Source organism: Bacillota bacterium, assembly GCA_024653485.1.
Taxonomy (GTDB): domain Bacteria; phylum Bacillota; class SHA-98; order UBA4971; family UBA4971; genus UBA6256.
Genome location: JANLFY010000011.1, coordinates 1 through 86,940 on the forward strand (window position 1 = coordinate 1; position 86,940 = coordinate 86,940).

Consider the following 86,940-nt stretch of genomic DNA (forward strand, 5'->3'; position numbering starts at 1 on the left):
TAGATCCCCGATCCCGAAAACCCCCTCTGTGTGCCCTGTCACTGTCGAACCCGGGGATGGGTGTGTGCATCAACGAACCCAGGCACCAGCGCAAGGTTTGATGCCTCGATAACAGCGTGTTCGGATCCCTCAGCAGGAGACGCGAGACGTTCAGGACGATATGCGATCTTGCGGATCCGGTTCCCCTCAACCAGCAAGTCGCCACGGGCGAACGGGTCGCCAGACTCCTTGTATATAAGTGCGTCTTTGAACAGGACTCCGGTTCGCTCCGATGCCACAGCCGCGTGACCTCCTACCCAAGTCTTACCGCGGCACGCAACGCAACTCGGATCATGGCATCTATGCCATTCTCAATTTCGCTTGGGCTCTTTATCTCGTGGCCGGTTATCAGGTTGCCCGCGGGCACCAGCAGCGCTGCTCCAGCAGATCCACGAAGGCTGGACACGACGAATACGGCTGACGCTTCATTTTCGACCGCGAGTACCCTTGAGTCGCTCCAAACCTTGATGCGGTGTCTGTAGTCTCCATGCGCAAACGGTGATTCGATGTAGAAGGCATCGTGTGTTCGGACAATACCCAGTCTGTAGTCGATGCCAAGTTCCTCTGCAGCGTCTACCAGTGCCCGCAGGAGTGTGAAATCTGCGACAGCAGGATATGAAAGCGGGACGTACTCAGGAGTCGTACCTTCTCCGCGGACCGCGCCTGTAGCGATGATGAGTTGGCCAGGAGCGATATCTGCCTGAAGGGCACCGCATGTACCCACCCGAATGAGATTCCTCGCGCCTACGTTTATGGCCTCTTCCACGGCGATGGAGGCCGAGGGTGCTCCAACTCCTGTTGATATGGTGGAGACTGTCACCCCATCAACTCTCCCGGTATAGGTGTAGAACTCGCGATTTGCTGCTACATGGCGCGCGTCCTCAAGGTAGCCTGCTATCACTTTCGCACGTGCAGGATCCCCTGGCAGAAGGACTGTTCTCCCAATATCTCCTGGCTTGCACCTTATGTGATGCTGAACCTCCATGTCTGCTCCCTCACTTTGGTAGAATAATGGATGCACCATCTCTAGCGGCTACCCTGCCAGGTCGCTACAAACCTGAGCTTCGGGGCATGCGGAAGAAGGTAATGCCTGGAATACACGACGGCCTTGTCGGACGTGTCGTACGCCACGCGTTCAATCAGTAAGGCCGGAGTATCAGCTGGAACGCGGGCATTTCTCGCGTCGGTCTCTCCGAGGTGGACCGCGCTTGCCTCGACCTCGGAGCGAGCCACCGTTACTCCAGCCGACGCTAGCAACCGGACCGCGGAATCCGGTGCGTTTCGGCGTACTCGTTCGAGGACGAACGGCACGACTCTGATAGGCACGAAGTCAACCATGTACGCCACCGGAACCCCCGTCACCTCGGCCCTTATCTGCAAGACCAGTACCCTCTCACCTTCGGACAGATGCAACCGATCCTTCGCGACCGAGCCCGCCTCTTGGTCATAAGCAGCGATCACGCTGCAGTCTACGCGGTCCCCACGTGCACCAAGGAAGTCCACTGTATCTACGAACCGCGACACATCGGTGCCCGGAGGGGCCTTCGCCGGGCCGAGCACGGTACGCCCGATTCCGCGCTGGTTCACGACGATTCCGTCCTGTTCCATAAGGAGGAGGGTCTCACGAAGAACATTCCTGCTGACCTTCAGTAGGCTCGCAAGCTCAGGCTCGGAAGGCAGCTTACTCCCAAACGGAAGGCGTCCGCACCTGATCATCTCAAGGAGCCTTTCGTAAAGCTGCACTCTGAGGGGCTTGAAGCCCTTCTTTACCCGCACAAGACCTTCCTCCCTGAAGTGTCGTGACTCAATGACCCAAGTTGCTCACGAACCCTTTCTGACCTACGCATCGGCAACATGGCAAAAGATCCGACTCTTGGTGTTGTAGTATAACAGATGTTGGACATCTTGATAGTATGATATCACGGGATGGAGACGAAGGCAATAGCTCATGTCCGGTTGGCGTTGGACGATCCTCCCACCACCGACTGTGGTTGGTACAGCGCGTCACGCATCGCAGCTCGGGGCTTACGTCACTATCGCGAACCCGTCGAGCAGTTCGATGAAGGACGGCTCATGACTTGCAGTGGCATTTGAGGTTCTTCGAAAGCTGGGCGGTATTCCGTCGTGGCGGAGAATCTGCGTGTAGAGCACACACCCTGCGGCGGCCAGCGCCGGCCGTCGCTGCCACCTCCTCCGCAAGCGCCCAGGCAACGGCAGCCTCCAAGCTTCAGCCGAAGGCGCGCGAGGACTTCGAAGAACGTGTCCAGATCACGTGCGCGGCTCATTCCCGCATCCGAAGGCCTCCTCCCGACCCTATCTTCTCGATCTCGGCCCGGTCACGCGGCCAGGCGGCCGCACGCGCCCTCCGACGGACTCGCTTCCGGTGAACTCCTCCTCGATTTGCGTCACGCGGTTGGACGAGCTCCGGGTGGGCCCGCCGCGCGTCGGCTCGCTCGCAATGGACATACTCCCCACAGACTCGTTCCCGATCTGGACGGCGCACATGAACGTGGCAGGTAAGTCGTCCGCGATGAGGCGGTCCCACAACGCCTCCGCGTCCACCACGTCCGCCGCCTCCCTCTCCCCTGCCTGCGCCTCCTGCGCGAACCCCAGCGCGAAGAGCTCGAATATGCGCCCTTTCGAGGCGATCACAGGGCTCCCGTAGGCAGTGGCCTCCTCTGGGCCAGCACGAACCACTGTCACGCCGGGGCCTCTGACGGCGTCCTCGTTGCCGGAGCCCGTAAGGAAGATGAAGCGCTGGCCCGACCGCGGGATCACCGGAGGTTCGAGCGCATCGAGGTAGCGGGCGCCCAACAGGAAGACGACGAGCGGGAAGCCCTTCGCGACCGCCCTGACGTCGCGGGCGATGCCTAGATGCCGCGACCACGCCAGGGCTTCACGCCTGCCCATCATCGGGAATGTAGCTGCCGGGCATGATGAGGCCGCGTAGAGCCGTTCGTACTAGAGGCGATTCTGCAGTGAGGCGATCTTGTCAGGACTACGAACCAGGACTATGAAGCACGAGAGGGGCACTCATGCCCGAACATGCTGAGCAGCGCAGCCACGACCTCCCCCTGTTTCTCGCGTGAGAGCATTCCTGCACAATGGTCCAGTCGATAGCCGCTCACGTTGCCACGCGTTCCCTCATTCGTTCACTCCCCCCACTCTCGCCTGACGACGGTCCCGTCGATGCGCAGCATCCGCGCGGCCCCGAGCGCGGCCGAAAGCTCGTCCATGCGGTAGTTGTAGGCGAGGCGCTCACGGGAAAGCCACACTCCTGTCTCCTGCCGTCCCTGGTTGAACAGCCGATGAGAGAGACGGAACTGGGGTAGGTTACCCCGCCCCTCAGCGCCCTGGGTTAGACATGCACCGGCAAGGGCGGGCGCACAGCGTGATGTTCGCCAGTGGCCCGCATAACGATCATCCGCCCTTGCCCATAGGGCCGTGGTGGACTGCGATGCGGCGGACGATGTCAGCTCGGTACACACATGCCGCAACTACCACTTCCGAGATCTGGGACAGCCAATCGTTGAATGCCTTTAGCTCTCGGTCCAGCCATCGACAGATCTTTCTGAACCAAATCCTTCCCAACCCGCCTTGCACGTAATACTCTCATCTGGTATCATATACGGTGCCATGTGGGATACTCATGGAGGGGAAGGGCTTGAGCAAGCGCGATAAGCGCATAGAGAGATGGCGTAATAACCCACGAGATGTGGACTTCGAAGAGCTAAGATGCGTAATGGAGTACTTCGGGTGCTACGTGGATCAGCCGCGCGGTGGTTCGAGCCACTACGTCATCGGCCACGAGGCCGTCTCTCGGTCTATCACGGTGTGAAGTCCCATCCTTTGAAACCCATCTATGTCAAGCGTGCTCTCGCCCTGATCGATGAGATAAAGGAGGCCATTGCTGATGGAGACGTCTAGAGAAGACCTGTTCGGGTATAGCGTAAGGCTCTCCCATTTGGGCGAGGAGGACGGCGGGGGATGGCTGGCAGAGGTACCCCAACTGGACGGGTGCATCTCAACCGGAGAGTCACCTCAGCAGGCTTTGACCAACGTCCAGGACGCAATCAAGTGCTGGCTCGAGTCGGCCAAGAAACATGGAAAGGAGATTCCGCCACCGGTGGACCACACAGAACCCGAGTTTAGCGGGAAGTTCACCCTCAGGGTCCCCAGGACACTCCATCGGATGCTGGCGAAACGTGCCGAGTCAGAGGGCGTGAGTCTGAACCAGTACCTTGTGTCACTTATCTCTTTCGGGCTGGGTAAGGAGTTCGGGGAACGTTCTGCCCAGGCGCGGGAGACGCATGCCAGCGAGGTGGGGCCCCAGGCCAGCTATTCCATAGCGAGCGAAGACCGCCCGTCCCCTGCCTACTGCACCTCCCCCAGCGCCCGCTCGAGGACGCCTGCGACGTAGTCGATCTCCTCGGCGGTGAGGTGGTTGTGGAACGGGATGGCGATGCTCGTCCGTCCCGCGAGCTCGGTGACGGGGAAGTCCCCCTCCTTGAAGCCGAACTCGGCGCGGTAGAAGGGCTGCAGGTGGATGGGGGTGAAGTACGGGCGGCACCCGATCCCCGCATCCTGGAAGCGCCGCATCACGTGGTCGCGCACGGCGGACTGGCGCTCGGGGGTAGGCTCGTCCACGCCGACCCGGATCACATACACGAACCAGCTCATCCGCGTCACCTCCGGAGCCACATGCGGCAGGCGCACCCCCGGCACCCTCGCCAGGCGCTCCGCATACATCGCCGCCACCCGCTCGCGCTTGGCGATGATCTCCTCGATGCGCGACATCTGCGCGACCCCGAGCGCGGCCGAAAGCTCGTCCATGCGGTAGTTGTAGCCGAGCCGCTCGTGGGAAAGCCACACCCCGGCCTCCCCCCGTCCCTGGTTGGACATGCTCCGGCAGAGGCGCGCTGTCCGGTCGTCGTCGGTGACGATCATCCCGCCCTCGCCCGTGGTGATCTGCTTGTTAGGATAGAACGCGAACACCGCCCCGTGCGAGAAGGCGCCGTGCCCGGCCTTAATGCCCTTGTACTCGGACCCCAGGGACTCGCAGGAGTCCTCGATCACCACAAGCCCGTGGCGGTCCGCGATCTCGCGGATGACGTCGAGCCTCGCCGGCTGACCGAAGGCGTCCACCGGGAGGATGGCCTTCGTGCGAGGAGTGATGGCGTCCTCGATGAAATTCGGGTCGATCTTCGCGGTGTCTGGCTCGATGTCAACGAACACCGCCTTCGCCCTGTTGTAAAGGATGCGGTTGCTGGATCCGATGAAGCTGAACAGCGTCAGACAAGTTCTGTCGCTTCTTTTCCTGTCGCTGCATCTGTTCCGTGGGTGATAGACCAAATGGCGGCCGTTGAAGCTTGTCGGGGTCAGTAGGCAGGGGTATCACCAAGTTGCACACCTCATGTGGTATAGCATGTTTGGGCTTACGACCCCCGTTCTTATGGGCCAGGAACGGCGGGCCGTGCATAGTCGCTCCTTTCTTGAGGCGTTTCACCTAGCCGGGAGCTGAACTGCAACGCTTGGGCTGCTTGTGACGCTGTAAGGCTACCTCAGACAACTCGTTCAATGACGTAGAGCCGACGGACTTCTTTCTGGCTCAAGAGAATCTCCATTGCTATGGTAACATCCTCCCAGAGCCATACCGAGAGCGCAAGTAGCTGGCCTGAGGATGTCACCCAGTTTCCGCCACCTGCCCCAGCCCTAGGGCTGGGGCAGGCGCTCGGGCCCCTCGCAGGCCAAGAGCGTACTGCCGGAGAGTGACATTATCACAGGCTTACGACATCGGGGCAAATTGAACGCTTGACATAAGGAGAGTCAGCTTCCTATAATATTACCAGAGATTTGGCAATCCTGCTTCAATAGCCCATTGTTGTCGAACGTTCACATTTATGGCGTCAGTGCTGAAAGTTATTAGTGAAGGGTTGCGCTATGTCAGGCCTGATAAGGGAGGGTGACGGATGAATTCCGACGGGACTGTCAACGTTCGTGTTATCTACCCCTCCGCGCGGAAACCCGCGGAGCGCGAGTTCTCTCTTCGAACGCCGGTTTGCCAGGTCAAGGCGTTCGCTCTTGGTGAATTCGGTATCACAGAGGGCGCGGATTCTCAAAACCCTGCAAACCAAGTGGTGTTCTTTCTTTTCCATGGTCGCACGAAGGTTGAGGATCTCAACCAGCCTCTTAGTGCCTTTCACAAGGGTAATCAGCAAGAGATGGTCTTCCGGTTGATAAGAGAGGTCATTGTAGGGTAGGTAGCGACCATGGTTGTTGATCCAGCTCAGTCTCTGCTCTGCCTCCGCGCTGACTTAGAGGCGATTCAGGACGAAATAAAGTACTTTGGGTGGAGGATCCAACCCTGGCCAGTGGACGATCTCACCGTTTTCGTCACGATGACCTCGGCTGTTGATTTGCGCGCATGGACTCTTCGGCTCGTATGTCAGAACTACCCCGATGAGCCGCCGTCGATCAAGTGCGTGAATCCGCAGACGAAGGACCCTAGTGATTCCTGCGCATGGCCTCAATGTGAGGGGTTCCGCCCCACATCGGACTTGTGCATGAACATTAGCCGTGAAGGACTCATGCAGTTGCACCCAGGCTGGCAACAGAGTGGCTATCGGTGGATCACGGATGGTAACCCGATCCACTGTGTTCTTCTATCCATCCAGTTCCGGCTCGACGATCCGTCCAAGTATAAGCCGAAAGGGTAGTGTAAATGGACATTCATGGCTACTTTCCTCTCATCAACAGTTACGACCTGCCTTTCAACCTACTTCCTGAGACGGTCCGAGTCTTGCGGGATGAGGGAGCAGGAAAAACTGAAAGCCTCGTTTTCTGGGCAGGACGCGTTTTGCGTGACCGAGCAGAGCTATCCACAATCATTGTGCCGAAGGGATCAGGGGTCCAAAAACACCCTCAGTACGTACGGATCAGCGATGCAGCGATGCTTCGGGTTGCGGAGCTTCTCAACCCGCCTGACCGAGTGCTGTTGGCTCAGGTCCACACCCACAGAAGAGCAGCGTTCCACTCGCCGACGGACGACTCTTATGGTTTCAGATCCCCTGGTTTCATTTCCATCGTAATCGGAAACTATGCAGCGGATGCGGTCCCCGCTATAGATACATGGGCGGCATGGGAGTGCACGGACGGCGTTCGGTTCCGTGAACTGCTGCCCGCGGAACTTAGTGCGAGGTTTCGCGTGCGGCAGGATCTTCCGCTGCGTATCCTGGAGGCCACGTGATGCTTGAAAAGGGCCTGGGTCGGCACGACCGACACCTTCGTCTTGCGCAGGGCGTTACGGGAGAAGATCTAGAGGAGCTTGGCAGGAAGTTTCTATCGCAGCGTGTGCTGGTAACCGGAGATGAAGCATTTCTTGACACCAGAGAGGGCCGACTCACCGTAGTTACAGCCCTCAACCTTATCGTACGCTTTTGCCCTAAGATCGATATAGATCTTGGTAATCATCGCCGCCTAGTTACTGACTCCCTCGGGGTTCTTAATCGTGTCGACCAGAGTCCCAATGCATGCTTCAACGAAGTGAGAGGAGCACCCTGGGAGGAGTATGACGCTGTTCTGTACGCCGGGCGGCTGCCAGAATGCGGTCCGAACGTAACTAGCGTAGTCGGTAGTGGCTGGCTTGCAGGTGTCTCGTGCTATGGACCAACACCTGATCTGCCTGGAGGCCCTTATAATCCGTTTGGCCCGCTTATCGCGGCGACCTTCGGTGCTGCCGAGGTCTTCAAGCGGCTTATACGGGCACGGCCGGGTGCGGTGTCTTTCTTTTCACCGACCGTCTTTTCCGCCTATTCATATAGAGTGTATGGTTGCTGCGAACCTACAGAGCTAGAACCGACCTTACCAGCGGAAACGTGCCTTCCCGAGGTGTTCCTAGCAGGGGCCGGAGCCGTGGGCAATGCGTTCGCATATGCACTCAGGAACGTTCCCGGAGTAACGGGCCCATGCGCCGTAGTAGATCGCGAGGATTTGGACGACGAGACTAACCTGAACCGGTATCTTTTGGCTTTCCATGAGGACGCCTACGGCGAGGAGCCGGTCCGCAAGGTCGATCTCGTAGCTCGAGCCTTCGAGAACACTGGTATTAAGTGTCGCCTGTACAAGATCGAGATCGACGAGTACCTCAAGCGCATCTTTGATAAGGCTGAGCCACATCCTGACGTAGTAATCAGCGCTGTAGATAACAACGATGTTCGTCCGTCGCTCCAGAAGCTTTGGCCTGATCTATTGGTCGAAGGAGCGACAAGTGACAGTGTGTTCCAGGTGTCCAGGCATGCCTATGTGGATGAACTGGCGTGCCTCATGTGCATTCATAGTATTCACCACGCGGCACAGAGCCACGAGCCTTACGAAACCCAAGCTGCAAAGAGATCGGGTCTTTCTGATAAAGAGGTTCGGGATGCACTCCACGACGAGAAGTTGGTGGTTACCCCAGCGGACGTAGATGCCGCGCCTGAAGATAAGCGGGCGTTCCTCAAGGAGCGAGTAGGCAGGCCCATATGCTCCGTCCTCACGGAAATCGAAACGCTTTCTAAAACCCCTATGGAAATGCCGCCTGCGGCTACCGTTTCTTTTGTGTCGATGGCTGCGGGAGCACTCGCAGCGGCAGAGGTTGTCAAATGGGCATCTGGAATTGGCTCGCGGCTAGAAACCCTTTTCCAAATGGACATGTTCTGTCCCATAGAAAACGCCGTACTTCAGGGAGTGGAGAAGTCTCAACGTTGCCAATGCTACACCCGGCGCCGTCAGATCGACCAGTACAGGGCCTCTGCGTTCTCTAGAAGATGAGGCAGTGAGAAGTTCCTCAAGAGAAGCTAGAATACGGAGGAACGCACCGCCCGCATAGAATGGTCACCACAAACCTGAGATGGAGAGGACAGACACAAATTCGTGTGGGTGTCGTGGCTGGCTTGATGTCACTCTGTGTTTCATTACTGTGAACCACCCCTATAGGTTCACCAAGGGCATCTCGGTGTCTGTATGGGAGCGATGACGCAGCTCATATGCCTTGATTATCTTCGCTCTAAGCACAACCAGAGCGGTCCCGCAAATCCCGATAACCGCAACCAAGCTGCGAGGCCACACGCAGGCTGCAGCGGCAGCGGCGGCCAGTGCGATGTTGATACCGAGCACCGCCACTGTAACCTGCTTGTGAGTATGACCAGCCTGCACCGCTAGTTGGTATGCATGTGTCCGGTGAGCTTCGGTCCACCGTTCCCTGCGCCAAATCCGCCGCAACAGGGTAGCTGTGGCGTCCACCACAAAGACCCCCAGCAGCAACACCCACACCAGAAGGGGTAAGGCGCCAGAGTTCTCGGATGCGACGGCAAGTACGCCGAATGTGAAGCCCAGAAAGCCGCTTCCCACGTCGCCCATGAATATCCTGGCCGGGGGCCAATTCCAGACCAGAAATCCTGCCGACGCGGGAACGAGAAGCGTGCTAACCAGAGCTATGCTGGCCGCACCAGGAGCCGTCCTAGTCATCCCGGGGTTTGGCAAGAGTCCGACTCTCATTCCTCCGATGAGCAGTGCAGCCGTACCGGCAACGGTGATCGCTTCGGTTCCAGCGAGGCCGTCGATCCCGTCCATGAAGTTATACAGATTGACGAACCAGACGATCCCGACAACCCCCAAGACAAAGCCGACTGAACCCAAAGAGAGGCGAGTCACCCCGAGATTGAGCGATGGAAGGCCGCCAAGCCAGTACAAAGCCCACGAGGCGGCAATGACATGCGCCCCGGCGCGCAGCGTGGCGGGTAGACCGCGCCGATCATCAAGCCAGCCGACACCAGCCACAAGGAGACCACCGCCGCAAATCGCTGCCGCGACTTCGCCGTTGATGATGCTGCGCAGAGCCAGAAGTATGACAGTGCCCAGGAAGACAACAACAATGGCTAATCCTCCGCCCCGCGGCGTAGCCACCACGTGGGAGCTTCTGGCGTTAGGCACGTCGAGGATTCCCCGACGCAAGGCGTATCGCCGCACAACCCCGGTGAGACCATATGCCGCAAGGAACACAAGAGCAGTAATTTGCATGATCTCCGCAGTCAATCCGGAGTACCTCCACCTCAACCGGCCCGCTTCGAACAGAACTCGCGGTGGGTCCCAACACGCCGCAAGCCCTGCTAACAAGCACGTCACGACGCTGCACGGAGGCGCCTACCTACGTTCATACCTTGGAGAAGCGCTTCCATCCGCGCTTGCACCAGGTGCATGCTGCAGGCATCCGGTATTGGGCATTTGTTAGGCTGCACCGTTGCAGGCCTAGTAGCCGACTCTAGTGCTCTGGAAAGCTACGAACGTGCTCTTAGGTACGCGGAGGAACCCGCGTACCTGCGGAATTCGCAACCTGGCATGTCCTACCTGCCGAATGGCTGATGATGATAGAACACCACTCTGATCGATTCACGGCGAGTATGCTCGATAACTCAGCGCTGCGCTTCAGGAGTCCTTGGAGGGCTAGGCTTCCCGCAGCTCTGCTGATAGGCTCCCTCCATTGGGCGGCACGCGCCAACTACTACCCCAAACCCTCCAGAGTGGTCCACAAGGAACCACCCGGACGGGACCGGCCATCCGCCCTTTTGACCTTGCTGACTCCTCCGGCGTCACGCTCCTGCCGCTATGGCGCCAAAACGCACTCGTAGGTATACGTTGCCTCTTGCAGCTTTGAGTGAGTTCCCTCGAGAAGGACCCGGGTTTCCACCCGGCGCCGGTCGGAGTAGAGCGGTACCTTCAACTGGTTGATCTCGCTCCGCTTCTCAAGTCTCGCCTTTGGACCTGTACCAGTCGACGGTCTTCCTAATACCTTCCTCCAAAAGTATCGGCGCTACAAAGCCTACCTCCTGCCGGAGTCTGGTCACGTCGCACACCGCATCCTCAGTGATCTTCACCACTTGCTCAGGCGTCAGAGGACTCTTGCGCCCAAGCAGCCTTGCTGCCACGGTAAGGCACCAACTGCCCACCAGCGCAAGCCGCCGATCTACCCTGACTAGGTGACGAGGTTTGTTGAGTGCCGAGGCAATGGCCGCTACGATCTCGTCAAGCCTGTACGGTTCGGGGTCTGCAACATTTAGGATGGACACGCCGCTAGGCCCCGGCCATCTGGCAAGTCTACTGCACAGGGCTGCCACGTTGTCGACATATGTCATGCTCTTTCTGTTGGCGCCCTTCCCCAGCACCAGTGGACCGTGTTTCGCCACAGCCTTTATCAGTCGAGAGACATTTCCCGGCTCGCCCTCGCCGTACACGGTGCTTAACCGGAGAATGGTCAGCCTCATGCCGGTCTCAGCGGCAACATCCGCCGCGGCCTTCTCAGCCATGAGTTTTGATTGACCGTAAGCGTTGTCTGGCCTGCAGGGGGACTCCTCCTTGAAACTCACACCGCCTTTACCGTACACAGACGTGCTGCTGGCAAACACGAAGTGCCGCACGTTGTTGGCACCGGCAGCCCTTGCGATGTTCCTGGTTCCCTCGACGTTAATAGACCGGTACTCGTCTTCTGTCGCTCTTCGGTGGACCGCCGCAGCAAAGTGGAACACTGTATCGACGCGTTTAGTCGCCTCGGCAGCTACAGAAGGATCCCTGACGTCGCCGACAACCACATCACGTGAAGAACGTGGTGTCCGGAACGGGGTACGGCGCACAAGGCACCGGACGTCCATCCGGTCTGAGAGAAGCTGGTCCACCACACGAGAGCCTATGAAACCGCCGGCTCCCGTAACCAGAACCTTCTCGCCCACGTATCCCACGACTCCCTTCGCTCACCGTTCGCTTACAGTCGGTGTCACACGCGGTCAACTGCACCCGACGACAGTTCACCGCAGGCGTATCACCGGATTCCTCTCCCATCGGTCAGCGCGTCAGATATCCTCATAAACGTGAGCTTTCGACTCCACTCCTCCAGGAAGCGCCGCAGTCTCAGCTCTGCGGTACGCGTTCCGCCCGAGTGCCTGAGCCTCGTTGCCAAAGACATCCCGGGAACATCAGGTTGCCCGCGGTCCAGCTCCCACGGGTGGAGATAGAAGACTAAGGAAGCTTCCCTGAGGATGTTCGGAAGACCCAGGCGAAAGATACAATATGGGAGCATCCGAAAGTACCCGCCGCCTGCCCATGGGATCGTAAGATTTCCCGCTCTCACTACAGATATCGGGATTTCCCAGAACCCTGATCGTACCTCGAAGGGTCTCCGAGGCGCGGGACCCTGGCCGCTGGGCAGTGTCAGTGAGCCGTATCTCTGATGCATTGCAAATGGGTGGAGGCTGGAATCGTAAGTGAACCCGTGCTTCCGGAGGATGTCGATCGCGTCATCGTTAATAGAGAAGCACGGCGCGCGATAGCCTTTGACTGCTTGACCCGTCATGTCTTCGAGCAGCCTTTTAGAGCGGACGATATCCTGCTCGAACTCTTGCAAGGACTGACGCGGTATTAGTTGATGGTTGTACCCGTGCGAGGCAACCTCGTGGCCTGCAGATTGAATGTGTTTGACCAAGGACGGGATGCGTTCAGCAACCCATCCGAGGATAAAGAAGGTCGCTTTGAGGTCGAGATCCTCAAGAATGCTCAGGATTCTTTCGGTCGACTCGGCCACCCGGAGCTGTTGGCCGTCCCACAGGCTTCTCGGGACAAGTGAGCGGAGATTCTCGCTCTGAAACCAATCCTCTATGTCAAAGGACAGGAAACACGCGTGGGGTGCACGGATCATACGAGTCGCCTACCCATTCTCCTGAACTGCCGAACATGCTCGGGTTTCGGGAACGAGTAATACCTCGCACCTTCTTTGGGCATCGGTTTCAAACGGACGGTTCCAGTCCGGAACTGCTCTATCACTTCAGTGAGCATGTGCGCTGCCTCGATCTTCGTACGCTTCATGAGTGTGTCTAGAGTGTCGTGAGACCCGATCGGTACCTGCCTCTCCATGATGATGGGACCGTCATCAACTTTCGGGGCCATTACGTGGACCGTCACGGTCGCCGAGGGCTCACCATTCAGCATCTGCCAGAAGGTCGGAAGCATGCCGCGGTATTCGGGTAACTTACCGCTGTGCACATTAATGCACCCGTACCGAGGAATGCTGAGAACCTCACGGGAGAATATCTGCGAAGCGGCTACTGAAATGATCAAGCTCGGTGTCAGGGTACGAAGAAGGTGCAATGACTCTGCAGAGTTGATGTCTACCACATGAAGTAGCGCTGTTCGGGCGAGTGCGCCACGCAATCCCCACCGACGACGGGGCCTGACGATTTCCACAGCAGAAGCGCAACAGAATTGGAGGCCACGGCGGATGAAGTCGCCCATGCCATAGAAGCGATACATTTCCCTGGCTAGGTCTAGTGTCGACTGCCGGTTGAGCGGTCTAAGTACAATTATCGCTGGAACCGATACATCCGCTGATAGGTGAAATACCCGTGAGAACTCTTCAAAGAACGCTGACGTATAAAACGGGTCGTCTTGTGTTACGAGAACAATCCTAAAGCCGTCCATCACTGCTACACGCCTCACAAAGACGCCATTCCTTGTCTGCCGTCGCTTGGGCACCCATCTGGCAAGGTACGACTGTGCCCTTGCCCCTCCATCTTTCTCTGCTTTGCAGCGCCCCGCGTTTCGGACGCGATAGCTGACACTGCTATCGGCACCTCCCGCGACTATTCGCTTGGCGAACAGCAAGAAGAAGGACGTCTTCCAATTCCTTGGCAATCGTTCGTCTCAAGTACCTTGAAGCAACATGTGCCCTGCCGTTGCGCCGGCAGGCTTCTCTGAAATCCTCTCTCTGCTTCATTTCCAAGATCGCAGAAGCAAGCGCCTGTGAATCTCCGGGAGGGACTATAAGTCCTGCTTTCGCTTCAAGCAGGACATCGCAGGACTCCCCGGAAGCGCAAAGGATCACAGGACACCCTACTCCCATGTATTCATATAGTTTCGAAGGAACGCTGTCAGTAAGTTGACCGTTCTTTAGCGGAATAACTGCTGCGTCTGCCATTGCGAGATAGGATCGAACCTCCTCTTTTGGAAGTCCAGGCAGGAAGCGAACGTTACTAAGGTTGAGCGTCGCAGCCATGCGCATTAGTTCGCTCTTCGCAACCCCTTCCCCGATGATCAGGAATTGTACGTCAGGCGTCTGCTTCTCGAGTGTTGATGCCGCCCACAACAGAACGTCAACACCCTGAAACCTCCCGATGAGTCCTGCATAAAGCACTACAAAAGCCCCGTCCAGCCCCATCATTGTTCTCAAACGGGTGTCTACGGGAGCATTTATAAACTCCTCGTCCACACCGTTACGTATGACGTGGATCTTTTCTCGTGGAACGCCTTTCTCGACCAGCTTGTTCACTTTTTGCTCCGTTACAACCGTAATGACGCTAGCTTTCCTGTACAAGAACCTCTCTAGTCGTTGTGCAACGCGATTGGCGAGCGAATCGGATTTCAATTCCCCTATTAGTGTAGCTATCTCGGGCCATATGTCCCGAACGTCAAACACAAATGGGCACCTCTTGAACAAGGCTATCGCACAACCTGAAAGCCCAAGGAATAGAGGTGGGGAACTTACAAACGCCATGTCGTACCTCTGCGAATTGAGGATAGACACCAGGCTTGACGACACCACAAATGAAAGCTGATTCGCAAGCCTAGGCGCTGTCCTCGCGCTCGCCGACACGTACATATAGGTGCGGACGACTTTCAAGTCATCCATGCGCTCAAGTGACCACGGTCGTACCCTGTATGGCTTGAACACTCGTCCGTTAGGGTAGTTCGGGTAACCTGTCACTACGGTGACATCATGCCCTAGTCTGCTGAGATTCATTGCCAAACCATACATCCGTGCAGCAGGCGCCCCAGTCTCTGGAGGGAAATAGTGGGTAACAAAGAGAATTCGCATGATGTACAGCCTCGACTTCCCATAATCAGGCATTGTGCAGCCTCACATCTCTGCAAACGAGCAACCACTGAAGCAACGAACGCGCTGCTCAGCACGGCGTATGCGCTGAACCCTCACAACCTTGCTCGCCAACACCTTTGCTCACCTGTCCCGACTCCCAAACGAACTACTCTGAACCCAGCTCTGTCCCATTCTTCACCACAGAAGCCCCTCGTGTCAAGGATTAGGCGCTGCCTCATCAACGCAACAACCTTCTCAGGCACAAACTGGGACCTATATACAGTATGATCAGTCAGCAACACCACAGCGTCTGCACCTCGTATCGCATCTTCCAGGGTATACCCGCTGAATCTCGGTACATAGGGGTCGTGAACCACGACGTCGTAGCCTGCGGCTCTGATCCTCTCGATCACCTGAAGGGAGGGACTCTCGCGTTCGTCCCCCACATCGGCCTTATACGAAACCCCAAGAGCAGTCACTTTCTCTGTTTTCCGGCCTAGGGCCTTTGACTCATCCACCATCCCGCAGAAAAGGCTAAGAACATGTAAGGGCATGGCTGAGTTTACCTGTCTCGCCACACTTATGAGTCGCGCTTTCTCAGGAACCGCCTCTATGAGGAAATATGGATCGACTGCAATGCAATGGCCTCCCACGCCAGGCCCGGGTTTCAACACATTCACCCTCGGATGGCGATTCGCCAGCGCAATTGTCTGGAATACATTGACCCCGAGTTCTTCACAAATGAGGGCAAACTCGTTAGCCAGCGCTATGTTGACGTCCCGGTAAGTGTTCTCCATGAGCTTAACGACTTCGGCGGTGGTAGAGTCAGTGCCAATTACGTTCCCGCGTACGAAGGTACGGTAGAACGCAACAGCTTGCTCGGTGGACTTGTCGTCAACCCCACCAATAATGCGGTCGTTCTCGATTAGTTCCCGGAGAATATGCCCAGGCAATACGCGTTCCGGCGCATGGGCAAGATAGAAGTCCTTCCCGCAAGTGAGGCCGCTCCCTGCCTCCAAGACCTTCCGAACCAGCGTGTTTGTGGTTCCGGGTGAAACTGTGGATTCAAGAATTACAAGGTTGCCCGGACGAATATACGGTGCGACACCGCATGCCGCTTGTTCAACATACGAGAGATCCGCGCTAAACGTCGGGATGTCATGGTGTTCGTCTTGTAATGTAAGGTATTGCCCTGGAATACCAGTCTCGCCCCTGGAATCATGACTTGCAGCAGCTACCTGCTCTTTCACCTCGTTGGCCCGGTCGCAGCCTAGCACAGGTCGACACGGCGTGGGCACCGCAAGAATGAAGACGTCTCCTGGTTCGGCATGCTCAGAGACCCGCAGATGACCGGAGGCGAACGCTTCGCGGGCGATTTCCGCGAGTCCGTCCTCGTTGAGAATGTGAATTCCACCATGGTTGAGCTTGTCTACGATCTCGCGATTGAGGTCTATCCCCAAGACGTCATGACCTGCCTGTGCTACCACGCAAGCTGTGGGAAAGCCAATGTAACCAAGTCCAACTATACACACTTTCACGATGGCATGCACCGCCCTTTGCTCGTGTCAAGCGGATGCTGGGCCAGGCCCGCACGAAGGATATTCGCCTATGGGCCACAGACGGCCCAATCCCCAGGTTCTCATGATATCGTCTACTTCGGCAGCGAGCAACGTAGTCGTCTCTCGGTCCTTTGATAAGGGCTGGATTAGCGTGAAGAACCGCACAGGCCCCTTTACTCTCGCCGTGACACGGTATGACCAGGCTGGAAGTCTCTCACCGTAGTACAGAGACCACCATCCCCGCATGGGATTTGCCTGCCCCTTTGCCCATGTGCCCGCCACTTCCTGCGTGCAGCCAACCCGAAGAAGAAGCTTTGTATCCTCAATTGTTGCTACGGCCCCCGTAGGGTTTAGCTCGAGTTCCACATCGCCTACAAGCCAGTGGAGGGTGAATTCATGCTCCGAGTCGTCTCCGAAGAGATCATCGACAACGAGGAATGCGTCATCTTTCTGCGCACTGAACCTTCTGTGGATAACTGGGCTATAACCAGCATGCTCTCCGATGAAAAGTTGTGTCAAGCCGATGGTGGAGAATTGGAGAGCCCGTCCTCGCGCCCAATTTGACCACAAGAAACGGCCCCCTTTCCTCATTTGGTCGCGGTCATCTACCGTCACCGTGTTATGCGAAGACGTACCTGCGAAGTATTCTAGCCAGCCCCCGCGAGGGTTGTACGAGTAGGTTCCAGCATCAACCAGGAGGTTCTGACCGTTATACCACAGATCCAGGTGAAGCATGTCTGCTTGATAGGGGCGGTGGCGGTACTCTCCACAGCGTATCATAGCAAAGGCATTCTGCCCCCTCAGGACATAATAACCACCAACGGGAAACGAGGCACCACGTCTTGCTATCTGAACGGTCGATGAGTTCTCTGATGTTGATGAAACACAGACAACTCCTTCGCCGTTACGTTTTCTTTGCTCTGCCGGACCACGAAACCAGGTTGTCTCTTCTAGCCATGGCCCCGGACCGTAAAGACTCTCGCCATCTAGTATCACACTCAGTGCATTCAACGAAGGCCGGTAGTCCAGGTAGTCACAGGAGGACAGGGGGAAAATGAGAGCCCCATCGTTTGAACCATAGTTAGGGAGCTGCCCGGTTTTCTCGTCTTGCATACTCCTTAAGAAATGCAGCAACTTTCGGAGACGAGCGATCAACACATTGGGAAACTCCGTCTCATTGACCTGGGCAATCCTTAGACTCCAGCTGAAAAGCTGCACCACAAACCTCGAGTAATTCGTGGAGTGCATCGAGTAAGAACCATCAGTGCATATCTGCCACAAGGCCTCTCTAACCAAGTGGCTGAACCCCTTCTTCCGCCACCTCGTCGATTCTTTGAAGAACGGGAAAAGGGTCCCGATAGTGAACATACCGGCAGCCTCGCTCAGGGAATGGTTATTCCTTACGCAACGCAAGGCATACCAGTGGTTTCTCTCGATGTGCCATGCATTATACCAGAGGTACTTGAGAAGCAACGCGACCCGCTCTGGCGTCGTTACCCTCAAGCCTCCAAATGCATAAAGGCCAAAGATCCACGCAAAGCTTCTTATGGCTATCTCCTGGCCACACCGCCAGTTAGGCCCATACTCCGGCGGATTAGCTTGTACCCATGACTCAAGATGGTTCCAGAATCCGTCGGCATAGCGTTCGTCTCCGGTCAGAGCATAGGCCCTTGCCAAGTAGTAGACATGAGAGAAACGCGAAGCCTCCCAGACGTATTTGATGTCGCCCAACTCCGCGGACAAATCGGGGACAAGCGACCAGTGAGTGTCTCCTGGGTAGCGGATGCCATCGACAGGATTCATGAGCCAGTCTGGAGGGTCACCCAGATCCGCCCACCACCGGCTAAAGAAGAGAAACCTACCCTCCAGCGCAGCATTTGCAACCTCTACGACCCTGTGTGGGTCAGCTATTGCTTCTCTGTAGCCCGACAAGTCAGGGTCAAGGAAGAAGTGCGAATCGGCATTCTGCCATTTCTCAAGAAGGTAAGCGTCTAGGTCAGCCGGTGCCACCCCAAACGACCTCGAAAGCAACCCGTCAACGGACGTAGGCTTAAACCGCCTGCATATTAGGCCGCTTCGAACCTCGCCCTCATATAGAGCCCGCCAGGCAAACCAGGTGGGACCCATTTCCCTAATTAGGCGCAACATGTCGCGGTCATACATTCGGCATCATCAACCCAAACCGAAAAGCCGTCTTCTTAGTCCGGGATCACCGCTCAACAGTCTCTGATTCTCGCGTTTGTCACGCAAGGCCTCGCACCCTTTGCCCTACGGCATCCTCAATTCTGCTGGCTCACAGCCAGTGGAGACCCTTCGCGTGTCCCACGCCTCGTGCCGTCGCCACCATAAGGTACTTCATCGCCAGTTCCGAGTGAAATCCCGTGATACCACGGTACGTTCACGAATAAAGATACAATTACCCACATCACCCCTACGGGAAGTACCTTTCCAATCAGGCATTCCTTTACAAAGCCGCTCAGGCTCCCTCTAATAAGAGAGACCAATGAAGGCAGAAACAAACAATAAATGACCGCACCCAATTCGGACCGCAGCAAGTATCTCCTTGCGAAGCCTAACAGCAGCCCGAGTACAAACATGTGAAGCACAACGCCTATAAGTCCGAAGTTCAAATAACCTTCTGCAACGGTGAAAAAAGCATAGCCACCTCCGCGAGCATACACATCAGGGTAAAGAGTGGATACGTACCATTCTGTCGGTGATAGCGGTCGCACGTTACCAAGAACCTTCAAAGGAATCTGTTGGAAGAGAATCTCTATATAAGATCTCCCCAGCCAAAAAGGGTAGTCCTGCGGTACATGTTCAATCACGTCGTCGAGAATTCTGAACGCGTATCCAAACTCCATCCTCCCCGGGTCAAGCCAACTCCACGAAAAAGATCTCACTACCATATCGAGCTCTACAGAGCCAAGGAAACGTCCACCGAGAAGTCCTCGAATGTAGCCAAATGAAGCAATCCCCACCCACAGAACAGGGAGCACAAACGTCAATCTGCGCCAATTGAAGCGGTAAACGAAGATGTAGTAAGCAGCCACCGAGGATAGCAAGAGCGATAGGAATAACCTCCGCCTAGCGGAGAGCAGTTCCAGAAAGAAGACGCACGCGATGACTAGTATGGAAAGCAACACTCGTGAGCGTGGAGACCTTGAGTTAGCGGAACTGCAGAATATCAGAGCAACACCAGGAAGTGTAAGACCTCGCCAAAGCGTGACGAAGCCTAGACCTCTTTCCACAAGGTAACGTTCCGAATAAGGCATCTGGAAATACGCAAAACCCCCGCCTGCCTCACTGAAGACGACAAAGTACGACGCAATTCCTAGCAGTGACATGAGAACACCTGCGTAGAGAAGAAGCTGATACTTCTGTCTAGAACCAGAACGCTTCGGTATCTCCGCTCTGGCACTTCTCACACAAGCGCAACCCGCAAGACAAGCAAGTAGGCCTATCGCTGCAACGAATGCCGTATAATATGATAACTCAGACCATCTGCCCTGCCTCGCAAGCGAGAGAGGATATGAGAACGAATACAAACAAAGACCCACCGGGAAGAAGGCCTTAACATCGAGAGGGCCTAACCGGGAAATCAACGCCTGGCGCACGGAAAAGACCGCCGTGACCGCTATACAGGTCACAATTACCGTGCTGACGACAACACTTTCGCTAGCAGCAGCAACCACAGAGCCGACGCCTACTGCCAGACCTAATGCAACACCTAATAGAGCCCAATGTCTCATACCCAGGTCGTACCTACCATCAATCAGAATGACAGGTTCAGTGTACCTATCGGAGGCAAGACCTCGCTACCCGTGCTTATGGACTAAGATTCTGCAAGTTCATAGCATTAGCCAGGCACTCGCGCATTCGAAGTCTCTCATGATCTATGCGCTTTGCAACATCCATAAGTGCCTTTCTTGAAAACGCTATGAGCTCGTCAATATCAAGCAGTTGATTGTGCCGTAGGTCTCGAAAATCGAAGCATAGCCTACGTAGCCCTAGATCGTCAAAGGTGCCCGGCATCTTGGACCCCCACGCTGTTCTGTAGATACCTATCGCTGGTGTCCCAGCTGAAAGAGAGAGAATCGCCGCGTGCAGTCTGAACGCTATCGTGCAATACGCGCGTTGATAAATCCCCCTCAGAACCAGTGGATTGAGCTCTTCGATTATCGGGACTTCAACACCCAGGTATCTACCCTGCCTTGCACTGGCCTCACTAATCCTCTTGTCTTGAAGCGTCTGCACAACCAACACAGGTTGCAGGCCCATAGCCCTCAGCTTCAGGAACAAATCGCCCACAAGCTCCGTGGTTTCCCTTCTATCTCTGTCAGGCAGTTCATTCTGATCGCCAAGAGAACTAGCACGCAATACCACAGGAACAAACTCACCTATGCGGAGCTTAGAACTCGCCAATATGCTCATGGCAGCCTCGTGGTCTGTTCTCTGGATAAAGAAGGCTAGATCTGGGAAGACACACTGGCTTGAACCACCCAGTTCAACCGTCCTACTTGACACTGACTCTCTAAAAAAGCAAAACCGTGCTTCTCTCAAGAAAGACTCTATCGTTTCTCTACCTGCTCGATTAGCTAGATCCGGGATAGACTGGGGAAGGAAACCATATGGCTTGTCAAATGCCTTGGCGCAGGCAATTGGATAGAGAATGCCCCGCAATCGTAGGTTATCTTTGAGACTTCTGGAGAAAAGAAGATTGCCCCCGTTGAACACAACGTAGTCGGCCGAACGTATTGCCTTAAGAACGGCGTTATCTCCTGTGAGGGGACAATCTATGCTGGGAAAGAATAGCAGCGATCCCTTTAAGAAGCCGATTGCCTGGCGAATCAATGATTGGGAATGCCTATCATAATCGACAGGAAAAGGCAGCATGCCGACAGACGAGTAGGCCGATCTCATGTACCGTACCGTAGCACTGTAGCCTGGGTGATGCTCCGAGAATCGGCTGATGCCCACTATTCTAACATCCCCCAATGACTGCAGGACATCAACTGCACCGCAATTCAGCGCCATATCCCCCGCGTTGTTCGGCCCATAAATGTAGACGATGACTATCTGAGTCATGGGAATACCTTACCTTTCAGGGTCTCAATAAGGACATATAAATCTGCGCATACTTCTCAGCAACAACGAAAGGATCATAAGATCGAGCATAGGTAACCCTAGCTGATTCAGCGATACGTTCATACAGGGCTTTGTCTGTCAGCAGTTCTCGAACGGCTCTTGCATAGAGTATCGGATCATGCTCTCTGACGACCAGAGAGTCTTCTTTGTCCTTGACGAGATCAGCCATTGGTGCAATTGCTGACATGACGACTGGCCTACCGAGCATGTAGCTTTCCACCAAGAGATTCGGTAACGCTTCATGGAGCGTCGGGAATAGTACCAGGTCTGCCGCAGCTAGGTAGTCTTCCGGTCTCTCTTGCAAGCCCGCAAACACAATGAGCTTGTCAACAGACAGTTGAACAGCCAACTTCTGTAAGGAACTGACATAAGCCTCTGGCCCAGTCCCCACGATGACCCCGCCCACTCGATAGGACATGTCCCGTAGAACAGATAACGTCCTAACAAATACGTCCAGCTGCTTCGACCGGATCAAACGCCCAGCATATACGACAAGATGATCACACCGCGTCTCCCCTAGTAGATCTCTTCGGAGTCGCGCTACCGAAGGCTGATCTATCGTTTTCTTCGGTATAACATTGGGCACGATGGACCACGTGCGCGGCGTGAACCCAACCTTCGTAATATAGTAGTCGGCCTGATATCGTGTGAGAAACGTCGCGTGGTCCACCCGATTACTCAGCCAGGATAGTGCGAATCTAGATAGTATGCGAAACCTTGGTGGCGACGTTCTGTGCACAGTGACAACCACTTTGAACGGCTTGTCACTCCTTTGCAGAAATGTGGCGAGCATGCCTGTGTACAAACCCATTGCGTGAACTATATCTGGTTTGTATTCGGTAATAGCGTTTCTGAGTCCTCCATAGAACGCATAGCTGAAAGGCTGCATGCCGTCATTGGGAAAGGAGCGGACCCCTGCCCCCGCACCATTCTCCCGGCTGTGACTAGGTCCATACACAGCAACGTCTGAAAAACGTGATTCCCCTACCAATGCTTCCGCAAGGTTCCTTGTCGCTCTCAACCCGCCACCCGGAACACTTCTGGCTTCCACCAAGTAAAGCACTCTTGCACGAAGCATCCTTCGGCATCACCGCTTTCTCATTGCACCAACTTTGCCAGCTATTGACTAGTCCTACCGCCATTCTGCGAGTGTGCTAGATTACGACGGACTCGCAGTTCATCTTGAGAAGCAGTATAGAGAGTATCAACAGCTTGGTACCCTAAGATTGGGGGAATCCCAACGGCACGCCTACGCTACACCCTAGTCGGCGAATTCAGTGCCACCCCTGCCACTCTAGCGAGCCCATCAATCAGATGCGTTTGCCACATCGGCCAGCGCCGTCTGTTCAAGCCTGTCACTCAAGTCCGTCGCGGCAACTCAACCGGCGCGTTACAACTACGCTAAAGGCCTGACTGATCGCCCACGCAACCATCCTAGTGGATTCCAGCAAGAGGCACATCAGTTCTGGACCAAGAAACACATTCCGCCGTGTGCGACACTACCGCAGCCCGCCCGACTCAATCTCATGCATACGTGAATGCGCACGCATCCCGGACCACGTGGTCACTCGACAGTATGACCATGAGAACGTCCCTGATGCGCCGCCCCACATAGATCGCGGCATAAGGTCGTAGCATACAGTGCAGGGACCGGGCCGCCGCTTACCAGCTTTGTGATACGGCTCTCACGCTGAATGGCCGGGAGCCGCCAGAGGACAAGCTGATTATAGTTGGATCCGGTTATTAAATGCACGCCATTTACATCGTTCGTGACCTTCAGCACCAGTTCAAAGGCTTGGTGGCCAGGCGCCCCGTCTCGCCCAGCCGCACAGATTGCCTGGTCATTGGACCAGCATTGCTACGTCAAAACCTCGCCTTTCCCTCCCGCCATGATTACTGCGACGGTGCGCGGAAGGGAGCCATTCATAATCGAAAAGCTCGGATCATGAGGCTAGGTCCGGTGCTGCCCCGGTCACGCGAGGTATCGTCTCCTCATTCCTGCCTCCTCAGCCCCCCAAGCCAGCGTGGCATCGCAGAAGCGGCTGAATGGATGCGCAATACGTGCGCGTCCTTCCCAGCGCGCACCTCAGGCCGTTGTGAGCAGTCTCGATCTTAATCTCTCCCGTCGTGCCGAAACTTCTTCCCTCGAGCTGCCAAACAATGGACAGCCGAGTGGGTCAACCTGTCCCGGTGTTTTCGGTGTCCTCCCCGGTACGGGGTGACAAAAGGCGCGCCACTAGGTCGGCTCAGCACACGCGCACGTAGTCGCACCCGCCGCACGCTTGCCCGCTACGGGCCACGAACGAAGCGCTCCGGATCCCGTGGATCCACCGGCGCATGTCCTCCTGGAACCGCGCAAGTTCGCGCCGGTCGTCCTCCACCGGTATAGCCGCGCCGTCCTCGGAGTCGAGGTCGTGGATGGCGAGGCGCACGGGGTTGAGGCCGAGCGTCCTCGCCGCCTCGGCGAAAAGGCGCAGCTGGTTCCGGTGTTGCGCGAGCGGCGGGCGGCTCTCGGAAGTCTTTATGTCGACTATTTCGACCCCTGATGGATCTTGTCCTGCTTCTCCCTCGTCCCCCCACAACAAAAGAACGATCCTGCCGCGCAGGCGCGCCTTCCAGGGGGATCTCGAAGCGGCGCTCGACCTCCGGCGTCCGCGCGATGTCCGCTGCGTGCCTCCTTACGTAGCTCACAAGGCGCCCCTTCAGGGCGTGAAGCATGGCCTTGTACTGAGCGCGTCCCCCGAACGGGAGGTAGAAGCATTCCTCCAGGAGTGCGGCCGCCTCGCTTGCCGAAGGCACGGCGCCCAGCCTTGCACTCCGCGCCATCTCGCACAGCACGTGGTGGGCGACCTTGCCGAAGCCCAGCGCGGGGGTGATGGGGGGCGCAAAGCCGCACACGTAGCGCAGGTAGTACTTGCGCGGGTACTCGCTATGGACGAGGAGCTGTCCGCCTTGACACCTCCGCATAAACTCAATAACGGTGACCCCTGCAAAGGAGCCATCAATGAGGTTATGCCTGATTAAGAAGCCTTCTTCGGGTTCCTCACAGTACGATTCTCTGGACGCCCCGAAAGACACGTACAGAACCTCAAACCTCCTGTCGTAGTCATACGATATCTCATTTCCGACGCGGTTTCTCATATCGAAGACCCCAGACGCGTCGCTCTCAGATAGTCCGCGAATCAGCCAGCCCGATACAACCAACCCTGATGACGGGTCCGGGAACTCTACAATCACCTTCGTCGCCAATTCCGAGAACCCCCTGGCACTGAATTGAGTGTATTCCGAGCATATCACTCCCCGGTCGGGAATGGCTTTATGGTAGTGCAGAGTCTACGGGGGTCTCCTTGCTCCGCGCCCTGCATAGGCAGTCCAGGTAACCACCTTCCTACTTCTCCCGCAGGACGCCTGGACTGGGCAGGCCCTGCATGCGGCCCGCTTTCCGGCGTCTCAACCGGGGCCTGCGTCTCCGGCAGCCATCCATTCTTCGATCCTGTCCAAGAAGGCCTGTGCATCGGAACGGCCTTGGGCTAGGAAAGCCTTGATGTGTTCCCACTTGATGTCGAGGTACTGATGCGCGAGGACATTCCGAAGCCTGGTCGTATCTGCCAGACGCGTTGAAAGGCCCGGGTCTATCAGGCCCAACGATGCGAGTTTCGTAAAGATGTCCCTATAGCTTTCCGGCATCTCGATGTCAGCCTGGGAGAGGATGATCTTGCCTATATCGGACAGGGAGTTTACAACGTTCTCGATCATGCGTTCAACGTTCCGCCGGACAAGGCGATCAGAAGTGTAGCGAGAGAAGTCCAGATCGCCAAAGTCTCCGAGGTCCGCGAGTTCTGTTCTCGCAAACTCGAGCCTCCTGATTATGCTATCCCTGGAAGCCCGCTCCACGTCTAACCCTCCGCATGATTGTGCTTAGTGGTGTGATGGTGTGCCCGCCGGAGTCCCCACAAATCATAGAGCAGCTCGCTGAAGTCTTCAGCCTCCCGCGAGACATCCAGCATGTACTGCAGGTAGAACGCCCGGTCGCGGATGACCAGCGGAATCCCTCTTAAAGCTGCCCACGCCACCGATGCGTTCGCTTCGTTCAGGACGATGAGATCAACGTCCTTGTGAAGGAGTGCCTCGAGTTCTCCTGCGACACCGTTGATTCTGGCTAAATCGTGTGCGCCGGCGAAGTATACTGCTACGTCCACGTCTGAGCGTCTGGTCGCCCTACCCCTGGCGTGCGACCCGAAAAGAAACGCCACGACGACGTCATCTCTCGAGGCGAAGTACCGCTTGAGTGTGCCGAGAATGCGCCTGGATTCGTCGCCCTCGTGCATCTCGTCACTTGTGCAAGCTTCTGTGCAAGCTTCGTACGCTCTTGCCGCGATGGTCTCACCGGACATCTCGCTCGTGTTCACCAGCCTGCTCACCACCTGCGGGTGCCGAACCATTCGCGCCCCGGGACCCGAACACTCCCGGGCCTCCACGCTGACTCTGTCTGCGCCTGGTCACGTCCCAGCGTTTCTGCTTGCACGCGGTCGAGCTCTGGAGAATTCTGCGTAGCAGCGGCCGGACGCTGGGTGCCGCACCGCCGCTGGCATAGGGCGTGTCACCGTGCCGCCGGGGTGGGTGACCATCGCCGCGGGCTGGGCCGGCCGACCCCGGAGAAGCGGCTCGGGGATTCCTGCCTAGCCCTCGGCTTGATTGTACTGGAAAGTCCCCCGGCAAGCAAGGAGATTCCTTGTGTTGGCGTGGAGGCTCCTCTTGCTGCTTCCCGCGGAACGCGGTGTCATTCGGTTAGAGTTCTTGAGAGCAACGGCGCGACAGGCGGGAGCGACGTAACGCAGCGCAACGCAAGAGCAACGTAACAAAAGAGCGCGCCCGTTCGCAGCCGCTTCGTGAAACGAGCGCGCCCGTTTCCGATCATAGCGACCTCTGGGACGCGGCTATGGAGTGAATGGCATTGCTTATTAAAGTGAATGGCGATATACTTTAATTACATTGTCGGGAAAATCGGCGGATTAAGGTCCTCCTTAATAGCACCGGACGGCACGCAGTCCAGTACTGGCGATGCGTCAAGGTGGGGGTGGTTACGCGTGAACTCCACAAGAGCAGGCACATTTGCCAGGCAGCCGGGCGGGTACGCGGCGTTCATTCCGAAGCCCCTGCCCCCCCATCCTCCGATCCAAATGGATAGCCAGCTTCTCGAGCTCCTGTCCAAGGCGGATAGGACTCTCGGCCGCCTGGACGGTGCCACGGAGATCCTCCCGAACCCCAATCTATTTGTTGCAATGTATGTCCGCCAAGAAGCAGTGTTATCTTCACAGATCGAGGGCACGCAGGCCTCCCTCTTAGATCTGTTGGAACTTGAGCTGGACAACACCAGGCGACAGATGCCTCCGGATGTTGAGGAAGTAGTCAATTACGTCAAAGCAATGAACTATGGCTTGCAGCGGCTTGAAACGCTACCACTCTCCCTAAGGCTCATCCGCGAAATCCATGAAGTGCTCCTGAAGGACTCAAGGGGAGGCGAGCGGAGCCCGGGGGAGTTCCGCAGAACGCAAAACTGGATAGGTCCGCCGGGCGCGACGCTCACAAACGCGGTGTTCGTTCCGCCGCCGGTCCCGGAGATGGTGGAGGCGCTTAACGACCTCGAGAGGTTTCTTCGTTCAGAGGAACCCATGCCCGCGCTGGTCAAGTGCGCCCTGGCGCACGTCCAGTTCGAGACAATCCACCCGTTCCTTGACGGAAACGGCCGCCTCGGTAGGCTTCTCGTGACCTTCATGCTGTGCGAAAAGGGCATTCTCAGGAGGCCACTCCTGTACCTGTCACTCTTTTTCAAGCAGAACCGTCAGGAGTACTATGACAGGTTGATGGCGGTCCGAACTCAGGGAGACTTCGAAGGCTGGATCAAGTTTTTCCTAAAGGGTGTAGCAGAAATCTCCGCGCAGGCGACGGATACTGCTCGGGCGATACTTGCCCTGAGAGAGCAACACAGGGGAATCCTCAGTCACAATGGGTTGGCGAATCCGAGCTCGTTGACGCTTCTGGAGCGCCTTTACGAGCACCCTATGCTCACAGTGAGCAAGGCCGCGGAACTCCTGGATGTAACGTTCCCCACTGCCAACAATATCGTGGGGCAGTTTCAGAGGCTTGGGCTCTTGGAAGAGGTGACAGGCAGGCAACGGCGGCGCCTATTCGCCTACCGGCCCTATCTTCGGATTTTCCACCACGCTGGCATCGACTTCGAAACGGCCGCTTCGCTTGCAGAGTTTAGTTAATCGGTACCTTTACGGAAAGCCCTTGCGGAGTTGCGGGTATGGCGCACCGGGTGCACCTCTGCGGAAATGGGGACATCGACCCAACGCTTCCCAGTTGCGTCGGCCAGACGTTGCGTCGCCATGACAAGGAGAAGGGCGACATGGTCCCAAGGGGTCATCCGGCGGGCAAGAGAGCACGCGACTTGTGTCGCTTATTAAAGACAGTGCCGTTGCACTTTAATTGCGTTCGTGCCGAGAGCGGCGGGTTAAAGTCCTCTTTACTTACTACTATGACTGCCTCCCCTACCAGTCACTCGTCCCGAGCGACGAGGAGCGGGAAATGGTATCGCGAAAACAGCGGTTCCTCTCGGCACTGAAACGGCTGGACAGGTTTACAGTGCGAGAGGGACGTCTCGAGTATCGAGGGACCGCTGACGACGGATCCCCCATATTTCAACAGAAGCGAGTGGACCTTCAGATCGGACTGGATATCGCGACAGTGGTCACGAGAGGTCGGGCCGACATCGTCGCGATGGTTTCCGGCGATAGCGATCTCTTGCCGGCGGTGCAAATGGCGAAGGACAGTGGCGTAATCGTGCGGCTGATACATGGGCCAAAGGTTACCTACCACGGCGACCTTTGGGAAGCGGCTGACGAGCGAAAACAAATCTCCTCGGAGACCATAGCTCTCTGCAGCAGGGGCTCCTAACAGCACAAACGGAGAAGACCGCCTAGCGGCGGCCTCTCCCGCATTCTCGCCTGGCATCCCTGCTGCGTCCATACCAAGGAGCAGTGGAACACCAGGAGGCATATTCGCATTATGATAATAGCCAGAGCGCTGCCATCTTGTCAAGCGGGTTTGAGTCTTCGTGCGGAGAGCCAAGGCTCTTTGATAGCATGAGCGTTGTGTTTGCTTGCGTGCGTCGGCAATGCTTGGCGCGACCCGGCTCCGCTCAACTGCATCGCCGATTGGGGGTTTGTGCGGATGATCGTGCGCCGACGGGTCGGCCATTGTCGACCCTTACGAAGCGCCTCGTCGTGCACTACCGTCGCACACTACTAACGCGAGCTATTGGCACAATGGAGCGCCGCGATCACACGAGGCTGGCGAGGTTTATCGATTTCCGCCCTTCTTCCTGCCTGTAGATGGGAAGCCCGAAGAACTCCTGCAGCACGAGTATGGCCGCCCCTACGAGCCACCCGTCGGGCAGCTTCGCCGGAAGGATCTCCGTCTTCTCGGACAGGACGGCAAACGCCCGTTCTTTCACCGTCCGCCTTATCGGCTCGAGGAGGAGATCCCCCGCCTGGGCCGCAGCCTCGCCGCCTACGATGATGGCCTCGGGATTCAGGATATTAACGAGGTTGGCAAGGCCTGTGCCGATGTGCGTGCCTGCCTGCCGAACCAGCACCTGTGCCATCTCGTCGCCTGCCTTCGCCGCCTCGACGATGATCTCGCGGGTGATCTTGGACTCATCGCCCCCGGCCAGTTGCAAAACCATGGATCCAGGCGCGGACCCGCCGCTCTCCGCAAGTCTCTCGACCGCCTGCCGGACCAAGGCCTTGTCCGATACCATCGCTTCGAGGCAGCCCCGGTTTCCGCATATGCACTGCGGTCCCTCTTCGTCGATGGTCATGTGGCCGATCTCGCCCGCTCCGCTCGCGCCGCCCCGGTACAGCCTCCCGCCGACTATGAGGCCCGCGCCGACACCGGCCCCCACGGTTACGCAGACGAGATCAGCGTAGTCTCGCCCCGCGCCGTACCACTTCTCGGCCAAAGCCGCTGCATTTGCGTCGTTATCAATGAACACCTGGACGCCCAGGCTGTCCTCGAGTATCTGTTTCATCGGCACGTTTATCCAGTTGAAGAAGGACGGCCACACCGACACACCCGTCTCCGGGTCCACGATGCCCGGAAGCACTATGCCTATGCCGAGGACGTCGTCGATGTCCACCGCTGCCTGAGCGAGGAGTGCGTGTGTCATCTGAATCAGGGCCTCTACGATCTCATCCGCGGTCTCATGGTCTGCCAGCATCCTCTCTTGCTGGCACAGAACATGCGCGTTCATGTCCGTGACCGCGCCGACGATCCTGCCTGGTGCGAGCTTGATGGCGATGACCGGCCGGGCCTTCTCATTGAATTTGAGCAGGATAGGTCGTCGCCCGACCTTGGACTCGCCGCTCCCGAGTTCCACGAGAAAGCCCTCTTCGAGGAGCATGGAGGCGATTCCGGTGATCGTGGAGCGTCCGAGGTTGGTCACTCTGGCGAGGTCCGCCCGGCAGATCGGGCCATGTTGGCGCACGGCATCGATCACTATCGAGATATTGAGGTCCTTCATCAGCTTGCGGCTGCCCTTGCGAATCTTCAACTTCAACGCACCGCCTCTTTCATCTCTTCTGTCATGTTGCCGGTTCACGGGTCTCCGGCGCTAGCCCTCAAAGCGCTTTCGAGCACTATGTACATGGCATGCGACCACAGGAGGGGCTTTGCGACCTCACCCCACTTCTCTACCCAGCGGGGATAGAACGATTGGTCGTTTACGTGCGCGCACACCTGCTCCGGCAGGTGCCCGGCCGCATCCGCAGCCTGCTCGACCCACTTCTCGAGCCGCCGAGCCCCTGCGACATCGCCGCTCTCGGCATAATACCACCCGAGCCAGCACGTCAGGAGAATCCATTCCCCGCCGCCGTAGAAGGTGTCCTTCGCGTACCGGTGGAGCCCCCCGTCGTGCAGAAGCTCCCTTTCGATTCGCTTCACCGTGGCGCGCATCGTCTCGTCTCGCGCGTCCACCACTCGGAAAGGCACGGCAAGCCAGAGAAGGCTGCTGTCCACATCCCGGCTTCCGACATGCTTGACAAAAGTGCCATCAGCGACGCAATTGGTCAGGATGTACGCCCGTATCCTTTTCGCTAGCGCCCTTGCGAGCGCCTCCGGCAGCTCACTTGCCGGCGCGATCCCGGGCGCGCTCTCTGGCGCGCTCGCCTGCCCTGGCGGGAACTCCCGGCACGGCGCGATCCCCGGCGCGCTCGCCGCCACCCTCGCCGGCGCCCCTGCCGGCCCCCCTGCCGGCCCCCCTGCTTGCACCCCCGCCAGCGCCCCCGCGAGTGCCCCTGGCGGCGCCGCAACCGTCGAGCCCGAGCAGTCGTCTCTCAGGTGCTCGGCGATGGAGCTGAGCCCGCCGTAAAGGCAGGCAAGGGTGGACGTGTGGACCTTGTCGCCGTTTTCCTCCCAAACGTCGTAGTTCGGATAATACCAGAGGTTCTCGATGTACCGAACAGTCTCGCGGATGCTCTCGCTGAGTTCCGCGAGGATTTCAGCCCGGCCCGTCATCTCGACGTGCGCGGCGAGCGCCCAGAGCCACGTTCCGTAGCCGTCGAGTTGGAAATTCTCCCAATCGCTCTCGTTTTCCTCGTTACCATCGAGCGTGTACCGGGTGAACAGGAAATCCTTCTGCTCGAGCCTCTGGCCGTCCTGTATCTTGCGGATCACCGTCTCGATCTTGTGGCTGTGCAGCCTTATCACCCTGTCCACCCATCGAAAGAACCGCTCCGCGGACTCGTGCTCACCCGCGAGGTCCATTGCGTACGCCGTAAAGCTCCCGTCCCTCAGCCAGCAATAGTGGTACGTTGGGAACGAAGGCGACGCGACGTACGCCCCTCCCGGAGATTGGTTCTCGAGAATCAGCTCTATGCTTGTCCTGAAAAGATCGCCCATGTAGACTCTCCTCTGTAAGCGTTTCGTTCCAGGTATCAGCGCTGCGTTCTGGCGCTGCGCATTCAACTGCGCACCGCATACAGGTACATCTCGCGGCCGTTGACGCCGTGGATTCTGATGGGTAGCGCCGGGCCGTCCACGAGGTCGGCGCGCGGGACGATCACGTAGACCTCCCGGACCGGGCCGGATACGGAGACGTTGATCTTGCACGCGTGGGCTTCCTTCGGCCCACCCTCGTCTGCGCGGCCTTGGACGCTGACCAGGACCCTGTTACCCAGGTCGTCCTCGAACTCGTAGCCCTCGCTCCCGCTCGCTCCATCGCCCACGTCGTCTACGACGTCGCAAGATCCGTGCCCACCTGACCCGCCGGGTTCACGACGGCCAACATGGCACCCAACATAGCGCCCAACCTGAGGCTCGACATGATGCTCAACATGACGCTCAAGGGGAAGGCCCGTCACGAGGAAGCACAGGTTCTCGTACGCGTCGACCCTGTTGCCGTGTGAATGACCAAGCTCGAACCTGTCGCTAAGATCCAGCGGGATCACCGAGCCGCCGCGAATGAACACAGGAATCCTGTCGAGGTCGGCCGCGTACGAGACGACCGCCCTACCCTGGTAGGCCGCGCCGGTCCAGAAGTCGATCCATTCGCCTTCGGGAAGGTACACGTCCCTCGCAAAGCAGTTCTCCTCGGTTATGGGAGCGACGAGCAAGTCCCTCCCAAAAAGGTACTCGTCCTCGACCTCGTAGGCATGGGGGTCGTCCGGGTAGTCGATGAAGAGCGGGCGCATCATCGGCTCTCCGGTTCGGCTGGCATGCATAGCCTCCTGATAGATGTAGGGAAGGAGGTTCATGCGAAGGTGAGCGTAATAGCGGTAGATGTCGAGGACGCGCGTGTCCCCGGTCCTTTCGGCCAGGTTCCACGGACTGCGGTCCCGGTTGAACTCGCCGCGGGACTCGGAGTGAAACTGCATGACCGGAGCGAACGCCGCCATCTCCGCCGACCGGATGAATAGCTCCGGCGTCGGTATCTCGCCCGAAAAGCCGCCGATGTCGTAGCCCCAGAAGGGTATCCCGGAGATGTTGGCGGACAGCCCCGCCACGAGGACGCTCCTGAAGTGAGCGAACGAGGAAGGCTGATCGCCTGCCCAATGGAGCGGGTACCTCTGAGCCCCTGCGAACCCTGCCCTGCTGAAAGTGATCCTGCCCTTGCCGGTGGGGTCCTTGCCGATGAAGTCGCTATATGCCGCGACATACACGTTGGGATATCGGTTTCGCATGTCCCGGCCCGTTGAACCGTCGAAGAAGACGATGTCATCATCGAAGATGAACTCCCCGCCGTCGGTCTTGAAGCCGTCGACACCCAGGTCTGACAGGAGGTATCTGCGCTTGTTGAACCACCATTCCCTCGCCCTGGGGTTTGTGAAATCCAGGAGCAGGCTGCCTCCGAACCAGCCGTCCGTGATCCGGTAGGGCGTGCCGTCGGGGTTCATGGCGCAGAGCCGCTCGCGTATCACGTAAGCCTCGTCGAGAACGTGCTGCGCGTTTTCGGGGACGTCGAAGTGCTTGATGACAGGTATCTGCCACAGGATGAGCTTCAGGCCGGCGTCATGGACGTATTTCGCCATGGCCTTGGGATCCGGCCATTTCCCATGCTGGGGGAATGTGAAGTCGCCGTAGGTAAAGTGTTGCTCCCCGTCCTTGAGCTCGTACTCGGCGTCGTTGAAGATGTAGAAAGTCGCCTCGTCGCTCCACGCCTCGATCACGAACACAGTGGCGGGGATGTCGTGCTTTCTCATGTTGTGGACCTGTTCCACGACCTCGCGCTGAGTGTTCCAGCTGTTGCTGGACATCCAGGGGCCGAAGACCCATTTCGGCGGGAGCGCCGGTCGGCCGGTGAGCGAGAGATACTCTCGTATCACCTGCAAGGGCGTGCCGAAGAATACGTAGATCTCAAGGACCTGGCCCATTACGCCGCCTTGGTTTCTCGCGTCGCCGTTGTTTGCCCCGTCGCCTTGGTTTGCCGCGTCAGCTCGGCCTCCTGCGTCGGCCAGGTCTCTTGCGGCGGCCCGGTGTCCCGCGTCCGCTCGGTCTCGCGCGTCGGGCAGGTTTCTCGCGTCGGCTTGGTTTCTACCGCCGGCGTCGTCCTTCGCGCTGGACTGGTTTTGCGCCCTGGCTTGGTCTATCGCGTCCAGCTTGGCGCTTATCCCGATGCGTCTTTCGATGCATCGCCCGAGGCCGCCTAGGCCGGTTTGGGTGCCCCCGCAGTCGAACCTCACGTAGTTCGGCGTGTTGACGAACATGCCGAAGCCCGCCTCTGTGAAGAAGAAGGGGACGGGCATGTAGGTCTTATTGTCCTGATAGAGATAAGGATTGTATACGCAGATGTCCGGCTGCAATCCCGCCTGGTCCAGCTTGTTGAATCTCTCCCCAAACCCAAAGTACTTGCTGCCTTCCGACACGAATCTCAGAGTGACCGAATCTACCGACTTCCGAGGGGAGGAGGCATCGAGGCCGGGGGTGGCTGCCCCTGGGACGGAAATGACCTCCAGGTGCCTGAAGAGTCCGTCTGCTGCGCCTCCCGGGTCTATCGAGCTTTCCGACCTGAGCAAGACGCGGCCGGTTTCGTCCCGGACGGCAAAGGAGAAGGGGCTCTTCGTTATCTCCACGGAGCGGCCGGACTTCACGTCGCGGTAGATGTACGAGTTCTCGCCGGCCCGTTCGAACGAGCACAGGCCTTCGCATTCATCGCCGGCACGAGCGTCAGCATCTATGTCGGCATCAGCATCAGCACCAGCGCCAGCATCAGCGTCAGCGTCAGCGTCGGCGTCGGCGTCGGCACCGGCGTCAGCATAGGCATCAGCATAGGCATCAGCACCGACGCTGGCCACAGCACCAGCATTACCATCGGTGACGGCGTCAGCACGAGCATCAGCGTCACCACAGACACCGGTACCACCACCAGCATTGGAGTGAGCCCCGACATTGGCGTCAGTACCAGCGTTACTAGCGTCGGTGCCGGCGTCGGCACGAGCCGCTCCTCCGAAGGCGTAGACCATGCGAAGACGGCCTCTTTCTAGCGCAAGGTGAAGGACAGGCGCCTCAGATCCGGCTGGCGCCGCAGCTGCGACGTGCGCCCCGGGTGAAACAGGAGCTGCACCTGAGACGCGAACCGTAGCTCGACCGGGGGCCGCGCCTGAGACCGGGGGCGCACCTGATACGTGAGCCACAGCTCCGCCGGGAGTCGCAGCTCCGCCGGGAGCCGCGAACGTTACGGCCACTCTGTTGTTCGCGAATGTGATGTCCCGGGCTTCCTCCACGCATGTCCGGGCCATCACCGTAAACGAATAGACTTGGGACTCTGTGCAGCTGCGGCGGCCTTCAGCGCCATCTCGTGTGCCGTCTTGGACGTCTTCCAGGCCGCCTCCCACGCCGCCTCCCGCGGCGTCCTCGGCGCCCTCGGCGCCCATCTCGAGGCTACCCTCCATGCGCTCTTTCGCGTCGTCCTTTGCGCCGCGTTCCACGCCGTCTTCCGCGCAGCCCTCCGCGCCATGCAATTCTCGCGCGTCTTTCACGGTGATGACATACTCCACCCGGTCTCCCGCCCTGAACCTACCCAGGGAGAACTCAAACCACTCTCTATCCTTGAAGTAATCGCGGACCTTCCTCGCTTGCACCGGCGCGCGTTCGACTCCGTTCACGGCCATCCTCAATGACACGGCGTCTGCGGGAGGACATGGATCAACGACAGCCTTTACCACCACCATGTCGCCGTCGAGCGGCTGTCTCGGACGCCTTTCGTACTCGTGGTTCTCATACGGGTCGTTCAGGCCGAACGGTATGTGCTTTATGCGGAGACGGGTTCTCTCACCGGTCCTGTCTGTCATGTGGTCACTCCTCCAGAGCTCAACGATCCCAGCGTCCCGACGTCGCCCGCGCCACTGTTTCACGTCACTGTCTCACGTGACGGTTTCGACCCGCAGTCACTGTCTCACGTCGCTGTCTCAGTCCGCCGTCACTGTTTCAGTCCGCCCACCTGAAGCCCCGCCTCGAAGTACTTCTGAGCGAATAGGTAAACCAGGATGATAGGCAGGATGGAAATGAGGCTCCCTGCCATCAGGGTATTGTAGTCGCTGTTGTACTGCCCGCTCAGATGGCTGAGCGCCACGGGCAAGGTCATCTTGTTCCTGTCGCTGAGGACGACAAGGGGCCAGAAATAGTCGTTCCAAGCGCCCATGAAGGTGAGGACGCCGTACGTGGCGATGATGGGCTTGCTCAAGGGCAGGACTATGCGGGCGAACACCGCGAAGTGCGACGCCCCGTCTATGAGGGCCGCCTCCGTGAAGTCGTTCGGGATGGTGCTCATGTACTGTCTTAGCAAGAAGATACCGAAAGCGTTGAAGAGCGATGTCGGGACCACCACTCCGGCGTACGTATCGAGAAGGCCCAAATACTTCAGCACGATGAACACCGGAATGATCGTGACCTGTCCGGGGACCATCATGGTCGCAAGGTAAGCATAGAAGAGGCGGTCGCGTCCCCTGAACTCGAGCTTCGAGAACGCGTACGCGGCCATGGTGGCCGATGTCATGGTCACGAGCGTCACCATGGACGAAACCACGATGCTGTTCATGACCGCCCTCCCGAACGGGATCACGGAGAACAGCTTTCTGTAACCCTCGAAGCTGATCTCAGGCGGGATCCACTGAATCGGAATGGCCATGAGCGCCCCCTTCTGCTTGAGTGAGGTGCTCACCATCCAGAAGAACGGCAGCAGCATGAAGAACGCTACTATTGTGGCTGTCACGTAGAACAACCCCTGCCGAACGGCGCCCCGGCCTCGACTTCGACTGCGACCGCTTCGGCTACGACTCATAGTGGACCCACCTCTTCTGCATCCTCATCTGCACGAGAGTGACCGCGAAGATGATGACAAAGAGGAGCCAGGAGTATCCGCAGGCGTAGCCCATCTTGTAATACCTGAAGGCGTACTGATAGATCCGCTCCACCACGACAGCGGTCGCGCCAAGGGGGCCGCCCTTGGTCATTATCATGACCTGGGGAAATAACTGGAAGGAGTTGATGAGCGAGATGACGATGACGAACAAAAGGCTCGGTGACAAGAGCGGCAGGGTAATGCGGATCGTCTTCTGCCATCCCGATGCTCCGTCGATCTCCGCGGCTTCGTAGTAGGAAGGGTTTATGCCCTGCAGTCCTCCGAGGAGAATGAGTCCAAAGAATCCCATGTCCTTCCAGATGCTCGCAATGACGATGCCGGGCATAGCCCAGTTCCGATCGTGGAGCCAGCCCGGTCCGGTGATGCCGAAGTACCCCAGGAGGGCGTTTATGGGACCGTACTCGGGGCTGAGAAGCCATCTCCATACGAGCGATCCGGCGACCCACGAGGTCAAGACGGGGATGTAGTAGATCACCCTGTACGCGCCGATTCCCCGCGCCTTGCCGTTGAGCAGATGAGCCACGGCGAGCGATGTTACCAGGATGAGGGGCAAGTACAGAACGATGAAGTACAGCGTGTTGCGGAGCACGCGCCAGAACTCCTCTCCCCTCAGGATCTGCTCGTAGTTCTCAAGCCCGATCCACTTCGGTGGCCCGCTCACGGCATCCCACACCGTAAAGCTGATGCCCAGGGAGGATATCATCGGGATGAGGCTGAAGACGATGAACCCCACGAAACTCGGTAAGAGGAAGAGCGCGGGGATCAGGAACGCGCCCTTGCCGCGGATACGCAATGCTGTCACCTCCCTGCCTGCCGTCCCTGCGGGCACGAGTGAGCCCGCCGGCGTCGTCGGCGGCCTCTCGTTGGCGGTCGGCCCGTCGTCGTTGCGATCGGCCTGTCGTCGCCGCCGTCCGTGGTCGTCGACGATCCGAGTGGGCGCGGGCGGCCGCGGGTCACGATGCCCTCGTCCGTGAGACAGGCCTCCGAGACCCGTGGCCGCCCCGCACCGTATCGCGCTTCCTCGTGCGTCGTGGCGCTACATCGCACCGCACCGTGGCCCGAGATGGGGCCTGGTCCGCTGGCCGGCTGCTGTCGGCCATACGTCCCGCTGGTTGCTGCCGGTCAGACCGCTGCCATTACAGCTTTATCTTTTGCTCCAGCTCCTTCTGGGCGTCGTCGAGAGCCTGCTTCGGCGTCTTCACGCCGGCCACCGCCGCCGCAAGGTGCCCTCCGACTATGTCCGCCATCTCCGAGAATTGCTCGATCACCGGAGGAGTGACGAGATAGTCGAGGGAGTCGAAGACCGCTTTTCTGTTAGCGGGCGGCGTGTCCTTCATGTAGGCCTGTAGGACGTCCGGATAAGTGACCGCCGGAAGCTCCCATCCGGCCTTCACCCTGAGCATGGCGGCCTCCTTGCTCGCCGACATGAATTTGATCCATTCGAACGCCTCTTTGGAACACTTGGTGTTCTTATTGATGACAAGGCCGTTGGAGAAGAAGTGAGTGGCCTTCTTCACGTTGCCAGGCTCTACTTCGACGTCCCAGTTGAAGGTCACGTTCTGCTTGAAGTCCGGGAATGCCCAGAGGCCTGTGACAAGCATTCCCAGCCTGCCGGCCTTGAAGAGGTCCCAGTCGCCCATGCCGGCGAGCTGCGCCTCGGTTGGAACCACGTTGGACTTCCTCACTCTGTCAACCATGACCTGAAGAGTCTGGACGTTCTGGGGGGAGTTGATCGTGAACTTGGTCTTGTCGGCGCTCAGGATGCTCCCACCGTTCTGGGCGACCATCTTGTAGAACTCCCAGAACTGAATCGGCTGAGAGAGACCGAAAATGTCCTTGCCGAGCGCCCTGATCTTTTGGGCGGCGCGGTCCACGTCCGCCCAGGTCCAGCTGGCAGTCGGATAGGAGACCTTGGCCTTGTCGAAGAGGTCCTTGTTGTAGATGAGAAGGACGTTAGAGAAGCTAGCAGGAAGGCCGTACTGCTGGCCGCTCACGGCGAACGCCCCAAGGGCGTTGGGGTTGAGGACGGAGGTGTCGAACCCCGTCTCCCTGATCAGCGATCCGAGGTCCATGACAACGCCCTTCTTGGCGTAGGTCACGAAGTTCTCGTAGTTGAGTTCGTAGGCGTCAGGCGCCTTCCCCCCGGCTATCCTAGTCTGAAGCTGAGTGAAATAGTCGCCGTAGCCGATCGTCTCGATCTGGACCTTGATGTCGGGGTGCTGCTTCTCGAACTCCTGTCTCATCTGGTCAAGGACTTGCTCGTTGGCGCCGCTCGATGAGAAATTGAGGAACTTGATGGTCACCGGCTGAGCCGCCGCAGCGACTGCCGCGGTCCCGGCCATCGTGATCAACAACAGAACCACCACCGCAAGAGAAACGGCTGACAGAAACCCCCTCTTTCGCATGCGCTGACCCTCCTCATGAGTCTGAGCATAAGTCTATGGGCAGCCAATCTCAGGACTGAAGGATTATCATGCAGTCTGTCCGCACTTCCGCATACCGCCGCATATCGCGGCTCCTTTCGCCGTACACAGCCCTTGTTCGACCTTTGCTGTCCACCCTAGCCATCTCTAGACCGACTTCACAGTAACTCCACACAGTAACTCCACTGCGACACGCAGGCCCAGAACCGGCCACAAGACGCAGATGTGGGACCGGCCGCGAGGCGCAGATGCAGAACCGACCGCGAACCGTCGCCTCGAGACGTCGCCCCGCGAGAATTGGAAACCCGCCACAAACCAAGAGGGCACCAGGCATCACCTATAGTCCTCGAGCATCTCCCGCCCCCTCTCATGAATTGCCCCTCCGCAGAACTCGACTCGCCTGGGATCTTGACTGGGATTTTGATTCGTTCTGTGAATGAATTATTCTCTGTTGGTTGGCGGATTCCTTCTGTAAGGCGAGAGGTCTTCTGCATTTTCTATGGATCGGGGTAACAGCCTGTCTTGCTGGTTGTCTTGCTGAAGGTTCATCGCCCTGTCGATGAGGCAGACGAGGTACAGCAGAGCACGAGACGGGGCACGGACACGTATGGACAGGCACGGACACTCCGAGGCAGCCACGACGACGCGTGGGGAGGCACGAGGGTGCACCGGGATGCGACGGGAGGCGCGGACATCTGATCACACGAGGGAGGTGCCATACAGGTGGCAATACGCTTGGCAGCGGTCCTCAGGTGCAGTAGCTCACTGAAGACCGCTGGCTATGACCGCAGACTATGCGTCAATGGGTCGACCCCTGCGAAGGATTTCGTCGTACAGGAACTCGCCGCGGCTCGCCTTGCGGTATTCGTCCAGCGAATAGGGTCGGGGCGAGATGTCGAGGTCAATGTCCTCGCTGACCCGCTTCAGCATGACAGCCTCTTCAACGCAGTCGTTGCCGAAGTACGGCGAGATTATGGCAATGTCGATATCGCTATCCTGTGTCGCCTGCCCCGTAGCGTAGGACCCAAACAGGGTGGCTTTCTCCACACGGGTGTTCCTTGACCTCAGCGCCTTCACGAACCCTCGAGTAATCAACTCAACTTGCTTTTCAGCCATTCTACAACCTCCTTCGTCCTAGCCATCGTCGCACGAGGTCTCGTCGGTCTTCACCGCACTCCGCCAAAACACCGGCGGAATCCGCAAGCGAGACGAGGTCGTGCTTCTCGGTCCCGCCCTGGCGCGTCCATCATCTGTTAGCATCTGGAACGCGGCTTCCAAAATGAGGATACCACGACTTCCCGTGTGTAATCAACTTCTATTGCTGTGCTCTTGGGTCGCAGAGCTGTTGCCCGTTGGCAGAAGAAAAACGAGCGCGCTCGTTCATAGCCTCTTGGCGAAACGAGCGCGCTCGTTTCTTGCTCATATTTGTCGCGTTTCTCCGGTCTCCATCGGCTCCTTTCCTCAACTGTTCGCCACTCGTCCCACGCATTCGGGGTACCACGGCTAGCACTGTTGCTCTGCGTCGCGCCCCCGCTCGGCGCATCACCGGTGGATCCGTCACCGCTTGACGCGTTAGCGACTGGCTGGTGTGTAGAAGGACGCCCTGCCCTTACCATGCAACCTAAGCTGGCCGTCCTTCGCGAGCTCCCTTAGGAGGCGGGTCGCCTGGAAGTCGCTAATCTGGCATATTTCGGCCGCCTCCCGGCGAGTGATCTTACCATGCTTCTTCGCGTACTGGAAAACCTTCTGCCTCTGTTGCTCGGGCTTGATACCCTTCACGCGCGCGTATGATGCCTTCTGCCCAATTCCCGCATACACAGCGGCCGAGAAATGGTACAAGCGTCCTTTCTTCTCGCCGCGCGGCTCAAGGAGCCCTCTCTCGACAAGTCTCTCGAGCACACCGCGCGCCTCTACCTCAGGCTTTTGAATCAGCTGTGCAGCCACGCGCGTCTCGATCCGCCGTTCAATGAATACTCGGTTCAGAACGAGAAGCTCGTCCAGTCCGAGCAGGCGACCGTCTCTATTTTGCTGCTCCATGAGGAAACCCACAAACTCAAGGTTGGCCTCGCCTCCTGGCAAGACCAGCACTACGTCTGTGGGAGTGCTCCGCCCATAGTCGTAGTGGGGCAATCGATCGGCCCGTTCGCCACTCCCTTACAGCGGGCGCTCGCCCGATGGGCGCTCGCGGGAGCCTTGTGGACCGGAGTCAGGGAGTCCGTATCAGAGACGGCGGTGCTCCAGCTCCTCGGCGGGAAAGCGCGCGGTGCCAAGGTCCACGTCATGCCCGACGTGGCGCTGGCGCTGGAGCCGGCCCCGCCGGACGACCCCCGGGTGATTCGCGTATGTGAGCTCCTGGACCGCTATCCCCGTCCGTGGATAGGCATGACGGTGCGCCGCTGGAGCAGCCAGCCCGAGGCACGACGGCAATGGCGGCGACGGGATACCGGAGCGGGTGCACCCCGGCGCCGGGCCCGGAACCACTTGGGCGAGTCCTTCCCTAACCACCGTAACCACCGCAGCGGATCTCACTCGAGCTATCCCGGCTACCTCGAGGCCCTCGCCGAGGTATGCCGACGCGTGACGCGTGATCTGGGAGGCATGGTCTTCCTCTGGTTGCGGTGCAGGGTGGACGATCCTCTCGAGAATGACCGAAGCGCCAGCCTTGACCTGCTCAACCTCGTATCGGTGGAGCCCGGGGGAGGGGCGGGCACTTCGCGCGTAGTTCTCATGGATGATGCCCATTCCGCCGATGTCCTCAAAGCATGCTATTCGCGCATGGACGCCTTCGTGGCCACGCGGTTCCATTCCGCACTTTTCGCGATGGCCGGGGGCGTGCCCACGGTCGCCGTTGACTACTGAGGGGCCGAAGGCGTCGGGCATACTGTAACCTTGCTGCACCGGGGTGGCTGGACGTTACACTCAGTCCCGACCTGCCTGTAGATGATCCACTAGAGCTCCTTACCTGAACCGTCAGACCGGTGCCATGGTCTTCACAAGACGCCATGATGTTCCAGAGCTTGTCCGGGAACCATCGGCATGAAGCAACGTATTAAGCAACGTATTAGAGGTCGTCGGAACAACGACCTCCGTCCGGCCGTGTTCAACCAACCGGGCTCCGGGAGCCAATCTGGCTCCGCGTCCAGTCAACCTAACAGGGAGAGGGGATTTGCTTGAGCAATCATAGTCATCGCCTGATTGCGGCCGCGGCTGCCGCTCTCATCGTTGTAGCGGCTGTTGTCGCGGTCGGCGCGCGTCCTGAAGCTGCGCAAGAGGGGGCGCGGGAGGACCAGAAAGACGGGCTTCTGAGGGTCTCAGGCACCGGGATCGTCGATGCCAAGCCGGACCTGGCCCGAGTGTCTTTGGGCGTTGAGACTCTCGCCGCCACGGCACGTGAAGCGCAAGAACGGAGCAACGAGACAGCTGCCAGCGTAGTGAAGGCTCTGCATGACCTCGGCATCGCAGACGACGACATCGTAACGGTTGGGCTCTCGCTGAACCCGGAGTACCGCTACGACCAGAACAAGAAGGAGAGCGTACTCACCGGTTACAGGTCCGTCCACACCATGACGGTGACAGTGCGCGATGTGGCGAGGGTCGGCAAAGTGATCGACGCTCTGACCGAGGCCGGCGGCAATGTTGTGCGCAGCATCTCTTTCGAGGTCTCCGACGAGTCGCGATTCCGCGACGAGGCGCTCGAGAAAGCCGTGAAGGACGCCACCCGCAAGGCCGAGGCCGCCGCCCGCGCCGCGGGCGTGAAGTTGAAAGGCATCGCCACCATCACCGATACGGGTGGGTCTAGCGGTATGCCGCTCCCGACGATGATGCGCGCCGCAAAGGTGGACGAGGGGTTTTCCGGAGCTGATGCCGGCGCCATGGTCGCCACCGGAAACATCCAGATCGTCGCGACCGTCGAGATGACATTCAGATTCTAGAGTATACGACGCCTGGACATGGAACGCCGGCTAGGAACGGGGCCAGGAACGGCGCCGGTCGAGGACGGCATGTTCTCCGGCGTTCCGCCGTCCTCGGCGTAGCACCGTGATCCTCCGATCCGCCCCCTCAACCCGCGCCGTCTCCCTGTCCCCTCACGCCTTCCGATGCGGCCGTCCCGTTCGGTCTCGGCCTATCCAGTCTCCTCCCATCCGTGCTCGGCCCGTCGGGTCTCGGACTATCCGGTCCCGGCCTATCCGGTCTCGGCCCGTCGGCTCTGTCTCCCGTCGCGCCGTTCCCTCCCGCCGCCCCGTCAGCCTGCTCGGCTCGTCCGTCAGCTCCTCTCGTCTTTCAGCTCGGCTCGTCGGTGAGCACGGTTCGTCCGTTGGCCTAGCTCAGCTCGTCCGTCAGCCCGACCCGTCCGTGAGCCCGGTTCGTCCGTCGGACCAGCACGTCCGTCAACCCAGCTCATCCCTCAGCCCTCAGCCAACTCGTCCGCAAGCTCGGCTCGTCCCGGCGTCTCGCTGTCCCCTTCCGCTTGCCGCTCCGGCCGCTACGACCGGCGGCGTTGCCGCGTTCACAAGGTCCGAATACCTCGCGACAAGAGTCGTCTAACCTGTCGGATGGGAACATCTGGATGGCGATGAGGGTGCTGAGGGTGTCGAGGATGAGGAGGATGAGGGGGAGATGAGGTTGAGCCTTCAGCGTGTACGGCGTGCACGGCGTGAGGGAAACGTCCCGGGCGTTCACCCAGGAAAGACGGGGGCGAGCACACACGAGGCAACCGGCGAGGTCGCATTACGCACGGTCGGCCTGACCCGCGTGTTCGGGCGTCACAGAGCCGTGGACTCGGTCAGTCTCGAAATCAAGGCGGGCGAGGTGTTCGGCTTCCTCGGCCCGAACGGAGCGGGCAAAACCACCACTATCAACATGATCCTCGGCCTCGTCCGTCCAACCGCGGGGCACGTCGAGATCCTGGGGCAGAGGGCCGGCTGGGCGAGCCCAGCTCCGCGCCGCATGGTGGGATCCCTACTCGGCGGCGTGAGGTTCTACCCACACATGGGCGGGCGAGAGAACCTGCGCGTCTTCGCCGCGGCCCTCGGAGGGGTTCCGGAGCGAAGGATCGACGAAGTGCTCGACCTCGTGGGACTGGCGGACCGGGCGCGCGACAAGGTAGGAGGCTACTCGCAGGGGATGCGCAGGCGCCTGGGGCTTGCGGTGGCGCTTCTGCGCGACCCCGCAGTGCTCGTGCTAGACGAGCCCGCGAACGGCCTGGATCCCGGCGGCATCAAAGACATGCGCGACCTGGTCCGGACCCTTGCCGCCCAGGGCAAGGCAGTGTTTCTATCCAGCCACTTGCTGCACGAAGTCGAGATGACGTGCGACAGGGTGGCGATTCTCAGGCGTGGCGTGGTGCTCGCCCAGGGGCGCGTGAGCGACCTCCTTTCCGCGGCGCCCGCCGTGGAGATCCGGGTGGACTGTACCGAGCGAGCCGAGGGAATCCTGCGCGCCCATGCGGTCGCCGTCGACGGTGCGTCGCACGGCGGAAACGGGGACTTCATACGCGCCGTGCAGCGTGACGGTGATTGTCTCGTGGTGGAGTACGCCGTGGAGCACTCGGCGTTCCCGGTGGGCTCAGTGGACGCAGTCCCGGACCCCGGCGGCGTCTCCTCTCCGATCACGGTCCCGGACGCAGTCACAATTCCGGACGCAGTCACCGTCCGGGACACGGTCTCCGTCACAAACGCTGTCACCGTCACGAACGCGGTTGGCGTCCTCCCTCGCGCGCCGGCTGCCCTCCCAGACGTACGCGCCGTCTCGCGCGCAGTCGCAGTCCCAGACTCAGTCGGCGTCCCTCGCGCGCCGGCCTCGCCAGATGCGGCGTACCGAGCCGCCGCAAGCCGCCTAAACGCCCTTCTTGCCTCGCAGGACATATTCGCCCACCAGATCCAACCACGGAGGGCCTTGTTGGAGGAAGTGTTCTTCGATGTGTTGGGCGAAGGGGAGGGTGACAGCCACAGGCGCGGGAACGACGGGCAGCTTGTCAAAGAGCGGTGGGCGTCGCCGGGTGAGGCTGGAACCGAAGCAGGCCCGGTGAGCGGAGTTCTTTGCCCAAGGGCGGGCAAGTACGAGGACGCGCGGACTGCCCGCGTGCGCCGACCGCGCACGGCGGGCACGCGTGGCGTGGATCGCACGCAATCGCGGGCGACCAAGCAGGGCAAGTGGGAGAGCGAGCGCCTCACCAGGAGAGAAGGCGAGAGGAGAGAAGGCGAGGTGAACCCCGGTGTCTTGGCTGGCCGCTGAAATCCTCAAGCTCAGGAGGATGAGAGTTACTTGGGTCGTCATGATAGCGCTCGTGGCGTTCGAAGCGCTCATGATAGGTGGGATGGCCCTTTGGGCGCAGAGTCGGCCGGGTGCGGGCGACATGACCGGCGAGGAGCGCGAACTCGCTGCGAGAGCCACGTCATTCCCGGCGTCCGTGCCGTTCACCATCAGCTTTGCGGCGTCTTTCGGCCCGCTCTTCGCCGTGATCATCGCCGCGAGGCTGGCCGGCGACGAGTACGCTTTGGGAACCGTGAAGCAGCAAGTCTCCATGGGTGTGGACAGGCGCCGGTGCGCGGCGGTCAAGCTCGCCGCAGCAGCCCTCTCGTCTTTGTTGCTGCTGGTGACGGCGGTTGTGGCGGGAACGGCTATCTCGCTGGTGGTAACGATGGCCCTCGGCCGGCCGGTGGAGGCTCGTGCCCTTACGGTACCCTTCATGGTCCAGGTCGCGCGGGGATTCGGGATAGCCTGGTTCACGCTCACGTTATACTCCGTGCTCACGGTGTGCACGGCGACCCTCACTCGGTCCGCGGCGGCCGCGACCACCGTCGGGATAGTGGTCCTCCTCCTTGAGGCCAGCTTGATGGGATCGCTTGCCGCACGATTCGCCGCAATCGCCAGGATAGTCCCCTACACCATCGGCCACAACGTCAACGTTCTCCTCGCCCTAATAGAACAAGGCGAGGCGGCGGCCGCGCAGGCAGCCCAAGCCGCAGCCGGAGCCGTCCAGGCTGGGCATGCTGCAAGTGCGGCGGCCCAGGCCCACGCTGAGGCACAGGCGGGCGTGGCAGAGGTGGGCGCCGTTGCTTCCGCCCTCTATAGAGCTTTCGCGGTCTTGGGCGCGTGGCTCGCTGCCTTCGCAGGGTGCTCCGTGTGGGCTCTCGGCAGGCAGGAGCTTGGCGAGGAATAGAAGGATGCCCGCCCTGGGTGTCGAAAGGCTTAACCAACAGAGCGGTGAAGCTGCCCGGTTTACGCTCCAACGGGTGAAATGGGGGCGTCAGCGCCGTAGGCAGATGGGGTGGTGACGGCGTGGTGGAGGCAATGATCGTGGGGACCGACCTCGTGACTGTGGTGACGGCTGACGTCATTAGATCGAGGGACGCTCGGGACATCGTGGCGGCTCTTCCCGCCAAGCTGGCCTCGGTCGCACACCCTCTGCTCGTCACGCCCTTCTCCGTCTCACGCGGCGACGAGCTCCAGGCTGTCTGCAGAGGCCCGCTCCAAGCTCCCGAGATCGTCCGACAGCTTAGGTACGCTTGCCTGCCTCTTCGTCTACGAATCGGCATAGGAGTGGGTGAAATAGAGCCCAACCCCGGTGGCCCCGGGCCCGACATCAACGAGCACGCGTCAGGCTCCGTTCACACGAACGCTCCCGGCCACCGTCAAGGCGTGTCGCCCTCAGGGTTGACGGATGCCTCGGGGGTCCCCGATCCTGGCGCGCGCGTCCACGCCCCAGCGCTGAGCTCGTGGGAAATGAACGGCTCCGCGTTCAGACGCGCCCGCGAAGCTCTGGAGTCCCTCGGGAAAGGCACGGCGCCGCGCACCGCTGTGCGTTCCGGCGACCCATGCTTCGACGAGGCCGTGGGTGCTCTCCTAGCCCTCATGGACGCGATCCAGGGGCGATGGACGCCCGCTCAATGGGACGCCATTCATCACTACGAGCGGCTCGGCACGTATGGCGCGGCAGGCAAGGCGCTCGGCATCGCCCTGCAGAACGTCCAGAAAAGGTGCAAGGCCGCGAGCTGGTCCGCCGTAAGCCAGGCCGAGCAGGCGCTCAGGCGTCTTGCCGAGCTCTGGTGGGGGGATGCTTCACCGTTACGCGGGTGATGTGAGGATTTTCACCGCTCAGTGGGTGAGACATGGGGAGGTCCGTGGCGATGACGTTCTTTCTTCTCGGCCTTCTGGCGCACGTCGTAGCGGATTTCGCGCTTCAGGCTGACAGCGTGGTCGAGAGCAAGGGGAAGCGGATCCCCCGCGGCTATCTCAAGCACGGCGCGATCGTGCTGGTTTCGAACGCGATAGCGTTCCACGTGTACGGGCTTAAGGTGGCAGCAGCGATCGCGGCCGCCGTCGCCGCGACGCACATCGGCATCGACTGGCTGAAGTCCATGGCCGAAGGACGCGGTGCGGTCGGGAGTACGCGGTCGGGCGCCGGTGCAAGCGGGAGGTCGGGCACAAGCTCGGGCGCCATCGGCGACGCGCGCTCGGGCTTCGACGGGCTCGACGGCCGCGGCGCAACGAGGGGCTTACTGGTGTTCCTGCTTGACCAGTGCGCTCACGTGGCCGTTCTCGTGGGGGTGTGGGAACTTGCCGTTGACCTATACGTCGCACGCTTGTCCGAAAGCGTCTTGCGGATTTACCAGGGCACATTCTTACGGAAGACCGTCCAGGCGCTTCTCCCCGCCTGCACCGCGCTGGACCTATCATTCGACAAGGTGCTCATCATCGCCCTCGCGTACGTAACCGTGGTTTTCGTCGGCGCGGTCTTCGTGCGACAGGTGCTCGACGCGTTCTCCATCTACGCTGAGCCCAGGCTCTCGACGCGCGCCGGCCGCTGCATCGGAATGGCGGAGAGGGCGCTCATGCTCACGCTCGTACTCGTGGACGCCCTGCCGTCTATAGCGTTCGTCCTGACCGCGAAGTCTCTCGCCCGCTTTCAGGAACTCAACGACATGGGGTTCGCGGAATACTACCTCGTGGGCACGCTCACGAGCGCTGTGGTCGCCGTGAGCGTGGGCATAGCCGCGAGGGCTGTCATCCAGGTGTTGTAGGTCATAGGCCGTGCCGCAGCGCCCAGCGTTGATCACAGCGTTGATCGGTGCCGGCCACCGCGCGCCGGACGGGCTGCGGGGCCCGCCGGCTCAACCTGCGGGACGGCTCTCGCAGGTTTCGCTGGTGTGGCGGGCTTGGCGGGTGAGCCTGGTTTCGCGGGAACGGCGGGCTTGGCGGGCTCGGACGGTTTGGCCGGCTCGGACGGTTTGGCCGGTTTGCCCGGTTTGGCAGGCTTGGCCCGTTGGGCCGGCTTGGCCGAATCCGACGGCTTCGCCGGCTCCGGGGGCTTCGCCGACGTGGCGGACTTGGCTGGCGTGGCGGACTTCGCCGGTTCGGCGGACTCGGCGGGTTCAGGTGGCTTAGATGGTGTCGCGGGCTTGGCCGGTTCAGCAGGCTTGGCTGACTTGGCCCGCGCCGCGGGTTTGGCTGATGCGGGCCGTCCCCCTGATCTCTCGGCCTTCGCGCTTTCGCCCGCGCAATCTTGCGCCGCGCGCTCGCCGCTCTCGACAGTTTCCAGGGATTCCGACAGCGTTGCGGCATTCCCCGTCGCCAGCGGCATCGCCTGCGCGACCACTCTGTGCACGTACGTCACTTTCCTCGCGCTCTCCACCGCGACCGCGTCGATCTTTCCGTCCCGAACGAGCTGCGAGAGAACGCTGTCGTTGATTGAAACCTTGGCTACCATGTCGAACACCGGCGGAGGAAGGACGTGCCGGAGCAGCGGGATGTCGTACTCGACCTTCTGGGCCTCGAGGTAGCTCACTTTGCCTCGGTCCGTCTCCAGTTGTTTTACGCCGGTCGCCTGGAAGTGCTGCACCAGCAACCCCTTGAGGTACTCCTCGCGCCTCTCCAGCTCCTTCCTCCGCTCGTTGATGTCGATGAACTCCCTGGCGATAGCGCTGATGTCCACGCCCGCCCGCCTCCGTTCGGCTCATGTTCTCGGCATTCGCTCGCTCGTCTCGCTCGTCTCGCTCGCTGCTCTGCCGACGCGTCGGAGCGCGATGCTAATGCTAGACCAGCGGCAGGCGCGGCTGAGCGCAGCTGAGCACGGCTGAGCACGGTTGAGCACGGTTGAGCACGGATAAGGGCTGAGACGGTTGCCGCTTTCGCCCCCGACGCCGGTGCCTGCGCACTACTGGTCCGCTACTACATATGAGCCGTCGAAGATGGATATGCCTGTGTGCCAATGCCCTGTGTCCCAATGCACGGGAGGCTCGCGCGTCCAGCGCGCTCGCGAGCGCCACCGAGCCACCCCTCTCGGGCCGCGGCACACCGTCAAGGCACACCGTCGAGAAGGCGGGGGCCTCTCGCACGCTCGTGGAGAGGCCCCGGGTCACGAAAGGAACGCGCCTTCCTTCCACTGTCATCCCGTCATCCCTTGAAGGCCCCCACGGTAAGACCCTTCAGGAAGTAGCGCTGGAACAGAAGGAAGACCAGGGTAATGGGGATGGCGGCGTAGGTCGCGCCGGCCATCAAGAGCCCGAACGCCATGGGCACCTCTTCCTGCAGCATCGCCAGACCCACCTGAAGGGTGCGCATTTCCGACGAGTTGGTGATGACGAGAGGCCACAAGAAGTCGTTCCACTCCCCCACGAACGTGAAGATGCCCAACACCGCCAGGGCGGGTTTGGCGAGCGGAGCCACGATCAGCGTGAAGATGCCGAATTCGGAAGCCCCATCTATCCTACCGGCGTCGATGATCTCACCGGGGAGCGTCTGCATGAACTGCTTCATGAGAAACACCCCGAAAGGCGCGGCAATGGCGGGGAGAATGAGGCCGTAGTACGTGTTCACGAACCCGATCTTCGACATGAGGATGTAGCGGGGTATGAGCGTGACCTGGCCCGGAACCATCATGGATCCTACATACAGCCAAAACAGCAGGTTCCTTCCGGCGAAACTCTTCTTCGCAAACGCGTACCCTGCGAGAGCCGCAACGAAGAGCTGCGCCGCTGTGACCGTCACAGCCACGATGACGCTGTTCAGAGTCCACCGCCCCAGAAGCGGCCGTGCAAGAAGGTCTCTGAAGTTCGCCGCGGACGGGTTTTTCGGGAACCACTCCGGAGGAAGCTTCACCACAAGCGTGGGCTCTTGAATGGCCGTGACCACCATCCAGTACAGAGGCATCAATGACGCGACCGCAAGCAGAGTCACTATCAACAAGGCGATCGCATCGCCCGGCCGGAGCCTCCTCCAACGAAGCACGCGCCTTGAGGCTGTCGGGGGACGTCTTGTCGCGGTCGTCGCTGTGCTGTTCGCCGCTGCGCCCTTCAGAGTGTCCGCCGTTGCGCCAGCCATCGCCGCCACCGTTGTACCCTCCGTTGCGAACGTTGCCATGCCCGTCGTTGCGACCATCGAAGCGCTCGTAGCCGCGCTCATTGTCGCGGGAGCCGGCTTTCCCGAGAAAGACGAGGAAGTGGGCATCAGTACTCCACCTCCTGTCCGAGCCACTTGAACTGGGCGAGCGCCAACACGAAAATGATGGCGAACAGCACGACGGCCTGCGCTGAAGCGAGCCCGAAGTTGAACTGCTTGAATGCGGTGTCATAGATGAGGTACACCAAGGTCGTCGTGGCGAACTGCGGACCTCCCTGCGTCATCAGGTATATGTTCGTGAACACCTGAAAACTGGATATGGTGCCCATGACGGTCAGGTAGAGCAGCGTGGGACGCAGAAGAGGGAGCGTGACCCTGAAGAATGCCTGGGTCTTGGTGGCCCCATCGAGATAGGCCGCCTCGTACAGGTGATGTGGGATGCTCCCCATCGCCGCCGTGATCAGGACGATGGATGACCCCCCGCCCATGACGACCTGCATGAAGACGATGGACGGAAGCGCGGTTCGAACGTCTCCCAGCCACGCGTGCGGACCAAGTCCCAGAAGATCCATTAGATAGTTCAAGAGTCCGAACGGCGGGTTGAATATCCACAGCCAGACCATGGAGATTATGACAGACGAAGTCACGTGCGGCAGGTAGAAGGCAGCCTTGAAGAAGGTCTGGAGCGGCTTGGCAAAGGGGTATATCAGTGCTGAGATGATGAGGGCCTTCCCCAGCCAAAGAGGTACGACCGCAAGAGTGTAGAGCGCCGTATTCCTCAACGCGACCCAGAAGAGGTTGTTTCGGAATAGCTGTACGTAGTTCCGGACCCCCACCCATTCCTGACTGAAGACTTTGTAGTCCAGAAGACTCAAGTAGCCGCCCCACACTACGGGCAATAGAAAGAAGAACGCGAAAAGGACAAAGCTGGGTATGACGAAAGCATATGCCCAGCGGTCCTTGTATACCCTCCGAATGAGCGTCTCCAAACCCACACCTCCAACGCCTCATGTCTCGTCTGGTCACGCTGGGCGGCGGAGACGAGTCCCCGCCGCCCCTTCTCGGCGACCAAGCTCGGCGCCATGTCTCCTCTACTTGTTGAACAGCGCGCGATTCGCCTCGCGAACGAAATCATCCAAGGCCTGCTTGGGCGTCTTGGTTCTCGCGAGCGCCGCCTCAAACATAGCCTGGAGGTGTTTGTCGATGGGCTCTGTGCTGATGTTCGCGGACCCGAAGTAGGGGATACCGTTCTCAATGGCCCTGACGTAAGTATCTACCTCTTTTTCGAAAGGCGAGCCCTTATACAGGTCCTTGTTGACGGACTTACGCGCCGTGACGTAAAGGAGCGACTTGAGCAAGGCAGTGTTTTCCTTGTTCGTCAGGAAGCGGGCGAACTCCATGACGACCTTCTTCTTCTCGGGGTCACGCTGCCGGAAGACGACGAATCCGCCGCTCGTATGATACGCTATCGGGCCTACCTCGGGGAGGTGCGGGTAACGCGCGATGTGGACGGGGAAAGCCTCCTTGAGCTGACCCTCTTTCACATACCTGTCTATGCGGCCGATCTCGTACGGCCCACCGTAACCGATGGCCGTGAGCCCCTGGTGGAACATGTTGATGGAGTCGTAGATCCCCATGCCGGCTGCGCCCTCGGGCGCGATCTTGTACTTGTAGATGCAGTCCACGATGAACTCCAGCGCGCGGACTCCTTCGGGGCTGTTGAGCACGACCTCCGTCTCGGAGGCGTTGAAGAGCCTGGCCCCGAAGACATGCATCCAACCCATCATGACGTAGAGGTCCTTCGCGGGGAAGCTCAGGGCGTACACGTCGGTCTTGCCGTCCCCGTTCCGATCAAACGTGAGTTTGCGGGCGGCGTTCAGGAACTCGTCCACGGTCCATCCGCGGTCCGGGAGCGGCGGGAGACTGACGTTCCGCTCCTTGAAGATCGCGGGATTCAGCAGCAGTGTGCTTCCCATGCCGTTATTGCTGTTATTCCACGGGAAGAGATAGTAATGGTTTCCGACTTTCCCGACATCCAGGGCGTACCTATAGAAGTCCTCCTTGTCCTCCGCAGTGAGGTACTCATCGATGGGCTCCAGCAACCCCTGCTTCACCCACTCCTGCTTGAAGCCTATGGGCCTGAGCACGTCGGGAGGATTGCCGGCCAGAATCGCGGCTGCGACTTTCTGGTCGAATCCGGCGTTGGTCACGACCTCGTACTTCACGGTGACGTTGGGATGGAGCTTCATGAACTCCTCGCTTGCCCACTTCGGAAAGTCCTCCGCCGTAACCGCCTTGTCCGCCGGGAAGCCCGGAGGCGTGATCCGCCAAGGATTGATCCACCACGTGATGGTTATGGGTTTCTGTGCCGCAGCGGCAGCCTGGGCAGCGAGCGGCAGGCTCCCCAGAACCGCGGCGACGGTGAGAGCGACCAGAGCCAGTAAAGACCACTTCATCTTCAGGCTGTGAGACAACACTTACCAGTCCTCCCCTAACAGGTTTTTCGGAGTAGGGCGCGCCGAAGCAGGACTCAACGCCTCCGACGCGAATGATAGGGGGTATGATCGCTCACAGTGCGTCGGGCCGTCAGGCCTGATGCGCCGCTCCAGACATGTAGAATTCGACAAGAGAGAGCTTGTTCCTTCCACCCGAGGTGATCCACCTGATAGACCTGGTAACATTTGACCTGGATGGAGTGCTGATCCAGAATCCTTTCCGCCGCGGAGTATTCCCCCATGTCTGTCGGACGCTTGCCCCTTATGTGATCGCCGCTCGAGGCTGTTCGCAGGGGAGTCATCCGCGCGTCCACTGCATGGGCGGCACGGGCGGCATTGGTGACACGAGTGGCACCGGCGCACGGACGGACGCAGGTACAAGAGCAGACCTAGGGGCTGGCACAGATGTGGGCAGCGGAAACCCCACCTCCTCCCCGCCGCGCGACCCCGACCCCGAGAAGATCGTGCTGCGTCTAATAATCGAGGAGGCGAAGGAGCGGCTCGCCAAGGGGCGTCTCGTGGAGGCGTACGACTGGGACGACATCGTGACGTGTGTCGCCGAAAACCTCGCCCGCAAGGCACAGGCGGGCAGCCCACCTCCTCTCGACGTGGCGGCCCTCGTGCGTTACTACTGCGGACTGCCTGACATGATCGCCCTCCTGCCTGGAGCGCGCGAAGCACTGAGTTCTCTCAAGCAGGAAGGGTATACCCTAGGGGTAGTGACGAACGGCTACCGAAGATACCAGCTCCCTGTCTTACAGGCTCTGGGAATAGATGGCTTCTTCGACGCGATAGTCACGCCGGAGGAGATTCGAGCGGCAAAACCCGAAGCTCGCATATTCCAGGCGGCGTGGGGCAGCAGCCTCACCCCGCTCCACGTGGGAGACGATCCGGTACACGACGTGTGGGGCGCCCGGTCAGCGGGCGGGTATTCGGTCTGGTTGCACCGCGACTTGCCCGAGGATTTGCGCTGCGAGCTCCCGGAGGGAAGGCCACGCTGCGGGGGCTTCGCCAGCGTACGAGACAAGGCGTATACCGGCGTGCTCAGCGTCGAAGCGTTCGGAGTCCCGGCCGAGGCCTGTGTGCCTCATGCGGTGATAGAGACGCTGGAGGAACTGCCGGAACTGCTCCGGAGACTGAAGGCCCGCGACGCGTTGGCCAACAGCTAGCCGTCGACTCCGCGTGTCCGGATGGATTGGCGGCCGGGCGCGCTTGCCCGTCAAGCTGGAGTCCAAGCCATGCTCAATGCTTCAGGGAGAACAAAACTCCGGCGTTGTGGGTGGTCGCCGCGGCAACGTCGCCGACGGAGAGCTGCTTCAGCCTGGCAAGCTCCCGAGCCACGAAGAGCACGTGGGCGGGCTCGTTGCGTTTGCCGCGATGAGGGACGGGCGTGAGGTACGGGCAATCGGTTTCGAGAAGGAGCCGGTCTAGGGGTAAGCGGGCGACCAGGTCGCGCAGAGCGGCGGCGTTCGGAAAGGTGAGAGTGCCGCCTATCGAAATGTAGAATCCCATGTCTAGGACTGCGCGGGCGATCTTCCAGTCGCCGGAGAAGCAGTGCATTACGCCACCAGCTGCCGTGGTGCCCTCCGAGGCGCCTTCCGACTTGAGTATAGCGAGGGTGTCGGCGTGGGCCTCGCGGTCGTGGACCACGATAGGGAGCCCGAGCTCCTTCGCGATGGCAATCTGCGCCGCGAAGGCCCGCCTTTGGTCGTCGCGAGGGGAGAAATCGTAGTGGTAGTCGAGGCCGATCTCGCCGATGGCAACAACCCCGGGCTGGCGAGCCAAGGTCCGAAGCTCGTCGAGCGCCGCTTCGGAAGCGGTCTTCGCCTCGTGGGGGTGGATGCCGACGGCAGCGAGAAGGCCGTCGTAACGCCGTACAAGCTCCAAGCCCAAGCGCGAGGAGGTGAGATCCGAGCCTACCTGGATCACCGGCCACACGCCAGCGGCCTTCGACCGCGCTATGACTTCGTCGAGGTCTCCGCGAAACCTCTCATGATCGAGATGAGCGTGAGTATCGATCAATCGTGTGGCGCACATCACGGGTCCTCCCCTTATCCGTTCCCCACCTCGCATGTCATGTCGCGCGCCACCTCGCCTGCTGCGTGCGCCACCGCGTTCGGGCGCACCTTCGTTTCGTCACGGCTCGGACGCGCTGTCGCTTCGGCACAGATCAAGCGCGCCTTCGCAAGCTCCATAGCGCACCTTCGAGCCCAGCGGCGCCAGCAAGCCGCAACAGACTCGCGAGCACTTCGAGTCGCAACCGCCCTAGCGCACCTTCGAGCCCAGCGGCAGCTCGCGATCGGTGGTGACCACTGCCAACCGCGACGCGTCTGGCGTGGACCCCGCTAGAAGCATCCCCTGGGAGACGATTCCACGCAGCTTGGCGGGCTTCAGGTTGGCCACGACTATTATCTGCTTGCCGACGAGCTCCGCGGGTGCGTAGTGCTTCGCGATGCCGGCCACGATCTGGCGCTTCTCAGCCCCGAGGTCGATTTCGAGTTTGAGGAGCTTGTCCGTGCCCTCGACTCGTTCTGCGGCAAGAACCCTTGCCACCCTGAGGTCCAGCCTAGCGAATTCTTCTATGGATACGAGATCGTCTGCCGGCGTCCCGGACTCATTTGGCTTCGGCTGCGGCGTCTCAGTCCTCTGGACTTGCTGGATCACTTCTGAGCCCTCCTTTGAGCCCTCCCTCTGCTTGCCGCCCCATCCTAGTTTCGCGCATCTCGCATCGTCTTTAACATTGTCATCATGGCCGCGCGCCTCTATCTGGCCACGCGGTTCTGCCTTCGCGGTCTCGGTTTCGGTCGTATTCATCCCTTTCGCTCCGACCGCTTTCGCCGTCTCCTTCGTAGCCTCTCCCGCCGCCTCTCTCGCCACCTCTCTCGCCGCCCCTTCGGCCGCCCCTTCAGCGGACGCTTCGGCCGCACTCGCCCTCTTCTTGTCTTGCGCCAGCTCCGCCAGACGGAACTCGCCTCGAGCCAAATCCGAGGCTTCCACGTCGAGCCTCGGGAATAGGGGCCCCAGGCGCCTCACCTTCGCCCCTTGCACAAGGCGCGCCACGTCAAGCGTCCCCGCGGTCCACCTTACGTTGCTCAGAGGTGCCCCGCTCTCCTCCAACCCGAGCGACGTCCAGATACGCTCCGCCGCCTCCGGGATGAAGGGGCTCGCCATGACTGCCACCCTAGCGAGGGCGTCCGCGAGGCCGAACATCACGGTGGCCAGCCGCTCCCGTCGCCCCTCGCGCGCGAGCGCCCATGGCGCGGCCTCGTCGATGTACTTGTTGGCTCCGTCCACCAGGCTCCATATCTCGCCCAGCGCTCCCGTAAGGTCGAATGCCTGCATGAGCTCGTGGGCGCGTCGGGTCACTCGCTCCGCCAAGTCCGCGAGCTCCCGGTCGCGGGCCTCGTATTCTCGCGGGGCCGGCACGCGGCCTTCGAAGTACTTCTCCATCATCGCGCACGTCCGGTTGAGTAGGTTGCCCAGGTCGTTGGCCAGATCCGCGTTGTAGGTCTCGGCAAGACCTTCGTAAGAGAAATCGCCGTCCTGACCGAACGGGACGGCCTTCATGAGGTAATAGCGAAGGGGATCGGCGCCCAGGCTTTCCGCCAGCTTGACCGGGTCCACTACGATCCCTTCGGACTTGGACATGCGCGCGCCCTTGACGGTCACAAACCCGTGGCCGAACACGGTCTTCGGGAGCGGGACGCCAGCCGCCATCAGTGTCGCAGGCCATATCACGCAGTGGAACCATGTGATGTCCTTTCCGATGAGATGCAGATCGGCCGGCCACCACTTCCCGAAGTTCTCCGTCCCGGGCACGTAGCCCGCCCCAGTGAGGTAGTTGATGAGCGCGTCGAACCACACGTAAACGACCTGGTTCGGGTCGATCTCCTCCGGGAATGGAACCCCCCAGGCGAGTGTGGACCGGGACACGCTCACGTCCTGCAGTCCCTCGCGGATCCTGTTCACGACCTCGTTGCGCCTCGTCTCGGGCAGGATGAACTCTGGATGGGCCTCGATATGACGGAGGAGCGGCTCTTGGAACCTTGAGAGCGCGAAGAAGTAGTTCTTCTCCTCCACCCATTCAGGCTCGCGACTGGGATGGAGAGGGCACCGCCCGTCGACGAGGTCTTTCTCCTCGACGAACCTCTCGCAGGACACGCAGTAATGCCCGGAGTAGGTCCCTTGGTAGATGTAGCCGCGCTCGTTGGCCCGTCGCACGATGTCGCGAACCGTGGCTATGTGGTCCTCATCGGTGGTCCTTATGAATCGGTCGGGACGGATATCCAGCTTGTCCCAAGCTCTGCGGAAGAGCCCTGCCATCCTATCGCAGAACGCCTTGGGCGACATGCCTTGCTTTTCGGCTTGGCGAGCGACGTTGAGGCTGTGCTCGTCGGTGCCTGTCAGGAAGAACGTGTCGTACCCTGCCAGTCTCCTGAAACGCGAGATCACGTCAGCCGCGATCTTTTCGTAGGCGTGGCCGAGGTGCGGCTCGCCGTTTACGTAGTCTATGGCTGTGGTCAGATAGAACTTTTCCACGTGGAACACAACCTCCTACACTAAAATGCCTCTCACCCCGTCCGGAAGGCGCCTGCCTTCACGTGGGGCGAGAGGACGTTTTCTCGCGGTACCACCCAGCTTCGCCGGTGCCTTGCGGCTCCGGCCTCACGAGGCACTACGGCGGGAAGCTCGCCACTCAGTCGGCCCTCGCAGCTCAGTCGACCTTCGTCGCCCAGTCTGCCATCGTCGCTCAGTCGACCTTCGTTGCTCAGTCGACCCTCGCCGATCAGTCAGCCCTCCGAGCGACCCTTTGCCTTTGAGCGACCCTTTGAGGCGAGCCGCCGAGGTGAGACGAACAGGTGAGACGTCGACGCGGCCCACCTCTGCAAGCCGCATGCCCCGGCGCTGTAACGGGCGCCTCTCACGCTTGCCCGGCTGACGGACTACTCGCGAAGACGCGTCTGGGCCCGGAGACCCGACAGGACCTCCCTTTCATCCCGCGGCTCAGGGGCCATGTTCGGCAGACTTCCCGCGCCGGCTTTCACCTTCGAGCCCGGCTCTCTCTGGCGGGTCGCCTGTGTACTCGTCCCCTTCATCGCTTTCGACATGTTCTCTCATGAGGTTGCGCGAAGCCCGCTACGTCATGGGACGTCTGCCCTCAATATATCCTCAGGTTTCGCCACGTGTCAAGCCCAGGCGGGGCGATCCGGGCTCGTGCTCAAGAGTGACGGGGTCCTTCGCGATAGCTTCGTCCCTGCCCAGCAGTAGTTTCAACTGCGTCAACATAGCATGTAATATCGCTAATTCTGCTAGATAAGGTAAAAACTAATAGCGGAGCCTTGACTTGCCTTGGAAAATAAAGTATAGTGGGTGCAGGAAGCCGTCGAAGTCTGGATGCAAGAAGGAGGGAGCTTGAAAACATGAAGTCTACGGGAATTGTTCGGAAAGTAGATGAGCTAGGCCGCGTGGTGATCCCGATCGAGCTTCGCAGGACCCTGCAGATCGCCGAGAAAGACGCCCTTGAGATCTACGTTGACGGCGAGAAGATCATACTGAAGAAATACGAGCCCGCCTGCATCTTCTGCGGGAATGCCGACAACATCAGGATCTACAAGGAGAAGAACATCTGCCGCGACTGCCTCGAGGAGATGAAGGGTCTGATCTAGGAGGGTCTGATCTGAAATAGGCGGTTCGGTTCGAAGAATTCGCTGATGCGCATCTCACGTTTCTCCCGAGCATCAGGTTCCGTGGGGGTGGCCTTCTTCACGTGCGGCCGCCCCCACATCCGTTCCGTGTCCGTTCCATATGCGTTCCATGTCCGTACCATCCGTCCGTTCCATCCCATCCGCGAGTGCGGCCCATCTCGCCTGCTTCGCCTGTCCCGCGTGCTTTGCCAGGCCCGCCCGGCTCGCGTCGCGCAGTGTCGCGTCGTGGCGCGTCGTGGCTCGCGGTGGCGCGTCGTGGCGCGCGGTGTCGCCCCGTGTCGTCCGCCTCCGCCTTGGTTAAAGGACGTGCCTGGGTTGGGTCTACGGCGCGTCAAGCACGACGGTGACCTCGCCTTTCACGGTCTTCCCGTCGAAGCGCGCTGCGACTTCACTCAGCGGGCCGCGCACGACCTCCTCGTGGACCTTGGTGAGTTCCCGGGCAACCGCGACTCTCCGCTCCTCTCCTACGGTCTCCGCAAGGTCGGAGAGTGTCCGCGCTATCCTGTATGGAGATTCGTAGAGCACGACCACCCTCTTTTCCTGTGCGATCCTCTCTAAGGCCTCGCGCCGCTCTCTTCCCTTGCGCGGCAGAAACCCCATGAACACGAACTCGTCGGAGCAGAAGCCAGATACCACGAGGGCCGCGACCACCGCCGAGGGCCCAGGGACGGGCACGACCGGGATCCCGCCTGATATGGCCTCCCGGATGAGATGGGCGCCAGGGTCCGAGACCCCCGGCGTCCCGGCGTCGGACACGAGGGCAACGCTTTGTCCGCTCAGCAAGACCCCGAGGATTCGCGGCGCCTGTGAACGCTCGTTGTGCTCGTGGTAGCTCATGAGCTTGGCCGGTATACCGTAGTGCGCCAAGAGCTTGCGCGTGCGCCGAGTGTCCTCGGCCGCCACCAGGTCGACCTCGCGCAACACTCTGAGCGCTCTGATGGTTATGTCCTCGAGATTGCCTATGGGGGTGGCGCAAACGTAAAGAACGCCAACCTGGGGCCGTCCTGCCTCGCGCGGTCCTGATCCTGCGGGCGCCACGCGCTCCCCCGCTGGCTGCGCACGCCCCTCGGAACACCTCTCGGACCCGTCAGACCCCGTATGCGCCATTGCTCCCGCGCGCCTCTGGAGCTCTTCCGACGGGGGCTCATCCAGCCACCGGTCTGCGGTCGGCCGCACGGGTCCCGCTGACCCGGTGCGCTGACCCGGCACCTTCGATCCCACTGGCCTCACCTGCCGGTTCCCGCACGCCTGCCGCGCCCGTCTCGATCTGGGCTACGGTCCGGGGCAGCAACGCCCTCCGCCGTGGCTCCCGAGCCCCAGCCCCCGCCGGCCGCCGAAGCGCCCGCACCACGCCCGGGACGTGCTGGCCTCCGCCGTCGCCGCACACGGCGACGCTGCCCGGACCCTCGGTTGGAGTCAGACTTGGCTCCCGAGTCAGCCGCAACCGTCTGCCCACCCTCGTCGACTTGAGTGGGTGAAGGCGCCTTCAGGAGGCCTGCTTCGAAGCTCCCCGCCTTGCTCGGTCTGGCGTACCGACGGGGTCTTTCCGGCTGTTCCTTGTCCGCCTGATCCTGCCTTGCCCTGTCGCGAACATCCGACCTCTCGGACCGCCAGGCACGCCGCGCCTTTCCCTGGGTTGCCTGGTCCTCTAGCTTTCCCTGGCCGGGCCCGCCACCGGAAGGCGCGCCTTTCGTCTGTGCCCGGAGCGCGCCTGGCTTCCCGATGTTGGCCGCGGTTCCCGTCTCGGCGGGTTTTTGGGGAGCCGTACCGGCAGCGGCACCGGGCGCACCCGCTTTCCTATCGCGTTTGCCGCGACGCCTGCGCCTTCCCGCTCGCGGCGCGCGGCGGGCGCTCTCCAGTTCCACTTTGGCCCCAGTTCCGCCACGTCGCTCGGCGGCGCCGCCCTCGGCCTCCGCCCGCGCCACCCTCACGGCCGGTTCTCTGCTTCCAGCCACCTCGGAAGGGCCGCCATCCTCAGCCGGATCCAGGCCGACGCCCAAAGCGATGCCATCGATCTTTCGCCCAGCGCCATGGGTTGCCTCCTCGTGCAGCCCAAGCTCGGCCTTCGTCCCTGCGTCGGTCTTCACGTCAAGCGTCTCCGCCGCCTCGGCCATGTCCGCTTCAGCAATGTCGCACTGCTCACAGGGCCCGCACAGCTCGGCGCTCCATGCGCTCGCTACGACGCCGCATCGCTGTGGGCCGCCATCGCGGTGGACGTCCACACGCACGGTCTTCCCGTCCCCCAATTTCACTGAAGCGATCCCCTTCAGGACGTCCAGCTCGACTATCTTGCCCTTACCCATCTCCGTGTCGACCTCGCTGCCGACAGACGGCAGCGCCTGGCGCAGGTCCTTGTAGACCTCGTGCTCGTACTTCAGACAACACATCAGCCTGCCGCATATGCCCGATATCTTGGCGGGATTGAGCGAGAGGCTTTGGTCCTTCGCCATACGGATCGACACCGGCTCGAAGTCGTGCAAGAACGTCGCACAGCAGAGAGGCCTTCCGCAAGGACCGAGGCCTCCGATCATTTTCGCCTCGTCCCGCACACCTATCTGCCGGAGCTCGATGCGCGTGTGGAATACACCGGCGAGGTCCTTCACGAGCTCGCGGAAGTCCACGCGGCCATCGGCGGTGAAGAAGAAGATGATCTTGCTTCCGTCGAACGTGTACTCAACGTCCACCAACTTCATCGGGAGTCCGTGGGCAGCGATCTTCTCGAGCCCGATCTTGAACGCCCTGTGCTCTTTCTCACGGTTCTGCTCCACAACGCACTCGTCCTCGGGCGTAGCCCTCCGGACCACTTTCTTGAGCGGCTGGGTCACTTCCTCGTCTTGCACGAGTCTGGGCTCACCCACGACTTCCCCGCACTCCAAACCCCGGATCGTCTCCACGATGACCTTGTCTCCATCGGATAGCTCCATGTCTCCGGGGTCAAAGTAGTACACCTTCCCAGCGCTCCTGAACCTCACGCCGACCACTTTTGTCATCGGCCCTTTGTCTCCTTCCAAGAATCGAGCGCCCCACGCCATCGCGCTCTCCGGGGATGGCTCACGCCCGCTCGTCCATGCTCTCTCGTCCCCGCTCGTCCACACCCATTGCCCACTTACCCACTCATCGCTGCGCCGGCACACCTTCCGCGTGCACACTGGCCGCGTGCACACTGGACGCGCAGCGGCGCGCAGCGCGCATGAGACGCTCGCGTGGATGCGCCGACGCCTGTGGGCATGGCCACACGTGTACAGCCACGGACGTGCCCAGGACCGCGCACACGCGCCCGCCGACGACGAGCCTACATCCGGCGGCGTCTTCTCAGGGAGAAAAGCATGGCCTCCAAGGCCAGGCGCATGTTGGCGTTCATCCTCACTCGGCGCCGCGCTCCCTCTATCACGTCGATTATCCGTATGAGTTCGTCCACACTGTAAGCGGAGGCGTCTCTCGCAAGCTCGGACGCTCTGGCGGCGGGCATCCCTTCTCCCCCGGCCAGCGCGAGGTCGCCCGTGCTCTTGTAAACCAGCACGTCTCTGAACCAGGCCTCTGCAGCAACGAGCGCAGCCTCCATTCTTTGCCGCGGTTCCCCACGCGCGCCCGTTGTTCCCTCATCCGCACCCGCGCCTGCCCGGAATACCCTCGCCTCTGCCGCGCCATAGGCAGCGTCCGAACGCGCCCAGCCATCCAGGTTCTCTGCCGCATCGAGCACCTGGATGGGCGACATGTCCCATGCCTTTCTAACCGTTTCCACGAGAGTCTCAAACTCGCGCGCCGCGGCCTCCGGGCCGTCGAAGTCCGACTCTCGCACGCTGACCAGCTGACACCTTGACCTCACCGTCGGGAGCAGCCCAGCCGGGTTCAGGCACACCAGGATGAACACCGCTCCCTCCGGGGGCTCTTCGAGCAGTCTGAGGAAGCTGTTCTGAGCCTCAACAGTCATCTTCTCGGCGCTCTCGACGATGGCGACCCGCACGCCTCCCACGCGGCGCGGCGCGAGACTCATTTCCCTCTTCAACTCCCGGATCTGGTCGATCTTTACGGATAGGCCGTCCGGCGAGATTATCCTCAAGTCCGGATGGTTCCCGTCGGCCACGAGCCGACACGAGAGACACTCGCCGCACGCGCTGTCGCCGACGGGCGCCTCACAGTTGAGTCGGCGCGCGAAGGTGAGCGCATCGGCCATCGCCCGGTCAGTCCCGCGGTCTCCGGCCGCAGGAAGGCCGGCATGCGTCGCCGCGAAAAGGTACGCGTGGGATACCCGGCCAAGCGCCAGCGCCCCCGCGAGCGCTCGGCTCACCCGTCCCACGGATAGACCCGCAAGCCCCGCAAGCGTGCCGAGTCTTTCCGAGCGCAACTCTGTCACCCTATTCGTGGTCGCTCGTCCACGTCTTTGCGCGGCCACCTGCCACTCACACCTTCTCGAACCTGTCTACATCCAGAACGAAGATGGTCGCCCCGCCAACCGGCACCTCGAGGGGCTGTCCAACATACGATTCGGCCGAGCGCGCGACTGCCGAGACGGGCGGGATGAGCTGGGTCCTCGAGTGGCACACGGACTTGACAACGTCCACCACCGCGTCCACCTGACCGTCCTCCACCCCTATCAGGAGGGTCGTGTTTCCCTGCCGCAGGAACCCACCTGTCGTGGCCAGCTTGGTCGCTCGAAAGCCCTGATCCACCAGTGCGTCCATGAGCGGTGACGCATCCTGGTCCTGAACCACCGCTATCACGAGCCTCATCCCTGCCCCTCCTTCCTCGCAGGCACGCCACGCCGGTTTCCCGCGTCGGCGCCTCTCTTGTTCGCGAACATGCTCTCGCTGCGCGGACCCGCTTCACGTACTCTCCTTACGCGACTGATCCAGGTAGTAGACCACTCTTCTGAAGGGCTCCTCTCCTATGCTCGTCGACTTCACCTGGTTGCGCTCGGCAAGCTGATGCTGGAGCATCCTCACGTACGCATTCTGCGGATTGAGCTCAACGGGGCATTCCATGGATACGACTTTCGAGAGGGCCTCCTCAGCCTCTCTGAGCGCGCTCGCTTCGATGGCGTCTCGGTCCGCGCTGAACGCGTTTCGCAGGAAGTTCGATATCTGCGTTATCGTGTTGCTCCGTATTATGTGGACCGGAAGTCCGCGTCGTTCAGCCTCTCGCAATGTCTTCGGCATCTTGCGGTACTGTCCTTTCAGGGTCAGCACCATGTCCGCCTGACCGAGGTCCTTGGAGACGAAGACCGGAAGGCCCGTCGCACGGATGGCTTGTTCCAGTCGGTTCCGGCTCACGGCATATGGATAGAGCCGAATCACCTTTTGGGAGCGCTCTTCCGCGATCCCTGCCAGGCCCGCCACGACCGAGGCGTCCGCGGCCCCCGCCCCGACCCCTGTCCCCGTTGCCCGGGGTCGCGCGAGAGTTGTGCCGCGCCGAGTCTCCTCGACCTCGCGTGCCTCCCGACGCCATTCGGACACCTTCGCGTTGCCGCGCGGGCTCGAGCCCGCGCGACCGCGGCGATGATCGGTGATTTCGCGGCGGGTCTCCCATGGCACGAGGCCGTCCTCGCGAGCTATGAGCTCCGTGAGGCCGTCCTCCTGCACGACCTCTATGCCGCCCTCCCCAGACCTGCGCCTGACCTCGGGACGTGGCTCCACGCCCCTCAGGAGCAGGTCCACAGTCCGAGCGACGTCATGGTGGATCGCCAGGCTGTCCCGATCCTTGATCTCGACCACGATGTCGAACGTGGGCGGAGCCTTGCGCTCGAGGACGGTCTTCTGAGTGCCTCGCTTCCTCGCTTCCTCGTCGCTCAAGGTCACGACCTGTATGCCTCCGACGAGATCAGACAAAGTCGGGTTGAGCACGAGGTTCTCTAGGGTGTTGCCGTGAGCGGTCCCGACGAGCTGGACGCCACGCTCGGCGATGGTCCGCGCGGCCTGCGCCTCGGCCTCCGTGCCGATCTCGTCTATGACGATCACCTCGGGCATGTGGTTCTCCACAGCTTCGATCATCACGTCGGCTTGCCGTGCCGACGCCGGCACCTGCATCCGCCTCGCCCGCCCGATGGCTGGGTGAGGGATGTCGCCGTCCCCAGCGATCTCGTTGGAGGTGTCCACAACGACAACGCGCTTGTTGAATTCGTCGCTCAACACCCTGGCCACTTCGCGGAGGAGCGTGGTCTTGCCCACTCCGGGCCGGCCCAGGAGCAGTATGCTCTTTCCGAGCTCCACGACATCGCGCACGATGTCAATGGTTCCGTAGACTGCTCGACCGATGCGGCAGGTGAGCCCGACGATCTCACCGTAGCGGTTGCGGATGCCGGATATGCGATGGAGAGTGCGCTCGATGCCGGCGCGATTGTCGTGGCCGAACGCGCCTACACGCTTCGTGACGAACTCGATGTCCTCTCGCTTCACCAGCTCCTCACCAAGGTACACGAACCTGCCACCCGGAAAGCGAGCCTCGGGCTGCCTGCCGAGGTCCAGGACTATCTCGAGGAGGCTCTCGGTATCTCCCGCCTGCTCCAGCTTCTCACGAATCCTGGGAGGCAGCACCTCCAAGAGCTCGTCCAAGTTATCAGTTATCTCACGTCTCGTCACAGGGTCGCCGCACGAAAAGCCATCACGACTTCCCCGTGCGACGCTTCCCTCCTTTCATCGAGGACGTCGCCGCAGATGTCTCCACGTGGCCGGGGGAGCCCCTCTCGGCACACGTGGCTCGGCCGGCGCCGCCGGAACCCGGCGTCCCGGCTTTCCGAGCTCATCATCGGTCGGCGACGACCAGGACTGACCCGTCGTTCCGCACCCCCCGAAGTCGGAGCTTGCCGCCCTGGGACAGCGCTGCGCGCACGAACTCCGTGATCCTCTCGGTGATCTCCTCACCCGGGCACAGCACCGGGATGCCCGGCGGGTACGGCACGATGACATCCGCTGCGATCCTTCCGCGGGCCGCGTGCACGGGCACCCACTCCGTCCGCGCGATAGCGGCCTGGCGCGGTGTCATCCTGAGCGGGGGTATGTGCCTCAGGGCGTCGCATGCTGCCGTTTCCGGCGCAAGCCGCCCCGCAGCACGATCTCTGTCATCATTCCGGAGACCGGGCAGACATGCTGCGTCGCCCGCCCGCACGCGACCCACTTCGTACTCAATAGCCGAGACGAGCCTATCCACGTCATCTTGGGAATCGGCCATCGTCAGTATAGCCAGAACATTTCGGGCATCGGCGAGCTCCACCCAAATCCCATGGGCCTCGCGGAGCAGCCGCGCGATCTCAACCCCCGTCACCCCGCAATGAAGCAGGCCCGCGAACGATATCACGAGCTTGGTCGGGTCGTGCACAAAGCCACGAGATGCAAGCCTCGCTCCATCCAGGCACTGCACGCCGGGAAGGCGGGATAGCCGCTCCCTCGCGGCCGCGGCTGACGTGAGAACCCCGCTCAGGAGATCGCGCCCCCGCATGGCCGCAACGCGCCTCGCCGCGTCCAGCGACGCCATCAGGACGTAAGACGGACTCGTGGTCTCTACCAGGCGCAGCATCCGCCGGACCGTCTCCGGATCCACCGCCCCGCCCTTGAGGTGCAAGAACGATGCTTGGGTCATTGCCGGCAGAGTCTTGTGCGCCCCGGAGACCACTACATCCGCCCTCGCTTCCAGCGCGGATGGCGGAAGCGCCTCGTGAAACGGGAGGTGGGCGCCGTGCGCCTCGTCTACCACTGCTATTCTACCATAATCGTGCGCCGCGGCCACCAGGGTCTTGATGTCTGGCGAAACCCCGTAGTAGTTGGGGCTGGTGAGGACGACGGCCCGCGCGCGAGGGTGGCGGCGGATCTCCTCCACGAGCGCCTCAACCGTGGGGCCGAGCGGAATGGCGAATAGCTCGTCCACCTCGGGCACGACGTAAACAGGGCGCGCGCCAGACAGGACGAGGCCGCCCGCGACGGCTACGTGCGTGTCCCGCGACACGATGACCTCGTCGTCAGGCCCGCACGTCGCCATTATGGCCGCGTGAAGGCCGCAGGTTGAACCGTTTACCAGGAAAAAGGTTCGGTCGGCGCCGTAAGCTTGCGCGGCAAGGCTCTCGGCCTCCTTAATCGCGCCCTCGGGCTCGTGGAGGTCGTCAAGCCCTTCCACCTCGGTGACATCCACGTTGGTGACGTGCCGCGAGAGCGCTCCGTCAGGCCCCAGGAATCCGTCAGGCCACAGAAAGAGCGCCGCGCCTCCCTTCCCCTTGTGGCCGGGCATGTGGAACCGGCGGGGGTTCCGCGCGGCGTATTCCGTGACCGCCCGCACGAGCGGGGCGGCGCTCTGGTCGTCGTGATCGTCGGCATGTGCCGGCGCGGGCGCCCGGGCGCACCCCTCCCTTTGGGTGATTCTGTCTGTCAGTGCGTTCGTTAGCGCGCTGCTCGGCGCACTGCCCGGTGTGTTGCCCGGTGCACTGCCCCCCACGCCGCCTCGTGCGGCGTCGCACGCGGCGTCGCACGATGGACGCGCGTTGACCTCGTTCGTCTCATGCTTCTCAGCGTTCCGCATATTCCTTTGCACTCAGCACGCCCCGAACGGGGCGAGGATCATTCCCACCCGCGGACGTATGCCAACCACGCTTCCTTAATCCTCTCGACGAAGAAATCGTAGCGTGGCGAAGCGGCGTCTAGGCTCACAATGGCGCGTTCGCACCCGGCGCAGAGCCTCTTTCCCAGGATCGCCGTTCCATCGCTCCCATGGCTTCCGCAAACGAGGCATTCCCGCCCTCTAGACAGGTCGAAAGCCTCATGCTCATGCCGATTCCGCTTGTGGTAGACCGAAGACTGCACTCAGATCACCGCCTGAACCTGGCTTTGTAATCTTTCGCATTCGTGGACATGGTTCCTGCTTTTGCGGGGTCCGGTGATTTCGCCAGCAGCTGGATCTCAACAGCCTCGTGATGTAGAGTATGCACGCACGAAGGCCGCGGGAATCTTGTTCGCGCCAGGATACGGAAGGATCTCTCGGAGAAGAAGGATCTCTCGGAGAAGGATTCTGCGATCTCTGCCTCCTCGGAAGGTCGGACGGAAGGCTGGGCGCAACCCGCCGCGAGCTGGACGGGCGGCAGCGTGACGCCAGGAGACTCTCCGGGTCGAGGGACGCTTCCTCCTTGGATCCTGGTTGACGGCCATGTCGGCCGCCCGGAAGAGGAGTCACACGTCGTCTGACGAATATTGCTTTTATTGTCAGGAGAGGAGGCATGTGTGCGCTCCTAGCCCGGCGCCCGGCGGACCCTGGAAGCCATCCGCGCTCGTCCTGCTCGCTCGCGCTGTTTGCTCGTCCCGCTTGCTGCTGGACGACGCGCGAGGCTTGCGGCGTGGGCACGCGGGCAATGGGGGCACGCGCGCGATGTGAAGACGTGGGAGAAGTTGGCGTACAGCTTCGGTGCCTTGGGCTCGAGCGTATCAGCTCAAGCGGTTCAGACTTACATCGTGTTCTTCTACGCTGACGTCCTGAAAGTCCCAATCGAACTCATAGGCTACAGCATGATCGCGTACGGGATCTGGAACGCCATAAACGATCCGCTTTTCGGGTATCTCTCCGACCGGACCCGCACGAGATGGGGACGACGGATTCCTTACGTCGCGGGCGGTCTCATCCCTCTCACGCTAGCGCTCATCTTCCTGTGGATGCCGCCAGCCGCCGTGGTCAAGGATGGCCACCTCTCGCTCTTCATCTACTTCACCCTGATGATGTTCCTGTTCGACGGCATATACACCTTGGTCATCCTGAACTGGACCGCGCTGTTCCCCGAGATGTTCCCGAGCTTGAGGGACAGGGCTGCGGTGTCGATGTGGCGTCAGGTGTTCGGAAACCTCGGGCTCGTCGTGGGTATAGCGCTTGCGCCGATGGTCTATGCCAATCTGGGCTGGCCTGCAATGGGTATCATATATGGCGTGGTGACGGCTTTGTCCATCGCGATCTCGCTCCTAGGGAGCCGCGAGACCGGACCCCGGGCCGGCGAAGAGCCGCTCAATGTGTTCCCGGCGCTCAGACACACCGTCGCAAACAAGTCTTTCATGACGTATGTCGTCCCTTGCATGCTCATAGAGTTCACCTTCGTTCTCATCATGGCGATAGTGCCGTTCTACTCGAAATACGCCCTGAGAATAGCAGAGGACCAATCCTCGCTGCTCTTCGGCGCGGTGTTCCTCATGGTCTTCGTCGCCTTGGCTCCCTGGACGCGATACACAGTGAAGGTGGGCCCAAAACAAGCTATGTCCAGCGCCATAGCCTTGTTCGCGGTTGCCCTGGTGCCTTTCGGGCTGGCGAGAGGCCTCACGATGGGCATCGCGTGCGGCGCGCTCCTGGGACTCGGCCTTGCCGGGCTCATGCTGCTCTTTGATGTCCTAATCGCCGACGTCATCGACGAGGACGAGGTCCGGACGGGCCGCCGGCGAGAGGGAATGTACTTCGGCGCGAACGCGCTCTTCATCAGGCTTGGCGTCTCCGCTCAAGCTCTCGTGATGAGTCAGGTGCTCAAAGCCAGCGGCTACGACCCGAACCTCGCGGCGCAGCCGCCCTCTGTGGAGACAGGGGTCCGGTTCCTGACGGCGGGTGTGCCCGTGATAGCGCTCGTCCTGGCGTTCCTAGTCCTCAGGATGTACCCCCTGCACGGTGACACCCTGGCGATGATCAAGCGCGAACTCGGCTCAAGACGAAAAGATAGTATGGCTGGCGCTGAGGGCGGAGAAGCTGCCTGAGGCCGAGATCGCAAGACCTGCGGCTGTTGCGCGGCGGTCGGGCGACGGCGGCTGCTGAGTTATTCCTAGAAGACCTTCTTCGAATTCATCCAGTCGTGCACGAGGTTCAGTGTCTCCCCGAACCTCTGGAAGTGCACGACCTCACGTTCTCTCAAGAAACGCAGGGCATCCGTGACGTCGGGATCATCCGAGAGCTGAATGAGATACTCGTAGGTCGCTCTCGCCTTCTGCTCGGCTGCCAGGTCCTCGTGCAGGTCCGCGATGGGGTCGCCCTTGGACTGTATGTAGGCCGCAACCCACGGTGCTCCTGAAGCGTTGACGAAGTACAGGGCCTTGTCGTGGTCGGCGTAGTAGTCGTCGAGGCCGGCAGCTTTGATCTGCTGTATGGTCGCGTCCTTGATGAGGTTGTACACGAGGGCGGCCACGATCTCCATGTGAGCCAGCTCTTCGGTACCGATGTCCGTGAGCGTCGCCTTGGCTTGGGGTATGGGCATGGTGTAGCGCTGAGTCAGGTAGCGCAGGGACGCGGCGAGTTCGCCGTCGGGTCCTCCATACTGGGTGATGATCTCCTTGGCCAGCCTCGGGTTGGTGTACGATACCCTGATGGGATACTCGAGCTTCTTCTCATATATCCACATGGGCCGTCATTCCCTCCTGTTACCTGTTAAAGGTGATCTCCCACGGCCACGGATCCTCCACCCAGCGCCACGTGCCCTGGCTCGTGCTCTGCCCGAAGTTCAGGAGAGGTCCGTAGCGCGACTCGTACGCCGCTTTCGCCCTCGCGAGCTCCTGGGCCACGGCGTTGTAGTCGGCAAGGGCACGCGTTTCATCCGGATGAGTGTCCAGGAAGAGGTTGAGCTCTATGGCCGCGAACTCCAGCTCCATGATACGTAGGAGCTCTCGACGTCTTTGGTCCATCTGCCATCCCTCCGTCTGCGGGTTCGTCAAGCCCGCCTCAGTGGTCGTCATGGCCGCATCCCCGGTTGATAAGGCCGGTATAGCTCGGGGAAGATGGTCCCTTTCATCAGACCCTCGGCGGGACTCCAGGTGCGCGAGTACGTTTGAGGAACGACGTACGCCCGGGCGAGCTCGCCGAAGTAGCCCGCCGTCTCCCCTTGCGGAGGGTTAGTCGTATTCGAGGTGTTCGGATCTCTGTCCGACATTCGTTACTCCTCCTCGCGTCCATCGTCGTGATCGTGGGGCCGTGCCGCGAAGAGCGCCATCCGGGTTCCTCAGCTACGGCATGGCTCCCGTGACATTGTATGCCTGTGGGACTAGAAGGGTGCCGCCAGGAAGGGACGCGGCTGAACGCACTTGACCGCGCTTTGCGGCTGGAGACCGGCACGGCCAGGGGCTGTGGGGACCGAGGTTCACATGAGGCAATCCAGGAGTTGACACTGGCGGAAGGATGTGATAGTATGGGAATGCGAACACCTGTTCGGGGGTGATAATCGTGAGCGGTCCGTCTCTTCGGGCGTCGCTCGAGGCGAAGAAACCCAAACTGGGTGATGTCCCGCGCACTCTGAGGGTGCTCATTCACATGTCCGGTGCGAATGCCCTCATGCCTGCGATGGCGCGATTCGTGCTCACGAGCGCCAGCGGCGCGCCATTCGCCGAGGTGAGGCTCGACTGGGAGGGCGCGGCCAGTGACGATGAGGCCGCACTCAGAGCCATCCTAGAGGCGCTCAGAATGGCCAAGAGGTATCGGGCGCAGTGTGTCGTAGTCTACATCGACAACGAGTTCGCAGCCTCCATCGCATCGGGGGAAGCGAAGGCTCCTCCCGCCCTCGTGGGGTTGGCTCTGCAAATAAGGGCTCTGGCCCATGCGTACAGGGCTGTCACGGTGCGAACCGGGATGCCGCTCGTGGCTCCGGTGCTGCCTCACTTGGGGGGACACGCGTGGCCGGATGACGAGGAAGGATACGCGCACGGCCGGTCAGGAGGGTCAGAGAGAGAGGCCAGGCAATGGATTTCGTAGACGATGGAAAGTGCTTCGCGTGTGGGCGCGAGAACCCGCTCGGGTTGAAGCTCGACTTTCGACCCGACGGCGAAGGGCGCGCCGTAGCTACATTCGTTCCGAGAGAGGAGTTCCAGGGCTTCTCGGGCGTTCTCCATGGGGGAATCATCTGCACTCTGCTGGATGAAGCCATGGCGTGGGCGCTCATACTCCAGGGAAAGATCGCGGTCACCGTCAGTCTGGAGGTGAGATTCAGACGACCCGTCCGCGTGGGGGCACAAGTCACGGTGAGGGGACAGATCGTGAGAGGCGGCCCAAAGAGGTACGCTCTCAGGTCTGAGATAATAGACAGCGCGGGAGACCTCGCGGCCGAAGCGCACGGCACGTTCCTGGTCGTGTCGAGCGTGCCCCGCATGCCGAGCGAGGAAGGGTCATCCACGCGCCGGAGGGTCGACGCGACGTAGTTTCCCGAAGATGGCCTTGTGACGGTCGCGCATTTCCTGATCGGTGGCCACGGGAGGCCATAGGTCCTTGATGGCGTCGGAGTGGATGGCCTTAAAGAGGTTGTCGTACACGATCGGGTTCTCCCGGGTGAGCTCTCGAATGAGCCTCTTCACCTTGGCTCTGTGGCTCGCTCCCTCCATAGGACACGCGTTCGGCGGCACATCGTACCCGATTCGACGGATGGTGCCCGCAACTTCACGTTCCCTGAAGTATACGAGCGGTCGAATGACAGTGATGCCTGTTCTATCAAGAAAGGTGACCGGGCGAAAAGTGTGGATCTGCCCCGAGTACAAGATGCTCATGAGGAGCGTCTCCACCACGTCATCGCGATGGTGGGCAAGCGCGACCTTGTTGAACCCGTTCTCCAGGGCGAGGTTGTTCAGGGCGCCCCGGCGCAGATGAGAGCAGATGGCGCAAGGGTTCTCCTTGTGCGAGGCACCGAAGGCCACTTTGGCAATGTTCGTGGCTCTCTTGAGGTAAGGCACACCCAACTTCCCGGCGAACTCGGCCAACCGTTCGGACGCCTCAACCTCCTCTTGCTGGCCGTATCCCATGTCGACATGGCCGGCCGCTAGGGCGAACTCAATAGGCGAGTACTCTCGGATTGCGGCAAGCGCATAGAGCAGGAACGCGCTGTCCTTGCCACCGGAGAAACCCACGAGGATTCTATCGCCTTCGGATATCATCTGAAACTCGACGATTGCGCGCCAGATGCGGCGCGTGTGAGAGCGCGAGAGCGCAAGGCTCCGCGCGCACTGCCGTCCCTGGTCCTCATGGGCAAGCGAGTGATCCTCATCTCCCAGACCGGCTCTATCGTCTTTCATCCCCGTGAACCTCCCGCACCCCGTGCGATCAGTCGCGCGCTCGCGCGCACCTCCGTGTCCTCGCCGGCTGTCTTGGCGCGAGCCCGGGCATGTGGGCGGGTCCATGCCGTGTAGCACGCACTCAGACTACTCCGGTCAGCTCTCTGATCAGCACTCTTCAGAGCGGCTCGAATCGAGCGGTGAAGTGTCTCAGCACCGGCGCTTCGTACACCAGCCTCATCCCGCGTATCTCATGCTTCCGCTTCCCAATGGCCGAAAGGGCGCGCGCCACGACGTCCATGTGCCTGTCGGTGTACACGCGCCTGGGAACGGCGAGCCGTACCAGCTCGAGTCGGGGGAAGATCTGCTCACCTGTCTTCTCGTCGGTGCGGCCGAAGGCTGCAGCGCCGAGCTCCACCGCTCTCACGCCCGCCTCGAGGTAAAGCTGGGCGACGATGGCCTGGGCCGGAAACGCGCTTTGGGGAAGGTGGGGCAAGAACCTCTTGGCGTCCACGTATACGCCGTGGCCTCCCGTGGGCTCGATTATGGGGATCCCTTCCTCAACGAGGCGGTCTCCCAGGTACGCCACCTGGCCAACGCGATCCTCGAGATACGCTTCGTCGAGCACCTCGCGCAGTCCTCTCGCTATGGCCTCCAGGTCCCTGCCCGCGAGCCCTCCGTACGTCAGGAAACCCTCGTACACTATGCCCCACTGACCTGCCTTGCGATAGAGGTCCTCGTCGTTCGTGGCGAACAGCCCTCCGATGTTCGCGAGAGCGTCCTTCTTCGCGCTCATGGTCATGCCGTCCCCGTACGAGAACATTTCCCGGGAAATCTCCGCGATTGTCTTGTGAGAGTAGCCTTCCTCGCGCTCCTTGATGAAGTACGCGTTCTCCGCGAATCGCGCGGCGTCGAAAAAGACCTTGATCCCATGTTCTCGCGCTATCCCGCTCACTTCTCGGATGTTGGCCATCGAGACAGGCTGGCCGCCGTTGCCGTTGCAAGTGACCGTTATGTTGATGAAGGGGATGCGATCTTTGCCGTGCAGCCGGATCTCTTCCTTCAGACGCTCCGTGTCTATGTTGCCTTTGAAAGGATGGCGCGTCGCAGTCTCGTAACCCTCCCTTATCACGAGGTTCACCGGCTCGCCGCCCTTCAGACGGATGTGGCCCTCGGTCGTGTCGAAGTGCATGTTACCGAGCACACGATCCCCCGGCTTCACAAGCATCGTCGTGAGGATGTTCTCGGCGCCGCGCCCTTGGTGAGTCGGAAGCACGAACTTGAATCCGAATATCTCCCGCACCGTGTCCTGAAGGTGGAAGAAATTCCTGCTGCCGGCGTACGCCTCGTCGCCCATCATGAGGCCCGCCCACTGGTTGTCGCTCATGGCGGAAGTGCCGCTGTCCGTGAGGAGGTCGATGTACACCTCCCGAGAAGGGATGTTGAAGACGTTGTACCCGGCCTCGCGGAGCACCTCCTCCCGCCTCGCTCGAGACGTGAGCGTGATGGGCTCCACCACCTTTATGCGGAACGGTTCGGCGTACTCAGATCTCTTTCGCACGTCGTCTCCTCCCTTGCGCGTCCTCTTTTCCCCTGCTTTCCTGTTATTCTGCTGCACCTTCGTTCTTCTACTCCGCGCTGGCCGTCTCCTGCCTGTGACAAGTGTTCGTTAGGAGCATGTCCCTCCGATGGGCGTCGGAAGCGCCCATGGTCAGCCCCGGGGGGCGACGTCTGGCGAAGGAGCCTACCAGGTCCGGCGTCCGCTGCGTTTCGTGTCGCGGGCCGCTGGTTTTGGGCTGCGACTGCACCTGTGGTATAATCTGGGCAAGGAGGTGCGAGGCGAAGCGCCCCACGGCCCACGAGGGCGGGCGCGACAAAGGGTGCACGAAAGGAGAGCGCGCGATCGAGGATATTTGGTCTGTGGGCTTGAGTGAAATGCTGCGGGAGGAGGGCGATCGGGTTGAGCCGAGTGGCGTGCGTGCAGTTCGCCGCGAGGCGGCGCGAATCTCTTGACGAATTCACGGACCGCGTAGGCGCCCTCGTTGCGCGTGCCGCGCATCTTGGGGCGGACATGGTGGTCTTCCCCGCCCACACAGGCCTGGCTTATCTTGCGGCGGCCCATCCGAAGGCAAACCTCTTTCTGGGCCCGGGCTTCGGCGCCGCGGTCGTGAGGTTATTCGCATCCTCACGAGACAGCGGCCCCGAGGCTGATTTCCTCCGGGTCTTCTCGAGGCTCGCCTCTCACCACCACGTGTTCCTGGCCCCCGGCACCTTCCCGGTGCCCGCGACCGGCGGTGTTCGGAATGTGGCCCACCTTCTGTCGGATCAGGGAGTCCTCATCGGCGTTCAGGCGCAGACTCACCTCTCCCGAGACGAGCGGGCTAGCGGGTTCGTAAGGTCCGAGGACCTCGAGGTGTTCGAGACCCCCATCGGGACGGTGGGCTTTGCAATCTGTGAAGACGCCTGGTACCCGGAGGTCGCGCGGATTCTGGCGCTCCTGGGGGCAAAGGTACTGCTTGCGCCGGTTGCCGTCCCCGCGCCTTACACCGAGTGGCATCAGGTGCGCGGCATGTGGCAAAACGTCCAGCAGAACCAGGTTTTCGGAGTAGAGGCGTGTCTCGTGGGCCTCGCGGGCGGCGTGGAGTTCGAGGGCAGGTCCGCCGTCTACGCGACGTGCGAGATGACCGAGGAAGACACGGGCGTGCTGGCCCGAGCGACTCGGACAACCGCCGAGAGCGTCATCGTCGCGGACCTCTCGTTTGCATCGATGAGGGACGCCATCGAGCTCTTCCCGGTTTTCCGTCATTTCAACGTGGACTTCTACCGCACCTGGCTCCCGCGACTTTACCGGGCGACGCCTTGCGGTGTCCCACGCTCCGCGCGCTCCGACGAGGAGCCGTCCAGCGGGCTGTTGGCCGGGGCAAGACACGGGCGGCACGCGGAACAGGCGCGGCTCAGCGGTAACGCCGGGTGCCGCTCGCGTCGAGCGGCGGCCGCGGCCGAGCGCCTCGGAGCGATCGACTCGGTACGCGTCTTGGCGCTCAGGGCGTTCCTGCGATGGGCGTCCCGTCCGTCGGTGGTCCGCGGCTACCTATCGAAGAAGCGCATCGCGTCGACGGGGTCGGGCGCGGGGCTCTCATCCGCTCGCGGAGGGAGCGATTCGCGGGGGGCAGCGCCCGGCACGGAGCGCGTCCCCAAAGTCTCCAAGGTCCGTGTCGCCGCTGTACAGATGCGCCTAGAACTCACCAGGGATGCAAAGGCTTACGCGGAGAAGATATACGGGCTCACGAAGGAGGCCGTGGATCAGGGTGCCGAGCTCGTGGTGTTCCCGGAGGGCTCGGGGGCACCGCTCCTCGGCCTCGTGCCGGGCGTGGAGAAGCTTGCATCGAAAGGGCTGGCCGCGGCGGCGGTCGAGACGGCCGGAACCGACGTGCTAGTCGCAGAGCTCTTCCGGGTCATCTCCCCTGCGGTGAAGCGGATTTACGAGACGACCTTCTCCACACTCGCCAGGGACTTTCAGGTGTACATCATCACGGGAAGCGCGTTCCTGGAAGACGACGACGGCAAAATGCGCATCATCGGTTACCTTTTCGGCCCGGCCGGGGAACTCATCGCACGCCAACGAAAGCTGCACCTCGTGCCAATGGAGGCTGCATGGGGGTTCGAGCCAGGCTCCGACCTGGAGGTGCTCGACACCCCGCTCGGGCGGCTCGCCTTTCCTATATGCATGGACGCCACATACTTCGAGACCTTCCGGATAGCCAGACAGCGAGGCGTGGATATCGTGGCCGTCCCGTCCGCCAACAACGAGGAATTCCTGTTCTGGCGCGTCATGCGCGGAATCTGGCCGAGGGTTCAGGAAAGCCAGGTGCTCGGGGTATCGGCCGCCGCGGTCGGGAACATCCTGGGAATGCCCTTCACCGGGATGAGCGGGCTGCTGGCGCCCCTGGAGATGACTTCTTCCGGAGACGGGTGGCTCGCGCGCGCATCTTCGTCAGAAGATGAGGAGGTAGTGGTCGGAGACTTGGACCTGGACGCGCTGCGCCGCTTCCGAGACGAGAACGCCCTGGACTTCAACGTCCCGCTGTACGAGAAACATCTGCCGGACGCTTACGATCGCGTTCGCCTCACCGCGACATGACACGGAAGCATGACACGGTAGCGAGGGAGGTTCGGATGCGTTGCGCCGTGTCAGAACAAGGCCGGTAGACCCTTCTGCACCTTGGGCGCGACGCCCAGATGCCGGAAGGCGTGCTCCGTGGCGCGCCGCCCGCTCGCCGTGCGGACCACGAACCCTATCTTCAGAAGAAACGGCTCCACCATGTCGACGAGGGTGTCCTGCTCCTCGTTGAGCGTGGCGGCGAGGGCCTCGATGCCGACCGGGCCGCCTCCGTAGAACTCTATGATGGCCTTGAGGTATTTTCTGTCGAGGTTATCGAGCCCCGCGTCGTCTATGCCCTCCATCGCCAAGGATGCCGCAACCACGTCTCCTGTGATGATCCCTTCCGCCTTGACCTGGGCGTAATCGCGCACTCTCTTGAGGAGCCTGTTCGCGATCCTGGGAGTGCCGCGCGACCGACGCGCTATCTCCGCCCTCGCCTCGTCCTCCACGGAAACCTTCAGTATGGACGCGGACCTGAAGAGGATCTCGGCAAGTTCCTCCGGGGGATAGAAGTCCAGGTGGTGGAATATGCCGAACCGCTCGCGGAGAGGCGCTGAGAGAAGCCCGGCCCGCGTGGTCGCGCCTACGAGCGTGAAATGTTTGAGAGGAACCTTGATGGTCTTCGCAAAGGCCCCCTTGTCTACGACGAAGTCTATCTGGAAGTCTTCCATGGCGGAGTAAATGAACTCCTCGACGACCTTCGGCAGCCTGTGGATTTCATCGATGAAGAGCACGTCTCCGTCCTCGAGGTTCGTGAGGATACCCATGAGGTCACCGGGTCGCTCCACGGCTGGCCCCGACGTGGATATTATGTTCGACTTCATCTCGTTCGCGATTATGTGCGCGAGAGTGGTCTTGCCGAGGCCGGGAGGACCGTAGAGGAGAACGTGGTCCAAGGCCTCCTTACGCTTCCTCGCCGCCTCCACGGCTATGGCGAGGTTCGCCACCACCTGTTTCTGCCCCGTGAACTCTGCGAGCACCGACGGGCGAAGGCTTCGCTGGAAGGTCTCTTCCTCCCGCTGTTCCTCTGCGCTGACTAACCTCACTCGGGTCATCGTCTCGCCCCCATACATGAGTCCGCGCTTCGACCTCGCGGCAACGCGGTCGCTGCCGTCGCTTTAGCCTTCGCTGTCGCCGCGACTCCTGCTAACGGCGTTGGCCCCGCCTCTCATTCCGCTCCGGCCGCCACTACGACCGCTTCGCCTGGAGCCGATACCGCCGGATCCGCCGCCACCGGAGATGCCGTCACCGGAACTGCCATCACTGGAGCTGCCGCTTGGGGAACTGCCGCTTGCGCCACCGCCGCGTCCCGCTCCCCGCTGCGCTGACCTGTATATCTCTTGTATGACGTCTTCCGCGCTCCTTATATCGGAGCGCTTGGCCATGGTGTGGCGGATCATGTCCTCGGCTTCTTGCCGTTTGTAGCCGAGCTGCAGCAGCACCTCGAGGGCCTCGGCCGCCACTTCGTCCACCGGCTCGGCCTGAACCGGGGTCTCCGTCCTCGCCTTGCGCTCGCCATCGACTTCGACGCCCAGGGCGAAGCGGGCCACCTTCCCCTTGAGCTCTGCTACGATCTTGGCGGCCTTTTGTTTGCCTATGCCCGGGAGCGAACTCAGGGTCGCGATGTCTTGGTTCTCGATGGCGCGCGCGATCCTGGGCGCCGGGATAACGAGAGCCTTGAGCGCCGCTCGGGGCCCGATGCCCCCGACCGTGATGAAATGCTCGAAGAACTCCTTGTCGAGCTCGCTCAGGAACCCCACCAGCACCGGGACGGTGTTCCCGACGCCGCCCGGAGAGCCCTGGATGTAGAACACCGTCTCGAGTCTGATCTCCTCTTCGCGCCTGAGCGCAAGCTCCCGAACCGTGGAGGGGGACACCAGCACATCGTAGAAGAGGCCGCCTACCTGTATGCTCACGCGGTCCTCCTGGACGCGCACGAGTCTGCCGACGATCGCGGAGATCAAACGAACCCCTCCAACCGGGACCCCTTCGTCATAGTGTGAGTCAAGAAGTTGTAGTGACACAGCGCGAGAGCGAGCGCATCGGCAACGTGATCCGGCTCTGGAACCTCATCCAGGCCGAGCGTCACCTGAACCATCCTTTGGATCTGCTCCTTGCTTGCGGTGCCTCTGCCGGCAAGGGCCTTCTTCACCCTCGCTGGGGGGTAAGAGACGACCTCTATTCCCCTGCTGCCCGCGGCGAGAAGGATCACGCCGCGCGCGTGGCCCATGAGCACGGCGGTCCTGGGATGGCGGTAGCTCGTGTAAAGGTCTTCAACTACGACGGCGGTGGGATGGTGCTCCGACATGAGCGCCAGCACGCCTTCGAATATCTCTCTGAGGCGCACCTCAACGGGGTGGGACGAGGTCGTTCGAACTAGTCCGGCCTCGACCAAGCGCACGCGGCTGCCGGACACATCGACGACACCGTATCCGGTATCGACAAGCCCCGGGTCTATTCCGATTATCGTCGAGCTCGTGAGACCGACCCGCTGCGCGGAGCAGCCAGCATCGCGTGGCACGGCAAGCGCCTCCCGTCCACCCGATTATACCATCCGCACACACGGCTGGGCAACTGGTGTTCGGGCAAACGCTCGAAGGGCTGCGGGACCCGCCCAGGCCAGCTCAAGACCTTGAGGTCCTGCCCATCACCACTCTCACGGAGTGTTCCTTTCTCTGGGAATGCTTCTTGGGTGCTCCTGCCACAAGTCCCATCGCGGAGGTGGGGATGAACCCCATTAACTCCCCCGGCGCTCGGTACGCGGCAGTGAAGGCCCCGCGCCCGGCCTTCGCGGGCACCGGCTCGAGCTCCCGGCCGTCAAGCTCGATCCACGCGACCCCGCGGCTTACACGGTCGGGATTCTCGACACGGATGACGTAGGTGTGGCCTCGGAAAATGCGTCTTGCGGCAAATCCCGGCCACTCCCGAGGGATACACGGGTCTATGGCAAGCCCGTCATACTCCGGCCGTATCCCGAGGATCCACTGCGAGGCCGCGACGAACATCCATGACGCCGTACCTGTAAGCCAAGAGTTCTTGGCCTCTCCGAACCTCGGGCAGTCGGGGCCGGCTATCATCTGAGCGTACACGTATGGTTCAGCCCTGTGGATCTCCGATATGCGCTCACGGGCGGTAGGAAGCAGTCTGGAGTAGTAAGAATAGGCTCTGTCTCCCCTCCCCAATACGCACTCGGCTATTATGGCCCACGTATTCGGATGACAGAATATGCCTGCGTTCTCCTTGACTCCCGGGGGATAACACGTGCACGCGCCGATGGCTTCGGAAAAACGCGTGAACGCCGGTTGCTGCAGGACGATGCCGTGCGGCGTGGCGAGGTGGGTCCAGACCGAGTCCATGGCGGCGATCCCTCTTTCCCGGGGCGCTACCCCGCTCATCACTGCCCACGGTTGCGCCTCGAGGAAGATCCGTCCCTCGGAGTTTCGTGATGAGCCGACGGGCAAGCCCGAGTCGTCGAACGCCCTGATGTACCATTCGCCGTCCCACGCGTACGCGTTCACGGCAGCCGTCATCTCGCGTGCAGCCTTCGAGTACGCCTCGGCCTCCTCGTCGTCGCCCTTCAGGCGCGCGATCTCCGCCATCTCGAGCGCCGCCCGCACAAAGAGCTCGGCGATGAGCACGGACTCAGCCACCCGCCCGTCGTGCCGTGTGTTCCAGTTCAGGTTCAGGCAGTCGTTCCAGTCGGCTTCGCCGATAAGGGGTAGCCCATGAGGCCCGAGGTTAGCTAGGATGTATGACATGCACCGGCGGAGGTGCTCTTCCAGGGGAACCGGACGGGAGTCATCCGCGAACGGAGCCTCCACCGACAGGACGTCGAGGTCTCCGGTCTCTTTCACGTATTGGGCGGTGGCGATGACGAGCCACATGGGGTCGTCGTTGAATCCGCTGCCGATGTCGTTGTTGCCCTGCTTGGTCAAAGGCGAATACTGATGATATGTGTTGCCCGGCGTGAACTGAATGGAGGCGAGTTCGCGAAGGCGCGTCTTGGCGGCGCTCGGAACTTGGTGGATGGTGCCCAGGATGTCCTGGCTCCCGTCGCGGAAGCCAATGCCCCTGCTGATGCCGGACTCATAGTATGACGCGGATCGCGCGAGCTTTAGCGTGGTCAAGCACTGGTACTGGTTCCACACGTTGATCTCCCGCGCCATGTCCGAATCGGGAGTCTCAGCACGGAATCCAGCTAGGAGAATGTCCCAGTGCCGCGCGAGCTCTTCCCGGGCGGCAGCCACTGCACTGGGATCGAGGTACCGCGACATGACGGCGCGGGCTCCGGCCTTGTTCGCACGGCCGTCAGCGGTGAACTTTTCCTCAGGCTTGTTCCATGCGAGTCCCAGGACGAACAGCAAGGTCTTCCGCTCTCCCGGGGCGAGAGACACCCTCACGCAGTGCGACCCGACGGGCGCCCAACCGTGCGCCAGGGAGCCCGAGGCCCGCCCTTCCACGACGGCCTTCGGAGCGGAGAGCGTGCCGTACGGGCCGAGAAAGGCCTCGCGGTCCGTGTCGAAGCCCACGACATCGCCGCTGGTCGCGAAGAAAGCGAAGTGGTCCCTTCTCTCGCGGTACTCCGTGGTGTGATATATGACCCCGTCTTCGACTTCGACCTCACCGATGTTGAGGTTCCTCTGGAAGTTTGTCTGGTCGTCCAGGGCGTCCCACAAGCAGAACTCAACGAAGGAGAAGAGGGTGATGTCTTCGCGCCGCTCATTGCGGTTCTCTATGACAACCTGCCACACCTCGAGGGGTTCGTCGACCGGTACGAAGTAGGTGACGTCAACGGCGAGCCCACGGCGCGATGAGCTGATCGAAGTGTACCCGAGGCCGTGTCTGCACTCGTAGGAATCAAGCGGCTTTCGCACCGGTTGCCAGGTGGGAGACCAAAAGTCCCCGTCCGAGTGGCGGATGAAGACGTATCTGCCGCCTTCGTCGGTTGGAACGTTGTTGTACCGATAGCGCAAGACGCGCCTGAGCCTCGCGTCCGAGTAAAAGCTGTAGCCTCCCCCTGTATTCGAGACCAGCGCGACATAGTCGCGCGGTCCAAGGTAGTTTATCCACGGAGAGGGCGTGTCCGGGCGCTCGATCACGTACTCGCGTCTTTCGTCGTCAAAGCGTCCATACCTCATGCCGCGCGGTCCCCCCTTGGCTTCCATGACATGCTCAAGCCTTCATTGGCGGCGGGGACGCCTCGAAGGCATCCCCGCCATCGTCTCTCCCGGGCTTCGATGGGAGGGCCTATCTCTCTCGCTGGAGAGCCTCGTCGACCTTCCTCGCGGCGGCGTCGAGGTACACCTTTACGTCCTCCGCTTTGTACTTGCCGACGATGTAGTCGCTGAGGATCTTCTTGAACTCCGCGACGATAGCGTTCTCGATGTCACCCCACACGGCCAGCGGCGGATAGGCAGTGGCGTATCCCAGAGCGGTCCTGAATGTCTTCCACACCCCCGTGGAGTAGTAGGGATCGTCGTACGCCGCGATTGTCGCCGGAAGCATGTGGGAGAGGTTCTGAGTGTAGTCGACCATCCTGGCTTTCTCGAGGAGGAACTTTATCCATGCCTTGGCGGCGTCCTTGTTCTTGCTGGCCTTGAACACAACGAGGTTGCTTCCACCGGAGAAGGCCGCCCTGCCCTTGGAACCCTTGGGTGGCTCCACAATGCCGTAGTTCAGGCTCGGGTTCTCATGCTCGATGTTGGCGATGTTCCAGGGGCCCATGAAGCACATGGCGACGTTACCGTTTATGAAGGCCGCGTCAGCCTGCGGCTGGTTGTACTCGGCGCACGACTTGTCCGCAAGCCCCGTCTCCACGAGGCTCAAGTACCATCTCATGGCCTGGACGCCGGCCTCACTATTGAAGATCGCCTTCTTGGTGGAAACGTTTACGAGATCCCCGCCGTTCGCCCAAAGGACGATCGCCCAGTTGTGGATGAGATCCCAGGCGTTCGTCCCCGCCATCGCGAAAGCCTTGCCTTGGCCCAACGCCTTCGTGATGGCCTTGCCGACCGTAATGACCTCGTCATACGTCTGCGGAGGGTTCACCTTCGCAGCAGCAAACATGTCCTTGTTGTAGAACAGGCACCGTGTCTCGGCGAACCAGGGCACGCCGTAATGGCGCCCTTTGTACGTCGTGGAGTCGAGGTTGGCCTTCATGAACGCGGACGCGCCTCCGAACTCCGCGATGTCGATCTCCTCCAGCCCACCTGTCGCCGCGAATTGAGGGTTCCATGTCGTCCCCACCTGCGAGACGTCCGCTCCCTCGCCTGTGGCTATCGCGGCTGCGATGCGCGACCACGCATCGCCCCATCCTACGATCTCCCATTTGACTTTCACACCCGTCTTGGCCTCGAACTCCTGCGCCGCCTTGTCAAGCCACACTGTGTGCGTCTCGTCGGGAGCGTTGGGCATGACCCAGAACGTTATCTCCCTGGTCGCCGCTGACGCCGTCGCCACGCTTGCCATGGCGACTAGGACAGCGCAAACGAGAACCCACCTTCTGAGTGTCATCTAAGTTCGCCTCCCTTGAGGGTGAGTCATGGTTACCGTGGAACTCGGGCAACTAGACAACCCGCAAACCTCCGTCGACCTCACTCGAACCGTGGTCCGTGCCGAGCCTGCGCAAGCCCCGTGTTTCGAAAGCCTTGCTAATCCCGCGGGACGCGCATCACCCAAACGACGCGCGAGCCCTCTCGCCCCACCCCCCTTCCGTGTCTTGATCGCAACAGCTTTGTCAGCTCCGCTGCCCGCTCGTCCGGGTCGCTCTGCTTGTCGTCGCTGCTGTGCTCGTCGCGATCCTGTTGCCTTCACCCCTTTACAGAGCCCGACACAAGGCCTTCCACGATGTGCCTTTGAATCAGCGTAAACAACACGAGCACTGGTATGGTCACGATGATGCACGCTGCCATCATGCCCGCCCACCGGGCTTCCTGGTTGGTGATGTATTCGAGGATTCCCACGGCCACGGTTTTCGTGGCCCGCCCCGTGAGGAGCGAAGCGAACAGGATCTCGTTCCAGCTCATGATGAACGCGTATATTCCGACGGCTGCGATGCCCGGCCGCGCGATCGGGAGTATCACCCGGAAGAGAGCCCCGACCGGAGTGCATCCGTCTATTTGAGCCTGTTCATCGATCTCTCTGGGTATGGTTGCGAAGAAGCTCCGGAGCATCAAGACGCTGAAGGGAAGGGCGAACGAGGAATAGGTGAGGATGAGCCCCTGGTAGGTGTTCTTGAGCTGGATCCCGGTCCACTTGTTCACATAGACGAACAGGATGAAATACGGGATGAGAAAGAGTATGCCCGGAAACATCTGCGTCACGAGGAGCGACAACACGTACGGCCCCTTCGCCCGGAATTCGAAACGGGCGAGCGCGTATCCCGCGAGGACGCTGAGAGCCAGGCAGAGCAGCATTGTGCCCAGGGATACTATGATGCTGTTTCTGAAGTAGTCGAGGATCCTCACTGTCCGGTTGACGTTCCGGTAGTTGTCAAGGGTAAACGTGCGAGGCACCCAGCGTGGTGCGAGGTTCGGATCGGTGATGTCCGCAGACTGTATCTCCAAGCTGGTCTTGAAAGACCCGGAAACCATCCAAAGGTACGGGATGAGCACGACCACCAGAACGAGAAGGACCGCAGCATACAGCGCCACCCGTTCGGCTGCCCGGATCGCCCTCACCCGCGGTGAACTCAAGCTCGGATACGCTTTCCTCTGGCGGTTCATCGTCGCATCAGTCCTCCACCGACGTGCCGGGTTTGAGAGTCCTCAGATAGATGACAGCCACCACCGTCATCATCAGAACCAGCACCACTGACATAGCCGCCCCCAAGCCGTACCTAAGGTTGTCAAAGGCCTGCCTAACGACGAAGGTAGAGGGGACTTCGGCGTATACGCCCGGGTCATCCCCAAGCATGACCTTGAACTGGTTGTATGCATTGAAGTTCCAGAGGATGTTTAGTAGGATCAGCGTCTTGGTGACAGGCAGGATATGCGGCCACATAACGTAGCGAAAGCGCTGCCATCGGTTCGCGCCGTCTATGGCTGCACATTCCAGGAGTTCACGGGGCACAGATTGCAGGCCGGCGAGGAGCAGCAGGCTCGCGAACGGCCAACCTTTCCATATGCTGGCTACCATCACGGCAAACATGGTCCTCGTGCCCACGAGCCACACGAGGGGCTCTTTGATGATGCCGAGCGACATCAAGAAGCCGTTCACGATGCCGACCCTCGCCTGGAATATGAAGCGCCACACGCTGTACGCAACGGAGTCCGGCATGATGTACGGCAAGAGCACCAGGCCACGGACGAGGGTCCGCCCGAAGAAGCGTTGGTTCAGGAGAAGGGCGACCGCGAGCCCGATCACGTACCCGAGGGTGATTGTGACCACGCCGTAATAGGTCACATTCCCCACGGATCTCAAGAACAGGAGGCCGTCCGGGTCGGCGAAATCGAGTGCCTTCACGTAGTTGGCCAGCCCCGTGAACGGTGCCGCGCGCCAGTTGGCGATGGTATAGATGTCAAGGTCTCGGAAGCTGATGAATATCCCCCAGATTATCGGGATGACGTGAACGAAGATGGTGCCGACAAGCGCGGGCGCGATGAGCAGGTAAGGCAAGGTCCGTTTCCCGGCGACCAGCCTGGACGCCTTCCCCGTCGCTGCCGTCACACGCGAACGAACCGGCGCTTCCATCTTCTTTCCCCCTTTGCCCGCCCAGGGATGGGCGTGGCGTGTCCATCGATGTCATTCCGCTGGCCAAAAAACCTCTGACTCACGCCGGGACCAACATCGTCGGCTTGAGCACTACCCCGGGAATGTCACGCCTCTCGGAGATCACGGACGCCAGCATGTCAGCGGCAAGCCGACCCTGCTCGTAAAGGGGTGCCTGTATGCCGCCCAGCGACGGCTCCACGGCCCTCGTGGAGGGGAGACAGTCGCCGGCTAGGAGCAGGAAGCCGTTCTGCGTGCCGGATGCGGGCACGAGGCCCCTCTCTCGGAGAGCGCGGAGCGCGCCGAGGGCCATCGGGTCGCTGCTGCAGATGATGGCGGAGACGCGCGCGCTCTGCTCTTGGTCGAGGAGGCGAAGCGCCGCCCAGTACCCGCCGGCGACCGTGTAGTCCCCCTCACGCACGAGATACTCGTCGAACGGAATGCCCGCTTGTTCCAGTGCCGCTCTGTAACCTTCAGCGATGCTTCTCTTGTTGGGCATGAGGAAGTTGCTCGGCTCCTTGATGAGCCCTATCCGCGTATGGCCCAGCGAGATGGCGTATCGGGTGGCCGCCATGCCACCGGCCACCGCGTCGATCTCCACGAAGTTGTGGGTTTGCTCCGGAAAGCAGTAACCCAACGAAACAAAGTGAAATCCCTTCTCCGAGAGCTCTTTCACTATGCTGTCGGCCCCGAGCATCCCATAAAGGATGGCGCCGTCGACATTGCGGCGCTTGGTCAAGCGCACCACTTCCCGAAGAGCGTCGTCTCTCTTCGTGGGCACCGAAAGCACCATGTCGTAGCCTCTCTCGTTGAGGAGATCGAGAGCACCCTTGATTTGCTCCATCATGCCCGGATCGTGGAACACGAAATCCGAGCCGAAAGGAACCACGAATCCGATGGCGCCCGACCGTTTCCGCCTGAGGCTCCGCGCCGCGGAGTTCGGATGGAAGTCCAAGGCCGCCATGACTTCTAGCACGCGCGAGCGCGTCTCCTCCCTGACCAACTGGCTCCTGTTGAGCACACGCGAGACCGTCTTCACCGAAACGTTTGCCTTCTTGGCGACATCGTAAATGGTTGCCATGCCCGACGCTCCTACCGCACGTTCCTACCGCAGGGTTATCGCTCTTGCAAGAGTGCTATGTCTATCGGTGTCATTATATGCGTTCAACGCTTGTGTTGAAATTCCTTCTTATTGAGGAGATATTTCTCGCGGACTACCGCCGAGCCGCCGAGCTTCGTGTCTATTGATGTCAGTCTGCTAGGACCCCCAGTCTGCTAGTACTAGGGACGATATGGGGCCGATGTAGGGCTACTGGGTCGATGCCGGCCGGCGCCGACCGCCGCGGTGTGCCGGCGGGCACACCTCCTGCCTCCCCTTCCGGCTCGCGGTGAAGCACGCGGCGAAGCACGTACACGCGGAGCATGGAAAGGTGGGGCGACCCTCTTCGCTCGCCTTCCGGAGGGGGCGAGGACCCGTGGGGAGTGGGAGGCCGCCCACTGGAGGCCGGACGCAAGAGAGGATCGCGCTCGCACCCGCAAGTGGGGGACGGCAATACGGGGATGGAAATAAAAAAGCCTTCCGGCAG

Annotated in this window: 70 protein-coding genes and 3 pseudogenes; 20 read left to right on the forward strand and 53 right to left on the reverse strand. The window is 61.0% G+C overall.

Going from position 1 to position 86,940, the window contains the following annotated elements:
• Positions 1-38: 38 nt before the first annotated feature.
• The 5 genes from NUW12_09510 to NUW12_09530 all read right to left on the reverse strand — a co-directional run bounded on the left by NUW12_09510 (position 39) and on the right by NUW12_09530 (position 3,527).
• Positions 39-278 carry a hypothetical protein gene (locus tag NUW12_09510; protein ID MCR4402996.1) on the reverse strand — a complete coding sequence of 80 codons (240 nt, stop codon included), beginning with the start codon at positions 276-278 and terminating at the stop codon, positions 39-41.
• 14 nt (positions 279-292) lie between these two features.
• The gene (locus NUW12_09515) at positions 293-1,024 is read right to left on the reverse strand and encodes a nucleoside phosphorylase (protein MCR4402997.1); all 732 of its coding nucleotides are present in this window, start codon (positions 1,022-1,024) and stop codon (positions 293-295) included.
• A gap of 41 nt (positions 1,025-1,065) precedes the next feature.
• Positions 1,066-1,815 carry a GntR family transcriptional regulator gene (locus NUW12_09520; GenBank protein ID MCR4402998.1) on the reverse strand — a complete coding sequence of 250 codons (750 nt, stop codon included), beginning with the start codon at positions 1,813-1,815 and terminating at the stop codon, positions 1,066-1,068.
• A 537-nt stretch (positions 1,816-2,352) separates the two neighbouring features.
• A complete protein-coding gene (locus NUW12_09525) occupies positions 2,353-2,952 on the reverse strand; it encodes a hypothetical protein (GenBank protein ID MCR4402999.1) in 600 nt (199 codons plus the stop codon).
• Between the two features lie 239 nt (positions 2,953-3,191).
• A complete protein-coding gene (locus NUW12_09530) occupies positions 3,192-3,527 on the reverse strand; it encodes a DegT/DnrJ/EryC1/StrS family aminotransferase (GenBank protein ID MCR4403000.1) in 336 nt (111 codons plus the stop codon).
• Between the two features lie 176 nt (positions 3,528-3,703).
• Here NUW12_09530 and NUW12_09535 point away from each other — a divergent pair, with 176 nt between their 5' ends.
• The gene (locus tag NUW12_09535) at positions 3,704-3,877 is read left to right on the forward strand and encodes a hypothetical protein (protein MCR4403001.1); all 174 of its coding nucleotides are present in this window, start codon (positions 3,704-3,706) and stop codon (positions 3,875-3,877) included.
• Between the two features lie 75 nt (positions 3,878-3,952).
• Entirely contained in the window at positions 3,953-4,459 is a 507-nt protein-coding gene (locus tag NUW12_09540; GenBank protein MCR4403002.1) for a type II toxin-antitoxin system HicB family antitoxin, read from the forward strand.
• Here NUW12_09540 and NUW12_09545 read toward each other — a convergent pair.
• Both NUW12_09545 and NUW12_09550 read right to left on the reverse strand, forming a co-directional pair.
• Entirely contained in the window at positions 4,414-5,391 is a 978-nt protein-coding gene (locus NUW12_09545; protein MCR4403003.1) for a DegT/DnrJ/EryC1/StrS family aminotransferase, read from the reverse strand. The two genes, NUW12_09540 and NUW12_09545, sit on opposite strands and share 46 nt — an antisense overlap.
• Positions 5,392-5,600: 209 nt before the next feature.
• The gene (locus NUW12_09550) at positions 5,601-5,726 is read right to left on the reverse strand and encodes a hypothetical protein (protein MCR4403004.1); all 126 of its coding nucleotides are present in this window, start codon (positions 5,724-5,726) and stop codon (positions 5,601-5,603) included.
• Between the two features lie 282 nt (positions 5,727-6,008).
• Here NUW12_09550 and NUW12_09555 point away from each other — a divergent pair, with 282 nt between their 5' ends.
• The 3 genes from NUW12_09555 to NUW12_09565 all read left to right on the forward strand — a co-directional run bounded on the left by NUW12_09555 (position 6,009) and on the right by NUW12_09565 (position 8,847).
• Complete coding sequence (locus tag NUW12_09555; protein MCR4403005.1) at positions 6,009-6,299, forward strand: hypothetical protein; 291 nt, start codon at positions 6,009-6,011, stop codon at positions 6,297-6,299.
• A 461-nt stretch (positions 6,300-6,760) separates the two neighbouring features.
• Complete coding sequence (locus NUW12_09560) at positions 6,761-7,285, forward strand: hypothetical protein (GenBank protein ID MCR4403006.1); 525 nt, start codon at positions 6,761-6,763, stop codon at positions 7,283-7,285.
• Entirely contained in the window at positions 7,285-8,847 is a 1,563-nt protein-coding gene (locus tag NUW12_09565; protein ID MCR4403007.1) for a hypothetical protein, read from the forward strand. Before NUW12_09560 ends, NUW12_09565 begins: the two co-directional genes overlap by 1 nt.
• A 159-nt stretch (positions 8,848-9,006) precedes the next feature.
• Here NUW12_09565 and NUW12_09570 read toward each other — a convergent pair whose 3' ends face one another.
• The 13 genes from NUW12_09570 to NUW12_09630 all read right to left on the reverse strand — a co-directional run bounded on the left by NUW12_09570 (position 9,007) and on the right by NUW12_09630 (position 26,048).
• A complete protein-coding gene (locus NUW12_09570; GenBank protein ID MCR4403008.1) occupies positions 9,007-10,110 on the reverse strand; it encodes a glycosyltransferase family 4 protein in 1,104 nt (367 codons plus the stop codon).
• Positions 10,111-10,817: 707 nt separating this feature from the next.
• Positions 10,818-11,798 carry an NAD-dependent epimerase/dehydratase family protein gene (locus NUW12_09575; protein MCR4403009.1) on the reverse strand — a complete coding sequence of 327 codons (981 nt, stop codon included), beginning with the start codon at positions 11,796-11,798 and terminating at the stop codon, positions 10,818-10,820.
• Between the two features lie 89 nt (positions 11,799-11,887).
• Positions 11,888-12,760, reverse strand: coding sequence for a DUF3473 domain-containing protein (locus tag NUW12_09580; GenBank protein ID MCR4403010.1), 873 nt, complete (start codon positions 12,758-12,760; stop codon positions 11,888-11,890).
• Positions 12,757-13,353 (reverse strand): hypothetical protein, encoded by a 597-nt coding sequence (locus NUW12_09585; protein MCR4403011.1) that lies wholly within the window; start codon positions 13,351-13,353, stop codon positions 12,757-12,759. Before NUW12_09585 ends, NUW12_09580 begins: the two co-directional genes overlap by 4 nt.
• A gap of 328 nt (positions 13,354-13,681) precedes the next feature.
• Positions 13,682-14,965, reverse strand: coding sequence for a glycosyltransferase family 4 protein (locus tag NUW12_09590; protein MCR4403012.1), 1,284 nt, complete (start codon positions 14,963-14,965; stop codon positions 13,682-13,684).
• A gap of 80 nt (positions 14,966-15,045) precedes the next feature.
• Positions 15,046-16,470: a nucleotide sugar dehydrogenase gene (locus NUW12_09595; GenBank protein ID MCR4403013.1), complete on the reverse strand. Its 1,425-nt coding sequence runs from the start codon at positions 16,468-16,470 to the stop codon at positions 15,046-15,048.
• A 27-nt stretch (positions 16,471-16,497) separates the two neighbouring features.
• Positions 16,498-18,501 (reverse strand): heparinase II/III family protein, encoded by a 2,004-nt coding sequence (locus NUW12_09600; protein MCR4403014.1) that lies wholly within the window; start codon positions 18,499-18,501, stop codon positions 16,498-16,500.
• Positions 18,502-18,770: 269 nt separating this feature from the next.
• Entirely contained in the window at positions 18,771-20,186 is a 1,416-nt protein-coding gene (locus NUW12_09605; GenBank protein ID MCR4403015.1) for an oligosaccharide repeat unit polymerase, read from the reverse strand.
• A 133-nt stretch (positions 20,187-20,319) separates the two neighbouring features.
• Positions 20,320-21,579: a polysaccharide pyruvyl transferase family protein gene (locus tag NUW12_09610; protein ID MCR4403016.1), complete on the reverse strand. Its 1,260-nt coding sequence runs from the start codon at positions 21,577-21,579 to the stop codon at positions 20,320-20,322.
• A gap of 16 nt (positions 21,580-21,595) precedes the next feature.
• On the reverse strand, positions 21,596-22,432 hold the full coding sequence (locus NUW12_09615; protein ID MCR4403017.1) for a glycosyltransferase family 4 protein: 837 nt from the start codon (positions 22,430-22,432) through the stop codon (positions 21,596-21,598).
• A gap of 1,453 nt (positions 22,433-23,885) precedes the next feature.
• A complete protein-coding gene (locus NUW12_09620; protein MCR4403018.1) occupies positions 23,886-24,245 on the reverse strand; it encodes a PD-(D/E)XK nuclease family protein in 360 nt (119 codons plus the stop codon).
• An 844-nt stretch (positions 24,246-25,089) separates the two neighbouring features.
• Positions 25,090-25,533: a DUF86 domain-containing protein gene (locus NUW12_09625; protein MCR4403019.1), complete on the reverse strand. Its 444-nt coding sequence runs from the start codon at positions 25,531-25,533 to the stop codon at positions 25,090-25,092.
• Positions 25,534-25,535: 2 nt separating this feature from the next.
• Positions 25,536-26,048: a nucleotidyltransferase domain-containing protein gene (locus tag NUW12_09630; protein ID MCR4403020.1), complete on the reverse strand. Its 513-nt coding sequence runs from the start codon at positions 26,046-26,048 to the stop codon at positions 25,536-25,538.
• Positions 26,049-26,609: 561 nt separating this feature from the next.
• Between NUW12_09630 and NUW12_09635 the strand changes: the two genes are divergently transcribed.
• Both NUW12_09635 and NUW12_09640 read left to right on the forward strand, forming a co-directional pair.
• A complete protein-coding gene (locus NUW12_09635) occupies positions 26,610-27,911 on the forward strand; it encodes a Fic family protein (protein ID MCR4403021.1) in 1,302 nt (433 codons plus the stop codon).
• A gap of 220 nt (positions 27,912-28,131) precedes the next feature.
• Positions 28,132-28,599, forward strand: coding sequence for an NYN domain-containing protein (locus NUW12_09640; GenBank protein MCR4403022.1), 468 nt, complete (start codon positions 28,132-28,134; stop codon positions 28,597-28,599).
• Positions 28,600-28,984: 385 nt separating this feature from the next.
• Here NUW12_09640 and NUW12_09645 read toward each other — a convergent pair whose 3' ends face one another.
• From NUW12_09645 to NUW12_09680, 8 genes are all read right to left on the reverse strand, one after another.
• Positions 28,985-30,262 carry an ROK family transcriptional regulator gene (locus tag NUW12_09645; GenBank protein MCR4403023.1) on the reverse strand — a complete coding sequence of 426 codons (1,278 nt, stop codon included), beginning with the start codon at positions 30,260-30,262 and terminating at the stop codon, positions 28,985-28,987.
• A gap of 38 nt (positions 30,263-30,300) precedes the next feature.
• The gene (locus tag NUW12_09650; protein MCR4403024.1) at positions 30,301-31,602 is read right to left on the reverse strand and encodes a glycoside hydrolase family 15 protein; all 1,302 of its coding nucleotides are present in this window, start codon (positions 31,600-31,602) and stop codon (positions 30,301-30,303) included.
• A 62-nt stretch (positions 31,603-31,664) separates the two neighbouring features.
• Positions 31,665-35,489 (reverse strand): hypothetical protein, encoded by a 3,825-nt coding sequence (locus NUW12_09655; protein MCR4403025.1) that lies wholly within the window; start codon positions 35,487-35,489, stop codon positions 31,665-31,667.
• Between the two features lie 128 nt (positions 35,490-35,617).
• Positions 35,618-36,409: a carbohydrate ABC transporter permease gene (locus NUW12_09660; protein ID MCR4403026.1), complete on the reverse strand. Its 792-nt coding sequence runs from the start codon at positions 36,407-36,409 to the stop codon at positions 35,618-35,620.
• Between the two features lie 58 nt (positions 36,410-36,467).
• Positions 36,468-37,352, reverse strand: coding sequence for a sugar ABC transporter permease (locus NUW12_09665; protein MCR4403027.1), 885 nt, complete (start codon positions 37,350-37,352; stop codon positions 36,468-36,470).
• A 343-nt stretch (positions 37,353-37,695) separates the two neighbouring features.
• Complete coding sequence (locus NUW12_09670; protein ID MCR4403028.1) at positions 37,696-38,964, reverse strand: sugar ABC transporter substrate-binding protein; 1,269 nt, start codon at positions 38,962-38,964, stop codon at positions 37,696-37,698.
• A gap of 810 nt (positions 38,965-39,774) precedes the next feature.
• The gene (locus NUW12_09675; protein ID MCR4403029.1) at positions 39,775-40,098 is read right to left on the reverse strand and encodes a nucleotidyltransferase domain-containing protein; all 324 of its coding nucleotides are present in this window, start codon (positions 40,096-40,098) and stop codon (positions 39,775-39,777) included.
• 456 nt (positions 40,099-40,554) lie between these two features.
• On the reverse strand, positions 40,555-41,019 hold the full coding sequence (locus NUW12_09680; protein ID MCR4403030.1) for a hypothetical protein: 465 nt from the start codon (positions 41,017-41,019) through the stop codon (positions 40,555-40,557).
• Between NUW12_09680 and NUW12_09685 the strand changes: the two genes are divergently transcribed.
• The 7 genes and pseudogenes from NUW12_09685 to NUW12_09715 all read left to right on the forward strand — a co-directional run bounded on the left by NUW12_09685 (position 41,008) and on the right by NUW12_09715 (position 48,407).
• Positions 41,008-41,841: a polysaccharide pyruvyl transferase family protein gene (locus NUW12_09685; GenBank protein ID MCR4403031.1), complete on the forward strand. Its 834-nt coding sequence runs from the start codon at positions 41,008-41,010 to the stop codon at positions 41,839-41,841. The genes NUW12_09680 and NUW12_09685 overlap by 12 nt on opposite strands.
• A gap of 311 nt (positions 41,842-42,152) precedes the next feature.
• Entirely contained in the window at positions 42,153-42,914 is a 762-nt protein-coding gene (locus NUW12_09690; GenBank protein ID MCR4403032.1) for an SIMPL domain-containing protein, read from the forward strand.
• A 685-nt stretch (positions 42,915-43,599) separates the two neighbouring features.
• On the forward strand, positions 43,600-45,216 hold the full coding sequence (locus NUW12_09695) for an ABC transporter ATP-binding protein (protein MCR4403033.1): 1,617 nt from the start codon (positions 43,600-43,602) through the stop codon (positions 45,214-45,216).
• 19 nt (positions 45,217-45,235) lie between these two features.
• Positions 45,236-46,144, forward strand: a complete 909-nt coding sequence (locus NUW12_09700; protein ID MCR4403034.1) for an ABC transporter permease — start codon at positions 45,236-45,238, stop codon at positions 46,142-46,144.
• Positions 46,145-46,263: 119 nt separating this feature from the next.
• Positions 46,264-47,061: a SatD family protein gene (locus NUW12_09705; GenBank protein ID MCR4403035.1), complete on the forward strand. Its 798-nt coding sequence runs from the start codon at positions 46,264-46,266 to the stop codon at positions 47,059-47,061.
• Positions 47,062-47,111: 50 nt separating this feature from the next.
• A complete protein-coding gene (locus NUW12_09710; GenBank protein MCR4403036.1) occupies positions 47,112-48,005 on the forward strand; it encodes a DUF3307 domain-containing protein in 894 nt (297 codons plus the stop codon).
• Positions 48,006-48,116: 111 nt separating this feature from the next.
• Positions 48,117-48,407 (forward strand): annotated as a pseudogene (locus tag NUW12_09715) (collagen-like protein).
• A 272-nt stretch (positions 48,408-48,679) separates the two neighbouring features.
• On the opposite strand, the pseudogene NUW12_09720 reads toward NUW12_09715, so the two are convergent.
• The 4 genes and pseudogenes from NUW12_09720 to NUW12_09735 form a co-directional block, all read right to left on the reverse strand.
• A pseudogene (locus NUW12_09720) lies at positions 48,680-48,916 on the reverse strand (siphovirus Gp157 family protein).
• 461 nt (positions 48,917-49,377) lie between these two features.
• Positions 49,378-50,430 carry a carbohydrate ABC transporter permease gene (locus NUW12_09725; GenBank protein ID MCR4403037.1) on the reverse strand — a complete coding sequence of 351 codons (1,053 nt, stop codon included), beginning with the start codon at positions 50,428-50,430 and terminating at the stop codon, positions 49,378-49,380.
• Complete coding sequence (locus NUW12_09730) at positions 50,430-51,311, reverse strand: sugar ABC transporter permease (protein ID MCR4403038.1); 882 nt, start codon at positions 51,309-51,311, stop codon at positions 50,430-50,432. Before NUW12_09730 ends, NUW12_09725 begins: the two co-directional genes overlap by 1 nt.
• Before the next feature lie 102 nt (positions 51,312-51,413).
• The gene (locus tag NUW12_09735; protein ID MCR4403039.1) at positions 51,414-52,799 is read right to left on the reverse strand and encodes a sugar ABC transporter substrate-binding protein; all 1,386 of its coding nucleotides are present in this window, start codon (positions 52,797-52,799) and stop codon (positions 51,414-51,416) included.
• 425 nt (positions 52,800-53,224) lie between these two features.
• On the opposite strand from NUW12_09735, the gene NUW12_09740 reads away from it, so the two are divergent.
• Complete coding sequence (locus NUW12_09740; protein ID MCR4403040.1) at positions 53,225-53,986, forward strand: HAD family hydrolase; 762 nt, start codon at positions 53,225-53,227, stop codon at positions 53,984-53,986.
• A gap of 73 nt (positions 53,987-54,059) precedes the next feature.
• Here NUW12_09740 and NUW12_09745 read toward each other — a convergent pair whose 3' ends face one another.
• Positions 54,060-54,854 (reverse strand): TatD family hydrolase, encoded by a 795-nt coding sequence (locus NUW12_09745; protein MCR4403041.1) that lies wholly within the window; start codon positions 54,852-54,854, stop codon positions 54,060-54,062.
• A 228-nt stretch (positions 54,855-55,082) separates the two neighbouring features.
• Complete coding sequence (metG, locus tag NUW12_09750) at positions 55,083-57,356, reverse strand: methionine--tRNA ligase (GenBank protein ID MCR4403042.1); 2,274 nt, start codon at positions 57,354-57,356, stop codon at positions 55,083-55,085.
• A gap of 881 nt (positions 57,357-58,237) precedes the next feature.
• Between metG and NUW12_09755 the strand changes: the two genes are divergently transcribed.
• Positions 58,238-58,483, forward strand: a complete 246-nt coding sequence (locus NUW12_09755; protein ID MCR4403043.1) for an AbrB/MazE/SpoVT family DNA-binding domain-containing protein — start codon at positions 58,238-58,240, stop codon at positions 58,481-58,483.
• Positions 58,484-58,843: 360 nt separating this feature from the next.
• Here the strand turns inward: NUW12_09755 and rsmI are convergent, their stop codons facing one another.
• The 6 genes and pseudogenes from rsmI to NUW12_09785 form a co-directional block, all read right to left on the reverse strand.
• Complete coding sequence (gene rsmI / locus NUW12_09760; GenBank protein MCR4403044.1) at positions 58,844-59,743, reverse strand: 16S rRNA (cytidine(1402)-2'-O)-methyltransferase; 900 nt, start codon at positions 59,741-59,743, stop codon at positions 58,844-58,846.
• Between the two features lie 1,010 nt (positions 59,744-60,753).
• Positions 60,754-61,512 (reverse strand): annotated as a pseudogene (locus NUW12_09765) (stage 0 sporulation family protein).
• 302 nt (positions 61,513-61,814) lie between these two features.
• Positions 61,815-62,915: a hypothetical protein gene (locus NUW12_09770; protein MCR4403045.1), complete on the reverse strand. Its 1,101-nt coding sequence runs from the start codon at positions 62,913-62,915 to the stop codon at positions 61,815-61,817.
• A 7-nt stretch (positions 62,916-62,922) separates the two neighbouring features.
• Positions 62,923-63,252 carry a cyclic-di-AMP receptor gene (locus NUW12_09775; GenBank protein MCR4403046.1) on the reverse strand — a complete coding sequence of 110 codons (330 nt, stop codon included), beginning with the start codon at positions 63,250-63,252 and terminating at the stop codon, positions 62,923-62,925.
• Positions 63,253-63,345: 93 nt separating this feature from the next.
• Positions 63,346-65,097, reverse strand: coding sequence for an AAA family ATPase (locus NUW12_09780; protein ID MCR4403047.1), 1,752 nt, complete (start codon positions 65,095-65,097; stop codon positions 63,346-63,348).
• Positions 65,098-65,260: 163 nt separating this feature from the next.
• Positions 65,261-67,036: an aminotransferase class I/II-fold pyridoxal phosphate-dependent enzyme gene (locus NUW12_09785; GenBank protein MCR4403048.1), complete on the reverse strand. Its 1,776-nt coding sequence runs from the start codon at positions 67,034-67,036 to the stop codon at positions 65,261-65,263.
• 830 nt (positions 67,037-67,866) lie between these two features.
• Here NUW12_09785 and NUW12_09790 point away from each other — a divergent pair.
• Positions 67,867-69,219 carry an MFS transporter gene (locus NUW12_09790; protein MCR4403049.1) on the forward strand — a complete coding sequence of 451 codons (1,353 nt, stop codon included), beginning with the start codon at positions 67,867-67,869 and terminating at the stop codon, positions 69,217-69,219.
• 65 nt (positions 69,220-69,284) lie between these two features.
• Here the strand turns inward: NUW12_09790 and NUW12_09795 are convergent, their stop codons facing one another.
• Genes NUW12_09795 through NUW12_09805 form a run of 3 tightly spaced genes read right to left on the reverse strand, consistent with a single transcriptional unit; the run spans position 69,285 to position 70,382 of the window.
• A complete protein-coding gene (locus NUW12_09795) occupies positions 69,285-69,857 on the reverse strand; it encodes a manganese catalase family protein (GenBank protein MCR4403050.1) in 573 nt (190 codons plus the stop codon).
• A 19-nt stretch (positions 69,858-69,876) separates the two neighbouring features.
• Positions 69,877-70,137: a spore coat protein CotJB gene (locus NUW12_09800; protein MCR4403051.1), complete on the reverse strand. Its 261-nt coding sequence runs from the start codon at positions 70,135-70,137 to the stop codon at positions 69,877-69,879.
• A 47-nt stretch (positions 70,138-70,184) separates the two neighbouring features.
• On the reverse strand, positions 70,185-70,382 hold the full coding sequence (locus tag NUW12_09805; protein MCR4403052.1) for a spore coat associated protein CotJA: 198 nt from the start codon (positions 70,380-70,382) through the stop codon (positions 70,185-70,187).
• A gap of 290 nt (positions 70,383-70,672) precedes the next feature.
• On the opposite strand from NUW12_09805, the gene NUW12_09810 reads away from it, so the two are divergent.
• Together NUW12_09810 and NUW12_09815 are read left to right on the forward strand one after the other, a co-directional pair.
• Positions 70,673-71,197 (forward strand): hypothetical protein, encoded by a 525-nt coding sequence (locus NUW12_09810; GenBank protein MCR4403053.1) that lies wholly within the window; start codon positions 70,673-70,675, stop codon positions 71,195-71,197.
• On the forward strand, positions 71,185-71,640 hold the full coding sequence (locus NUW12_09815) for a PaaI family thioesterase (protein ID MCR4403054.1): 456 nt from the start codon (positions 71,185-71,187) through the stop codon (positions 71,638-71,640). Before NUW12_09810 ends, NUW12_09815 begins: the two co-directional genes overlap by 13 nt.
• Here the strand turns inward: NUW12_09815 and NUW12_09820 are convergent.
• Together NUW12_09820 and NUW12_09825 are read right to left on the reverse strand one after the other, a co-directional pair.
• The gene (locus NUW12_09820) at positions 71,608-72,504 is read right to left on the reverse strand and encodes a tRNA 2-thiocytidine biosynthesis protein TtcA (protein MCR4403055.1); all 897 of its coding nucleotides are present in this window, start codon (positions 72,502-72,504) and stop codon (positions 71,608-71,610) included. The genes NUW12_09815 and NUW12_09820 overlap by 33 nt on opposite strands.
• Before the next feature lie 157 nt (positions 72,505-72,661).
• Positions 72,662-74,044, reverse strand: a complete 1,383-nt coding sequence (locus tag NUW12_09825; protein ID MCR4403056.1) for a tryptophanase — start codon at positions 74,042-74,044, stop codon at positions 72,662-72,664.
• Positions 74,045-74,452: 408 nt separating this feature from the next.
• Here NUW12_09825 and NUW12_09830 point away from each other — a divergent pair, with 408 nt between their 5' ends.
• The gene (locus NUW12_09830; GenBank protein MCR4403057.1) at positions 74,453-76,624 is read left to right on the forward strand and encodes a hypothetical protein; all 2,172 of its coding nucleotides are present in this window, start codon (positions 74,453-74,455) and stop codon (positions 76,622-76,624) included.
• A gap of 50 nt (positions 76,625-76,674) precedes the next feature.
• Here the strand turns inward: NUW12_09830 and ruvB are convergent, their stop codons facing one another.
• The 8 genes from ruvB to NUW12_09870 form a co-directional block, all read right to left on the reverse strand.
• A complete protein-coding gene (ruvB, locus tag NUW12_09835; GenBank protein ID MCR4403058.1) occupies positions 76,675-77,700 on the reverse strand; it encodes a Holliday junction branch migration DNA helicase RuvB in 1,026 nt (341 codons plus the stop codon).
• Between the two features lie 63 nt (positions 77,701-77,763).
• Positions 77,764-78,609, reverse strand: a complete 846-nt coding sequence (locus tag NUW12_09840; protein MCR4403059.1) for a Holliday junction branch migration protein RuvA — start codon at positions 78,607-78,609, stop codon at positions 77,764-77,766.
• Positions 78,606-79,166: a crossover junction endodeoxyribonuclease RuvC gene (gene ruvC, locus NUW12_09845; protein MCR4403060.1), complete on the reverse strand. Its 561-nt coding sequence runs from the start codon at positions 79,164-79,166 to the stop codon at positions 78,606-78,608. Before ruvC ends, NUW12_09840 begins: the two co-directional genes overlap by 4 nt.
• Positions 79,167-79,269: 103 nt before the next feature.
• Positions 79,270-81,783, reverse strand: coding sequence for a glycosyl transferase (locus NUW12_09850; protein MCR4403061.1), 2,514 nt, complete (start codon positions 81,781-81,783; stop codon positions 79,270-79,272).
• A 109-nt stretch (positions 81,784-81,892) separates the two neighbouring features.
• Positions 81,893-83,158, reverse strand: a complete 1,266-nt coding sequence (locus NUW12_09855) for an extracellular solute-binding protein (GenBank protein MCR4403062.1) — start codon at positions 83,156-83,158, stop codon at positions 81,893-81,895.
• Between the two features lie 296 nt (positions 83,159-83,454).
• Entirely contained in the window at positions 83,455-84,369 is a 915-nt protein-coding gene (locus tag NUW12_09860) for a carbohydrate ABC transporter permease (protein MCR4403063.1), read from the reverse strand.
• Positions 84,370-84,376: 7 nt separating this feature from the next.
• A complete protein-coding gene (locus NUW12_09865; protein ID MCR4403064.1) occupies positions 84,377-85,336 on the reverse strand; it encodes a sugar ABC transporter permease in 960 nt (319 codons plus the stop codon).
• Between the two features lie 79 nt (positions 85,337-85,415).
• Complete coding sequence (locus tag NUW12_09870; protein ID MCR4403065.1) at positions 85,416-86,435, reverse strand: LacI family transcriptional regulator; 1,020 nt, start codon at positions 86,433-86,435, stop codon at positions 85,416-85,418.
• Positions 86,436-86,940 lie beyond the last annotated feature (505 nt).

Bases quoted from the DNA above. Each gene is read 5' to 3' on its own strand.
- NUW12_09515 (MCR4402997.1), bottom strand. From the start codon at position 1,024: ATGGAGGTTCAGCATCACATAAGGTGCAAGCCAGGAGATATTGGGAGA.
- NUW12_09525 (MCR4402999.1), bottom strand. From the start codon at position 2,952: ATGATGGGCAGGCGTGAAGCCCTGGCGTGGTCGCGGCATCTAGGCATC.
- NUW12_09540 (MCR4403002.1), top strand. From the start codon at position 3,953: ATGGAGACGTCTAGAGAAGACCTGTTCGGGTATAGCGTAAGGCTCTCC.
- NUW12_09555 (MCR4403005.1), top strand. From the start codon at position 6,009: ATGAATTCCGACGGGACTGTCAACGTTCGTGTTATCTACCCCTCCGCG.
- NUW12_09560 (MCR4403006.1), top strand. From the start codon at position 6,761: ATGGACATTCATGGCTACTTTCCTCTCATCAACAGTTACGACCTGCCT.
- NUW12_09565 (MCR4403007.1), top strand. From the start codon at position 7,285: ATGCTTGAAAAGGGCCTGGGTCGGCACGACCGACACCTTCGTCTTGCG.
- NUW12_09580 (MCR4403010.1), bottom strand. From the start codon at position 12,760: ATGATCCGTGCACCCCACGCGTGTTTCCTGTCCTTTGACATAGAGGAT.
- NUW12_09585 (MCR4403011.1), bottom strand. From the start codon at position 13,353: ATGGGCGACTTCATCCGCCGTGGCCTCCAATTCTGTTGCGCTTCTGCT.
- NUW12_09590 (MCR4403012.1), bottom strand. From the start codon at position 14,965: ATGCCTGATTATGGGAAGTCGAGGCTGTACATCATGCGAATTCTCTTT.
- NUW12_09610 (MCR4403016.1), bottom strand. From the start codon at position 21,579: ATGACTCAGATAGTCATCGTCTACATTTATGGGCCGAACAACGCGGGG.
- NUW12_09615 (MCR4403017.1), bottom strand. From the start codon at position 22,432: ATGCTCGCCACATTTCTGCAAAGGAGTGACAAGCCGTTCAAAGTGGTT.
- NUW12_09635 (MCR4403021.1), top strand. From the start codon at position 26,610: ATGGCGATATACTTTAATTACATTGTCGGGAAAATCGGCGGATTAAGG.
- NUW12_09650 (MCR4403024.1), bottom strand. From the start codon at position 31,602: ATGGGCGATCTTTTCAGGACAAGCATAGAGCTGATTCTCGAGAACCAA.
- NUW12_09655 (MCR4403025.1), bottom strand. From the start codon at position 35,489: ATGACAGACAGGACCGGTGAGAGAACCCGTCTCCGCATAAAGCACATA.
- NUW12_09670 (MCR4403028.1), bottom strand. From the start codon at position 38,964: ATGCGAAAGAGGGGGTTTCTGTCAGCCGTTTCTCTTGCGGTGGTGGTT.
- NUW12_09675 (MCR4403029.1), bottom strand. From the start codon at position 40,098: ATGGCTGAAAAGCAAGTTGAGTTGATTACTCGAGGGTTCGTGAAGGCG.
- NUW12_09680 (MCR4403030.1), bottom strand. From the start codon at position 41,019: ATGGAGCAGCAAAATAGAGACGGTCGCCTGCTCGGACTGGACGAGCTT.
- NUW12_09695 (MCR4403033.1), top strand. From the start codon at position 43,600: ATGAGGTTGAGCCTTCAGCGTGTACGGCGTGCACGGCGTGAGGGAAAC.
- NUW12_09700 (MCR4403034.1), top strand. From the start codon at position 45,236: ATGAGAGTTACTTGGGTCGTCATGATAGCGCTCGTGGCGTTCGAAGCG.
- NUW12_09710 (MCR4403036.1), top strand. From the start codon at position 47,112: ATGACGTTCTTTCTTCTCGGCCTTCTGGCGCACGTCGTAGCGGATTTC.
- NUW12_09725 (MCR4403037.1), bottom strand. From the start codon at position 50,430: ATGCCCACTTCCTCGTCTTTCTCGGGAAAGCCGGCTCCCGCGACAATG.
- NUW12_09745 (MCR4403041.1), bottom strand. From the start codon at position 54,854: ATGTGCGCCACACGATTGATCGATACTCACGCTCATCTCGATCATGAG.
- NUW12_09755 (MCR4403043.1), top strand. From the start codon at position 58,238: ATGAAGTCTACGGGAATTGTTCGGAAAGTAGATGAGCTAGGCCGCGTG.
- NUW12_09775 (MCR4403046.1), bottom strand. From the start codon at position 63,252: ATGAGGCTCGTGATAGCGGTGGTTCAGGACCAGGATGCGTCACCGCTC.
- NUW12_09795 (MCR4403050.1), bottom strand. From the start codon at position 69,857: ATGTGGATATATGAGAAGAAGCTCGAGTATCCCATCAGGGTATCGTAC.
- NUW12_09800 (MCR4403051.1), bottom strand. From the start codon at position 70,137: ATGGACCAAAGACGTCGAGAGCTCCTACGTATCATGGAGCTGGAGTTC.
- NUW12_09805 (MCR4403052.1), bottom strand. From the start codon at position 70,382: ATGTCGGACAGAGATCCGAACACCTCGAATACGACTAACCCTCCGCAA.
- NUW12_09815 (MCR4403054.1), top strand. From the start codon at position 71,185: ATGGATTTCGTAGACGATGGAAAGTGCTTCGCGTGTGGGCGCGAGAAC.
- NUW12_09820 (MCR4403055.1), bottom strand. From the start codon at position 72,504: ATGAAAGACGATAGAGCCGGTCTGGGAGATGAGGATCACTCGCTTGCC.
- ruvB (MCR4403058.1), bottom strand. From the start codon at position 77,700: ATGACCCGAGTGAGGTTAGTCAGCGCAGAGGAACAGCGGGAGGAAGAG.
- NUW12_09850 (MCR4403061.1), bottom strand. From the start codon at position 81,783: ATGAGGTATGGACGCTTTGACGACGAAAGACGCGAGTACGTGATCGAG.
- NUW12_09855 (MCR4403062.1), bottom strand. From the start codon at position 83,158: ATGACACTCAGAAGGTGGGTTCTCGTTTGCGCTGTCCTAGTCGCCATG.
- NUW12_09860 (MCR4403063.1), bottom strand. From the start codon at position 84,369: ATGAACCGCCAGAGGAAAGCGTATCCGAGCTTGAGTTCACCGCGGGTG.
- NUW12_09865 (MCR4403064.1), bottom strand. From the start codon at position 85,336: ATGGAAGCGCCGGTTCGTTCGCGTGTGACGGCAGCGACGGGGAAGGCG.
- NUW12_09870 (MCR4403065.1), bottom strand. From the start codon at position 86,435: ATGGCAACCATTTACGATGTCGCCAAGAAGGCAAACGTTTCGGTGAAG.